This window comes from Stenotrophomonas sp. CFBP 13724 (genome assembly GCF_014841975.1).
Lineage (GTDB): Bacteria > Pseudomonadota > Gammaproteobacteria > Xanthomonadales > Xanthomonadaceae > Stenotrophomonas > Stenotrophomonas lacuserhaii.
Genome location: NZ_JACYUW010000003.1, coordinates 54,311 through 169,364 on the forward strand (window position 1 = coordinate 54,311; position 115,054 = coordinate 169,364).

Here is a 115,054-nt window from a genome sequence, read left to right on the forward strand (position 1 = left end):
AGGTCCGCACCCCAGGCCGCGCGCAGCGCCTGCTGGCCCCACGTGGACACCATCCAGGAGGCCATGTTGTGGATGCTCACGTACGCCGCGGTGGACGGATCCACGTTGGCGAGTTCCTCGATGACGACGGCGGCGTCCAGTCGGCTCAAGCCGCTGCCACCGACCTCGGGATCCATGTACAGGCCACAGAACCCGAGCTCCCCTGCCTTGGCGATCGCCTCGCGCGGAAAAATGCCCTCCGCATCCCACCGCGCCGCGTGTGGCGCCAATTCCGCCTGGGCGAAGTCACGCGCTGCCTCACGATAGGCCTGCTGCGCTTCTTCGAGTTCCGTCGTCATCGAGTTACTCATGGCTGGAACTCCGTTTTTACTTGAGGCTGATGGTGGTGTTGACGCCGTGGCTGAGCGTCTCGTCATCGAACCAGCGTGCGGTGATGGTCTTGGTCTGGGTGTAGAACATGACCACCTGCTTGCCGTACGGGCCGAGGTCACCCAGCTTGGACGCGCGCGAGCCGGTGAAGGAGAACAGCGGCACCGGCACCGGGATCGGCACGTTGATGCCGACCTGGCCGACGTCGATGTCTTCCTGGAACCTGCGGGCGGCGGCGCCGGACTGGGTGAACACCGCCGTGCCGTTGCCGTTCGGGTTGCTGTTGACCAGCGCGATGGCGTCATCGAGCGTTTCCGCTTCGAGGATCACCAGCACCGGCCCGAAGATTTCTTCCTGGTAGATGCGCATGTCGGTGGTGACGCCGGAGAAGATCGTCGGACCGACGAAGTTGCCCTTCTCGAAGCCGTCCACCTGCGGATTGCGGCCGTCAAGGTCCAGCGTGGCGCCCTGCTCCACGCCCGAAGCGATCAGCCCTTCCACGCGCTCACGTGCGCTGCAGGAGATGACCGGGCCGACATCGGTGCCGGCAACCGAACCGGCGCTGACCTTCAGCGTCTTCGCCTTGGCCACCAGGTCCGGCACCCACGAACGCGCCTCGCCCACCAGTACCAGCGTGGAGGCCGCCATGCAGCGCTGGCCGGCGGCACCAAAGGCGGCACCGACCATGGCGTTGAGGGTCTGTTCCTTGTTGGCATCCGGCAGCACGACGGCATGGTTCTTGGCGCCCATCATGCATTGCACGCGCTTGCCGGCCAGCGAGGCGCGGTTGTACACATGGGTGCCGACGCGGGTGGAACCCACGAACGAAACCGCCTTGATGTCGGGGTGGTCGCAGATTGCGTTGACCACTTCTTCGCCACCGTGCACCACGTTCAGCACGCCCTTCGGAATGCCGGCTTCCAGCGCCAGTTCGACCAGCCGCATGGTGACCATCGGGTCCTGTTCGGACGGCTTGAGCACGAAGGTGTTGCCGGTGGCGATGGCCATCGGGAACATCCACAGCGGGATCATCGCCGGGAAGTTGAACGGGGTGATGCCCGCGCACACGCCCAGCGGCTGCATCAGGGTGTAGGTGTCCACGCCGTTGGCCACGTTGTTGGCCAGCTCGCCCAGCTGCAGGTTGCCGATCGCCGCGGCGTGCTCGACCACTTCCAGGCCGCGGAACACATCGCCTTCGGCGTCCGGCACGGTCTTGCCCTGCTCGGCGCTGAGGGTGTGGGCCAGCTCGCTCATGTTCTCGCGGATCAGCTGCTGGTACTTCAGGAAGATGCGCGCGCGGGTACCGATCGGCGTCTTGCGCCAGGTCTTGAAGGCTTCCTTGGCGGCGGCCACCGCATCATCCACTTCGCTGGTGGTGGCGAAGGGCACCTGGGCCAGCACGTCCTGGGTGGCCGGGTTGACCACGTCCTGCCAGTGGGCGGTGGACGATTCGATGAACTGGCCATCGATCAACAGGCGGATACGGGGCGCTGCAACAGTCATGGCGGTACCGTGGGTCTCAGGGATGCTTGGCATTATTCACAGGCGACGACTCGATTTCCGGCCTGTCTACGCTTAATCTGGCCAACCGGAACGACGAAAGTTGTTAATCCTGTGAATCCTGATGCATCGCAACGCCAGCTCGGATTGCGCTTGGCCAAGCTGCGCGAGCAGCGTGGTTATACCCAGGCGCAGCTGGCACAGCAGCTGGGTGTGTCGGCCAGCTACCTGAACCAGATCGAGCGCAACAAACGGCCGCTGACCCCAGCGGTCCAGCGGCGACTGCGCGCGGTGCTGGGTGAGCTGGGCGATCTGTTCGACGCCGGCGGCCCCGCCGCGCTGCAGGAAGCACTGGGGCAGACCCTGCGTGATCTCGGCCTGGCCGATGTCAGCGCCAATGAACTGCGGGCACTGGCCGGCAACCTGCCGCAGGTCAGCCAGGCCCTGCTGGACCTGCACCGGCGACATCTGGCGCTGCGCGAACACGCCGCCGCGCTGGAGTTCCAGCTGGGTGAGCCCGGCGCCGGGATGAGCCTGCCGGCCGGTGACCAGGTGCGCGATTTCTTCAACCGCATGCACAACCACATCCCGGAACTGGACGCGTTGGCCGAGCGCCTGTTCGCCGAGTGGGGCCTGACCGTGGGCCACATGGCGCCGCGGCTGCGCCAGCTGCTGGCCGACCGCCACGGGGTGATGGTCGAGGTGGCCCCGCTGCAGGCCGGGCGGGAGAAGCGCGTGATGGACACCCAGGCGCGCACGCTGTGGCTGCCGGACTACCTGGAAGCGGGCCAGCAGGCGTTCCAGATGGCCGCCGAACTGGCGCTGCGCGGCCATGCCGAACAGGTGGATGCGGTGATCGAGCGGGCTGGTTTCCGCGATGACGAGCGCATCGCGCAGGCACGTATCGGCCTGTCCAACTACTTCGCCGGCGCGCTGGTGATGCCGTACGGCCCGTTCCTGCGTGCGGCCGAGTCCAGTGGCTATGACATCGAACTGCTGGCACACCAGTTCGGCGTGGGCTTCGAGGCGGTCTGCCACCGCTTGAGCACGCTGGCGCGGCGCAGTGCACCAGGCCTGCCGTTCTTCTTCATCCGCGTGGACCGGGCGGGCAATGTGTCCAAACGGCATTCGGCCACCGATTTCCACTTCTCGCAGGTCGGCGGCTCGTGTCCGCTGTGGATCGTGTACGAGGCGTTCAACCAGCCTGGGCGCATCCTCACCCAGACCGCGCGCATGCCCGATGGGCGACGCCATTTCTGGCTGGCGCGGCAGGTCAGCAGCGGGCCGGTCGGCCACGGCCAGCCGCGCAAGACCTTCGCGGTGGCGTTGGGCTGCGACCTGCAGCACGCCGAGCGGCTGGTGTACACGCGTGGGCTGGATATCCAGAGCCCGGGCAATTCGGTGTCGATCGGCCCCGGCTGCCGGGTGTGCCCGCGCGAAGACTGCATGCAGCGCGCGTTCGCGCAATTGCCTGGGCGCTAGCGCGCCCGGCGATTGCCCGCGCATTCCTCCTTATCCCCCGGCCCTACGGCGCTGCCCCCTTGAACAACAAGGGGGCCCTGCTCCAGAGGGAACGGTAGGGACGGCCGCTGGCCGTCCAACGGCAGGACGGAATGACGGCCAGCGGTCGTCACTACCTAGTAGATCGGGGTGACTTTCATCTGCGGCAGCGGGCGCGGGGCGCCGTCGGTGAGGTCCGGACCGCAGTCGTCCCAGCTTGCACCCTGCTCCACCATCAGCGCGTACAGCGCCTGCGATGCGCGACGCTTTTCCTGCGATCCCAGCGGATACGATGGCGGTGCCGGTTGCCCTGCCGCGACGCTGGCATAGGCGGCGCGGTAGGCCACCACCTGCTGGCCCGCGTCATCGGTGCGCGACACTTCCAGCGTGTAGCGCTGGTAGGCCGAAGCGGCATTGCGCCAACGTATCCAATAGTGGTTCTCGAAGGAGAAGCGGCAGAAACGCTCGCCGGCCAGCGTGCCCTTCTGCGCGATGCGACCGAGCACCTCCTGCGGCATGTCCAGGTTCATGCCGCCTTCGTTGCCTTCCAGGGCGACGTGCACGATGCGGTCGCGGTAGCCGGGCGCGCGGGCCTGCAGCAGATCGCGCCAGTTCTGCATGGTGGCGACGATGGCAAACAGGAAACGGGTCAGCTCGGTGGCGGCCATTGGTGAGGCGATATCGCGGTAACCGCGCTGCCAGCGTTCGCGATTGCCGGTTGGCAGTACCACCGCGCGTTCCAGGGCCTGCTGCGCATCGCCCGCTTCGGACGCTTCCCGCGCATCGCCGGGGTAAACCAGATTGATGGCGAAGGTCGGCCAGCGCGGCAGCGCGGCGTCGAACAGATGGATCGGGAAATTGCTGCTGATACCACCGTCGGAGAACCAGCATCGGCGGTAGCCGGCGATCGATGAGCCTGCTGCGATCGTTCCCTGCTGCCCCCCGCTGGCCAGGCCCTCCATGCTGTCGGCCACGTTTTTCCCGCCACGTCCGGGCTCGGCACGGTTGCCCTGCGCGGGTGCAGAGTGGCGCGCCGGCTCATGCAGCGGCACCGCACTGATCAGCAGCGGAAAGCTGAGGCTCATCCGCGTGGCGACCAGCACCGGCAAATGGCCTTCCGGCGGCAGCCGGTAGTACAGCCTTCCGTCGACCTGCTCCGGTGCGCCGGCATCAGCCACCAGCCAGTCCACCACGCTGCGCGGAAACAGGCGGTCGAACTCTTCGCGCAGGAACCAGAAGCGCGCTTCGGAGAACGGCAGGGTGCGCGGCTCGTTGTGCGACACGCAGGTACTGATCATCTGCAGGGTGATGGCCCGGTCGTCCTGCGGTTCGTCCGCATAGCGCGGCGCGGCGTGCAGGTCGGCGAAGGTCAGCGGCTGGTCGTCTGGTTTGCCCGACAACCGCTGCAGCGCATCGTGCAGCCAGTCGGTCAGCGCGGGGCGCCGTGGGTCCTCGCTGCGGCCATTGCACAGCCCGAGCAGGTTGCCACGGGCCACCCGCGCCACCCGCAGCAGCGCGCCGGCCACGCCCGCGCCATAGGCGCACAGCAGCGAAGGCAGGAGCGCAGCCAGCATGCCCGCTACGCCGCCGGCGCCATAGCCGATGCCCAGCAGCAGCAACAGCGAAAGCAGTACTTCCAACGGTGCGATGGTGAACACCGCCGCCAGCAGGCACAGCAGTTTGCGGGGCCAACCCGCATGGCTGGCAAGCACCACCAGCAACCGGTACGCCGCGCGCGCGCCGCGGGCAGGCTGGAACAACCCATGGATGAACCCACGCGTGGACAGCTGGGCCGACACAGCGGCCAGTCCCTCGAACCCGGCCTGCGGCCCCACCGCCTCGCCCGCCTGGCGACGGCGATCACCTAGCGCGGCAGCCGCAGCCACCGCCGCCGCGATCGCCCCGGCCGAGGTGCCGCCGATGCTCTTGAAACGGTATTCCCTGGCCAGCGCCAGCACCGCATTGGGATACACGATGCCGCTGGTGATGCCGCCCTTCATGACCAGATCGCAGTACTTGGCTGCCATGGGCCGACCCTCTGCTGGATTCGACCCTGATTATGGCAAGAGCGCCTCTCACCGCATGAGATGCCTGACGCATTTCGCAGGCAAGGCGGCGCCCCGGTAGTGACGGCCGCTGGCCGTCATGCTCGTGCCCTCGGCGGGTGACGACCGTTGGTCGTCACGCTGTTGCCCTTGCCGCTGCGCTCGCCGAGCATGGCTCGGCGCTACCAGGCAACGACGGCGAAGGCCGCGGCGGGTCAGCGCTCCGACTGCGGCACCTTGCGGATCTTGCTCGTGTCGTAACCCATCGCGGCGATGCGCTCGATGGCCTGCTGGTAGTCGGCCGCGCTGACCTGTGGCGTGCGCGCCATGTACCACACGTAGTCACGCTTGCTGCGCGCCACGATGGTCTGCTGGTAGTCCGCATCCAGCCAGGAAATCACGTACTCGGCCTGGATCGGCCAGATGAACTGCATGCCCCACACCGCGCCGTTGCCTTCCTCCTCCACACGACCCACCGGATGCATCGTCTTCAGCGGTGCATCGAAGCTGCCCTTGCGGTAGGTGAAGGTGGTCTGGATGCGCCCGTCAGGTCGCAGTGCATAGCGTTCTACCGAATCAAACGCCTTGCGTTCAATGAAGGTGGGAATCTGCGCGATGACATACCAATCCCCCATGAAGCGCGGCACGTCCACCGCGCTCGCGCGGGGCAATGGACGTTCCGGACTGGACGAACAGGCACTGGCCGACAACGCCATCGCGATCACGGGAAGCAGGCGGGAAATACGCATGGTGTTCTCCTTCAACGGGGACGGAACAGGTAGTGGGCCACCAGCCATTGCTGGCCATTCTCGTAACCGAACAGTTCGGCGCAGGCCATCCAGAACATCCGCCAGCGCTGGAACCACAGCGGGGCGGCAGCGTCTCCGTAGGTCTGCCGCAGCACCGGCATCACCGCATCGCGCTGGCTGTCCTGGTTCTGCAGCCAGTGGTTGGCCGTGCGCTGGTAGTGCGTGCCATCCAGCAACCAGCGCTGCTGCAGCTGCAGGTCGTGCTGGAAGTGCAGCAGCGTATCCGCTGCCGGCATCAGGCCACCGGTGAAGAAGTGCCGCCCCATCCAGTTGTCCTCGCCCTCGGTTTCAAAGGGATACATCGCGGTGCGATGCACGAAGATATGCACGAACAACGCCCCATCACTGCGCAGCCAGCCGGCGATCCGGCCCAGCAGGCGGTCGTAGTTGCGCATGTGTTCGAACATCTCGATGGACACCGCGCGGTCAAAGGAGTTAGCGGGCAGGTCCAGCTGGTTGACGTCGCGGGTCAGCACCTGCACGTTGCGCAGCCCGCGTGCCTGGCACTGCGCCTCGATGTGCGCACGTTGCCCGTGCGAATTCGACACCGCGGTGATGCGTGCGTGTGGATAGCGTTCGGCCATCCACAACGTCAGCGATCCCCAGCCACAGCCGAGTTCCAGGATGTCCTGTCCATCGGCCAGCCCGGCACGCTCCGCATACAGTTCCAGCATCGCCTCTTCGGCCTGGTCGAGCGTCTCCGTGCCGGTGCGGTAGTAGCAGCTGCTGTATTTCAGCCGCTTGCCCAGGCACGCTTCGAAGAACGCTGCCGGTACCTCGTAGTGCTGGCGGTTGGCCGCATCCACGTGCAGGGCCAACGGGCTGCCCGCCAGCTCGGCGATGCGCTGGGAAAAGCGCAGCGCCTGGGCTTCGGTGCCGCCTTCGAACTCCTCACGCAGGCGTTGCGCGCACTGGCGGCGGATACCGTAACGCAGCAGCGCGTCCGGCAGCAGCCCGCGTTCGGCCAGGCCGGTCAGCCCCGCGGCATGGTCCGGCAACGGCAGGCTCTGGAATTGGGTGCTCATCAGCGCAGCTCCTTGGATGTAGCGGATTTCCTGGGGAACCAGGGGAAGATCATCGAGGTGGTGCGCTGGTATTCACGGTAGTCCTCGCCGCGGCTGCGCAGCGCCCGTTTTTCAGTGAACGGCACACCGCTCAGCCAGCGCAGGAACACGTACATCACCACCGGCCCGGCGCAGGCCAGCCACCACAGCGGGGAACCCACGGCCAGCAGCACATAGGTGAACCAGTGCAGCCATTCGAAGAAGTAGTTGGGATGCCGGGAATAGCGCCACAGGCCTTCGCGGCAGGTGCGGCCCTTGTTCGCCGGATCGGCCCGGAAACGTGCCAGCTGGCGGTCGGCCAGGCTCTCCCCACCTACGCTCAGCAGCCACATCGCCACTGCTGCCAGCACCCAGCCGATACCATCGCCGCGCGGGTTCTGCGCCACCGCGATGAACGGCAGGGCGAACAGCACCACCAACAGCGCCTGGGCCTGGAAGAAGCCGAAGATCTTGCCCTGGTGGCCCTGCCAGTGAGCGCGCAGGTAGCGGTAGCGGCCGTCCTCTTCTTCGCTGCGCACGCGCTGCCACAGGTGCAGTGCCAGGCGGGCTCCCCACAGCCCGCCCAGCACGCCCAGCGCCAGCCGCGGCAGCAGCGCGCCCTCCCCCAGCAGCGCCAGAAGCAGCGCGGCGGCGGCCACGCTCTTGGCCCACAACACGTCCACCACGCCGATGTTCCGGTGCCGGCGTTGCCACCACCAGCCCCACGTCATCACCACGGCGGCATACAGCCACACCCACCACAACAGCTTCATCGTGTCTCTCCTGTTTCCATGGGGTCAGCGTGGTGTGCCGGCTGCCAGCGCCGCGCGCAGGTGGCCAGCAGCGGCAGCGCGAGCGCCCAGCCGATGCCCAGCAAGGCGATGCCCTGCCAGGCCGGCTTGGCGAAACTTACCGAAGAAAATCCCCGCGCGGCCGAGACATAGGCCAGGGGGGCCAGCAGCAGGCCGACCAGCACGGCCAGCCGCCACCGGCGCTGCAGGGCAGCGAAAGAGACGGTCAGGGTCATCGCGAACGATGCCCACAACGCAAGGATCCAGACCGGCGCCAGCCCGCGTTCGGCATTGCCTGCGGCATACACCACCCGTCCGGAAGCACCGGCCACGCCGTCCACCGCCAGCCCGCAACCGATCGCCAAGGCGATCAGCTTCAGGTCCACCACCGGGTGCGGGGACAGCAGCAGCTGGCTCAGCACATAGGCCGCCGCCGCCAGCAGCCCCGGCCAGTACAGCCCGCGTCCGGCACCGGCCACCGCGCAGAACCACACCAGCTGGTTGCCGATCAGGTTGCCCCAGAAATGCATGTCAGTAGGCTCCGGCCAGCGGCGGGGGACGGTAGCCCGGTCGCGCCAGCAACAGCTGCGACACGCCGATCGAGCGCTCCAGGAAGCCGCCTTCGCAGTACGCGAGATAGAACTCCCACAGGCGGATGAAGTCTTCATCGAAGCCTTGCGCGCGCACCGCTGGCAGCTGGGCGAGGAAGCGCTCGCGCCAGGCGCGCAGTGTCAGTGCGTAGGACTGTCCGAAATCCATCTGGCCGATCAGCTGCAGGTCACTGCTGCGGGTCTTGGTCGCCAGCATGGCGTTCAGCGAGGGGATGAAACTGCCGGGAAACACGAAGCGCTTGATGTAGTCCACGCTGCGCCGCGCCTGCTGGTAGCGCTCGTCTTCGATGGTGATCGCCTGCAGCAGCGCCAATCCTTCCGGCTTCAGCAGGCGGGTCAGCGTGGCGAAATAGATCTGCAGGTACTGCGCGCCGATCGCTTCGATCATCTCGATGGACACCAGCTTGTCGTACTGGCCATCCAGGTCGCGATAGTCCTTCAGCAGCAGGGTCACCCGATCGTGCAGCCCCGCTGCCTCGATGCGCTGGCTGGCCAGCGCGTGCTGCTCCACCGATATGGTGGTGGTGGTGACACGGCAGCCGATGTGGCGTGCCGCGTACAGCGCGAACCCGCCCCAACCGGTACCGATTTCCAGTACGTGGTCGGTGGGCTTGAGCTGCAGCTGTTCGCAGATGCGCGCGAGCTTGCGCTGCGATGCCGCATCCAGCGTATCGCCGTCTTCGAACAGCGCCGAGGAATACATCAGGTCCTTGGAAAGGAACAGCGAGAAGAACGGATTGCCCAGGTCGTAGTGCGCGGCGATGTTGCGTCGGCTGCCTTCACGGGTGTTGCGGCGCAGCTGTGCCCAGGCTTTCAGCGCCCAGCCACCGATCCGCGCCGGACCGCGTTCCACGCCGTCGAGCAGCTCGCGGTTGCGCACCAGCAGCTGCACCAGCGCCACCAGGTCGTCGCAGCGCCAGTGGCCACGGATGTAGCTTTCGCCGGCGCCGACGCTGCCTTGGGTCGCCACCGCGCGAAAGAACGCCGGGTCATCGATGGTCACCGTCACCAGCGGGCCGCTGCCCTGCGCGCCGAGCACCACCTCGCCCAGTGCGTCGCGGACCCGCAGGCGGCCGTCACGCAGCGCGCCCAGCTTGGCCAGCAGCTGGCGGCGCAGGAAAGCATCCAGGCGCCCGGGCCGTGGCAGGGCCATGCAGTGGCTCATGTCGTTCATTGGTTTTTTCCAGCAAGCGAAGGATGGTCGTGGACCGGATTGCGTTTCAGCCACAGGCGCATCGCCTGCCAATGGATCGCGCCGACCACCTGCAGGGTCATCAGCGGGTGGCGGGCGAGCACCATGGCCAGCCCGCGGCCGTCCAGCGCGCGGCGCTGCATCGACTGGGTCGCATCGAACTGGCGCTGGCCGTCGCGCCATACCTGCATGTGCACGCGCAGGTCGTCGCCGGGCACGGTGAAGCGCCAGTCGTAACCGCAGTCCATCTGCATGAACGGCGAAACATGGAACTGTTTGTCGAAGCGCCATCGCAGCGCGCGGCCACGCGCTTGCGCATCGGCAACCGGCAACACGTAGGCATGGCGTTCCTTCCATGGCGTGTTGGTGATCTCGGCGACGATGCACTCCAGTGTTTCGTCAACCGCATGGCAGTAGTAGAAGCTGACCGGATTGAACACATGGCCAGCGTGGCGCAGGTGGGCGAGCAGGCGCACCGGACCCAGCGGACGGTGGCCAAGCGCGCCCTGCGCGCGGTCGCGCACGGCTTCGGCCAGCGGTTGGTCGGGATCACCCAGGTAATCGCTGCGGCGGAACTCGACCAGGTTGCGGCGACCCACCGACCACAGCCAACGCCGGTCGAACACGCGGTCCACGTCGTCCAGGTCCAACAACAGCTGCGCGATCGGATAGCGGAAGGCGTGCGCGTGCGGCAGGTGCCTGCGGTGCACGACCTCGCCACGATAGATCGCACTGGCGCTCACGCGGTGGTTTCCTCGTGACGCGGCCAATGCCTTTGCATGCTCACGTCGTGCAGCGCATCCACCACGCGCCGCGCACTGCGGATGCCATCTTCGTGGAAGCCCCAGCCCCAATACGCACCGGCGAACCAGGTATGTCGGCGTCCCTGCACCTCATGCCAGCGCCGCTGCGCACGGACCATGGCGTGGTCGTGCACCGGGTGCGCGTAACGCAGGCGACGCAACACCTTGGACGGGTCGATCGCCTCACTGCGGTTGAGCGTCACCAGCAGCGGGGTGGGCGTGTCCAGGCCCTGCAGCAGGTTCATGCAATAGGTCACCGTACAGGCCTGGGCCGGATCGCGCGGCACGTGCGCGTTCCAGGCCGCCCACGCCGCGCGGTTGCGTGGCAACAGACTGGCATCGGTATGCAGCACGACCTCGTTGGGCTGGTAGCGGATGGCACCGAGCACGCTGCGTTCCAGCATGTCCGGATCCTGCAGCAGCCACAGTGCCTGGTCACTGTGGCAGGCCATCACCACGTGGTCGAAGCCTTCCGCGCCCGCTGCGGTGTGCACCAGCACGCCATCGGCCAGCCGTTCCACCGCCAGCACCGGGCACTCCAGCCGCTCGCGCACGTGCCAGCGTTGACGCAGCGCGTCCACGTAACGCGCCGATCCGCCCTGCACCACCCGCCATTGCGGGCGGCCCGTCAGCTGGAGCATCTGGTGGTTGGCCATGAACTGCACCAGGTAGCGCGCCGGGAAGTCGCGCACGCGGGTGGCCGGCGAGGACCAAAGGGCCGATGCCATCGGCAGCAGGTGCTCTTCGATGAAGGCCTCGCCGTAATGATGGTCGTTGAGGTACTGGCCCAGCGTCGGCCCGGCCTCGTCGCCCCGCAACAGGGCCGGCGCCTCGCGGTAGAAGCGCCGCAGGTCCGCCAGCATCCCCCAGAACCGCGGCGACAGCAGGTTGCGGCGCTGGCAGAACAGCCCATTCAACGAGGTGGCGTTGTACTCCACCCCGCTGCGTTCGCTGCGGGCGGAGAAACTCATCGTGGTCGGCTGCGAGGCGACACCGAGCTCGTCGAACAGCCCGCTCAGCAGCGGATAGTGCTGCGGGTTGAACACGATGAAGCCGGTGTCCACCGATACTGCGCGGCCATCCACCTGCAGCGCGTGGGTGTGGGTGTGGCCACCGAGGTAATCGTTGGCCTCGAACAGGGTGACCTCGTGCTGCGGGTCCAGCCACCATGCGCTGGCCAGTCCGGCAATGCCCGAACCAATGACGGCGATGCGCATGTCAGTCCTTTGCCTTGGCCAGCACCCAGGCAGGCACTGGCTTGAGCCCGTGCACCAGCCGCAGCGACTGCATCAGCCGCAGGCCGTACCAGGTGATGTCCACTTCCCACCAGCGGAAGCCCTGGCGCGCGGTACCCGGGAAGAAGTGATGGTTGTTGTGCCAGCCTTCGCCGAAGGTGAGCAGGGCCAGCCACAGGTTGTTGCGGCTGTCATCGCCGGTGTCATAGCGCTGCCGGCCGAAACGGTGGGCCAGGGAGTTGATGGTGACCGTGGCATGGAACAGCACCACGGTGGAGACGAAGAAGCCCCAGACCAGCATCTGCGGGCCGCTGGTATCCAGCGACGGTGCCACGTGCTGCAACAACGCGCCCAGTCCATACAACGCCGCGGCCAGCGCGACCGGCACCAGCGTGTCGAAACGGTCCAGCCAGCGCAGTTCCGGGAAGCGGGCCAGGTCGGGGATCCGCGCCCAGTCGGTGCGGAACCCTTCGCGGGTCAGGAACCAGCCCATGTGGCTCCACCAGAACCCGTGTTCCCGCGGCGAATGCGGGTCCAGCGGCTGGTCCGCATGGCGATGGTGGCTGCGGTGGTGCGCAGCCCACCACAACGGCCCGCGCTGCACGCTGGACGCGCCGATGGCCGCGAACAGGAACTGCACCGGACGCGAAGTCTGGAAGGTCCGATGGGAGAAGTACCGGTGGTAGAAGCCGGTGATGGCGAACATCCGCACCGCGTACAGCAGCGCGGCCACGGCCACCGCCACCCACGACACACCCACCCATATCACCGCCACGCAGGCCAGGTGCAGGCCCACGAACGGCAGCGCGCGCAGCCAGTCGATGCGCTTGCCATCGGCTTCGGCGGCGTCGGCAGCGCTGGGTTCCCTGGCGGCGGTGTCGAACCAGCGCAACAGGGTGGACCAGCGCCGCGGGCGGGGCGGCGGTACTGCGGGTGTGGCCGACATCGCGCATCCCTCCTGGATCTACTGACAGGAGATACGGAGCCAGCCGCCCCGTGGATGCAGCTTCCGGAAAATAAATTCTGCGGACCGTTACAGGTTGGCGATGTCTCCCTTGGCGACCACCGGACCACTGGGCGCCGGATGCGGCGCGCCCGCCGACGGTTCCAGGGTGATCGCCAGTACCGAACCGTTGACCAGCACCGAACGCAGCGCGGCCGGTACGTCCACGGTGTGGGCGCGGTCGTTGGAGACCAGGCCCAGCGACACCGGCGCGCCGCCGGCCGGGATCACCCACAACTCGGGCGCGCGGCCCTGGACATCCGGCGCGGACGGCACCGGCACCATCAGCACCTTGCCCAGCGTGGCATCGACCGAGGCCAGCCAGCCGGCACGGCCATCGTCATGCAGCAGCGGAGTAACCGGGCGCGTCGCCTGCTCCGGCTCGACCGCCGGGGTCGGTGCCGGGGTAACGGCCACCGGGGTGGGTACGGGGGCATCCGGTGCCGGACGGGTGAACACCGCGACCAGCGCCAGCGCGGCAGCCAGTGCGGTGGCACCCTGCCAGAAGCCGGTACGCTGCCACGGACGCGCGTTCGGGGCGGCGTCGAAGGTCGCCCAGCCCAGTTCGCGACGCACGCGCAGCCACACATGGGCCGGCACCGGGGCGCTGCCCACTTCTTCCAGCAGCGGCGCCAGTCGTTGTTCCCATTGATCGACCAGCCGCGCGAAACCCGCGTCGGAACTGATGCGCTGCTCGGCCTCGCGGCGTTGGGCGGCGTCGAGCACGCCCAGCACGTACTCAGCGGCCTGCTGGTCGGCGCTCGGCGGCTGCCCGTCTTCGTGGTGGAGGTCGCGGATGTTCATGGTTCCAGGCACACCCGAAGCTGGGCCAGGCCACGGCGGATCCAGCTTTTCACCGTACCCAGCGGAGTGGCAAGGCGGCGCGCCAGTTCATCGTGGCTGGCGCCGTCAAGGAAGGCGGCGCGGATCAGGCTGCGCCGGCGCGGCTCCAGCGCCTGCATGCAATCCTGCAGCCGCGCGTCTTCATCATTGCGTTCGGCCAGCTGGGCCGGCTGCAGGTCACCATCGGGCAGTTCCTCTGCGATGGACACATCGTCGAGCGCCCGCGGCGGTGCAGCGCGCAGGCGGTCGATGGACCGGTTGCGCGCCAGCATCGACAGCCAGGTCATCGCCGAAGCCTTGCCGGGATCGAAGCGCGAGGCTTTGTGCCAGACGGTCACGAAGACCTCCTGCAGCACGTCTTCGGCTTCGCCACGGTCACGCAGCAGGCGCAGGCAGATCGCGAAAAGTCGTCCCCCGGCTTGCTGGTACAGCGCTTCAAAGGCATCGCGATCCTGCGTCGCCACCTGTTCGAGCAGGGCGTCGAATCGGCGCGCGTCGGCACCGTCGGGGGCGTCCGGCTGGGGCATTGCAGGCTCCGCGTGGTACAGGGGCAGACCTGCATCCTCCTTGCTCGGCGCGCATACCGCAAGTCCATCATCGCGTGCATGACGCCACCAGGGCTTGGGTGCGTGCGGCGGCAAGCTCACCTTCGCTGACGGGCTGCGGCGCGCCGGGGAAGCGGACGCGCACCTGCGGCCAGCCGCCATCGGCATCGCGCACGTTGCCGGTGCCTTCGAACTGCAGCAGCCGCCGATCGGCACGCGCGTAGACCAGATTGACCGCCGGCACCGCGAAGCCGAACCAGGCATCCAGCTGCATCTGCAGCTGTTCAGCCGGCTGGCCCTGCCAGGCCACCGCTCCGACCCGGCGCAGCTTCACCGGCACCCAACGCTGGCGGCTGGTGAGCAGGAACGGCAAGGCCACCGTATCGCCCTGCAGCAGCGCGGACCAGTGCGCACGCACGGCCGCATCGAATCCCGCGTCGATCACTCCGCCGCCAGGCATCTCCAGGATCTTGGCTGCGTCGGCTGCACCGCTGGCGGCGCGGATGCTGACCCGGCGCCGCGTGCCCTGGGCCTGTACGGCCTCGCGGCGTCCATCGCGGCCATCGATGAACTCGAAATCCGGCGCCTGCGCATTGGCGGCGGCCGGCATCCATTTGCGCGCGAACGGGCCCCCGTCATTGCAGCGGTACAGCACCAGCCGCGCCTGCTGCGCGCCCACGTCCTGCAGATAATGGGTTTCGCGGTACAGCGCGCGGCCCCCCGTCGGCGCCAGCGCCTCGCCTTCCACGCGCAGCACCGCGGCACCGGCAGGTGAAGCAGCGGCGGCAAGCAACAGCAGGCAGGGCAGCAAAAGGGAGCGCATGGCAGGGTCCGCAGGGGGCTCATGGACAGGTACGCAGCGGGCGGCGCATTGGATGCAGTGCGCCGCCAGCCCCTTGACCGATGCCGCGCTTGGGCCTACCTTGTGCTCGCCGAAGGTACCCATCGCTTCATGCGAATGAAAGGATGGATTTAAACGGGAATCCGGTGACCGTGCCCCGTGCACGCATTCCGGAGCTGCCCCGCAGCGGTGAATGGAAACGACCTCCGCCAACAGCACTGGGCCACGGCCTGGGAAGCGGCGGACACTAGGTGGGCGGCAACGCCCGTGTCCAACAGCCCGAATACCGGCCCCGGCCGGAGGACCTGAGCGTCCTTCGATTCGACCTGGAATCTCCGCGGGGAGGTTGCCCGGCCCATGCCGTCCCGTCACCAGCGGGACGCGTCGGCACGTGCGCCTGTCCACGGCATCCGGTTCGCCCGCGGGGGCGAAGGTCGCTGGCAGGAGGGACGTGGGCCGGAAACGGCGCGCGGCGCCCTGCAGTTCCTTCGTTCCTCAATGCCGACATGCAATGAGGACACGCTGCAATGACCACCGTTACCAACCTGGGTTTTCCCCGCATCGGCGCCAAGCGCGAACTGAAGCGGGCCCTTGAACGCCACTGGAGTGGCGAGGATGACATCGCCACCCTGCAGGCCAGCGCCGCCGCGCTGCGTGCACGGCACTGGAGGCTGCAGATCGAGGCCGGCGTGGACGTGCCGCCGAGCAATGATTTCAGCCTGTACGACCAGGTGCTGGATACCGCCTTCCTGTTCGATGCGCTTCCTGCACGTTACCGACAGTTGGCCGCTGGCGAGCCGCTGGCCGCCTACTTCGCGATGGCCCGCGGCCTGCAGCGCGATGGCATCGACCTGCATGCGCTGGAGATGACCAAGTGGTTCGACACCAACTACCACTACCTGGTGCCGGAACTGCAGGCCGGGCAGGCGTTCGCGCTGCGCGGTGACAAACCGCTGGCCGAATTCCGCGAAGCCAAGGCGTTGGGCATCCACACCCGCCCGGTGCTGCTGGGGCCGGTGAGCTTCCTGCTGCTGTCCAAGACCACCGATGGTTCGGCCGCGCTGGACCTGCTGGATGCGCTGCTGCCGTGCTACGTGGACCTGCTGGCCCAGCTGGAAGTGGCCGGCGCGGACTGGGTGCAGCTGGACGAGCCACTGCTGGTACAGGATCTGGACGCGGCCGCCCGCGCCGCATTTGAACGCGCCTATGCCGTGCTGGGCGCGAAGGCGGCTGCACGACCGAAGCTCCTGCTGGCCACTTACTTCGGCGCGCTGGATGACAACCTCGGTCTTGCCGCCAGCCTGCCGGTGGACGGCCTGCACGTGGACCTGGTGCGCGCGCCGGAACAGCTGGACGCCGTGCTGCAGGCGCTGCCCGCCGGCCGCGTGCTGTCGGCCGGGCTGGTCAACGGCCGCAACATCTGGCGCACCCAGTTGGACAATGCGCTGATCCTGGCGCGCTACGCGCAGACCGATCGCGGTGCGGACCTGCTGTGGCTGGCCCCGTCGTGTTCGCTGCTGCATTCGCCGGTGGACCTTACGCTGGAAAAGAAACTGGACGGGGAACTGCGTAGCTGGCTGGCGTTCTCACGGCAGAAGCTGGAAGAACTGCGCGTGCTGGCCGATGCGTTGGACGGCAAGCCGTCCGCGGACGCCGGGCTGGGCGCCAACCGCGAGGCGCTGGAGGCCCGCCGCCGCTCGCCGCGCGTGCACAACCCGGCCGTCGCCGCGCGCCTGGCCAGCCTGTCCGCCGCCGATGCCCGGCGCCATGGCAGCTACCCGCAGCGCCGCCTGGCGCAGCACGCCGCGCTGCAGTTGCCGCTGCTGCCCACCACCACGATCGGCTCGTTCCCGCAGACCCTGGACGTGCGCGAAGCACGCGCCCGGCACAAGTCCGGCAAGCTGTCGCTGGCCGACTACGAGGCCTTCCTGGAGCAGCAGACCGCGCACTGCGTGCGCGTGCAGGAAGCGCTGGGACTGGACGTGCTGGTGCACGGTGAGTTCGAGCGCAACGACATGGTGGAATACTTCGGCGAGCAGCTGGAAGGCTTCGCTTTCACCGGCAACGGCTGGGTGCAGAGCTACGGCTCGCGCTGCGTGAAACCGCCGGTGATCTTCGGCGATGTCAGCCGTCCGCAGCCGATGACCGTGCGCTGGTCGCAGTATGCCCAGTCGCTCACCCGCAAGCCGATGAAGGGCATGCTGACCGGTCCGGTGACGGTGCTGCAGTGGTCGTTCGTGCGCGACGACCAGGAACGCGACGCCACCTGCCGGCAGATCGCGCTGGCACTGCGCGATGAAGTGAATGATCTGGAGGCGGCGGGCATCGGCGTGATCCAGGTCGACGAGCCGGCGATTCGCGAAGGGCTGCCGCTGCGCCGCGCGCAATGGCGCAGCTACCTGGACTGGGCGGTGGAATCGTTCCGGATCAGCACCAGCGGGGTGCGCGATGCCACGCAGATCCACACGCACATGTGCTATTCGGAGTTCAACGACATCATCCACTCGGTGGCGGCGATGGATGCCGATGTCATTTCGATCGAGACCTCGCGTTCGCGGATGGAGCTGCTGGATGCCTTCGTGCGCTTCAACTATCCCAACGAGATCGGGCCGGGCGTGTATGACATCCACTCCCCGCGCGTGCCGGACAAGGCGGAGATGGTGGACCTGCTGCGCAAGGCGTTGGCGGTGCTGAAGCCGGAACAGCTGTGGGTGAACCCGGATTGCGGCCTGAAGACCCGCGGCTGGCCGGAAACCCGTGCGGCACTGGAAGCACTTGTAGCGGCCGCGGCCGAACTGCGCGCCGAGCACGCCGAGGCCAGCGTGGCCTGACAAAGAAGGTGGGGTAGAGCCGACTTCAGTCGGCTGGGCATTCCGCACGGTGGTGGCTGGCAGCCGACTGAAGTCGGCTCTACCTCTTCGGTTCCGCCCTTTCGGCTCTACCCCTTCGGCCCTACCCTGCGGGCTTTCGTGCCGGTACGCTGCGTGCTCCCCTGCACGGATTTTCCCATGATGCCCCCGCCCGCCCACGTGGCCCTGATCGTGGTGGACCTGCAACCGGACTTCATGCCCGGCGGCGCGTTGGCCTGTGCCGATGGCGATGCGCTGGTCGCACCGATCGCCGCGCTGCTGGCCGAGCGCCGCTACCGCACCGTGGTCGCCACCCAGGATTGGCACCCGGTCGACCATGCATCGTTCGCCAGCCACTACGCCGGCCAGCAGCCGTTCGCGCAGATCCAGCTGCACGGCCATCCGCAGACCCTGTGGCCCGACCACTGCGTGCAGGGATCACCCGGCGCCGCGCTGCATCCCGGCGTGGACTGGAATGCCGCTGACCTGGTGCTGCGCAAAGGCACCCGTCCGCGGGTGGATTCGTACAGCGCGTTCCGCGAGAACCACGGCCCGGAAGGGTCGCGCCCGGCAACTGGTCTGGCCGGCTGGTTGCGCGAACGCGGCATCAGCGAAGTACATGTGTGCGGACTGGCGCGCGACTACTGCGTGTTGTGGACCGCACAGGACGCGGCCAGCGCCGGCTTCGCCGTGGGCTTCCACTGGGACCTGACCCGACCGGTCAGCGCCGACAACGACGACGCCACGCGCCAGGCATTGGCAACGGCAGGCATCGCGCTGCTTTGATCGCACCCGGTAGCGCCCGGTAGCGCCGAGCCATGCTCGGCGGATTCCATCCGGCATCGTAATGCCCGCCACACATCGCCCTGCTCTGATCGCGCCGGCGCTACCGGAACACCACCGTACGATGCCCGTTGAGCAGGATGCGATGCTCCACATGCCGGCGCACCGCACGCGCCAACACCTGCGATTCGGTGTCGCTGCCCAGACGCACCAGCTCGCGCGGGGTCATCGCATGATCCACGCGGGCCACGTCCTGTTCGATGATCGGGCCTTCGTCCAGGTCTTCGGTCACATAATGCGCAGTGGCACCGATGATCTTGACCCCGCGTGCGTGCGCCTGGTGATACGGCTGCGCCCCTTTGAAGCTGGGCAGGAAGCTGTGGTGGATGTTGATCGCACGGCCCGCCAGCGCGCGGCACAGCGTCGGCGAGAGGATCTGCATGTAGCGCGCCAGCACCACCAGGTCGATCTTCTCGCGCTCGACCAGATCGATGATCTGGCGTTCCTGCACCTCGCGCGTTTCCGCGCTCACCGGCAGGTGATGGAACGGAATGCCATACGACGCCGCCAGCGGTGCGAAGTCGGCGTGGTTGGAGGCCACCGCGGCGATGTCCACTTTCAATTGGCCACTGTGGGCGCGGAACAGCAGGTCGTTGAGGCAGTGGCCCTGCTTGCTGACCAGCACCAGCAGGCGTGCCCGGCGGCGGCCGTCGTGCAGTTGCCAGTCCATGCCGTAGTCGCTTGCCAGCGCCTGCATCGACGCCTGGACCGTATCCAGCGGCAGGCCGGCATCACGGTCGAAATGCACGCGCAGGAAGAAGCGCCCGCTCTCCTCGTCGCCGAACTGCTGGGCGTCGAGGATGTTGCAGCCGTGGTCGTACAACAGGCCGGACACGCGGTAGACGATACCGGTGCGGTCCGGGCAGGACAGAGTGAGGATGGAGTCGGGTCGCATCCGGCCAAGTCTAGGGCAGCCTGCTGCGCTGCGGAATAAATGCTCTCAGATGCAACTGCATCGCCCGGTAGTGACGGCCGCTGGCCGTCGTGCCTCCGCCGTTGGTGGGTGACGACCGTTGGTCGTCACGCTCCTGCCTTCCGCTGCGCTCGCCGAGCATGGCTCGGCGCTACCGATTTCCCCCGGTAGTGACGGCCGCTGGCCGTCATGCCTCTGCCGTTGGTGGGTGACGACCGTTGGTCGTCACGCTTCCGCCTTCCGCTGCGCTCGCCGAGCGTGGCTCGGCGCTACCGATTGCGCTCAGGCGGATGCACCGTCAGTGCCACCAGCCGCAGCACCAGCGGGCGCACCACCAGCACGCAGCAGAACGCCACCGGCATCGCCAGCAGATAGGCCTCCAGCACGCGGCCCAGGTAGGCCTCGTCCACCCCCGCATGCGCGGCAGTGATCACCAGGCACATCAGCATCGCCATGATGCCGGCCATGAAAAAGGCGAAGACATAGGGCGTAGCGCGATGGCCGAACTTCAGCCCGCGGCGGGCCGGCAGTACAGTGGAATCGGTCATGGGTGGTGGTGGGCGTGCAGGAACAGCCTTCCAGCATGCCCGACGCGCCGCGCGGCTGCAGCCCCTGCGCGCTTGGGGCAGTCCGAAGCAGAACTTTGCCCCCGGCCATGGCAGGCTGTGCGGTCATGAACCTGCTCCAGCTCATCCGCACCTTCACCCGCACCGCCGAAGCCGGCAGTATCGCCGGCGCCGCGCGCGCACTCGGCATCAGCGCCACGGCCGTCGGCCAGAACATCAGCCGGCTGGAGGCGCACCTGGGCGTGCGCCTGTTCAACCGCAGCACCCGTTCGCTGTCGCTCAGCGAAGCCGGCGCGCTGTACCTGGCCAAGGTGCAGCACATCGAAGCGGAGCTGGCCGGCGCACAGGCCGCGATCAGCAGCGGCGACATCGAACCGGCAGGCCCGCTGCGCATCGGCTGCAGCCGCGCGTTCGGGCGCCACGTGCTGGCGCCGATGCTGCCCGCGCTGCAGCGCCGGTATCCGCAGTTGCAGCTGGAACTGCGGCTTTCCGACCGCGCCGTGCGCCACGCCGAAGAGTCGGTGGACGTTAGCATCCGCATCGGCGCACAACTGCAGGATGGGCTGGTGGCACGCCCGCTGGCGCGCATCCCGTTCGTGTTCTGCGCCGCACCGTCCTATCTGGAACGGGCGGGCACCCCGACCTCACCGGAGCAGCTGGCGAGTCACCGCGCGCTGCTGTTCCGCTTCCCTGCCGACGGCCGTCCGCTGCGCTGGGGGCTGCTCGGCGAACAGGGCCGTGTCGAGGCGACGATGCAGCCCGGAATGATCTGCGACGACATCGATGCCCTGGCCGAACTGGCCGCGGCCGGCGGCGGCATCACCCGGCTGTCCGCCTTCGTCGCCGAGCCCTATCTGCGTGATGGCCGCCTGCAGACCGTGCTGGCCGACGACCCAGCGTGGCGACCGGAACCCATGGAAATGTACTTCTGCCTGAGCGACCGGCGCGACTTCACCCCGCGCATCCGCGTGCTGTTCGAGCACCTGCAAGCGGGATTGCCGGTGGCATGGCAGGTGCCGGCGGGATGAGGGTCAACGGGCGGACGGACGACGATGTTCCTGTTCGAAGGAGCTATGAGAAAGATGGCTCGTATGCGTCAGTCCCCATGAACGAGCTCGCCCCAAGCTTCATGAAGGAGCCTCCCATCATCTTTCCAACCCGAGATTGATCGAACCAATTTTCCATCGTGGAGGATATGAAAGACCGGGGTCTCATAGGCATCGAATGGCCCCCATCCTTGCGCGCCCGCCTGAAACACAATGGGAAGTTCCGGGTGCAGTAAATTCCATTCACGCACCGCTGCGTCGCCGTACCAGCCTGCTTCACGCTGCACAACCATTCTTAGCCGACTGCGCAGATCATCCCAGCGTTTCTGGTTTGCTATCGCTGCCGAAGCACGGCGGGAGAACCCGCAAAGAGGATGCACCATTGCTACCAGCTGCCATCCTTGGCGGCTTTCCCATTGAGTCCACTGAAGGTTGCCGTTCGAAACCGGTACAAGGACCCCTTGCTGAGACATTTTCTTACCCAGTATCCGCGGCAGCGTTCGCTTGAAGGGCATGAGGTGGCTAGCCAATGCATCAGCCTCCTCGAAGTGACGCGTGGCAATAAGGATATCCCTCAGCGCACCGTCACCCTTCTTTGTGCCCATGTCTTTGGCCTTCAGTGCGGAATGCAGGCATCGCACTCGAGCCAACCACTCTTCATTGGCGGTGTATCTAGCGATGTGAACGCTCGCCATATAGATTTCTTTCAGAACCGATGTATCTATACGTGCGCATTCATCGCTAAAAGCCTCAGGAGCGACCTCACTGTCATAGGCTCTGAGCATCGCGCTCAGTCGCTCCTTGGGCTCAAGGCCTAACCGTTCCTGCTCAATACCCGCGATGCGCTGGTCCAGGGGCAGCATTGACTCGCCAATGCCTGCGATAAGAAAAGCACCCCAAAGACCAGCTGACATCAGCGGATTCATTTCAGCATCCGCCCATGCAAATTTTGTGGCTACTGATTGAGCAGGTTGAACTACCAGTGCACTCGTATCCGGGATGGTCAAGGAACAACGATGGAGTTAAGGAATGCATCACTCGTTCATCATCCGCCGTCCTGATTTCAAGGTCGGGAAGCAGCCTGAGCGTACGCTGTGCGCCGAACAGTGCTAACAGGCGGTATGCCTGGGTGGCTGTCAGCTCCGCTTGCACGTCTGCATAGCTGTAGCTGACCAGACCTGCGTGGTTGAACTTCAATGACGATACAAACCGAGCCCTAGCTTCGTCTGAAAGGTCAAGCAACGGTGACGTGGCGGGCATATCTACGAGATAATCCTGCAATTGTACTTCGCTATGAATGGGCGCGAACCGTTGCTCAATGGTGCCCGTGATCTCCGCCGGATTAGATGCATTTGCCATCAGCGCGAATGATGTGGCGGCAACGGTTATCAAAGTGATGAGTACATTTCTACGAATCATGCCCATACCCTTTCGATAGGTCTGCACGTTGGTGTGCGGAGTAAACATGAAGGATCTGGCGCGTTCGAATTCAGCTCTGAGTCACGATATGGGGCAATCCTGCTCAAAGCGCCTAAACGATTGATGGTCGTCCCTACTGGTCGCGGTCAGGTGCAGGCTGAGGCCGAAGGTGCGCGTCACCTGCAACACGGTGGCGAACTGGGTCGGGCGTCGGCCGGTCAGCTCGCGTCGCAGCTGGCGACAGGACACGCCACTTCGCTGTGGGAATCCGCGAACGCCTTGTGCGTGCGCGATGGCCGCCAGCGTGCGGTCGATGATCTGCGCGTCGCCGTCGCTTTCAATGATGCAGGATTACAGCAGCGCGGCAACGGCAGCCGGATGGCGGAAGCGCGAAGCGAGTTCGAGCAGTTCGAAGGTGGTCTTGTGCGCGGTGTTATCTGCGGCATCTGGCGGGCGGGGGTGGATGGCGTGGAATCGGCCTGGGCGTTGTCGAGCACCGGTGACCTCGCAGCGTGGAAGGCCACCTGCGCGGGAGCGCAAGGTGGCGGACGGTGAGGGTAGCAGTGCCGGCCAGATGGTTCCCCATGGACAACGGGTGGATCAAAGATCCCCACGCACCGCCCGCCGTACAAGCGGCAGAACAGTGCATTCTCTGACTCCCTTTTCGGAGCGAACAGAGTGGAAAACATCATCGGGAGTCGGGACTGCTATCCCGGCTGGGGCGACTGGCACCAGCGGGACTATCGTGCGCAGCCGGGGCTGATCGCGTCCATGAGGGAATCTGTGTTTTTCCGGCAGGAGCCAGGGCAAGGGCATGACGGCCAGCGGCCGTCACTACCGGAAGCGTGAGCGTGACGACCAACGGTCGTCGCCTACCAGGAGCCAGGGCACGAGCATGACGGCCAGCGGCCGTCACTACTGGGTCAGCGCGTTTCGAAGACGCCGCGGGCTTCGCGCGGTTCGCAGCGCAGGTACTGCGGGGCCGGCACCACGCTGTCGCCCAGTGCGGCGGCGGCGTGCCACGGCCAGCGCGGGTCGTACAGGATGCCGCGTGCCAGGGCGATGGCATCGGCGTGGTTGTGGCGCAGGATCGACTCGGCTTGGTCGGGCTCGGTGATCAGGCCCACGGCGATCACCGGCATGCGGCCCTTGGCCTTGATCGCCGCAGCGAACGGCACCTGGTAGCCCGGACCGATCTCGATCTTCTGGCGTTCGTCCAGGCCACCGCTGGACACATGCAGGAAGTTGCAGCCGCGCGATTCCAGGATCATCGCCACGGTCTCGGTCTGGGTGATGTCCCAGCCGCCGGCGACCCAGTCACTGGCCGAAATACGCACGCCCACGGCGATCGACGGCGATACCGCCGCACGCACCGCGTCGTACACCTCGATCAGCAGGCGCATGCGGTTCGGCAGCGGGCCACCGTAGCCATCGGTACGCTGGTTGCTCAGCGGCGACAGGAACTGGTGCAGCAGGTAACCATGCGCGGCATGCAGTTCGATCAACTGGATACCCAGGCGCTCAGCACGACGTGCGCTTTCGGCGAAGGCTTCGACGATGCCGGCGATCTCGGCTTCGGTCAGTTCGTGCGGGGCCGGGTTGCCGGCGTGGAACGGGCGCGGCGACGGCGCGACCGGCGTCCAGCCGTTGTCGTCATCGGCAGGAATCTGCTTGCCGCCTTCCCACGGGCGCGACACCGAGGCCTTGCGACCGGCATGGCCGAGCTGGATGCCGATCGGCATCGTCGACCAGCGGCGCACCGTCTGCAGCACCTTGTCCAGCGCGGCTTCGGTGGCGTCATCCCACAGGCCCAGGTCGGCATGGCTGATGCGGCCGCGCGGCTCGACGGCGGTGGCTTCCAGGATCAGCAGTCCGGCGCCGGACTGGGACAGGTTGCCCAGGTGGATGGTGTGCCAATCCGTGGCCTGGCCGTTTTCGGCGGAGTACTGGCACATCGGCGCGATCACGATGCGGTTGGGCAGGGTCAGGGGCCCGAAGGTGACGGGCGACAGCAGCTGGCTCACGTGGGGGATTCGCAGGGGGAAAAAGACAGGGGGCTATTGCAGCGCCGATGGGGTTGGAGATCAAGCGCTGTGTTGGAACAGGGTTTTTTGGTGGGGATGAAGAGCGTGACGACCAACGGTCGTCACCCACCACGGCGGGTGTCACGATGCTGCCAACCACGGCGCCAGGGCTTCGGCGCAGTCGCGCTCGTCCTTGAAGGCGAGCAGTTCATCGGCACGGGTGCGGCCCCGGTTCAGTGCTGCCACCGGCAGCCCGGCCTTGGCCGCGGCCTGCACGAAGCGGAATCCCGAATACACCATCAGTGAGGAGCCCACCACCAGCACCGCATCGGCGCGCTGCAGGTGGTCATGCACGGCCGCGACGCGTTCGCGCGGTACGTTCTCACCGAAGAACACCACGTCCGGCTTCAGCAGGCCGCCGCAGTGCAGGCAGTCCGGCACGTTGAAGGCGGAGAAATCGGTCTCCAGGTCGGCATCGCCATCCGGTGCAATGCCCGCTTCCAGCGCGTCCCAGCCGGGATTGGCCGCCATCAGGCGCTGCTGCAGGTCCTCGCGGCTGCTGCGCTGTTCGCAGCCCATGCAGCGCACGCGGTCCAGCCGGCCATGCAGGTCGATCACGTTGGCACTGCCGGCACGCTGGTGCAGCACGTCCACGTTCTGGGTGAGCAGCACTTCCAGCTTGCCGCTGGCTTCCAGCGCGGCCAGCGCGTGATGGGTGCCATTGGGCACGGCGTGGCCGAAGCGCGGCCAGCCGACCAGGCTGCGTGCCCAGTAGCGCTGGCGGGTCGCCGGTTCGGCCATGAAGGCCTGGTAGGTCACCGGCGGGGTGCGCTTCCATTGGCCATCGGCATCGCGGTAGTCCGGAATGCCGGAGGCGGTGCTGCAACCGGCGCCGGTCAGCACGAACAGGCGGCGGGCGCGCGCGATGAAGTCGGTCAGCGGCTGGCTCATACCCGCTCAGATGGGGGCAGCCCGGCCAACGTGCAAGCACCGGCTCAGGCGTCCGGCGTGGCCTCGGGCAGCGGCGGGACGGCGGTGGGATGGCCTTCGTCGTCCAGCGCAATCATCACGAAGTGCCCGCGGGTGCACAGCTTGCGCTCGCCGTTGTGCAGGTCCTCGGCGATCAATTCCACCTGCACTTTCATCGAACTGCGGCCAACTTCCACGATACGGCCGATGGTTTCGACCATCTGGCCAATGCGGATCGGCAGCTTGAAATCGACCTGGTCACTGCGCGCGGTGACCACGGTGCGGCGCGAGTAACGCGCGGCGGCCAGGAACGCGGCCTTGTCCATCCATGCCAGCGCCTGGCCACCGAACAGGGTGCCCATGTGGTTGGTGTGGTTGGGGAAGACGATCTCCGCCATGCGCACTTCGATGGGCGGCACGGTTTCGGGCTGGGCGGTCATGGGGGTACCGGCATGAGAAAGGGACGGAGCGATTATGTCGCATCCGTCCCTTTTTCGTGTCGCACGTTGACGGCCAGCGGCCGTCACTACCCCGCTTCGCTCGCCAAGCATGGCTCGGCGCCACCACGGTGAGGCGTTACCGGATCAGAAGGACATGTCGAAGGCGACTTCGCCCTTCACGCCAACCTGGTACGCCGAGGAACGGCGTTCGAAGAAGTTGGTCAGCTCCTGCACGTCCTGCAGTTCCATGAAGGACAGCGGGTTGCGCACGTTGTACTTCTTCTCCATGCCCAGGCGGTGGAAATGGTTGTCGGCGCAGTGCTGCAGGTACTGGCGCATGTCGCGGGTGGAAATACCCGCCACGCCGCCGGACAGCACGTCTTCGGCGAACTGCACTTCGCACTCGATCGCTTCGGCCAGCATGTCATACACCTGCTGCTTCATCGCATCGTCGAACAGGTCCGGCTCTTCTTCGCGGATCACGTCCACGCACTCGAAGGCGAACTCCATGTGCGCGCTTTCATCGCGGAACACCCAGTTGGTACCCGATGCCAGGCCGTTGAGCAGGCCACGCGAACGGAAGTAGTACACGTAGGCAAACGCGGCGAAGAAGAACAGGCCTTCGATGCAGGCAGCGAAGCAGATCTGGTTGAGCAGGAACTGGCGACGCTGGTCGCGCGTTTCGATCCGGCGCAGGTCCTGGATGGAATCGATCCACTTGAAGCAGAAGTCGGCCTTCTTCTTGATCGAGTCGATGTTCTCCACCGCGGCGAAGGCTTTGACGCGCTCATCCGGATCCGGCAGGTAGTTGTCCAGCAGGGTCAGGTAGAACTGCACGTGCAGCGCTTCTTCATACAGCTGGCGCGACAGGTACATGCGCGCTTCGGGCGCATTGAGGTGCTGGTACAGGTTCAGCACCAGGTTGTTGGACACGATCGAATCGCCGGTGGCGAAGAACGCGACCAGGCGGTGGATCAGATGGCGGTCGGCCGGCGACATCTTCGAATGCAGGTCGCTGATGTCGATCTGGAAGTTGATCTCTTCCACCGTCCAGGTGTTCTTGATCGCGTTCCGGTACATCTCGTAGAACTGCGAGTAGCGCATCGGACGCAGGGTCAGTTCGAAACCTGGGTCGAGCAGCATCTGGGTGGGTTTATCAGCCATGGTGATTCCTGGTTTACGGGTGAAAACGCCGGGCAGGGCCCGGCGCTACAACGTTGCGGCGTATTACTGGCACGCCTCGCAGCTTTCCGGATTTTCCAGCGAGCAGGCGATGGCATCGACCGGATCGACGGCGGCCACGTGGCTGCTGACGGTGGTCTTGGCGATCTTGGTGGCCGGACGCGAACGCAGGTAGTAGGTGGTCTTGATGCCCTGCTTCCAGGCGTACATGTACATGGACGACATCGCGCCGATGTTCGGGCTTTCCATGAACAGGTTGAGCGAGGCGGACTGGTCGATGAAGGCGCCACGATCGGCGGCCATGTCGATCAGCGAACGCATCGGCAGTTCCCACGCAGTGCGGTACACGTGGCGCAGCGTTTCCGGGATCTGGGCGATGCCCTGGATGGAACCGTCGGCCAGCTTGATCGCATCGCGCATTTCCGGCGTCCAGTGGCCCAGCTTCTTCAGCTCGGTCACCAGGTAACGGTTGATCTGCAGGAAGTCGCCGGACAGGGTCTCGCGCTTGAACAGGTTGGACACCTGCGGCTCCACGCACTCGTAGCAGCCGGCGATGGAGGCGATGGTGGCGGTCGGGGCGATCGCGATCATCAGCGAGTTGCGCAGGCCGTGTTCCTTGATGCGCTCACGCAGGGCGTCCCAACGCGCGGTGTCTTCCGGCACCACGTTCCAGGCATCGAACTGCAGCTCGCCGCTGGCCGCACGGGTGTCGGCGAAGGACGGATGCTTGCCGCGTTCCTGGGCCAGTTCGACCGAGGTTTCCAGTGCATGGAAGTAGATGCTTTCAGCGATCTTCTTCGACAGCGCGCGGGCTTCGGCACTGTCGAAGGCCAGGCGCTTGCGGAAGAACACGTCCTGCAGGCCCATGCAGCCCAGGCCGACCGGACGCCAGCGCAGGTTGCCGCGGCGTGCCGATTCGATCGGGTAGAAGTTCAGGTCGATCACGCGGTCCAGCTGGCGGATCGCCAGGCGCACGGTGTCGGCCAGCTTGTCGAAATCAAACTCGCCGTGGGCGTCGAAATGGTTGCCCAGGTTGATCGAGCCCAGGTTGCACACCGCGGTCTCTTCGGCCGAGGTGACTTCCAGGATTTCGGTGCACAGGTTGGACAGGTGGATCACGTTGCCCGGACGCAGGGTCTGGTTGCTGGCGCGGTTGCACTTGTCCTTGAAGGTCATCCAGCCGTTGCCGGTCTCGGCCAGGGTGCGCATCATCCGCGAGTACAGCTTGCGTGCGGAGATGGTGCGGTTGGCCTTGCCCTGCGCTTCGGCCTGCAGGTACGCCGCTTCGAAGGCGTCGCCGAACAGATCGGTGAACTCGGGGACCACGCGCGGATCGAACAGCGACCATTCCTGGTCGGCCTCGACGCGCTTCATGAACAGGTCCGGGATCCAGTTGGCCAGGTTCAGGTTGTGCGCACGACGCGATTCGTCGCCGGTGTTGTCACGCAACTCGAGGAAGTCCTCGATGTCGGCGTGCCAGCTTTCCAGGTACACACAGGCCGCGCCCTTGCGCTTGCCGCCCTGGTTCACCGCGGCAACCGAGGAGTCCATGGTCTTCAGCCACGGCACGATGCCGTTGGAATGGCCGTTGGTGGATTTGATCAGCGAGCCACGCGAACGCACGCGGGTGTAGCTGACGCCGATGCCGCCGCTGAACTTGGACAGCTGGGCGATGTCGCCGTACTTGGAATAGATGGATTCCAGCGAATCCTGCGGTGAATCCAGCAGGAAGCACGAGGACAGCTGCTCGTGGGTGGTGCCCGAGTTGAACAGCGTCGGCGAGGACGGCAGGTAATCCAGGTTGCCCATGCGCTTGTACAGCGCCAGGGTCTCGGCCACGTCTTCGCTCAGCGCGCTGGCGATGCGCAGGAAGAACTGCTGCGGGGTCTCGATCACCTTGCGGGTGTGCGGATGGCGCAGCAGGTAGCGGTCGTACAGGGTACGCAGGCCGAAGTAATCGAAGTTCAGGTCCAGCGTCGGATCGATCGCATCGTTGAGCTTGCGCGCGTTGATCTGCACGAAGCCCAGCAGGCGGTCGTTGATCAGGCCCACTTCGTGGCCACGGCCGACCGACTGGGAGAACGCGTGGATCTCCTGGTTGGACACTTCCTTGGCGATGAAGTTGGCCAGCAGGCGCGCGGCCAGGCGGCCGTACTCGGGCTCTTCACCGATCAGCAGGGCGGAGGTGCGGATGGACAGCTCGTCCAGCTCCTGCGTGGTGGCACCGTTGTACAGGCCGGAAATGGTGCGGGTGGCCACGCGCATCGGATCGACCGAATGCAGGCCTTCCGAGGAACGCTGCACCGCGCGGACGATCTTGTTCAGGTCCACCAGCTCGGTCGTACCGTTGCGCTTGGTCACACTCATGGTGTTGGCAGTCGGCGGCGACGTAAGCAGGAACTCGCTTTCCTTGTCGATGGTGGCACTGTTTTCGGTGGTCACGGCGGTGGTCCTCTGGGCGTGAGATGGGATGCACGGCGCGCCTAGGCAGGCACGTTCCGGTGCGGATCAATCCAAGGATGAAAGAGAGGTGTCGCATACGGCGCGACAGCGACGGAAAGCCCGCACACCGCACCCTGCAAAACCTGTCATCCGATCAGAGATCACGCAGCCAGCGCCGCACATGTGCACATGCGGCTGTCGGCAAGACGGAAAGGCTCCCGAAAGTACCGTTGCGGGGCAGTGCCGGAGTCCCTGCATGCAGGGGTCCAGGCTTCCCGTCCGTGCCCTCGACTTGTGGTCGAAGACACCGACGGCCACAAGATAGTGGGGGTAAGAGGGTCCGTCAACGCCAAATGTAGGGATTTCTCCTAATCCCTTGTGGCGCAAGGACCAGCGGTTTCGGGCCCGCCCCGCAGGGGCGCTACCCGCCAGAAACGGGTGCGCAGTCAAGGCCGAAGAGCACCCTTTTGATGTGACAGCGGGTCACGATCAACGCAACACTGACCCTCACGCAGCGTGCACGAAACTGGCTGGGCACCCAAAAAGGGGACGGAGGGGATTAAGGCGCAAATGACCGCCTTCTGGCCAATTGCGCCTTAATCCCCTCCGTCCCCTTTTTCAGGCTTTGTGCGCGGTGCCCAGGTATTCGGCGCTCTGCATTTCGATCAGGCGCGAGGCGGTGCGCTCGAAGGCGCCCTGCAGGCGGGTGCCGGTGTAGAGCTCGATCGGCGAGGTGGTGGCGGTGCAGACCAGGTTGACGTGGCGGTCGTACAGTTCGTCGATCAGGTTGACGAAGCGCCGCGCGGCGTCTTCGTTGTTGCGGTCGAAGGCGGGGATGCCGCCCAGCAGCACGGTGTTGAATTCCTGCGCGATCTCGATGTAGTCCGAGGGCCCGCGTGGGCCTTCGCACAGCGCCGGGAAATCGAACCAGGCGATGCTCTTGCCGCGCCCGCGCACCGGGATCTTGCGGCCCTCGATCTCGATGTTGCCGGCCTTCGCCGGCTGCCCGCCGCTCAAATCGGCCCAGCGCGTGCCCAGCCACGCATCGCTGTCGGCGGCCAGCGGCGACCGGTACACCGGCGAACGCGTGAGCGCGCGCATGCGGTAGTCCTCGGTGCCTTCGGCGTACAGCTCCACGCAGTAGCGCTGCAGCAGGTCGATCGCGGGCAGGAAGCTGTCACGCTGCAGGCCGTTGAGGTACAGGTTTTCCACCGCCGTGTTGGAGGTCGTCACCAGGGTCACGCCCTCGGCGAACAAGCGTTCCAGCAGGCGCGCCAGCAGCATCGCATCACCGATATCGGTGACGAAGAATTCGTCCAGCACCAGCACGCGCAGCTTGCTGCGCCACTCCTGGGCGATCTTCGCCAACGGATCGCTCTGCCCCTGGTGTTCGCGCAGGCGTTCATGGATGCCGCGCATGAACCGGTGGAAGTGCGTGCGGTACTTCTGCTGGATCGGCAATCCGTCGTAGAACAGGTCTACCAGGAAAGTCTTGCCGCGGCCCACGCCACCCCAGAAATACAGGCCCTTGACTGCTTCGGGCTTCTTGAAGAACGACGACAACCGGTCCAGCCAGCCGTCGTCGGCATCTTCCAGCAGCGCCAGATGGATGCGGTCCAGTTCGGCCAGCGCGGCGTGCTGGGCCGGGTCGTCCTGCCATTCGCCGCGCGCCACGCCCTCGGCATAGCGCCGCGAAGGGGTCATCACCGCCTCGCTCATGCCGCCGGATCCGCTTGCAGCGGCAGCCAGCGCTTCACCCCGTGGGTGATCGCCCCGCGCAGGTCGATCAGCTTGCGGTGGAAGAAGTGGCTGGTGTCGGGCATGCGCACCAGCTCGTGCGGTGCGTCCACGGTCTCCAACCAGTCATACACCGCCTGCGGATCGACGATCTCGTCCTGCTCGCCCTGGATCACCAGCCACTGTGCCGGCGGCTGGATGCCACCGAAGTCCCAGCGGCCGGCCGGCGGGGCGATCGACACCAGCGCCTGCGGCTGCACCTCGGCGGTGACTTTCAACGAAACGAAGGCACCGAAACTGAAGCCCACCAACCACACCTGGTCGTCCGGGCGCTGTTCGCGCACCCAGGCCACCACGGCCTTCAGGTCGTCCTGTTCGCCGTTGCCGTGGTCGAAGCGGCCGGCCGATCCGCCGACACTGCGGAAGTTGAAACGCACCGTCGCCACGCCAAGGTCGCGCAGCGCATTGGCGGCCATGGTGACCACCTTGTTGTGCATCGTGCCGCCCTCGGTGGACAGCGGGTGGCAGACGATGGCGGTCACCGGCTGGGCCGGCACCTCCGGCTTGGGCAGATCAACCGCTACGTCCAGCGGACCGACCGGTCCGGCAAGCACGAGGGTGTCCGACTGCGGGGGGAAAGGAGGATTGCGCATGGCAACATGATAGCGTCCCCCACCCGTCCCCTGCTCCCGGCCCCCATGTACTTCCTCGTCTTCGCGGTGATCTGCAGCGTGCTGGTGTCGGTGATGCTGAAGCTCGCACGTCGCCAGCAGCTGGACGTGGGCCAGATGGTCACCTGGAATTACCTGGTGGCCGCAGCGATGACCGGGCTGGTGCTGCGCCCGCCGCTAGCATCGCTGCACTCCAGCCACGCCCCGTGGGCCGCGCTGCTGGCGCTGGCGGTGATCCTGCCGGCGATCTTCCTGGTGCTGGGCCGCGCGGTGGCGGCGGCCGGCATCGTACGCAGTGATGTGGCGCAGCGATTGTCGCTGCTGCTTTCGCTGCTGGCCGCGTTCGCGTTCTTCGGCCAGACCGCCACGCCGTGGAAGCTGGCAGGCCTTGGCCTGGGCCTGGTAGCGATGCTGGCCATCAGCCTGCGCCCGCGCGGGCCGGGTGCGGAGGCCGCGCCGGCAGGCTGGCGCTGGCTGCTTGGGGTATGGTTCGGCTTTGCGGCGGTGGACATCCTGCTGAAGAAGGTCGCGCTGTCCGGCACCCCGTCGATGGCCGCACTGCTGATGTGCTTCTGCCTGGCTTTCCTGCTGATGCTGGCCCTGCAGCTAGTGCGGCACGCCCGCGGCCGCACCCGGCTGGCGTGGCGCAACCTCGGCGCCGGTGCCCTGCTCGGCCTGCTCAACGGCGGCAACATCCTGTTCTATGTGCATGCACACCAGGCCCTGCCCGACAGCCCGGCCACCGTGTTCGCCGGCATGAACATCGGCGTGGTGGTGCTGGGCGCGCTGGTCGGCATGTACGGTTTCGGCGAGCGCACCAGCGCGTGGAACCGTGCAGGCTTGGCGCTGGCCGTGCTGGCGATCGGCCTGATCGCGCTGGGGTGAACGGCGTGCTGCCATGCCGCGTGGGATCCGATCACGCTGCATCAAACGCTAAACAATCTTTGAACCGAGCGGATCCGACTGTGCGCTGCTTCACGGTAGTGACGCCACTGGCTCCTTGCTTCTCTTTATGGTCACGGCTCACCTTGATCTGGAGAAGATTGATGAAACGCCTCATTACCTGCTGCGCCCTGCTGGCACTGGCCAGCCAACTGTCCGCTTGCAGCAGCCACGGGTACCACCACGCGCAACGCGACAACTCCATATCGGTTCCCATCGACGGGCATAGCGACCCCAGCCGCAGCATCCGGGTCCAACAGGACTGATCCGGCGCGGCACGCACGGACGATGGCCTGCGTCGCCGCCATCGATCCTCCACCTTGGGAGTTCATTGCATGAAAAGTCACCTGAATCGCGGTGCCGCTACGTTGTTGACCGGCATGGCAGCGCTCGGAGCCCTCTGTGCCGCCGCACCTGTCGCTGCCCAGCAGGCCGCTGCCAGCACAGCAACGTTGGAGAAAGGCCAGTCCGGCGAGGTCTCCCTGCAACGCGATGAGCCCCTGCGCCGGGCCGGGCCAGAAGCAGGACGCGCACGCCCCAGCTCGCCCTGGGCAGCGCAACCTGCGCACCCGGTGTCCCCGGCTCCCGCGTATCCGGCAGAACCCGGGCAGCCGTACGATCCGCACAGTTACACGCGCCCGGCGCACCCCCATGGCGGGCACGCCGGCAGGGGGCAGCCCTACCCGGATGTGGCGCTGCAGCGCATCAGCTGCAGCAGCATCCACCAGCGCTACACACGCTGTCGCACAGGCCCTGCCGGCCGTGTGTGGCTGGCCGAACAGCACTCTGGTTCACCCTGCATGGAAGGTCGCGACTGGGGCAGCACCGGGGACGGCATCTGGGTCAACAATGGTTGCCGTGCCACGTTCAATGTCGAGCGCTGAGTTGTAAGCCAGGGCATGTGCCGGACCGATCCGGCACATCCCGGTCATCAGCGGTCGAAGCCCAGCAGCAGGGGGTCGTGGTCCGAGCTGCGCCACGGCCCCGCACCGTTGCGTTTGGCATAGCCGCCAGCATCCATCTCGTCGGCATTGATGTGCCACTCGGCCGCGCCTGACAGTCGCTTGGCCATGCCGGCGTTGAGCAGCGCGTGGTCCAGCCGCCCGCTGTAGCCGTTGTAGACATAGCTGTAAGGACGCTCCACCCTGGCCAGCGCGAAAGCGTCCTGCCAGCCGGCGCTGCGCAGCGCGCGGATCGGATCCTCCATCGCATAGGCATTGAAGTCGCCCAGCAGCACGGCATCCCGCGTGCCGGTGCCGGTCGGATCGCCCTGCATCCAGGTATTCAACTGCTGGGCCGATGTCACCCGCGTGGCATTCCAGCAGCCCTGGCCGTCATCGTGGTCGGCATCGGCGCCACTGGCATCGCGGCAGCCCTTGGACTTGAAATGATTGGCGACCACCATGAAGGGCGCACCGCCCTTGGCCTGGAAGGCCTGCGCCAGCGGCACCCGGCTATGTTCGACGAAGGTACCGCCTTGCAGCGTGGCCGGCTTGCCGAGCGCGGTCAGCCGGCTGGACCGGTAGATGATGCCGACCCGGATCGGATTCTCGCCCGGGCCGTTGCCGGCATCGACGAAGCGCCAGTCAGCATGGCTGCCGGGGGCGGCATTGATCGCATCCACCAGCGTGGCAATGGCCGACTGCGGGCCGTAGCCATCGTTCTCCAGCTCCATCAGCGCGGCCACGTCAGCGTCCAGCGGGGCGATGGTGGCGATCAGCTTCTTCAGCTGCGCGTGGTGCTCTTCCAGCGTCCTGGCGCCCCGCAGGGTGGGGAAGCTGCCGCCCTTGCCGTCGCCATTGAAGAAATTTTCGAGGTTGAAGGCGGCCACCTTCAGCGAACCGTCCACCTGCGGCACCGCCGGGCGCTGCAGCGAAGGCAGGGCGAGCGCGCGACCCAGCTGCAGGCTGGGGCGGCCTTGTGCGTCCACGCGTACCCGACCTTCCACGCCGCGCAGCTGCATGCCGGTGCGCAGCACCGCATCGGCAGCCAGGTACGGCACCTGCTGCGGATCGCGGGCATCGCTGCCGTCGTCCAGCAACAGGCGCCGGCGCTGGTTGTCGGCGATCACCTGGCTGTAGCCGGCGCTGCCGGGCACGGCCACTTCGGTCGGCTGCCACAGGCGGCCTTCGAAGGCCACGGTGAGCTGGCCGAAACGCTCCAGACCGTCAGTGCCGGCCAGGGTGAGCGGGGCGGCGATGCGGACGTACTTGCCATCCAGTGCACGCCAGTCGCTGGGCGCACGGGCAAGGGTGATCGTCGCGCCGTCGGCGCTGGCCAACTGGCCGGGCATCGCCTGCGGCGCGGGCTGCGGCTGCGCGAAGGCGGGGGAAACGGACAAGGCCACGGCAAAGGCAAGCAGGCAACGACGCATCGACAACGGCTCCAGACGGTTACAGCGGCAACGGAAGGGACAGGTCGCCACTGTAACCACAAAACATGAAAGCCTGATGCGTCATGGGACCAGCGGCCACAGGCGGCATGGTTCACCCTATTTCAGGTTGCCGATCATCCAGTCGACCGTGGCGTGGATCTGCTCTTCGCTGAGCGCAGGGTTGCCGCCCTTGGGTGGCATGATGCCGCCATCCGGGCCGGTGTAACCCTCGATAGCGTGCTTGTAGAGGGTTTCCTTGCCCTGCGCGATGCGCGCATCCCAGTGCGAATGATCCAGCGTGGGGGCCAGGCCGACACCGGTGGTGTGGCAGGCGGTGCAGAGGTTGTCGTAGATCACTTTGCCGTCGGTGGTGCCGCCGTAGGCCACCTGCGAGGCGGCCTTCGCCAGCGCGGCCGCCTGGGCTGCCGCCTGCGCCGACGCACCGGTGCTGCCGGCGTAGACCGCGCCGGACGGGGCGATGCGCTGGCCGGTCCGCAGCACAGCCGTGGGCGATACCTCGGCAGGAATCCGGGTGTGCAGCCAGGCGGCCAGGAAGATCAACCCCAAGGTAATCACGGCCAGCAGGCCGATGACCATGGAAAAGCGTTTCAGGAACTCAAGATCGTGATTCCGCACTCTTCGTTACCCCTGGCTGATAGTCGATGGACCACGGCTGAGCGTATGAGCCTGCTGCCCGAGTATAGAACGGGCCTCGCCGGGGACAACAGCGCAGTGCAGCATGGATGGCGGAGGCCAGGCCGCTGCGCTCGCCGAGCGTGGCTGGGCGCTACCCCTTGCAGGCATGTGACGACCAACGGTCGTCACCCACCAGAAGGGTCGTCAGCGACCAAACCGTGATCAGCCGCCGGCGGCGCGCAGGCAGAACGCGCTGATCGAGTCAGCCAGGGCGTGCTCGTCGCGATGGGCCTGGCGGCTGGGCGCGGTCGGGCCCACCAGGGCTTCGGTGAAGGCACCGACGATGCAGGCCGCGGTGACGTCTACGTCCTGCGCGGGGAACGCGCCGCTGGCAATGCCGTCCTGCACCAGCCGACGGAACACGTCGCCGAAGCGCCGCCGCCCGCGCATGCGCTCGGCTTCGACTTCCGGGTCGACCGGTTCGACGATGAAGGCATGCGCCAGCCCGGGCCCGGCCAGCGCGCGCCGCACGAAAGCGGTGATCGCCAGCCGCAGCCGCTGCGGTGCCGGTTCAGGGCCGGCAGCGATGCCTTCCAGTATCTCGACTTCGTGCTCCACCGCCGCGCTCAAGACCTCCACGAACAGTTCGGCCTTGGACGGGAAGTGGCGGTAGATCAGCCCGGTGGACACCCCCGCCTGGGCCGCAACGGCAGTGACCGGCGCATTGCGGTAACCGCCCGCCGCGACCAGTTCACGGGCCGCCAGCAGGATCCGCTCGCGCGCTCCGGCCATCCGTTCTTCCATCAGCGGTGAGCGTTTGTAAGCCATGGGGTGATTGTAGATTCAATTTTTGAACTTGCGTTCACTTTTTACTTGATCCGGGCTAGTCTGGGGCCATCGCCCGCGCAGGTTCCTTGCCTGCTCCCCTCCGGTGCGCCCCCCTACCCGCCGCCTGTCCGTGGAGTCGCCCGCATGCACGTTCCATCCCTGAATTTCGACCTTGGCGAAGACATCGACCTGCTGCGCGACAGCGTGGCCCAGTTCGCTGCCGCCGAGATCGCGCCGTTGGCCGCCCACGCCGATGAAACCAACCAGTTCCCGCTGGCGCTGTGGCGCAAGCTGGGCGAGCAGGGCCTGCTCGGCATGACCGTCGAAGAGGAATACGGCGGCACCGGCATGGGCTACCTGGCCCACGTGGTGGCGATGGAAGAGGTCTCGCGTGCCTCCGGCGGCATCGGCCTGTCCTACGGCGCGCACTCCAACCTGTGCGTGAACCAACTGCGCAAGAACGGGACCGAAGCGCAGAAGCAGCGCTTCCTGCCCGGCCTTTGCAGCGGCGAGCTGGTCGGCGCGCTGGCGATGAGCGAGCCCGGTGCCGGTTCGGACGTGGTGTCGATGAAGCTGCGCGCGGAGAAGCGGGGCGACCGCTACGTGCTCAACGGCAACAAGATGTGGATCACCAACGGCCCGGATGCCGACGTGCTGGTGGTGTATGCCAAGACCGATCCAGACGCCGGCGCGAAGGGCATCACCGCCTTCCTGGTGGAAAAAGGCATGAAGGGTTTCAGCACCGCGCAGAAGCTGGACAAGCTGGGCATGCGCTCCTCGCCCACCAGCGAACTGGTGTTCCAGGACTGTGAAGTACCGGCAGAGAACGTGCTCGGCCAGGAAGGCAGTGGCGTGCGCGTGCTGATGTCCGGTCTGGATTACGAGCGCGTGGTGCTGTCCGGCGGCCCGCTGGGGCTGATGGCCGCGGCGATGGACGTGGTGATGCCGTACGTGCACGAGCGCCACCAGTTCGGCGAAGCGATCGGCAGCTTCCAGCTGATCCAGGCCAAGATCGCTGACATGTACGTGGGCCTCGGCGCGTGCCGTGCTTACGTCTATGCGGTGGCGCGCGCCTGCGATCAGGGCCGCACCACCCGCCAGGATTCCGCCGGCGCCATCCTGTACGCCGCCGAGAAAGCCACCTGGCTGACCGGCCAGGCGATCCAGATCCTGGGCGGCAACGGCTACATCAACGAATACCCCACCGGCCGCTTGTGGCGCGACGCCAAGCTGTATGAAATCGGCGCGGGCACCTCGGAAATCCGCCGCATGCTGATCGGTCGCGAACTGTTCCAGCGCACGCTGTAAGGGCCTTCCATGAGCACTCTGAACACTCAGCTGCAAGCCGGCAGCGAAACTTTCGAAAGCAACCGCAGCGCCATGCAGGCGGTGGTCGATGACCTGCATGCCACCTTGGCGCGTACCGCGCTGGGCGGCAGCGAGGCGGCACGCAACAAGCACACCGCGCGCGGCAAGCTGCTGGCGCGCGAACGCATCGATGCGCTGCTGGATGCCGGCAGCCCCTTCCTGGAAATCGCCCCGCTGGCGGCGCACGGCATGTACGAAGACGCGGTGCCCTGCGCCGGCGTGGTGGCCGGCATCGGCCGGGTGAGCGGCGTGGAATGCGTGATCGTGGCCAACGATGCCACGGTCAAGGGCGGTACCTATTATCCGATGACGGTGAAAAAGCACCTGCGGGCGCAGGAGATCGCCGAACAGAACCGCCTGCCGTGCATCTACCTGGTCGATTCCGGCGGTGCGTTCCTGCCGCTGCAGGACGAGGTGTTCCCGGACCGCGACCACTTCGGCCGGATCTTCTACAACCAGGCCAACCTGTCCGCCCAGGGCATCCCGCAGATCGCCTGCGTGATGGGCAGCTGCACCGCCGGCGGCGCCTACGTGCCGGCGATGAGCGATGAAACGGTGATCGTGCGCGAGCAGGGCACCATCTTCCTCGGCGGCCCGCCGCTGGTGAAGGCCGCCACCGGTGAAGTGGTCAGCGCCGAAGACCTCGGCGGTGCCGACGTGCATACGCGGCTTTCCGGCGTGGCCGACCACATGGCCGACAACGACCTGCAGGCGCTGGCCCGGGTGCGCGCGATCATCGCCCAGCTCAACTGGCGCAAGCCGGAGCCTGCGATGGCGCTGCAGCCGGTGGAAGCGCCGCTGTTCCCGGCAGATGAGCTGTATGGGGTGATCCCGGCCGATACGCGCAAGCCGTTCGACGTGCGCGAAGTGATCGCCCGGCTGGTGGACGGATCGCGGTTTGACGAGTTCAAGCCGCGCTACGGCAGCACCCTGGTCACCGGCTTTGCGCACCTGCACGGTTACCCGGTGGGCATCATCGCCAACAACGGCATCCTGTTTTCCGAGTCCGCGCTGAAGGGCGCGCACTTCATCGACCTGTGCACCCAGCGCAACATCCCGCTGGTGTTCCTGCAGAACATCACCGGCTTCATGGTGGGCCGCAAGTACGAACAGGGCGGCATCGCCAAGGACGGTGCGAAGCTGGTGATGGCAGTGGCGTGTGCGAAGGTGCCGAAGTTCACGGTGGTGATCGGCGGTTCGTTCGGTGCCGGCAACTACGGCATGTGCGGCCGCGCCTACTCGCCCAATTTCCTGTGGATGTGGCCCAACGCACGCATCGGGGTGATGGGCGGCGAGCAGGCCGCCAGCGTGCTGGCCACGGTCAAGCGCGATGGCATCGAAGCCAAGGGCGGTGCCTGGGCCGCCGACGAGGAGGACTCCTTCAAGGCGCCGATCCGCGACCAGTTCGAACGACAGGGACACCCCTACTACGCCAGCGCGCGGCTGTGGGATGACGGCATCATCGATCCTGCCGACACCCGCCGCGTGCTGGCCCTGGCCTTGTCGGCCAGCCTCAACGCCCCGGCCCGCGAGACACGCTTCGGCGTGTTCCGCATGTGACCTGCGCCATGACCGAGCCTTCCATGATGTTCACCAAGATCCTGATCGCCAACCGCGGCGAGATCGCCTGCCGCGTCATTGCAACCTGCCGCAGGCTGGGCATCGCCACGGTGGCGGTGTACGCCGATGCCGACCGCAATGCGCGTCATGTGCGGCTGGCCGACGAAGCCATCGCGATTGGTCCGGCACCGGCGGCGGAAAGCTACCTGCGTTCCGATGTAATCCTGGAGGCGGCCCGCCGCAGTGGGGCCCAGGCGATCCATCCCGGCTACGGGTTCCTGTCTGAAAACGCGGCCTTCGCTGACGCGTGCGCGGCTGCCGGCGTGGTGTTCATCGGTCCGCCAGCCAGCGCCATTCGCGCGATGGGTGACAAGAGTGCGGCCAAGGCGCTGATGCAGCAGGCCGGCGTGCCGTTGACCCCGGGCTATCATGGCGACAACCAGGACCCGCAGTTCCTGCGCGAACAGGCCGATGCGATCGGCTACCCGGTGCTGATCAAGGCCAGCGCCGGTGGCGGCGGCAAGGGCATGCGCCGGGTGGACGACAGCGCGGCCTTCATCGAGGCGCTGGCCAGCTGCCAGCGCGAAGCGCGTTCGGCCTTCGGCAATGATCACGTGCTGGTCGAAAAGTACGTGCTGCGGCCGCGCCATATCGAGATCCAGGTGTTCGGCGATGGCCATGGCAACGTGGTGCACCTGTTCGAGCGTGACTGCTCGGTGCAGCGCCGCCACCAGAAGGTGCTGGAAGAAGCACCCGCCCCGGGGATGACCGCCGAGCGTCGCGCTGCGATGGGCAAGGCCGCGGTGGATGCCGCGCGCGCGGTGGGTTACGTGGGCGCCGGCACAGTGGAGTTCATCGCCTCGCCGGAGGGCGATTTCTACTTCATGGAAATGAACACCCGGCTGCAGGTGGAACACCCGGTGACCGAGTTCATCACCGGCACCGACCTGGTGGCCTGGCAGCTGCGCGTGGCCGCCGGCCAGCCGCTGCCCAAGCGCCAGGACGAGCTGGCCATCCACGGCCATGCGCTGGAAGCACGGCTGTATGCCGAGGACGCCGACAAAGGTTTCCTGCCCTCCATCGGCACGCTGCGCCACCTGCGCCTGCCGCTGGAAAGCGCGAACGTGCGCGTGGATACGGGCGTGGAACAGGGCGACACCATTACCCCCTTCTACGATCCGATGATCGCCAAGCTGATCGTCTGGGACGTGGACCGCGAGGCCGCGTTGCGGCGCATGCAGCAGGCGTTGGCGGACTGCCAGGTGGTGGGCGTAACCACCAATGCCGGCTTCCTGCGTCGGCTGGTGGGCACCGGTTCGTTCTCGCAGGCGAAGCTGGACACCGCGTTGATCGAACGCGAGCAGGATGCGCTGGCCGCACCCGCGGCGGCCGATGCATCGCTGTGGACGCTGGCGGCGGTTTCCGCGGCGGTGACTACGCCGAGCGCAGCGGTTGATGCGCGCGATCCGCGCTCACCGTGGCAGGCACAGGACGGTTGGCGGATCGGCGCTTCAGCCTCGCGCCTGCTGCCGCTGCAGCAGGGCGAGCGCCAGCACACGCTGCAGGTGTGGACACAGCCGGGCGGCTGGCGGGTGCAGCGCGATGCCGAGCCGGCGCAGCAGGCGAGTGGCCGCTTCGCCGACGGCCAGCTGGACGTGACGCTGGATGGACAACGGTGGCGTGCGGGCGTGCTGCGCGATGCGGGCCAGGTGTACCTCTTCACCCCGCAGGGGCAGCAGCGCTTCACCGTGCATGATCCGGTAGGCGAGTCCGAGCAGGCCACGGCGGATGCCGGCAGCCTGCTGGCGCCGATGCCGGGCAGGATCGTCGCCACGCTGGTGGAACCGGGCAGCAAGGTCAGCCGCGGTACGCCGCTGGTAGTGCTGGAGGCGATGAAGATGGAGCACACCCTGGCTGCGCCGGCCGACGGCACCGTGCACGGGTATCGCGCGAAGGCTGGGGAACAGGTAGGCGACGGCGCGGTGCTGGTGGATTTCGAGGCTATTTAGCGCTACGTCAGAAGCGGCGAGGTCGTGGGTTGGCGGGCGGGGTGGGTTGGCGGGGGACGGCAAAAGCCGCTCCTGCGGGCCTCGTTTCGCGCCATCCATGGCGCTCAACGCCCCCGCCAACCCACCCCACCCCGCCTTGGACAGGTCCATGGGGGCCATGGAACCTTCGGTCCTGGTAGCGCCGAAAGCAGCGGCAGGAGCCGCTGCCAACGTCGCCTGCGACGGCCCGAAGGGTGCCGGTCAGGACGACCGGCATACCCATGGTCGGCGGATGGTGTCAGGGCACGGAACGAAGAGCCGCCGAGCATGGCTCGGCGCTACCGTTATCGGGGTTGCTTGCCGTTGATCCAGATCCGTTCTGCGGGATCGAATTCGGTGGTGGTCAGCTGCTGCGCGCGCCAGCCGATGCCACACATCATCACCGGGCTGGACGCCATCCCGTCCAGTTTCAACGTGTCCTCGATGTCGAACTCGTTGATCGCGGCCGTTACGTAGGAGGCGACCCCCTCGAGGGTCGCACTGATCGCAAGCTGCTGCGACAGGTGGCCGGCATCGAGCAGGATCGCCCGGTACGCCTTGGGGTGGCTGCGGTACTTCCAGAAATTCCTGGAAAAACGCGCCACCTGGATCAGGTGCAACGCGGCATCGACGAACCAGTCCTGGCCCGCAAGCATCAGCCGGACGCGGGCATCAAGGTCGGCCGGCTGGTCGGCCAGGCGGCGCAGCGAGTGGCTGATCGGATCGTAGTGATGGATGCCATTTTCCAGGCCCTCCACGTTGCGTACCACCGCATAGGTTTCCAGCGGATGCAGGCCCCCGCCGGAGGGAATGTTCTTCTTCAGGATCTGCATGTCCGGGGCGGGCTGGATCACCGCGTGTGCCATGATCGTGCGCTTCAGTATCCTCGCTGCGGTCTGCAGCGGCAGCGCGCGGTCCGGATCGAAATTGCGGCAGGTGACCCGGCGCGACATCAGTTCATCGAAGTCCTCATCCACGGCGACCGGCAGCGGGATGGGCGTGCCTTCGTGGTGGCTGACCGCCGCCGGGGGCGGGCCGTAACGGCCATGCAGTTCCACCGCGGTGACCAGGTTGTTGCTGCGCATTTCATGGGCGCTGTCCACGCCCCTCCAGCGCCCCGCGCGATGTGCCAGCGCCGTCAGCGGCCACCCGTTCAAGGCCCGCACGCGCGCATCGGCGTCGCCGAAGCCGGCGGCGTTTTCTTCATCGCTGATCACCAGGCCTTTGGCGATCAATCCGCGCAGGATCTGCTCGCAACCCTCGTAGGCGTCGGCTTCGCTCCACTCTTCCTGTGGAATCCTGCCCAAGGCGCTGACCTCCTCTTCGCTCAGCGTGACCGGCTCATCCAGATGGCCGGCCAACGCCTGCCATGCCAGGAAGGTCTGCAGCTCGGCGCGTCCTTGCAGCACGGACTGCAGATCCAGTCCACGGTCTTCCTTGACCTGCATCATGAGGATGGAACAGCGGCGGAAGCGCATGAAGATGTCCAGCAGGAGGCTTGCACAATTCTAGGCTGCAACCCATCGCGCCGATGCAGCCATCCTCTGCTAAACCTCTGCACGGATATGCCGCTATAGCCTACTTGAGCCAACCCAACCAGGACGACGACCATGGCAACTCCCCCCGCACGTACCCCGCTGACGCCGGCACAGGCCGCCACGCTGCTGGACCGCCTGCAGAGCGATGACGCGTTCCGTTCCGCGTTCGCGGCAAGCCCGACCGAGGCACTTGCTGGCCTCGGTGTTGTCGCCGACCTCACCGGACCGGTGTGCGATCCGGTGCAGGCGCTGGCCAGCAAGGAAGAGTTCGCTTCGGTATCGCAGCAGCTGCAGGCACATGTCGCCCTGCGCGGCTCGTTCGATGTGCCTTACTGCTTCGAAGCCGGCAAGGTCCAGGAAGCATTGGAAGGCTGAGCCGCCACGGCCAGCGCGGCCGGCCCACGGGCCGGCTGTCCGCGTGGGTCGTGACTGTCGCGCACGTTCAGTGCCTGCAGGATGTAGTTGCCGTTGTCTTCGGCATAGGCCAGGCCACGATGGCGCGCGAGCCATTTCTGTTCGACCAGCGCGCTGGCGGCATCGTCCATCGCAAGATAGGCGTCGCGCAACGCGGCATGCACCTGGTAGAGCTCGCGTCCGTCGACCATCGGCTTGAGCATCGCCAGCGCGCGCTCCGGATGTCCATCAAGGCGGGCCTGCGTTGCTTCGACGATCACCAGCATCTGCGCCGAGCGATCACCGCCGCGCGTGGCGATCTGCCGCTTGATGAGCGGCAGCAGGTTGCCGAGTGAGTGCTCGCCTCGCTGTGCCACGTAGGCGGTTGCGGCCACGATGAACGCCACTTCCTGCTGGTCCGGAACGGCCACCTCGCCATCCAGTTCATGCAGCAGCTTCAGGATGTCGTGCCGATACCCGCGGTGCTGCACCCCGCCCATGCCCTGCAGGTTCTTCACCACCACGTCGACCAGGGTGCACATGACCTCTTCGCCGCAGCCATCACGCAGGGTCTGCAGGCCTGCTATCGCACTGGACGCATCGTTGGCGTCCACCAGCACCGCAGCGCGTTCGAGCTGCTGGCCCATGTTGGCGGCCTGCACGTCCTTGATATTGGCCAGCGCGGCGGGCATGTCACCCTCCACCGCATACACGATCCCCAGGCGGGTGCTGGCGGTACGTCCGGCCAGCGTATTGGCGGTGCGGAAGTGGCGCCGCGCGGTGTCGTGGCGGCCGATCGCCAATTCGATACGGCCGACGAAATCATGGGCCACCGATCGCATCGGATTCTGCGTGGCCAGCAGGCGACGGGCCGCGTTCAGGGCATTGGTGTAGTCGCCCAGCGAGTACAGCGCGCGCGCTCGATTCATGTAGCCGGCGTAGTAGTCCGGGTACAGATCGGTCAGCATCTTCCATTTCGCGGCAACTTCGCTGATCGGTGCACCGTCGAGCTGCTTTCCCCAGGCTTCCAGGTACAACACGTCGCGCGGGGGCAGCCGTTCGCGCAGCGCCACTGCGCTGCGGTACGACGCCATGGCCTGGTTGACCTCGCCGCGCGCCATGTGGATCCGCATCCTGCCGACGTGGGCGAAGGCGAATTCCGGGTCGAGCTTGAGCGCCTGCTCGAAAAACTGCAGTGCCTCACTGTAACGCCGGTCTGCCAGTGCGTTGCTGCCTTCGGCGTAGGCGCGAAGTGCATCCAGGTTCGGCGTGATGACCTGCGGCAGCGGCAAGGCATTGCTGTGCACGTCGGAAAGGGCTTCACCCAGGCGCGTGCGCAACGAGGCGACGACGGTATCGGTGGAACGCAGCGCAGACTCCAGCCCACGTCCGTCCGCATACTCGGTGAACACCGTGACTCCATCGCGCGGTTGCACCACTTCCACCGCCACGCGCAGGCGTCCGTTGACCTCGGCGATGGAAGGAATCAGCACGGCACGGGCGCCCTCGCGGATCGCCACTTCCACTGCCGCCTTCCTGTCCAGCGGAGCATCGGGATTGCGGCGCATGCGTGCTTCGGTGTCACGCACCTTCAGGTCGCTGAGCACGTTGACGTAGCGGGATTGTTCAAGGCTGACCCGCAGGGCCAGGTCCATCGAATCATCCAGCAGGCTGTTGCCGGTCATATTGCGTACGTCGGCCAGCACCACCCAGTCGCGCTCGGCGAAGGCGATCGCCGGCTGCGGCCGCAGCAGCAGCCAGCCCCCCAGCACCAGCATCACCGCGAACATCGCTTCGGCGGCCATCGCCATCGGCCGGCGCCAGAACGGGATATCGCGGATCGCCTTGGGCGTGGGACGCGGGCGACCCACCGCCGGGACGTCCTCGGAAACGACCCCATACACGTCCATCGGCTGCGCCACGCCCTTGAAGCGCCAGCGCCCGTACGACTTCCACTTCAACCCCTTGCCGACCTCCCCCAGGCTGTCGGCAACCCGGCGCACCATCGATTCGGCGGTGGCCGACAACAGCACCTGTCCCGGCCGCGCCAGCTGCATCAGGCGCGCGGCCATCGGCTTGGCCAAGCCCTCCACCTCAACCGGCTTGGACCCCAGCGCGACCGCTTCGGCACTGTTGTTCCACAGGATCACCTCGCCAACGTGCAGGCCAGCGCGCGCCAGCAGTGGCACCTTGTTGGCCTGGCCGAGCTGGCGCAGCGCCTGCTGGTAATCCAGCGCGAAGCCCAGCGCATCCACCGGCCGCTCGAACAGCACGAACAAGCCGTCGGAGCGGTCGATCTGCTGGCCGCGCCAGCGCTGCTGCATCGCCAGTACCAGCCGGTCGTGCTGCTGGAACAGTTCGGCAGCGGCGGCATCGCCGATGCGCTCCACCAGCGTGGTGGAATCACACAGGTCGGTGAACAGCAGCGCGCGCAGCTGCGGGACGTGGGAGGTCGCTTCCGTGCCACCGTTCATGGGAATCTCCGCTCAGCCGGTTTCGACGACGTCGTGCGGCCAGCACAGCCGGTCGCCGCCATCCCGCTTGGCCTGGTACAGCGCGCGGTCCGCGGCGGCGTACCACTCGCTCCAGTCGGCGGTGGGGTGCACCAGGCTGGCGCCGATGCTCAGCAAGCACACGTGCGGGGTGCCGTGGCTGCGTTCGATCAGGCCATGCACGGCCGTCAGCACGAACTCGGCGGCATGCTGCACGATCTCCGCGTTGGCACGGCGCAGCAGCAGGCAGAACTCATCGCCGCCCAGCCGGCAGGCCAGGTCTTCGGTACCGGCCATCGAACGCAGGATATTGGCCACGCTCTGCAGCACGCGGTCGCCGGCCTGGTGGCCGAACTCGTCGTTGATCTGCTTGAAGCGGTCGCAGTCGATCAGCAGCAGGCCCTGCGCCGGGCCGTCTTCGTGCGCCCGGCATTCCTGCAGGTACAGCGCCAGTCCGCGCCGGTTGTGCAGCCCGGTCAGTTCGTCGGTCCGCACCAGTTCGCGCGTATCGCGGAGCTGGTGGGTGGTCACGTACAGGTTGTCCAGTGCGGTTTCAAGATCATGGTTGCGGCGCCGCAGCTGGCTGATCAGCGCCTGTTCGTTGCCCACCACGCGCATGATGGTACGGCGCAGGAAATAGGCGATCAGGCCGGGCTCGGTTTCCACCAACCGATGGAAATCGACATGGCCCAGTTCCAGCACATCGGTATCGCAGGTGGCGCGCGCATCGGCGCTGCGCAGGTGGTCACCGATCAGCAGGCCGAGCTCGCCGAAGAACTCGCTGCCCGCCAGGCGCTTGAGCACCAGGTCTTCGCCGAAATCCAGTTCGATCTCGCCTTCGGCGATGACGAACATGCTGCTGCCGCGGTGGCCGCGACGGAACAGGCAATCGCCTGCGCGCAGGGTGCGACGGTGGGCGAAGCGGGCGAACAGGTCGAACTCTTCCGGGCTGAGGACGGCGTGCACGATCTCAGCCATCGCCGTGGTGGCAATGCCTGAGCGTTCCACCCCGTCTACGACCGCACCCCTGCCAGTCATTCCCCTGCCCTGCCGATCAGACTTCCCATCCTGAGGTGCGGAGCATATCACCGCTTGCAACTGTGCGCTGCGTCCCATTTTCCTGCATCCGTGCGTGGAATATCAGGGGGTTGAACGCGGGCTGCGGGTGGGAGCGGCCAGGGGTGTGGCCGTCCCTTTCCCTTCTTCACATCAGGCCGCGCGGCCGGCGCTGAACTGTTCTTCCTCGGTGGACCCGGTCAGGGCGGTGGTGGAGGACTGGCCCTGCTGGATCGTCTGGGTCACCGCATCGAAGTAGCCGGTACCCACCTCGCGCTGGTGCTTGACCGCCGTGAAGCCGCGGTCGGCGGCGGCGAACTCGGCTTCCTGCAGCTCCACGAAGGCGCTCATCTGGCGGCGCGCGTAGCCGTGGGCCAGGTTGAACATCGAGTAGTTCAACGCGTGGAAGCCGGCCAGGGTGATGAACTGGAACTTGTAGCCGTACTTGGCGATCTCGGTCTGGAATCTGGCGATGGTGGCGTCGTCCAGGTTCTTCTTCCAGTTGAAGCTGGGCGAGCAGTTGTAGGCCAGCAGCTTGCCCGGGAACTTCGCGTGGATGGCCTCGGCGAACCTGCGCGCGAACTCCAGGTCCGGCTTGCCGGTCTCGCACCACACCAGGTCGGCGTAGGGGGCGTAGGCCAGGCCGCGGCTGATCGCCTGGTCCAGCCCGTTGCGGGTCTTGTAGAAGCCTTCGGTGGTGCGCTCGCCGGTGGCGAACGGCTGGTCGTTGGCATCGATGTCGCTGGTCAGCAGGTCGGCCGCCTCGGCATCGGTACGCGCCACCAGCAGGGTCGGCACGCCCAGCACGTCGGCCGCCAGCCGGGCCGCGTTCAACTTCTCGATGGCTTCGCGGGTCGGCACCAGCACCTTGCCGCCCATGTGGCCGCACTTCTTCACCGAGGCCAGCTGGTCTTCGAAGTGCACCCCGGCGGCACCGGCTTCGATCATCGCCTTCATCAGCTCGAAGGCGTTCAGCACGCCGCCGAAGCCCGCCTCGGCATCGGCCACGATCGGCTGCAGGAAGTCGATCTCGTCCTTGCCTTCGGCATGGTGCAACTGGTCGGCGCGCAGCAGGGTGTTGTTGATGCGCTTGACCACCGCCGGCACCGAATCGGCCGGGTACAGCGACTGGTCCGGGTACATCTGGCCGGCCAGGTTGGCATCGGCGGCGACCTGCCAGCCGGACAGGTAGATGGCGTTCAAGCCGGCCTTCACCTGCTGCATGGCCTGGTTGCCGGTCAACGCCCCCAGCGCATTCACGAAGTCCTTTTCCTGCAGGTAGGTCCACAGTTTTTCCGCCCCCAGCCGGGCCAGCGAGTGCTCCACGTGGACCGTGCCGCGCAGGCGCACCACGTCGGCAGCGGTGTAGTTGCGTTCAATCCCCTGCCAGCGGGGGTTGGTGTCCCAGTCGTGCTGGATCTGTTCGGCAGTGGGCAGCGTGCTCATGTCTATCTCCAGTTCGTCATTGCTACAGCAGGAAGGAAGAGCGGGCCGGCGCAGGCGTCAGTCGATGCGTGCGTAGGCCGGCAGGGTCAGGAAATCGTTGAGTTCGTCGGCGCGGCTCAGCTCGGCCAGCAGGGCGATCGCTTCGTCTACGCGGCCGCCACCGGGCAGTGCGGCGCGGTCACCCAGGCGGGCCGGCAGCTGGGCCAGGGCGTTGTCCAGCAGCGCGGCATCGATGGCGGTGCCGTCGTCCAGCTGCTGGCCGGGGGTATGCAGCCACTGCCACAGCTGGCTGCGGCTGATCTCGGCGGTGGCCGCGTCTTCCATCAGGTTGTGGATCGGCACGCAGCCGTTGCCATCCAGCCATGCCGCCAGGTAGCGCACGCAGACTTCCACGTTGCCTTCGAAGCCGGCGCGGCTGATGCTGCCCGGCGGCGGTGCGATCAGCTGGTCGCGGTCCACGCGCACGTCCTGGCGCAGCACGTGCTGCTGGTTCGCACCGGGCATGTGCTCGTCGAAGATCGCCATCGCCACCGGGATCAGTGCCGGGTGCGCGACCCACGTGCCGTCATGCCCAGCGGTCACTTCGCGCAGCTTGTCCGCGCGCACCCGCGCCATCGCCTGTTCGTTGGCGGCCGCATCGTTGCCGATCGGGATCTGCGCCGCCATGCCGCCCATCGCATGCGCGCCGCGGCGGTGGCAGGTCTGGATCAGCAGTTCCGAATAGGCCTTCAGGAACGGCTGGGTCATGGTCACCTGGCCGCGCTCGGGCAGCACCTTGTCGGCATGCCGGCGGAAGGTCTTCAGGTACGAAAAAATGTAATCCCAGCGCCCGCAGTTCAGGCCGACGATGCGATCGCGCAGCGCGTGCAGGATCTCGTCCATCTCGAACACCGCCGGCAGCGTCTCAATCAGCACGGTGACCTTGATCTGGCCGTGCGGCAGGCCGAGCATGCCTTCGATGTGCGACAGCGCGGTTTCCCACAGCGCCGCCTCTTCCATGCTCTGCAGCTTGGGCAGGTAGAAGTACGGGCCACGGTCGTTGGCCATCAGCGTGCGGGCATTGTGGTAGGCGAACACCGCCGCGTCGAACAGTCCGCCGGCCAGGCGCTGGCCATCCACCAGCACGTGCTTTTCGTCCAGGTGCCAGCCGCGCGGGCGCACGATCAGCACGGCGCGTTCTTCGTACGGACGCAGCGTGTAGTGCTTGGCCGGCTTGCTGCCGCTGGCCGGGGCGGTGAACTGCAGGTCGCCACGCACCGCACCGATCAGCGACTGCTGGCCAGCCAGCAGGTTGCGCCAGGTCGGCGCGGTGGCGTCTTCGAAGTCGGCCATGAACACCTTCGCCCCGGAGTTCAGCGCGTTGATGACCATTTTCGGGTCGGTCGGGCCGGTGATCTCCACGCGGCGGTCCAGCAACGCGGCCGGCAGCGGCGCCACTTTCCAGTCCTCGGCGCGGATCGGCGCGGTATCGGCGCGGAAGTCCGGCAGCCCGCCCTGGTCGAAGAACGCCTGGCGCTGCACGCGGGCCGCCAAGCGGGCCTGGCGGCCGGGTTCCACCGCACGGTGCAGGGACACCAGCAGGGCCAGCAGCGGGGCCGGCAGCAGCGCGGACTGGCCGGCCACCTGGGTGGTCAGGGTGATCCCCGGGGTGGGCTTGGCGGACGGCGAAGGAATGGCGGAAGCAACGGCGGACATCGGGACACTCCAGCAGCGAGGGACGACCCTACCGTGCTTCCCGGCCCAGGTATTTGACAAAGCAGTTATTGCAATGCATTGGATAAGTTGTGCTTATACTCGTTACACCATGCCCACACGCCCGCCGCCAAGTCCCCGTTTTTCCTACAAATCCGATCGGCTAAAGCCGTTGCGGGCGTTCTGCCAGACGGTGCGATTGGGCTCGGTTTCGCGCGCGGCGGAGGCACTTTTCGTCAGCCAGCCGGCCATCAGCCAGCAGTTGCAGGCGCTGGAGCGGGAACTGGGCGTGGTGCTGTTCGAGCGCAGCGGGCGGCGCCTGGTCCCCAGCCGCGAGGGCCAACTGCTGTTCGAAATGGCGCAGCCGCTGGTGGAGGACCTGGACGGCTTGGAGGCACGCTTCCGCGACAAGGTGAGCGGCATGGACGCCGGCGAGCTGAACATCGCGGCCAACAGTTCCACCATCCTGTACCTGCTGCCGCGCATCATCGAGCGCTTCCGCCAGCTGCACCCGGACGTGCGGCTGACCCTGCACAACGCCATCAGCGCCGACGGCACCGACCTGTTGCGCGACGACGCGGCCGACCTGGCGGTGGGATCGATGACCGACGTGCCGGCCGACCTGAGCTACGCCCCGGCCTACCGCTTCGAGCAGATGCTGATCACCCCGCACGATCACCCGCTGGCGCGCGGCACGCTGAGCCTGGAGGCGATCTCCAGGCACCCGCTGGTGCTGCCGCCCAAGCGTCAGATCACCTACCGGCTGGTGGACCAGGTATTCCAGCGCCACCGCCTGCCCTACACCGTGGCGCTGGAAGTGGGTGGCTGGGAAGTGATCAAGCAGTACGTGGCGATGGGCATGGGCATCTCCATCGTGCCGGCGCTGTGCCTCAACGATGCCGACCCCGGCAAGCTGGTGGCGCGCTCCATGCGCGAGTGGTTCCCGGAGCGCAGCTACGGGGTGATCGTACGCCGCGGCAAAGCCCTGTCCCCGCAGGCCCGCGCCTTCGTCGAAATGATCCAACCCGAACTGTTCTCGCCCCGCGAGTACGACCAGAGCGGCCACTCCGAACGCTGACCGGTAGTGACGGCCGCTGGCCGTCATGCGTCCGCGCTCCTGGTGGGTGACGACCGCACTCCTGGTGGGTGTCGACCGTTGGTCGTCACAGCGCTCACTGGAACCGGTAGTGACGGCCGCTGGCCGTCAACCCCGTCAGCCGCCGGCCTCCCCTCCACCACCCCCAACATCCAACCTGGGCAACGGATAAACCCCCTCGCCATATTCCATCGTGCAACCCGGCGTCCTCGAACAATCCTCCCGGATCTCGGAAACCGTGCGCACGGGCGTCAACTGCGTAACCCCCCGCAAGCGCCCCGCAACAACCACCGGCGGCACCACACACTCGCCAATCTCAAGCGGCGGGATCCGACTGAAGCGCGCATGCAGCCGGTAATACCCCGCCGCACGGTCCCATCCGCATCACGCAGCTTCGCGTCCACCTGCGGCCACTCGACCAGGAAACCGGAAGCCAGGTCCTGCGCCTCCGCGGCCTCCCGACCGGCGTAGAAGATGTTGGATCCAAAACCGGGGTAGTACAGCGTGACCGCGATATCGCGCTGCTCCAGTTGCCCAGCGTCCATCAGCAACAGCGTTGGCGAGACGTGGCAGGACGAAGAGGCGACCGTCGTCCTATCGGCACAGATATCCCTGGCCACTGCCTTCGCAGCGGGCTCTCGGTCTGTGCAACCTGCGAGGTAGACGCCCCACAGCAACCACGACCAACCTGCTTTCATTTCTGTCCCTTCACTGGGGCGTCTGGACGGACTCTGCGCCCTTCTCTCTTGCTCAGCTCACTCGCCTGCCGCTGAGCGCTAGCGCTACGCAGTGGCGCATGCCAACCGTCCGCATCAGAACAAAGATTTCCTCATGGACGCCTGCCGGACTGACTGCGCAGGATGATGACGCGGGCATCCACATGTGCCCGCCGGGATTGGCATCCTGACTGCCTGTTGCTGATACCTCTGTCGCTGCCCTTTGGGCCCGGCGGAGAATGCACTGCCTTGCCGGTCATACGGCGGGCGATGCGCGGGGATTCCCTGTATCCGCCGGTTATTCAGCAATAGGCGCCGGTATGCCAACCCGCATCGTCCGCCACCCCTGCCTCGGCTCGGGTGGCCAACCGCGACGCGAGGTTGTGCCATGCACTCGACTCACCACTGCAGGCCTTGCCTGCATGCTCCTCTCAACCATCCAGTGCGGGTTGCCAGCACGGAGGAGACGCCGGGCTACGTGGCACTGCAGCGCACTCCCGCGCGCCGTTTGGGCGGCTGGCGTCCCCTGGGAGACAAACGATGAGGAGCGCAACGCGCGTACTGTCCGCGCAGACCGACGACCCGACGCAACGCCCGCTTGATCCCGCTGATATTGCGGCCTACCTGGATGCATGCATCGTGGAAGTCGGCGGTGACCCCCACGTGTTTGCCGAAGCCCTGTACTACTTGGCTGACCGCCATGCCCTGCGAAGCATGGCGCGTGCCTGCGGCGTACCGGCAGACGTGTTGTACCGGCAACTGTCCGGCAAGCGCCCCCTCAACTTCAGCACCGTCATCGGCGCGATGCGCGCGCTGGGTGTGGAACTTCGTGTGAGCGTCGGCGAGCGACGATGACGATGAAGCGGCGATGGACAGAAAGCTGAGTGACGCCAGGATCAGAGTTGGGGTGGTTGATCAGGCGGGGTCTGCACCCATGACATTCCACTGATGACGTCTATCGTACCTAGAGATTCCAGCCATGTTCCGCGCGTGCCCCACAAGAAGTGCCCGCTTATGGACACTGGCTTACCTTGGTCAGCGAGCAGCCGAACCTCTCTTAAGCCTTCTTCCGACCCGGATAGGGCAATACCACCTCGGCCGCCGGAATAATCATACATATCCTTGGATGCATGAATGTATTGACGACCATCAAGATCGACCACAAATCCAGAAATCCGGATGTACTTCCCATCAAAATCTTCCGGGGATCGCCAAAGATTGAAGAAGCCAATATTGCAGACCTCCCGTAATCCACCCTTACGATCGGGCACCGCTGAGCATGAATAATCGCGCCGGTCAGAGTCACTCGCACTTGACGTAGCAGCAGTGAAAGCAACGATCGCTGCTAACGACCTAATGATCAGTATAGAAGTTTTCATTGCCATATGATCCCCCGTTCGTTTCATAATAAGAACTGGTCTTCCACTGCAACACCCGGCCATTCGCCAAAGAAACAAATGCCGAAACATCTACCCCACCAGGAAAATTACCATTAGTCTCATGATATTTTTTCAAGACGTAACTCAAATCATATTTACTGAAAAGATTGTTTCCGGGATGAGTATGAACAAATCCCGCAACAAGCAACAATGACGAGCGGGAAGAATTTTCCGGATTCACTCCATGGATATAGCCATCACTTACCGCGGTACCGAGTACGATTTTCCTTCCACTATAAAACAATCTAGATGCAATCTCTGCATTATGCTTTTTTGCAACAGGTCTTACTAGATCCGCCCATTTCCGGGCTGCTATGGCCGCCGTGTCAAATTTCTGCCCTGACAAAGGAGCGATGGCGTCGTTTGCCTCCCTGGTGGCAATGGGCGCAATTCTCGCAGCCTCCGCATTAGACCGGTCTTTAGTCTCCCCCGATCCGACCCACCCCCCTCTCTCACCCTGAGAAAGACGACAGCTAGTGTCCTTCCCGCACGCTTTCCCTTTCCGGCCGTCGGGATCCGTGAAATTGAATGGATTACCGTTCCCGTAGCGGTACCGATTGAACTGCACAACCGGGCTTCCATATGCAGTAACCGGATCAACACTCAGAAACACACCAAGCACCGGATCCATATACCGCTGCTGCATGTAAGTCAGCCCGGTACCCGCATCCATCACATGCCCGGTATACCCCACGCCATCCGTCGCCGCACCCACTGAAGCACCATACGGCTCGAACTGCTTCCGCTCCACCACCGCGCCAGCGCCGTTCGTCGTCACTACCGGGCTACCCAGCGCGTCGTTGTGCTGCCAGGTCACCACGCCGTTGCTGCGGGTAGCCAGCAACCGCTTGCCCAAGTGGATGTAATCCATAGTGCCGCGATCGCGTCGCTGCTCGTGCAACAGCGTTCCATCGTTCCCATACAGCGAGAACAATCGTTGTCCATTCGCATCGGTGGCGGTTACCCGCCTTCCATGCGCGTCATAGCGATAGCGTTCGATACCAGGCACCTCGCGCAGCCGGTTACCAAAATCGAACGTATGCAACTGGCCGTTCCGGTTCGCCAGGTTGCCCTGCACGTCGTAGGTGAGGCCAATCGTGGTCGCTCCGCTGTCGTCGCGCACGTTGGTCAGCCTGTTCTTGGCGTCATACCAGTAGTTGTGTGCCTTGACCCCACCAAGGTGGCTGCTGACCAAATTGTCCAGTACGTCGTACCGGTAACGGAACTGCCCATCACCCCCAAAGCCGGCAGAGCTGGCTTGAACCAACCGATTGTGCCCGTCGTACTGCATGCGTACGTCCTTGGACGTACCCTGCTGCTGGTCAAGGATCGCAGTGACGTTTCCGTTCGCGTCGTACGCATAGTTCAGTGCCAGCGCACCGCTATCCCGCAATTGAGCAGGGAGCTGCCGCGCATTGAGTACCGTCTGGTGCTGCACGCCATTGCCGTACTGCAGCCGCGCCAGTGAGCCGCCTGGATGCCAGATGATGTTCTGCGCATATACCTGACCGCTCGTATCACGCACCTGTGTTGGCTGTCCCAACGCATTGGGCTGGTACTGCAAGGACAGCCCGCTCGGACGCACCTGACCGGCCATGCTGCCGTTGGCGTCGTAGCTGTAGCCCACGGCCACGGGAGCGCCTCCGTTGACGCTCACCGTCTCGCCGATCAGCAACCGGCGCTTGTTGTACGTGTAGGTATTGACGACCGTACTGGCCCCACCCTCGTTCGACGTTGTCACCTGCGCGGGCAGACCATCGGGCGTGTACTGCCACTGCTGGTTGCCGTTGCCGTCGGGGAATGTGAGCGTCAAAAGACGATTGCGGGCGTCGTACGTGCGATCCACGCGACGTCCGGATGTCCGCGCAGCTTCACGGTCGCAGCTGGTCGCACTGGGGAGGTTCAAGCCCGCCGCAGACCAGATGAGGTTTCCGCCGGCATCGTAGTCCATGACCGTCGACCCCGTTTCCGGCTCGATGACCTTGCACAGCTGTTGCTGCGGGTCGTACACGTACTGCCGCGCGACAGTGCTGGGTGCCTGCCCCTGCTCAACCTTGATGGTGATCTGGTGGCTGCCCGTCGAGCTGCGGCCATCTTTGGCGGTTGCGCGCAGGGTGTGCGTGCCGACAGGGAGGTCGGTTAGCTGGTACTGGTACGGGGGTGACGTCAGCGTTGCGACCGCGGCTCCATTCAGCAGCAGCTGGACCTGGGACAGGGTACCGTCCGGATCGGCCGCATCAGCAGTGAAAAGTACATTGCCTGGCTGGGGCAGGATCGCTCCAGCGCTCGGGGACGTAATCCGGGCAGTTGGCGGCTGGTTCCACTTCAGGATGAAGCTACCTGATCCCTCCAGCACGTGGTTTCCGCTGCCAAATCGCGATATGCCATGTATATGGATCGACTTTCCAGCGTGCTCGGTCAGTACCGCGGATGAGGGCGTCATGCTGAAATTGTGCTTGGTCCCGGCGCCGCAACGTGCATTGACCTCATCACTACTGGTTATATTGGCTGCGGCCTCTGCGACGTACGTTCCAACGCCGGCTTGTCCGCCAACATAAAGATGGATATTAACCGGAGTTGCAGCGCGCGTTGAGCATGCCCACCCACGTATTACGCCACTGGTCACACTGGTAATGGCGCCGATGACGCGTGACACGTGGACGTTCCTGGTTGCGCTAAAGACACCTTCGCCTCGGGTATCACTGACATACGCGCGGACACTATGGTTGCCCGGTGTGGTGTACCAGTTATAGGTGTGACTTGGCGGCGAGGTGGATCCCAACTGCTGGCCATCGCCCCAGAAGGTAACCTGGGCGACCCCGTCATCGGGATCCGACGCCGTTGCCTTCAGCACAATCGGATTGCCCTCCCCCACAACGGCGCCCTCGTTGGGCGCGGCCATGCTGACGGACGGCAACTTGTTGTATGGGACGCGGTATGTGCCGGAATTGCCGATGAGCAGGTTGGCCGCACCAACCGGTGATATGCCGTGAACGTAGATCAGGCTGTACGAGTTGTTGATCACCACGTGTGGCGGCAGCGGTATCTGGAATCGGTGCGCACTGCCCTGCGTGCCGCACTCGGCTGCGATGGCGGCTTCACCGGGCTGATCAGCGCGGGTACTGCTGACACCGGTGCCTTGACCGGCAGCGCCACCTACGTAGAAATGCACGTCGATAGGGGCCTCGATATAGCGCGAGCACGCCCAACCATTGATGTGTGTTCCGGTTACGCTGTCAATGTTTCCCTTGATTGTAGATGCAACGACGTTTACGCGCTTCAGGGTTGATTGCTTCCCAAGCCATTGCACACCGTCAAGCACCATCTGCCATTGGAAATCGTAAACCCCAGCTTGCGACGGTGCGGTCACAGTGAAGTTAAAAGTATGGTCCTGGGAGAATTCGGTATTCCCCGTCACTCCTACCCGGCTCATCCCCCAGCGGGTGTTGCTCGTCGGTGATTGCGATCCGAGGTTGAAACTGCGCGATGAATTCCACGCCATCGTCCCTGCGTTGCGAAACGTAAGGCTGACAGCGTACGGCTGGCCGGCGATCATCTGATCGGGCACTGACTGTCCCAGGAATATTGAAGAAAGGAGAGGTCCAACCGGTCCTGCATCTCCGGGGTCCGGACAAGGGTCGGGAATGGCCAAGGTAGTCACTGGGCCGGCCACGCGACGGGGTACCTCGGTTTCGCAGGCGGTTGCCGACCAGCCCGCCAACAGCAGGGGAAGCGCACAGAGAATCCGAGCCATGCGCGGCACATTCAAGTAGTTGCGATTCATGGACGTCCCGGTCTCAGAATGATTCGCGCACAATGCGCGTCGGCTTGCCCAACACATCCCGCACTACACGCGTACGGATACCCGGCTCGCCCGCTGCAGGTTGCTCGATGGATATCGGGCTCTGGTAGCTGGGTGTGTCGAAGACCTGGTGATGAGTGATGGAACGGTCGCCGCGCGGACTGGTCATGCGCACGTCCATGCCAGGCAGGTACTCAGTCACGGTCGTCAACAAGCCCAACTCGCTGTCTCCCGACGATGACGTCAGGCGGCCGAGCGCGTCGTATTCACTCCAATTTCCTGCAGTCAGCGTCGCGGTGGGGCCAGGATAGGACTGGAATATCGCGCGACCCGCGTGGTCATAGCTGAAGCGCTGGTACCGATCGGTTGCGGTTATGTTGCTGGCGTCATGCTCGCGCGTCACCAACGGCCGCCACATGGCGTCGAAGTAGGTTAGCTTCCTGCGGTTTCCAGAGGTTGTGGTCAAGCGCCAGTGTCCTGCGGCTATGCCATGTTCGACTGCGGTGACGCGCTCGAACTTCTGCACCATGGCATTCCATTCGTTCGTGTCACCGCTCGGATAGGTCGTTGTACTCATGCGACCCATCGCGTCGTAGCCGTAACTGGTCTGGTATCCGAGTTCGTTGACGACGTTGGTGATCCAGCCATTGTCATTGACGGTTGCACTGATGTACGTACCGTCCGGGAAGCCAATCGACTGCGGGGTGCCGCGCTTCCAGTTGTTGAGTGTGGTCAGATTCCCGCGACCGTCCGCGGCGCTCGCCAGGCTTCCATCAGCGTGGTAGGTGAGCGTCTGCGTCACCTTGCCGAACTGACGTTGCTGCTCTGGAAGTGCTAGCGCATTGAACGACGTCTGTGATTCCACCAAGCCGGTATTGTTGTTGGTGGTGCTGGCGGTCTGCCCGAGCACCCAGCGTGAGGCGTCGTCGTAGTAGGTCGTGGTGTCAGTCCGGCTATCACCCAGGCTGCTGCCTCGGCTGACCTGCAGCGGCCTGCCCTTGGCGTCGAACGTGTTGACCGACCACGTCATCGTTACGCCATCCCGAACAACTTCTTTCTTCAACAGAGGTCGAACCAGCACAGATGACTCGTCATTCCCGCCCCAGCGCGACCCATAGCGATCGGGGAAGGGCATGCCGCTGACCTGTGCCGTGCTGACATAGGTCAGGTTCTGGCTTTCGAGGACGGTGCCACTGGCCGCCGCCACGCTGCGTGCCAGCAGTTTGCCTTCGTTGAGGGAATAGACCACGCCATAGCTTTCAGTGACGCGGCTTCCGTCCGGTTGGTGGATCGTCACGGCCTTTGAGGCAACGCAGGTGGTGCAGGGCGGGACGTTGCCCGACCACAGCTCACCGCCGCCGGATACGTCTTCGTAGAACCAGCGCAACGGCGACGGGATCCCCGGGCCTTCGATCGTCTTCTCCGTCAGGCCGTACACATCGAAGTAATTGGGGACGGCAAGACGATGCAGAATCGTTGCGCCCATTCCGCCGCTGGATTCGGCCACGCACAGCACGGCAGGCACCCCATTTCGATAGCGGCGCTGGTGGTCAAAACGGAAGGTTGCTACGGCCGATGAGGGGTGCTTCATCTGCAGCGAAAATGTCTGCTCGCGCAGTGGCGCGACATTTCCACAGCCGGGGCCGGGATCTTCGCGCCAGATCTCATAGGAGATCCGTCGCTCGGTCAGGTGAGTGATCTCCCACGTGGCGGCGTCAGGCTGGGTAATACGCTGCAGCAGCGCCGCGGAGGTGTAGGCGTAGGTCCAACTGCGGCCATGTGATGCAGCGCTTGCCAGGCGTCCATTGGCGTACTGCAATGTGATGGATCGGCCGTCGCTGCCGGTGATGGCGGTCGGGTGGCCCGCGGCGTTATAGCTGAAGGTGACGGAATTACCGAAGCGGTCTTCGATGCGGCTGGCAAGCAGGTAGACCTCTACACGGGGTCGGGACTTTCCAACAGCACCGTCCTGCCCCATCGCACCGACGTTGCGGGTCGTGCCTACGTTGAAGGTGTAGGTAATGCCATCGGTGGTCTGCAGGACGAAGCCTTCGCCCGGATAGCCGGAGAGCATTGGCGTGCAGCTGATTGCATCCAGTGAGCTGGTGGTCCAGACGTTGCCCTGGCCATTGGCTGGCTTGAATGATGAGGGTGGCAGGCCGATCAGCGAGCGCGCGCCTTCCCCTGGCAGGTTCACTGAGTAGCCTGACCAGATGTCTTCGATCTGATGGGGCGGCGTAGTCCGCGGGTAGAACGTGTCACTGCAACGCGCCTGTACCTGACCGCTGCTGCCCGTATTCCATCCATAGGCGGAATCAAAGACGCCCGAGATGTACGGCACGTCGATATCCCAATCACCTGCTCCACCGTAGGGCTGCGCTGCGATCGTCGCCGGCAGCGGGCGTACGGAGAGTTTCCGGGTCAGCCGTACCGGCAATGCATTCGTGCCCGGGATGTCGATATCGGTCTGCTGGAACGCGACGCTCTGGTCATACACATTGACCGAATCCCCGAACAGGCCCGACGTGAGCGCACCCACCTGTTCGGCGGAGCGCAGGCGCTTGTCGTATTCCTGGTAGGGCTGCATGGTTTGTCCATGCGCGAGGCCGATGGCCTGTATCAGCAGTACGGCGATGACAGCCACGCGCGCACCGCCAGCGGCCGCCTTCCGGCGATCCTTTGACTCGATCTGCATCCTTGCTTCCCCTGTTGTCAGCAAAGCGAATATTCACTATCCGTTCACGTTGGTCAAGCCCCCCACGTCGCTACCGAAAGCGCGCCCCGCGACCTCTCTACAATCCACCCATGTCGATCGAACTCCGCCATCTCCGCTACTTCCTCGCCGTGGCCGACACCCTGCACTTCGGCCAGGCCGCCGAGCGGCTCGGCATGTCACAGCCTCCGCTGAGCCAGCAGATCCGTCAGCTGGAACAACTGCTTGGCGCGCAACTGTTCGTGCGCAGTCATCGGCGGGTGCAGCTGACCGAAGCCGGGGCGCTGCTGCAGGTGAAGGCCCGCGCGATCCTGCAGCAGGTGGACGCGGCGGTGGACGAGGCGCAGCGGGTGCAGCGCGGCGAGCAGGGCGAACTGCACATCGGCTTGACCCGCGCCACGCCGCTGGTGCCGCAGATTCCGCGCGCCATCTTTGGTTACCGCGAGCGTTTCCCGCAGGTGCGCTTGCGGCTGCGCGAGATGAACACCCTGCAGCAGATCGATGCGCTGCTGGAAAACCGGCTGGACGTGGGCATCATCCGCAAGCGCGTGCTGCCGCCGGAACTGGTGGCGCACAGCCTGTTTACTGATCCGCTGGCGCTGGTGCTGCATCGCGGCCACCCTGCCCTGCGCGGGCGTGACCCGGCCAGCACGGTACTGCCGTTGCAGCAGTTCGCGCACGAACCGTTCGTGGGCTTCCACCGCAGCGTGGGCGCCGGCATCCACGACCAGATGATCGCGCTGTGCGCGGCGGCAGGGTTCACGCCGCGCATCGTGCAGGAGGCCGGTGAGGCGTCCACGCTGATCAGCCTGGCGGCGGCGGGATTGGGCGCGGCGATCCTGCCCTCGTCATGCGACCACATCCAGATCGAGGGCGCGTGTTTCGTGGCGCTGGGGGACCAGGGCGCGCATTCGGAAGTGCAGCTGGTGTGGCGGCGGGAAGGGGTGACGCCGTTGATCCGCAACTTCACTGCGCTGCTGCAGGCGGAGTTTGGACGGTAGTGACGGCCGCTGGCCGTCAACCACGTCCAACCACCCGATGCGATTGACGGCCAGCGGCCGTCACTACCTTTCAAAGCGGGCGGCGCCACAGCCTCCAGGCGATGCCGGCACCGATCACGGTCAGCAGGCCGGTGAACGCGCATACGCCGACCCAGTCCCACGCGGTGTAGGCCAATCCGCCCACCGCGCCCAGCACGCTGGAACCGAGGTAGTACGAGAACAGATACAACGCGGATGCTTCGGCGCGGATCGCGCCGGCACGGCTGCCGACCCAGCTGCTGGCCACCGAATGGCCTCCGAAGAAGCCGAAGGTGACCAGTGCGATGCCGATCGCCATCGTCCACAGCCACGGCATCACCAGCAGCACGATGCCAGCGATGATCAGGGCGTAGCTGATCGACAGCACGCGGCCGCGGCCATGGCGGATCGCCTGCTGGCCCATCCAGGCCGAACTGAACGTGCCCACCAGGTACACGCTGAAGATCAATCCGACCACGGTCTGGCTGAGGCGATAGGGCGGCGCCAGCAGGTGGTAGCCCAGGTAGTTGTAGGTGGTGACGAACACGCCCATCAGCAGGAACGCGGTGGCGAACAGCCACGGCAGGCCGGGGTCGGCGAACAGCTGGCGCCAGCGCGAGGGCAGTTGGCGCAGCCCGCCGCGACGGCTCTGGAAGTGCCGCGAGGGCGGCAGCTGCATCCACAGCAGCAGGGTGCTGGCGACGGCGATCAGCGAAACCACGCCGATGCCCCAGCGCCAGCCCCAGTGGTCGGCGATGATGCCGGCGATCAAGCGTCCGCTCATGCCGCCCACCGCGTTGCCGCCGATGTACAGGCCCATCGCCAGGCCCATCGCGCGGCTGTCCATTTCTTCGACCAGATAGGTCATCGCCACGGCCGGCACGCCGCTCAGTGCCACGCCAAGCAGCGCGCGCAGCACCAGCATCGTGGTCCAGTCGGTCACCAGCGCGCTGGCGGCGGACAGCACGGTGGAGGCCAGCAGCGCGGTGATCATCACGTTGCGGCGGCCGACGCGGTCGGACACCAGCCCGGCGACCAGCATCATCACCGCCAGCAGGCCGGTGCTGAGCGAAAGCGCCAAGGCGCTGTTGGCGGCGGAGACGCCGAAGTGGCGGCTGAACTCGGGCAGCAGCGGCTGCACGGTGTACAGCAGGCCGAAGGTGGAGAAGCCGGCCAGGAACAGCGCCACCGCGGTGCGCCGGAACGCGGGCGTGCCTTGTTCGATGTGGGTGGCGGCGGCCGGGGTGGCCGTCGGGGTGCTTGGGGGGATGCGACGCTCAAGGGCGGCCGCGGTATCGCCGTTCATCGGATCGGGATGGCCGGGGGAGGCGGCCAGGGTGTGGGGATGGGGTCAGGCTAGCCCCAGTCATCGAGTCGATCCATAACCTGATGGGTACGGATTGATATGTTCTTCGTATGGATGGCGGCAAAAGGGCAAGGGCTGACGACCAGCGGTCGTCACTACCGAGCCCTCACTCTCTCGCCGTTACAGGTGCAGCCACTCCAGGCCTTCGCCGCGGCGGTAGTAGACGGCCACGGCTTTGCCATAGACCTTGTCGGCGTCGACGAAGCCGAAGAAGCGGCCGTCGAAGCTGTTGCCGCGGTGGTCGCCCATCACCAGCAACTTGCCGTCCGGCACCACCACGCCGTCCACGTCCGGGCCACCGCCCATGTCCAGGCCGAGCTGCGCGATACGACTGCCGAACTGTTCGGCGGCGGGCTTACCGGCCTGCTGCAGCGGCTGGCCATTGATGCTCAGATGGCCGCTGCGCACGTCCACGCGGTCACCGGCCACGGCCACCACGCGCTTGATCAGCCGGGTGCCGTCGGCGGGGGAATCGAACACCGCCACTTCGCCACGCTGCGGCGCGCCCACGTCCATCAGCGTGTGCTGGGTGAACGGCAGGCGCAGGCCATACGCGCGCATGTCCACCACCACGCGGTCACCCGGTTCCAGGGTGGGCTGCATCGAACCGCTGGGCACCACATAGTGGTTGGCCAGCGTGTCGCGCGCGGCGGCGAGCAGGCCGAGCATCACCAGCAGCGGCAGTGCTTCCTTCTTCAACCAGTGCAGCGCGCGTTGGGTCACGGGGGGGCGGGCGATGGCATCCATGACGAGGCTCCGGGAGGTGTCTGGGTGAGACCGCGAAAAGGGCGGTTCGGTTCCCTGGACGACAGAAAAGGGGTCAGAGTCCTTTTCGCTACGCGAAAAGGACTCTGACCCCGGACTCTGACCCCGACCGCTACGGAGAATTTACGTGCGGTCGCCGCGCACGCCATGGAGGCTTTACGGGCGGTGCGCGCATCGTGTGCCTACCGCGCCTCGGGCGCTTGCTTGTGGTTGCTCCCCCATGTCGATCTTCATCATCCGTGGCCCGGAAGCATCCGGCACCTTGATCCGCACCGCCGAGCCGCTGCCCGCACTGGTACTTAAAACGCTGGTGCACCGCGCGGTGGATGCCGGTACCAGCGTGGCGATCCGTGCCTGCGGGTCCGAGCAGGAACTGCTGGATGCGCTGCGCGTGGCCGACCATGCACGCGGCGAGGTGACCCTGCTGGACCCCGGTGCGTGCGCGCACAGCATGCGGCTGCAGCGGCTGCTGCCGCACCTGCATAACGCGTATGTGGAAGTGCACGACGACGGTGCGGTGGCGGAGCCGTGGTTGCCCGATGGCATCGGCCAGCGGCTGGGCATCGCAGCCGGGTACGGGGCGCAGAGTTACGTGCTGGCGCTGGACATCGCGCTGGATCACCTGGGCCTGGCCGAGCGCGCCGAGCGCGTGCACGTAGGAACGTGAGCCAGCACGGAAACCGGTAGCACCGAGCCATGCTCGGCGAGCGCGGAGCGCGGCCTGCGTCAGGCATCGTGGTGCCGGAGCGGAAAGCAGAACGGCGGGGTTTCCCCCGCCGTTCGTTCAACTCACTTCAGGCCGCGGAACTCGAGCAGCGGTTCCACCGACGGGTCCTTGCCGCGGAAATCGCGGTAGAGCTGGCTCAGCTCCACGCTGTTGCCGCGTGACAGCACCTTGTCGCGGAACTGCTGGCCGTTGGCGGCGGTCAGGCCACCGTTCTCCTTGAACCACTGGAAGGCATCGTGGTCCAGTACTTCAGCCCAGAAGTAGGCGTAGTAACCGGCCGAATAACCGCCACCCCAGATGTGGTCGAAGTAGCTGGTGCGGTAACGCGGCGGCACCTGCGCCAGGTCCACGTTGAACTTCTTCAGCGCCGCTGCTTCGAACTTGCCCACGTCCTGCAGCGGTGCGTCGGCCTTCTGGGTGTGCCAGGCCAGGTCGAGCAGCGCCGCCGACAGGTATTCGGTGGTGGCGTAGCCCTGGTTGAAGCTGCGTGCCTTGAGGATCTTGTCGACCAGTTCCTGCGGCATCGGCTCGCCGGTCTTGTAGTTCTTGGCGTAGTTGGCGAACACCTTCGGGTCCAGCGCCCAGTGCTCGTTGAACTGCGAGGGGAACTCGACGAAATCGCGCGAGGTGGCGGTGCCGGCGATCGAGGGGTACTTCACGTTGGAGAACATGCCGTGCAGCGCGTGGCCGAACTCATGGAACAGCGTGGTGACGTCGTCGAAGCTCAGCAGCGCCGGCTGGCCCGCGGCCGGCTTGGTGAAGTTGCACACGTTGTAGACCACCGGCTTGGCACCGGTCAGGCCGTCCTGTTCGACGAACACGTCCATCCAGGCGCCACCGGACTTGCTGTCACGCTTGAAGTAGTCGGTGTAGAACAGCGCCAGCGAGGTACCGTCCTTGTCGAACACCTCGTAGACCTTCATGTCCGCGTGGTAGGTCGGGATGTCGGTGCGCGGCTTGAAGGTGATGCCATACAGCTGGGTGGCGGCGTAGAAGACGCCGTTCTGCAGCACGTTGTCCAGTTCGAAATACGGCTTGATCTGCGACTCGTCCAGGTCGTACTTCGCCTTGCGCACCTGCTCGGCGTAGAAGTCCCAGTCCGAAGCGGCCAGCTTGAACCCGCCCGACTTTGCATCAGGATGCTGCGCATCGATGACCTTCTGGATGTCTGCCGCTTCGGCGCGTGCCTTGGCAGTGGCGGCCGGCACAGTGTCGGTCAGCAGCTTCAGCGCAGCGGCCGGGGTCTTGGCCATCTGGTCGCCAAGGTTGTAATCGGCGTAGGTGGCAAAGCCGAGCAGCTTGGCCTTCTGCGCACGCAGCTGGGCCAGGCGCTGCACGGTCTGCTGGGTGTCGTTGGCATCGCCGCGCTGGGCGCGGGTTTCCGATGCTTCCAGCACGGCGGCGCGCTGTTCGCGGTTGCTCAGCGAACCGAGCACCGGCTGCTGGGTGGTGTTCTGCAGCGGCAGCAGGAACTTGCCTTCCAGCTTGCGTGCGGTGGCATCGGCGGCGGCCGTGGCGATGGCATCTTCGCTCAGGCCGGCCAGCTTGGCCTTGTCATCCACCACCACGGCGGCGGCGGCAGTGGCCGCGACCAGGCGGGTGTGGAACTGCGTGGACAGCGTGGTTTCTTCCACGTTGAGCTTGCGCAGGCTGGCCTTGTCGGCGTCGTTGAGCTGCGCGCCAGCGCGCACCAGGCCGTCGTAGTAATGCTCCACCAGGCGGGTCTGCACCGGATCCAGGCCAAGCGAAGCGCGCTGGTCGTACAGCGACTTCACTCGTGCGAACAGCTTCGGGTCCAGGTTGATCTCGTCCTGGTGGGCGGCCAGCTTGGGCGCCACTTCTTCCTGGATCTTCTGCCGCGCATCGTTGGTATCGGCCTGCACCAGGCCGAAGAAGATGCGCGAGACGCGGGTCAGCGTTTCACCGCCACGCTCCATCGGCACGATGGTGTTGTCGAAGGTGGCCGGCTCGCTGGAATCGGCGATGGCGCGTACTTCGGCCAGGTGCTGGCGCATGCCTTCTTCGAAGGCCGGCAGGTAATCGCTGTCCTGGATCCTGTCGAATGGCGGCGCCTGGAACGGCAGCGTGCTGGCACTCAGCAGCGGATTGGTGGAGGCATCGGCCGGCTGCTGGGCCGGGGCGTTCTGGGCTTCGGACACGGGGGTGGACTCCTTGCCGGAACAGGCAGCCAGCGCCAGGCTGATGGCGGCGGCCAGGATGACGGTACGCGACATGCAAAAGGCTCCTCGGGGGGCGATCAGGACTGACCGCCAGCCTTCCAGCCTACTCCCGCGGCGCTGCGGCGGCATGTGCCGGACGTGGCGCCTGCGCTGCCACGCTGTGGCCGCTCAGACCGTGCCGCGGGTCTTGCCGATCCACGGCCGGTAGTACTCGCGGATGCTGGCCATGTCGGCCGCGTCGTTGCCGGTGGCATGGAACAGCGGCCCGAAGCCGATGGTCTTGTCCGGATAATGGAAGTAGGCGGCGAGGATCGGCACGTCGGCCATCCGCGCGATCTTCAGGAAGCCGGCCTTCCAGTGGGTCACCTTCTTGCGGGTGCCTTCCGGGGTGATCGCGTACCACATCTTTTCCGAGCGACGGATCACCGCCACCGCCTGTTCCACCGTGCCCTGCGGCGAGCTGCGGTCCAGCGGGATCACCCCCAGCTTGCGCAGCAGCGGCCCCAACGGCCACCAGAACAGCGAGGCCTTGCCCAGCACGCGCACGTCCAGGCCCAGCGCCAGCTTCACCGCCATGCCCCAGTAGCCATCCCAGTTGGACGAATGCGGGGCGATGATCATCACCACTTTGGGCACGTCGGGCAGGGTACCGACCACCTTCCAGCCGCGCAGGCGCAGCGCACTGCGCGCGATCCAGCGGATGAAGGCATTCGGCTTGACCTGCGGCATGTTCGGCGGGACGGGTGGCAGCAGCGGCGAAGGGTGATTCAAGGCTTACTCCCAGTTGCGGGTTGTGCGGCCGCGCTTGACCTGCGCGCGGCCTTTCTTGGCGTCCAGGCGACGCAGGGTCGACCCGTAGGTTGGTTTGGTGGCCTTGCGTGGCTTGGGCACGCTCAGCCCTGCCCGGATGAACTCGGCCAGCCGCTCGCGCGCATCCTCGCGATTGCGGTCCTGGGTACGGAAACGCTGCGCGTCGATGACCAGCACGCCTTCGCCGGTCACGCGCCGGTCGCGGCGCACCAGCAGGCGCGCACGCAACGGCTCGGGCAGCGACGGCGAGCCGGCCAGGTCGAAACGCAGCTCCACCGCCGTCGATACCTTGTTGACGTTCTGGCCGCCGGCGCCACTGGCACGCACGAACCGCTCGACGAGTTCATCGTCGGGGATCACAAGCTGCGCGGAGATGACCACTGGACCAATACCCATGGGCGCATTGTAACGGTAGCCGGTGACGGTTGGCTGTCGGTATCGCGAGCCGTTCCACCACGATCAGGTCCCCAACACGTCGCCTTCGCCAACGCGGGCGGTATGCTGGCGGCATCATCCCCAAAGGACGTCCGCATGATCCGCCTTTCCCGCCGCCTGCACCGCACCGCCCTGCTGCTCGCGCTTGCCCTTGCGTCCGTTCCTGCGCTGGCCGCCCCGCCCACCGACGGCGACATCAACCGCCTGCTTTCGGCCTCGCGCGCGCAGGCCATGCTGGATTCGATGCTCCCGCAGATCGAGACCATGCAGCGCCAGCAGTTCGAGCAGGTCACCCAGCAGCGCCAGCTGACCCCGCAGCAGCAGGAGCAGCTGCAGCGGATCCAGGCGCGCACCGCGCAGACCCTGCGCCAGGCATTGTCCTGGCAGCAGCTGCGGCCGATGTACGTGGACCTGTACAAGCAGACCTTCAGCAAGGAAGACGTGCTGGCGATGGCCGAGTTCTACGAGAGTTCGGCTGGGCAGAGCCTGCTCGACAAGACTCCAACGCTGATGCAGAACGTGATGGTGGCCATCCAGGCGCGCATGCAGCCGCTGTTCGCGGACCTGCAGAAGGACCTGGAAGCGATCGTCAACGAGCCGACGAAGTAACAAGGGTGTGGTGGGTGACGACCATTGGTCGTCACCAAGAGCGGGTCGTCCCGGGTGACGGCCAGCGGCCGTCACTACCAGGGCCCGCTGTTACTTCGCTGCCTTCACCGGGTTGCCGTCGGCATCGATGATGCTGACTTCGCCGAGCTTCAGCGCGCGCACCGGTGCTTCGGTCTGCTTCAGGTCGCCCACCACCACCCAGGTCAACGATTCCGGCTTGATCGCCGCGGCTGCCTGCTGCACCTGCGCCGGGGTCATCGCTTCGATGGCCGCCTTGCGCTGGAACACGTAGTCGTCCGGACGCTGGAACTGCACCAGGCTGCCGATCGTGCCCAGCACCGAACTGGCCGTTTCATACGCACCGGGCAGGCTCAGGGTCTGGATGTTGCGGATGCGCTGCACTTCAGCGGCAGTGGCCGGCTTCTGACCGCTGGCGAACTCGGCGATTTCCTTGCGCATTTCCGCCAGTGCCGGACCGGTCTTGTCGATCTGCACCGGCGCCATGGCCATCCACGGCCGCTGGCCGACGGTGCTGCTGGCGCTGCTGCGGGCGCCGTAGGACCAGTGCTTTTCCTCGCGCAGGTTCATGTTCAGGCGCGAAGTGAAGTCGCCGCCCAGGACGCCGTTGGCGATGTCGAAGCGGACCGAACCCGGATCCACCGAAGACGGCACCACCTGGCCGGCGAACAGGTTCGCCTGCACCGCACCGGGCTGGTCGATCAGGAACACGCGCGGGCGGGTCGGCACGGCCACATCAACGGCCGCCTTCACCTTCGGCGCCGGGCCTTCACTCTTCCAGTCGCCCAGCTGGCGGTTCAACAGCGGCACGATTTCCTTCAGCGTGGTATCGCCAACGACGATCAGGGTGCCCTCTTCCGGGCGCAGCCAGTCGCGGTGGAAATCGACCAGCTCATCGCGGGTCAGGCTGGCGATGGCCGCCTCGTCACCACTGCCGGTGAACGGAATCGCATACGGGTGGCCCTTGCCGTACAGCAGCGGCGGCAGCACGCGCATCGCCGACGCAGTGGGGTTGGCCTTTTCCTGCGCGATTCCGGCGATCCAGCTGCCCTTGACCCGGTCGATCTCCGATTGATCAAAGCGCGGCTGGCGTAGCAGCGTGGCATACAGGCCCAGCGACGGTGCCAGGTTCTCCTTGAGCGCGGACAGGTCCACGGTGCTGAAGTCCAGCCCGGCCGACGCACTCAGGTCCGCACCCAGCGCGTCGGCGGCGTCGGCGAACGCCAGCGAACCGAGCTTGCCGGCGCCTTCGGTCATCAGCCCCATGGCGAAGTTGGCGGTTCCCGGCTTGCGGTCCTGGTCGGCGCTGAAGCCGCCCGGGAACTGATAGCTGAACTGCACCACGGGGATTTCATGGCGCTCGGCCAGGATCACCCGCGTGCCGTTCTTCAACGTGGCGCGCTGCAGTTCGGGGAACTTGAGTTCAGGGAACTGCCGGGTCTGCGGCACGCCGGTGCCACGGTCCACCTGGGCCGGCAGGGTGGTGTACTTCGGATCCACGGCCGGCACTTCAAACGGCTTCGGGCTCTGCGAGGCTTCTTCTTCCAGCGCCACGCGCTGGCCCGGTTCCACCACCAGGGTGTGGCTGCCGGTGCCCAGCCACTTGCCACCGACCGCGCGCAGGTCAGCGACGCTGGCGCCATCGATGTGCTTCAGCGAATCGCGGAAGCAGCCCGGGTCGCCGGTGTAGACGGTGCACTCGGCGAGTGCGTCGGCCTTGCCGCCGAACCCGCCGATGCGTTCGATGCCGCGGATGAAGCTGGCACGGAAGGCGGTCTTGGCGCGGCTGAGTTCGTCCGCCGACGGGCCTTCGGCGACCAGGCGGTCGATCTCTTCGTCGATGATCGCTTCCACGCGCGCCGGGTCGACGCCCTGCTTCACCGTGGCCATCACCATGAAGTTGGAGCCCAGCTGCGAGGCATAGGCGCCGGCACTGATGTTGTCCACCAGCTTCTCTTCGTGCTCCAGCCGCTTGCCCAGGCGCGATGACTTCGCCCCGCCCAGCACCTGGCCCAGCAGCTGCAGTTCGTCGATGTCACGGGTGCCGACTTCGGCCACGTTCCAGGCGCGGTAGATGCGCACCTGCGGCACCTTGTCGGTCATCACTTCGCGGCTGTCGGCGGCGCGCTGCGCTACGTCCACCTTCGGCTGCGCCATGCTCGGGCCGGCCGGGATGCTGCCGAAATACTTCGCTGCCTTTTCCTTGGCCGTGGCCAGGTCGATGTCGCCGGCCAGCACCAGCACCGCGTTGTTGGGGCCGTACCAGGTCCGGAACCAGGTTTTAACGTCATCCAGCGAGGCCGCGTTGAGGTCGTTCATCGAGCCGATCACGCTGTGGTGATACGGGTGACCCTTCGGATACAGCGCGCGGTTGAGCTGGGTCCACACCTGGCCATACGGCTGGTTCTCGCCCTGGCGCTTTTCGTTCTGCACCACACCGCGCTGCTCGTCCAGCGCGGCCTGGTCGATCGCACCGAGCAGGTGGCCCATGCGGTCGGACTCCATCCACAACGCCATGTCCAGCGCAGTGGTCGGCACGTTTTCGAAGTAGTTGGTGCGGTCGGTGTTGGTGGTGCCGTTCTGGCCGGTGGCACCGACCTGCTTGAAGGGTTCGAAGTACTCGCCGTCGTGGTTTTCGCTGCGCTGGAACATCAGGTGTTCAAACAGATGCGCGAATCCGGTGCGGCCGGCGGGTTCGTCCTTGCTGCCCACGTGGTACCAGACGTTGACCGCCACGATCGGCGCCTTGCGGTCTGTGTGCACCACCACGCGCAGGCCATTGGGCAGGGTGAACTGCTCGAAAGGAATGTCGACCTTGGCCGCTGCGGCAGGCTTGGCCAGCAGGGGCGCGGGCGCCAGACCGCCCAGCGCGGTGGCGAGGGCCAGTGCCAGCAGGGCAGTGCGCGGGCGCAGAGGGGAGGTCATTGCGGATCCTTGGTCATCCAGGTGAAGGCCGATCCTACCGTGTGCGCCCGCACAGCAGCATCGGCCAAGCGTCACGCGCTGAAAGCGACCAAACCCCGGATTTTCCGCATGGCCGGCTGTTGTCCGGCCGCATTGGCGCGGACAAGTGTCCGGACAACGGACACTCCGGGTTTTCCTAAATCATTGAATCAGAAGCTTTAAAACTTGGCACGGCGATTGCTCCCTCTCCCCCGTCACTCCAAGCGCCAGAAATGAAGCTGACTAAAAGCTGAACAGAACTGGGAAATTGAAGATTGTCCTTGCAAGCCCAGTTTTGGTGTACTACCTTACTACCACACCACAGACCACACACACTAAACAGGCCCCGCCATGAACACCAAGATCCTCGCCATCGCTATCGCCCTGATCGCCGGTACCGCGGTTGTTTCTTCGGTGCACGCCGCCCCTTCCATCAGCACCTTGCAGACCGTGCAGGTCCGCCCGGACGCCGAACAGCTGGCCCAGCAGGCCTGGGAGCGCAGCAGCCGCATCCCGACCCTGGCCGCAGTGCAGGTACGCCCGAGCGCCGATCAGCTGGCCGAGATCAACGGCCAAGCCATCGCCACTTCCACGGCGATGCCGGTCACCACCCTGGCCGCCGTTGAAGTCCGCCCAAGCCTGGAGCAGAAGGTCGCCTTGGCCGCCGAACTGCAGGCCGAGCGCTACACCGTCGCCCTGACCAACGCAGCCACCGCGTTTGCCAACAACGTCATCGTCAACCTGCCGGTGGTGAATGTGCGCCCGAGCCAGGCCGACCTGCAGGCGCTGGCGCTGGAAACCGCTTCGGTCCTGGTTCGTCCGTGAGTGTCGTGCACATGCTGATCGTTGCGATACGCCCCTCGACATACCCCTGAACGCCGGGTCCCCTTACCCGCAAGGACCCGGCAGGCCGCCAAGCACCGCGCCGCGCATTACACTGCGTTGATGAGCCAGGTTCCCACGTTCCACGTCGTGCTGTTCCAGCCCGAAATACCGCCCAACACGGGCAATGTCATCCGTCTTTGCGCCAACACCGGCGCGCACCTGCACCTGGTCGAACCGTTGGGTTTCGCACTGGACGACAAACAACTCAAGCGCGCCGGCCTGGACTACCACGAGTATTCCCGCCTGCAGGTTCATCCAGACCTGGACACGGCATTGGCCCGCATTGCACCGAACCGTTTGTTTGCCCTGAGCACCCGCGCCAGCGTCCGCCATGACAGCGTGCCGTTTGAAGACGGTGATGCGTTCCTGTTCGGTCCGGAGAGCCGCGGCCTGCCGCAGGACGTACTGGATACGCTGCCCGATGGCCGCCGCCTGCGCCTGCCGATGCGTCCAGGCAACCGCAGCCTCAACCTGTCCAACACGGTGGCGGTGGTGATGTACGAGGCATGGCGCCAGCACGGGTTTGCCGGCGGAGCGTGAGGGGTGTCGAACGGGTGGGACCCCCTCGCGGGTGGCTTCAAAGCAGCAGCCTTGGTCTGGGCCGGGCGGTGGGGCTGGGCGGGGGACGGCAAGAGCCGCTCCTGCGGGCCTCGTTTCGCGCCATCCATGGCGCTCAACGCCCCCGCCCAGCCCCACCGCCCGACCCCCTGACAGGTTCCGGTGGCCGCCACCCGCGTTGAAAATAGAATAAAGGCAGGGGTCAGAGTCCTTTCGCTATGCGAAAGGACTCTGACCCCATGTTTCTCCCACCCTTCCAACCCACCGCCTTGTCCATGGCCGCCATGGACCTGTCGAAGGTGGGGCGGGGTGGCTGTGCAGGACCGTCTTTTCGCATGGATGCGAAAAGCGAGCCTACACGGACGTACTTGTGGCGTGTCCTGCACAGCCACCCCGCCCCGCCAACAAGCAGCCCTGAAGCTTTTGCCGTTGCCGTTGCCGTTGCCGTTGCCGTTGCTTCAATGCCGCGCGCAAGCGCAAAAAAAACTCACTCAGAACGCGTTGATGCCGGTCAGTTCGCGGCCTATCACCAGCTGGTGCACCGTCTCGGTGCCTTCGTAGGTGATCACCGATTCCAGGTTGAGCGCATGCCGTATCGCGGCGTGCTCGGTGGTGATCCCCGCCGCACCCAGCACGTCGCGGCACTCACGCGCGATGTCGATCGCCATCCGGCAGTTGTTCCACTTGGCCAGGCTCACCTGCTGTGGCTGCAGCCGGCCCGCCTCTTTCAGCCGGCCCAGCTGCAGGGCCAGCAGCTGCGCACCGGTGATCCGCCGGGCCATGTCGGCCAGCTTGATCTGCGCGCTCTGGGTCGCCGCCAGCGGCCGGCCGAACAGTTCGCGTTCGCCGGCATACGCCAGCGCCTCGCGCAGGCAGGCAATGGCCGCCCCGATCGGCCCCCAGCTGATGCCGAACCGCGCCTGGTTGAGGCAGCCCAGCGGGCCCTTCATGCCCACCACCCCCGCCAGCCGGTTGGCCTCCGGCACCTGCACCTGGTCGAAGAACAACGCACCGGTGGAGGACGCCCGCAGGCTCATCTTGCGGCCGATGTCCTGCACGCTGAATCCCTCCATCCCCCGCTCCAGCACGAAGCCCTGCACGCCGTCTTCGGTCTGCGCCCAGACAATGGCCAGGTCGGCGATGGGCGCATTGGTGATCCACATCTTGCTGCCATCCAGGCGCCACTGGTCACCCTCGCGCACCGCACGTGTCTTCATGCTGGAGGGATCCGATCCGCCATGCGCTTCAGTCAGGCCGAAGCAGCCGATGACTTCACCGCGGGCCATCGCCGGCAACCATCGCAGGCGTTGCGCCTCGCTGCCGTAGGCGAAGATCGGATGCATGCACAGTGAGCTCTGCACCGACACGAAACTGCGCAGGCCTGAATCGCCGCGCTCCAGTTCCTGGCAGATCAATCCATAGGACACCGCGTCCATGCCCCCGCCGCCGTACTCCACCGGCAGGGACGCGCCGAGCAGGCCCAGTGCTGCGATCTCCGGCACCAGTTCAGCGGGAAAACGCGCCTGGTCGAAGCAGTCGCCGATGATCGGCAGCACGCGCTGGTCGACGAAGCGCGCCACGCTGTCCTGCACGGCGCGCTCTTCGTCGCTGAGCAGGGAACGGACATCGAACAGGTCGCAGGGATCAAGTCGCATCGGGTGCACCAAGTGGGCCGGAATCGAGGTCATTGTGGTGGTGGCGCAGTGCCGCGTCGAGGACGGCGGGCGCTTCCCGTACCAGCTGCCCGTTCATCCGCGTGCTCCCTCGCAGCCACTCCGGCACCCGCGATGCGGCAGCATCCAGTTGCTGTACTCGCGAGATCTCTCCCCGGCGTGCCAGCGTCCATTGGCGGCCGATGGTGCAGTTGACCTGGCCGTCGCCAAAGTCGCCGATCAGATCGTGCCCGCCCACGACCCGGTCCGGATTATGCAGCGCGTGCAGGCTGCGCATCTGCTGATCCGCCAGCAGCGCGGCGCGCTCGCCGGCTTCGGCCGGGGCGATGCCCTGTCCGGCAAGCGCCTCACCATGCGCAGCGGCCAGTTTGTTCCGCCACGAGCTGCGCGCACGTCGCGCAACCTGGGGATCGCGGGCACGGGGGTCGAAGCGCGCGCGCGCACCGAGATATTCCTCCACCGTCAGCGCGTTGAGACCCGCCTGCTGCCCGGCCAGCTGACGATCCAGCTCGCCGAACTTGCCCTGGTCGAGCTTCTGCGGGGAAAAAACCAGAAGCAGGCAGGTCATGCCGGCACCGGCCAGGCAATCCGCCACGCGTGCCAGCACCCATACCAGGGCAAGGTGCGCCGACGTTACATGGGCACCCCATACCGGGTCCTGCCGCGCCGCCATCTGATCTACGCGGCCAGGCACCGCGTAGAACCCTGATGCGTCGCGGACCTGCCGGCGTGACATCGCGCATTCCTCTCATCCCACGGTCCGCTACAGCGTAGGAATAAGTGGCTGTTCCAGTGGGGGATGGCCTGCTCATAACGCGCATCGTTCAAGACAAACGATGAAGCCGAACATCGGTGTCGATCCGCGCTATACCGGACGGCGGCAAGGGTTCGCACCCGACGCGGCACACCTGCTGCATTGCAGCATCCCAGGCCCGCAGCGCGCGCCCCGCCGCCGATGCAGCCCACCCTGAGACGGGCAACTGGCCGATCCGTCGGCCAGCCGTTAACCTGATGGATTCAAACACCCGTTTCGCCGTGGCAGCACGTGCGTTATTCCAAGGCAACCACCGCCCCCGCAGCACGGCGGTCTACCCAAGAGTCAGGTCATCCATGAGCGCAGAAGCCACCGAACTGCCCCCACGTGAAGTGATGGAATTCGATGTCGTCGTCGTCGGCGCCGGCCCCGCCGGCCTGGCCACGGCCATCCGCCTGCGCCAGCGCGCCATTGAAGCCGGCAGCGAACTGTCGGTGTGCGTGCTGGAAAAGGGCTCCGAGCCGGGCGCGCACCTGCTGTCCGGCGCGGTGATGGATCCACGTGCACTGGCCGAGCTGTTCCCGGACTGGGCCGAGCGCGGCGCGCCGTTGAAGCAGAAAGTCACCCGCGACGAATTCCTGTTCCTCAGTGAAACCGGCGCGCGCACTACGCCCAAGCCGCTGTTGCCGGAGTGCTTCCACAACGAAGGCAACTACATCGTCAGCCTGGGCGAAGTGGGCCGCTGGCTGGCCCAGCAGGCCGAGGCGCTGGAGGTGGCGATCTTCCCCGGCTTTGCCGCTGCCGAAGTGCTGTACGGTGCGAACGGTGAAGTCATCGGCGTGGCCACCGGCGACATGGGCATCGAGAAAGACGGCCGCCATGGCCCGAATTACGAGCGCGGCATGGAACTTCTCGCCAAGTACACCGTCTTCGCCGAAGGCTCGCGCGGCCACCTCGGCCGCCAGTTGATCAACCGCTTCAAGCTGGATGAAGGCCGCGATCCGCAGGCGTACGGCATCGGCATCAAGGAGCTGTGGCAGATCGACCCGGCCAAGCACGAGCCGGGTCTGGTGGTGCACGCGGCGGGCTGGCCACTGGATGGCAGCACCTACGGTGGCGCGTTCCTGTACCACGCCGAAGGTGGCAAGGTGTCAATCGGCTACGTGGTGGGGCTGGACTACAAGAATCCTTGGTTGAGCCCGTTCGAGGAGTTCCAGCGCTTCAAGACCCACCCGGCGATCCGCACGCACCTGGAAGGCGGCAAGCGCATCGGCTACGGCGCACGGGCGATCACCGCCGGTGGCCTGCTGTCGCTGCCGAAGACCGTGTTCCCGGGCGGAGCCTTGGTCGGCTGCGAAGCCGGCTACCTCAACGCCAGCCGCATCAAGGGCAGCCACGCGGCGCTGAAGACCGGCATGCTGGCCGCCGACGCCGCCTTCGATGCACTCGCCGCCGGGCGCCAGCACGATGAGCTCAGCGCCTATCCGCAGGCGTTCGAATCCAGCTGGCTGCATGCCGAGCTGCAGCAGTCCAAGAACTTCAAGCAGTGGTTCAAGAAGGGCCAGGCGGTGGCCACGCTGATGACCGGGATCGAGCAGTGGCTGCTGCCCAAGCTGGGCATCCGCAATGCGCCGTGGACGCTGCGCCACAGCACCCCGGACCACGCCTGCCTGGAGCCGGCGGCACAGCACACCAGGATCGACTATCCCAAGCCGGATGGCGTACTGACCTTCGACAAGCTCAGCTCGGTGTTCCTGAGCAGCACCCACCATGCCGAAGACCAGCCCAGCCACCTGACGCTGAAGGACGCGCGCATTCCGGTGCAGGTCAACCTGGCCGAGTACGCCGGACCCGAAGCGCGCTACTGCCCGGCCGGGGTGTACGAATTCGTCGGCAGCGAGGGCGACCAGCGCCTGCAGATCAACGCGCAGAACTGCGTGCACTGCAAGACCTGCGACATCAAGGACCCGACCCAGAACATCGTGTGGGTGACCCCGCAGGGTGGCGGCGGCCCGAACTACGCCGGCATGTGACGCGACGATGCGGATCCTGCTGTTGTTGGCCAGCATCGCCGCGTTGAGCGCGTGTCGCGCGCCTGCACCGCAGGATCCGGAGCAGGCCGCCGCGCTGGAACGCGAGCGCGCCTTCGCCATCTGCGCCGGCTGCCATACCGTGCACGCCGGTGGCATCCACCGCTATGGCCCCAACCTGCACGGCGTGTTCGGACGGCGCGCAGGCAGCCTGGCCGGCTATGCGTACTCCGATGGCATGCGTGCGGCGGACATCGTGTGGAGCGAACAGACGCTGGACGCCTTCCTGCGTTCACCGGGCGCCAGCGTGCCGGGCACGCGCATGTACAACGCATTCCCGGATCCGGAGCGGCGCCGGCTGGTCATCCAATACCTGCAGCAGAACGCGCGCTAGGCGCCGGCGGCGCCCACCGGCGAGGCCGGCAACCAGCGCAGCAGGCACTGCCGCAGCTGGGCCAGCGACAATGGCTTGGTCAGCACTTCATCCATGCCCGCTTCACGGCAGCGCCGCAGGTCCTGCTCCAGCAGGCTGGCCGTCAACGCCACCACGGGCAGGCGCCGAACGCCCTGACGTTGTTCGCGCTCGCGCAGCAGGCGGGTGAACGCATAGCCGTCCATGACCGGCATGCGGCAATCACTGATCACCATGTCGAAGGCGGATGCGGCCAGCAGTTCCAACCCTTCCCGGCCGTCGCCCGCCACCGCGTGCGATACCCCAAGCTGCTGCAGGCGCCAAGCCATCATCGCCTGCGCGGTAGGGTGGTCTTCCACCACCAGGACCCGCGCCGTGCGCAGGTGCACCGGCAGCGGCGGGACGCTGCCCGGCCCCGGCGCGCTGGCCACCAGGTCATCATCGCTGGCCACCGGCAGCGGCAGCAGCACGTCGACCTCGGTTCCCTTTCCGGCAACGCTGTGCACCAGCAGGCGCCCGCCCATCAGCTGCACCAGGCGCTGGCAGAGCGTCAGTCCCAGGCCGATGCCACCCTGGTGGTGCGGCGCGGCGGGGTCTACTTCGGTGAAGGGCTGGAACAATGCCTGCACCTGTTGCGGCTGCATCCCGATGCCACTGTCGATGACCTGCAGGCGCAGTTCCTGCAGGCTCGGCGAACTTCCTTCCAGCACCTCCGCGCGCAGCACCACCTCCCCTTCGCTGGTGAAGGCGATGGCATTGTCCAGCAGGTTCTCCAGCACCTGTCGCAGCCGTAGTCCATCCACCTCGTGGGTGGCCGCGAGCCGCACGTCAAGCTCCAGCCGCAGGCCGAGGCCCTTGGCCGCGGCCTGCCCGGCGTAGCGCTGCTGCAGCGATTCCAGCAGCGGGCGCAACGGCAGTGGCAACGGATCCAGGCGCAGTGCACCGGCATCCATCTTGGCGTAGTCGAGGATGTCGTCCAGCATCTGCCGCAGCGCCTGCGCGGCCAATTCCGCTTCCTCCAGCTGGGTGCGCTGGGCGGGTTGCAGGGCCGTATGGGCAAGCATCTCCAGCATCCCCAGCACGCCGCTCATCGGCGTACGGATTTCATGGCTCATGGTCGCCAGGAAGCGTGCCTTCGCCTCGGCCGCCTGCTCGGCCGCGGCCATCGCCGCTTCCAGTGCGTCGGCCTGCGCGCGCGCCTCGCTGATGTCCACCCAGTATCCGCTCCAGGTGACCATCCCGGCATCAGCCGCGTACGGCTGAGCCTGGCTGCGTACCCAGCGCGGCGATTCCGGCCTGCCCACGGTGCGGAACTCGAGCTCGAAGGGAAGGAAATCGCGCGCCGCCCGTTCGATGGCGGCCTGCACGTCGGCTACGTCACGCGCATCGATCGCGTCCAGCACCGCCTGCGCCGAGGCCATCGCCTTGTCGTGGTCGATGCCGAACAGCGGCTGCATGTCGCCGGCAACGTACGGGAAATCAAGGCCGCCATCGGCCGCCCGGCGCATCTGGTACACCACTGCGGGCAGGTTGCCGGTGACGTCGGCCAGGCGCTTCTCCAGTCGCCGACGGCTGGTCACTTCCCGCTGCAGCCGCCAGTAGCCCAGCAGGTGCACCAGCAGCGCGGTCAACAACACCAGGGTGATCGGAATGCCCCAGCGCGCCACCGTTCGCCAGTCGCTGCCGCCCTGGTAGGCCACCGCCAGCCAGTCGTTGCGCAGCGCCTCGCGTTGGCGTGGGCCCATTTCCTGCAGCAGGCGATCAAACCGCGTTGCCAGCCCGGCGTGCTCGCGCTTGACCGCCAATGACAGGTCATCGTCGAAGCCCGCCGGTGCCGTCACCTGCAACTGACCGGGGAAGCGTTCGCGCAGCAGCCGGTCCACGATCGCCAGGTTGCCGATGTAGGCCTGTGCTTCGCCATCGAGCAGCCGCTGCAGGGCTTGTTCGGCGCTGCGCGCGGCGAGGATGCGCGCCTCCGGCGCACGTTGCAGCACCGGCAGGCGCAGCCGTTCGGGATCGGACAACAGAACGCGCTTGCCGGCCAGGTCGTCCATGTCCAGCACGCTGCCGCTGCGCGGCCCGGTCACGATGACATTGGGCACGCTGATGAAGGGTTGGCTGAACACCCAGCCCTCGCCCAGGTAACGGGAATCGTTGGGCACGCCCATCACGGCATCGATGCGGCCGCGACGCATTTTTTCGCGCAGGTCGAACCAGTCGTGGCTGGGTTCGGGGGTGAGCGTGGCACCGGCCTGCCGCAGCCGCTGCAGGTAGTCACTGGCAAGCCCGGAAGGCCGGCCATCGGCATCGGTGAAGGAGAGCGGTGCGGCATTGGGCGCAAAGCCGGTACGCAGCGGCGTGGACAGCGCCCGCCGCTCCACCTGGTCCAATGCCTGCCGCGCCGGCGCAGACCACACCGGCACGCGCAGCCAGCGCGCGGCAATGCCTGCACGCACCGACGCCGGCTGCTGCGACATCGCCTGGTCCAGCGCTTCCACCAGCTGCGGCCGGGACGGCGGCACGCCGAAGTGCAGCGTATCCAGCTCCATGTCTATCGGACGCAACAGGGCGATGCCTTCCAACGCCGTGTCGTTGATCAGCTGGCTGGCCACGTAGGCGTTGCCGATGAACACATCCGCCTCCTGCCGCGCCACCATCCGCAGCGCATCCAGCGTGTGCGCTGCAAGCAACTGGCGCGCGGCGGGAAAGCGGGTGCGGATCTGCGCCTGGGTCAGGAAGCCCTGCTCGCTCACTACGCGCAGGCCCGCCAGGTCCGGATCATTGGACGCGCGCAGGTCATCGCTGCGTCCGACCACGGCCAACGGCGCGGTCGCATACGACGTGCTGTAGGCCAGGCACCGGTTCGGGGACGTGCTCGGCGATACGTTCATCACCACGTCGATATCGCCCCGGCAGGCGGCCTCCTGCACCTGCGCCCAGTCCGGATAGCGACGGTAGTCCAGCCTCACGCCCATCCGCGTCGCAAGATCGGCCAGCGTGTCCGGGCCCAGCCCGCGCACCCTGTCCCCTTCGACGAACTCGAACGGCGGCCAGCCACTGTCGTAGACCCCCACCGACAGAACCGCGTGGGGCCGTACAGGCGACGGTGCCTCGGCACGCGGCGCGGGGGGCGCGGCCCATGCCATCGCAGGCAACAGCGACAGCAGGATGCCCATGCCGCATCCTCGGCAGTGAGCCAGGATCGTGCGCACCAGGTTCGCTCTCCTTAGAATAGGGATATCGTCGATGCCTGCTTTCCACCCAACCCATGTCACCCGGGGCCATACTAGAGCATGACGCTTCGCATCATCATCGCTGACGACCACCCCGTGGTTCGCATCGGCGCCCGGTCGGTCATCCACGGCAGCGGCGTCGGCGAAGTCGTGGCCGAAGCCGCCACCGCGCAGGACCTGCTGGCCTACCTGTCCACCCATCCCTGCGATGTACTGGTCACCGACTACTCGATGCCGGACAGCACCGTGCCGGATGGCTTTGCGATGATCAGCATGATCCGTCGACGCTATCCGTTGTTGCCGGTGCTGATGCTCAGTGTTTCCAGCAACCTGGCGATCCTGCGCATGGTGCGCGACGCCGGCGTGTTGGGGCTGGTGGACAAGGGATCGTCGATGGACGAACTGCCCGTCGCCATCCGCACCGTCCACCGTGGCCTGCCCTACGTCAGCCTCTCATTGAAGGAACGCGTGGAAGCAGCGGGCAGCAGCGCGATGGTGGAAGGCGAAGGCCGCCCGCTGTCACCGCGCGAAGTGGAGGTGCTGCGCCTGCTCGGCAAGGGCATGACGGTCAAGGAGATCGCCACGCTGCTGCATCGCAGCGCCAGCACCATCAGCCGCCAGAAGGGCGATGCGATGCTGAAGCTGGGGTTGAACAGCGATGCCCAGTTGTTCGACTACCTGCGCAACGGCCAACTGTAATCCCGCACCGGTTTCATCCCATCTCGAACCGCAGCGGTGCAGTGCCCATGGCCGGATCACTGCTGCCGGGCAGGCCGTTTTCCACGCGCCCGGCCAGCCGCTGGCGGGCGCCCGGCTGCTGCACGTCCACGTCGTACCAGGCGCCGGTCGCGGCCGCCGGCCAGCTGATGCGCACTTCTTCACCAGCGGCCAGTGAAACCTTACGTTCGGGCATCAGGCCCGGGTAAGCGTTCCCATGCACTTCGACCGGGACGGGCGCCGGACCGGCGTTGCGCAAGTGCAGGACCATGCCATCCGCGACACGCTCGATCGCTGTTTCGACCGGCATCGGCGCCTGGGCGCTGCCGCGGAAGCGCCGATGGAAGCCATTGGGGCCGAGCACCCACAGGTCATAGCCCTGTTCCGCATCCAGCGGCCAGATGCCTTGCAGGTCCTGGTCCGGGCCTACGGTGTAGCGACGCGGCAGCGCATCCAGGCGCAGCAGGTCGTAGACGTGCAGCACGGCGGCAGCCCCCTCGCAGGCCAGCGTCAGGCGGATTTCGGCGGCCTGCGGGTCGGTCTGGATGGCCACGCCGGGGCGGTAGGGCAGCGCGCGGGAGGGACGCACGCCGGGCTCCTGGCGCGCCGGCCGCAGGGCCTGCGGGGGCACCGGCACGGTACGCGCGGGCAAGGCGGCGGCGCGCGCCGCGGTGGCGGCCGTGGCCGGCAATGCGTGCGCGAACGGGCGGTTGTCGGTCTGGGAGAAATCGAAGGCGGCGGTCAGGTCGCCACACACCGCGCGGCGCCACGCTGAAATATCCGGCGCGGCCACGCCGAAGCGCCGCTCGATCAGGCGGATCACCGAGGTGTGGTCGTAGACCTGCGAATCCACCCAACCCCCGCGGCTCCAGGGTGAAATGACGTACATCGGCACGCGCGGCCCCAGCCCATAGGGGCGGCCACGCAGCGCCGCTTCGTCCTGCTTTTCGTTGCCCGGCGAAGGATGCCGGTGGTACTCGCCTTCGGTATCCACCACTGAAGCACCTGCCCATCCAGCGGGCAGCGCGGCATCGGCCGAGGGCGGCGCCGGCGGCGGCATGTGGTCGAAGAAGCCGTCGTTCTCGTCGAACATCACCAGCAGCGCGGTGCGGCTCCACACCGCCGGATCGGCGGTCAGCGCGTCCAACACCTGCGCGGTATAGGCCGCGCCCTGGGCCGGACTGGACGGACCGGGGTGCTCGCTGCCAGCGGCATCGGCAATCAGGAAGCTGACCTGCGGCAGGCGCCCGTCCAGCACGTCCTGGCGCAGTTGGCCCAGTCCGCGCGTGCTGACCGCGCGTTCGCGCAGTTCGGTGTCATGACCGGGTGCGTTGCGCCAGGCCAGTCGGAACGCCTCGAACCCCGCCAGCGGATTGTCGGTGAAGTTGTCGGCCATGTCCTGGTAAATGCGCCAGTCCACGCCTGCCTGCTGCAGCCGCTCGACATAGGTGGTCCAGGTGTAGGACGCGGCGTGGCCGCCCAGCTCCGGGAAGTTGTCGTGCGAGTTGGCTACCGCGGGCCCGCCGCCAAGGGCGTGCGGATCGTTGTGCCCGGTCCACAGGAACAGCCGGTTGGGGTTGGTGCCGGCCTGCATCGCGCAGTGGTAGGCATCGCAGACGGTGAAGGCTTCGGCCAGCGCGAACTGGAACGGCAGGTCGGCGCGTTGGTAATAGCCCATCGCGTGGTCCTGCTTGGCCGCAGGCCAGTGCGCCATGCGCCCGTGGTCCCAGGCTTTTTGCGCATCCGGCCAGGTGTGCGGGGTGCCCTCCACGCGCATGTGGCCGAAGTGCGCGGCGGTATCCAGCGGGAACGGCGCGATGCCGTGGGTACCGGCGGCATTGGGCTGCAGCCACAGCGTGCGCGCCGACTGGCCAGGGTGCAGGGGGGGCGCCGGCGGCACGAAGCGGTCGCCGAATCCGCGCACGCCCGGCAGGGTGCCGAAGTAGTGGTCGAACGAGCGGTTTTCCTGCATCAGCACCACGATGTGCTGCAGATCCTGCAGGCTGCGCGTGCGCGCATCCGGGGCGATCGCGGCCGCGCGCGCGATGCTCGGCATCAACGCGGCGATGCCGGCCGCCACGCCGCCCTGCAGCAGGCGGCGGCGGCCGATATCGTGCGGCGTGTATTGCCGTTCGCTCACAGATCTACCCGTACCGAGAAGCCCACGGTGCGCGGTGCCCCGATGAACGCAGTATCGCTGCCATCCACGCCGGACAGGTAGCGGCGGTCGGTGAGGTTGCTGACCACGAAGCTGGCGCCCACGCCCTTCAGCTTCGGCGACAGATCCTGCAGGTCGAAGCCGATGTTGGCGTTGAACACCGTGGCCGACGGCAGCTTGTTGGTATTGGACGCATCCAGGTAGCGCTCACCCAGGTAGCGACCGGAGACGCCGAAGTTCCAGCTTTCACCCTGCCAGTCAGCCGACATCACCAGGATGTGGCGCGGCTGCCCGATCACATCGGCGCCGTCGACGATGCCCAGTTCGGCATCGCGCGCGGCGTTGCCGCTGCCCAGGTATTCAGAGCGGTTGTAGGTGTAGGCCCCGTTGATGCGCCAGCCGTTGTCCCAACCGTAACCGAGCGCGGCTTCCACGCCGGTGCTTTCCACGCCGCCGAAGTTTTCGTAGACGCCATCGGTCTCGTCCAGGTAGTCGATGCCGTCGGCCAGTCGCGCCGGCAGGTAGACGATGCGGTTGTCGAACTTGATGTTGTACAGAGTGATCGAGCCGGTCAGCGGCCAGCGGCTGACGCGCAGGCCCAGTTCGATGTTGTCCGCGGTTTCCGGTTCCACCCGTGCGAAGCGCTGCGCATCGGTTTCGCCGAGCACGCCGGACGGAATGGCGGCGAAGTTCTGTGAGTACCCGGCGAATGCCTCCAGGCCCTGCACCGGCAACGTCCAGGTGGCGCCGGCGGACAGCAGCGGATCGGACTTCGAATCGGATCGCACGTTCTCCGCCGCACCGATCGTGCGCTGGCGCTTCTGGTCGACGAAGAACTGCTTGACGCCGACGCGTGCACTGAACGGACCGAAGCGCGCCACGTCTTCGACGTAGTACATCTGCTCGTCCACCTTGTAACGGTCTTCGAACTGCACCCAGTACGGCACGTTGTCGAAGGAGATATCGGTTCCGACGTTGAGCAGGCGGTGCCAGTCGCGGCGCACGCTGCGGTCCACGTTTTCCACCCACACGCCACCGCGCACGGTGTTCTCGACGGTGCCGAAGTCCTGCTTCCATTCCACGTCGGCGGTGAAGCCGGCACGATCGTTGTCGTAGTGCGAGTGACGATAGGACTGAACGCCCTGCACGCCTGCGGCGTAACAGTTGGGATCGTAGTCGGCGGTGAAGCCGGCACGCGGCGTGCAGCCCGGTATCACCTGCGCGGCGCTGCCATCGGGATTGACGAAATAGAACTGGCCCAGCGCGGACCCGCCGTACACGGTGTCGCCGCCACGGTACTCGGATTCCGGATTGCCCACGCCGTCTTCGCGCGCCTGCACCAGATAGGGCGGCAGCCAGTCGCCGCGGCCTTCCATCCTGTGCGCGTAGCCCGCCACGCTGGCCTTGAAACCGTTGCCGCCATTAAACGCCGCACGCAGGTAGCCGAAGGTGTTTTCGCGCAGCGCGCGCGAGCCGGAACGGAAGTTCTGGTCCAGGTTCGGGATGCCGGTCAGGTTGCCGACCAGACCATCACGCTCGGGGTTGGTGGCGAAGCTGGCCGGCGACACGCTGGTGTATTCCGGTTCGTTGGCATCGTTGTAGGAGGCATAGCCGCTCAGTGTCCAGCGATCCAGTTCGGTGACGAACTTGGCGGCGACGTGGTCGTTGCTGGTGCGTCCACTGCCGTCGATCCAGTCACGTACCTCAGCGGACGAAGCGCTGATCCAGGCGCGGGTGTTGCCGGCCAGCAGGCCGGTATCGAAGCGTGCGTAATACTTGCGTGCGTCGTTATCACCGCCGCCGACGACGAAGCGCACGCGCTGTTCCTGCAGCGGATCGCTGGTCAGGAAATTAAGCGTGCCGCCCAGCGCTTCGTTGGAGCGCGATGAAATATCGGCCGTGCCCTGGCTGACCTCCACCGTTTCCAGGTCCAGCGTGTCGATGTAACGGTTGGCCAGCGAGCCGCCGCCGTAGCCGGATCCGCCGTTGGGCAGGCCGTCGATGGTGGTGCCGATCTGCTGCGTATCGCGGTTGGTGACGAAGCCGCGCATGCTGATCTGCGTGCCCCACACCGACGAACCGGTGGCATCGGCTTCGCTGACCACCACGCCGGGCAGCTCGTTGAGCGCGTTGTTGACGCTGCTCAGGAGGGTCTGCCGGTTGAGGGTTTCCTTGCTGACCGATGTCTTGGCATAGCTGGTGGCCTGGCCGATCACCTGCACCTGGTCCAGCGTGCGGGCATCGTCGGCGGGGACGGCTTCTTCTGCCGCGTAGGCATGCAGTGCGGGCAGCAGCATCACACTGAGCAGGGAGGCGCGGGGCAAACGGCTACGTCCGGGAGCAGGCATCGGGTCGGTTCATGGGGTGGGGTCCGCCGGAGTATTGGCAGGCGCAATGACGTGGGTGTTACATCGCCGCACCGGCACCTCCTGCCTCCGTGTTGTAACCGGCAGGACACGGAACATGCGGAAACTGCGCTCCGCTGTAGGAGTTCCCCTACACATCGAATTTTCAGCCGTCGTGGAGCCCTTCAGTGCCCAGCAGTCCGCTTTCGCGTGCCATCGTTCTCGTACTCTCCTCTTTCGCTGCGGCCTCGGCGCTGGCAGCTGGCAATGACGGTCAGGACGCCGCGGCCCCGGCCACCACCCAGCTCGATGCCATGCTGGTCACCGGCACCCGGGCCGCCAACCGTACCCAGTTCGACACGCTGGCGCCGGTGGATGTTTTCAGCAAAGAAGAGATCCAGTCGGTTGCATCGACCGACCTGAAGGACGTGCTGGCGCAGTTGGTGCCGTCCTTCGTGGTGCAGCGCCTGCCGATGGCGGATGGCCAGGTGTTCGTACGTCCGGCGACGCTGCGCGGCCTGTCGCCCGACCAGACGCTGGTGCTGGTGAATGGTCGGCGCTTCCATCGCAGCGCGCTGCTCGGCGGTCGCGGTGCACAGGGTGCGGACCTCGCGCAGATTCCGTCCAGCGCGGTGAAGCGCATCGAAGTGCTGCGCGATGGCGCATCGGCGCAGTACGGCTCGGACGCGATCGCCGGGGTAATCAACCTCATCCTCGAGGACGAGGCAGGCAGCGAAGTCAGCGTGGGCTACTCACGCTACGCCCAGGGCGACGGCGGCTCGCGCGATGTCAAGGCGCGCACCGGTTTCCAGCTGGGCCAGTACGGCAGCCTGGTGGTGTTTGCCGAATCGTCCAACTCCGATGCTACTTCGCGTACGCGCCAGCGTCCCGATGCCATCGCCTTCCAGGCGGCCCATCCGGAACTGGAGGTACCCGATCCGGTGCAGCGTTGGGGCCAGCCGGACCTTGAAAGCCAGCGCGCGGGTTTCAACCTGAAGGCGTTTGCCAGCGACAGCACCGAAATCTACGCCTTCGGCCTGTACGGCCGCAGCGAGGGAGTCAGTGATTTCAACTGGCGCAATCCAGACACCACCACGGGGGCCTATCGGAGCACGCCGATCTTCCCCGGCTGGAATCTCCGCGACATCTACCCGGTCGGCTTCAGTCCGAAGTATTCCAACGAACAGGACGACCTGCAGTTGGCCGCCGGCATGCGCGGTGCGTTCACCGAGGACTTCCGGTGGGACGTCAGCGGGTCGTACGGGCGCAATGCGATCGACTACCGGCTGGACAACTCGATCAATGCTTCGTTGGGCCCGGCCAGCCCCCTCGGCTTCTACCTCGGGCGTCTGACGCAGACCGAAAAGAACGCCAACGCAGACTTCAATTACAGCTGGAACGTCGGCGCGCTGTCATCGCCGATCAACCTCGCCTTCGGTGCGGAGTTCCGCCAGGAGACCTATGCGGTCAACGCCGGCGACCCCGCTTCGTACGCCGTAGGGCCAGGCGCGGTGGCGGGCCTGGAAGCCAATGCCAATGGCGCGCCGGGCTTCTCCAGCAACCAGGCCGGCAGCTGGTCACAGGAAAGCAAGGCCGCCTACGTGGACGTGGAAGTTCCGCTGGGCGAGCGCTGGAGCGTGGCGGCGGCAGGGCGTTACGAGACGTTCTCCTCCTTCGGCAGCACCCGCGACGGCAAGCTTTCGGCGCGTTTCGAGATCACCCCGGATGTCGCGCTGCGCGGCACGGTGTCCACCGGCTTCCGCGCCCCCACACCGGGCCAGCTCAACACCACCAGCACCGTGCAGGGCCTGGATACACGCACCTTGCAGATCTTCACCAGCGGCCGGTTGTCGCCTGCCGATCCGCTGGCCCGGCAGCTGGGTGCAAAGCCGCTGACGGCAGAACAGTCGCGCACCGCGTCGCTGGGCATGACCTGGCGCAGTGCGCTCGGCTTTTCCGGTTCGGTCGATGTGTATGACATCAAGCTCACCGACCGGTTCAGCCAATCCGCCAGCTTCGCCGTGCCGGCCGGCGTGGCCAACCCGATGGGCTACAGCTCGGTCAATTTCTATACCAACGACTTCGATACGACCACCCGTGGCGTGGATCTGGTCGGCAACTACCAGCGCACGCTGGGCCCGGGCACGCTGGGTCTGACGATGGCCTGGAACTACAACCGGACCAAGGTGGATGGCGGCAGCACCAGTGTGGCAACCAATGAAAGCCAGCGCGTGCTGTTCGAGGACCGTCTGCCGGAACACAAGGGCAGCTTCACCAGCACCTATGCTGTCGATGGCTGGTCGCTGATGGGCCGCGTGCGCTATTACGGCGAGTGGACCGATTCCACCGGCAACGCCACCGGCGACATCTACCAGCGGTTCGGGTCGATGGCCTTCCTGGACCTGGCCGTGGGTTACGCCTTCAACGAGCACCACAGCATGCGCGTGGGTGCCGACAACGTGTTGGACAGCTATCCCGACGAGGCCACGTTCCAGGCCAGCCGTGGCCTGGTCTACTCGCGCAACGCGCCGTACGACACCGATGGCGCGAATCTGTATGCCGAATACCGGCTGCGTTTCTGATGCAGCCGTCCCGACGGCGCCTGCTGCTCGCCGGCGCCCTGCTGCCGGCAAGCGAACTGGCCACGGCGTGCCTGAAGACCACCGCCCCGGTATCGCTGGGGACGCTTGCCGCGCCAGCGCGGCCGCCGTCAGTGCTGGCGACGGACGAGTCCTGGTGGGCCGAGGTGGCGCGGCAGTTCGACATCACCGATGAAGTCAACCACCTCGAAAACGGATTCTGGGGAGCGATGGGCCGCAGCACGTTGCAGGCTTACCAGCGGCATACTGCCGAGGTGAACCGAGGCAACGCCTGGTATGGGCGCGAAGCGTATCCGGCCGCCTACCGCGCCGCCCATGCCGACGCCGCCCGCCTGCTGGGGGTGGCAGAAGACGAACTGGTGTTCACCCGCGGCGCGACCGAGGCCCTGCTCGCCCTGATCGGCGGCTACAACCGGCTGCGACCCGGCGACCAGGTGCTGCATGCCGACACCGACTACGACAGCATGATCGATGCGATGCAGTGGCTGCGCTCAAGGCGCGCGGTGCAGGTGGAAGGCATTGCACTGCCTCCCGTTCCGACCCATGACCAGGTCATGCAGGCCTACGCCGATGCATTTGCCCGGCTGCCGCGCCTGAAGCTGGTGCTGCTCACCCAGGTCAGCCATCGCCATGGGCTGGTGATCCCGGTGGCGGAGATCAGCGCGCTGGCGCGGGCGCGTGGGATCGATGTGATCGTCGATGCGGCGCACGGCTTCGGCCAGCTGGCGTACGCGGTCCCGGACCTGCAGGCCGATTTCGTCGGCATCAACCTGCACAAATGGATCGGTGCACCGGTGGGCGTGGGCGCGGTGTACGTGCGCCGTGGCCGGGTGGCCGACATCGATCCCTACATGGCAGTGAAAGACGACGGTAGGATCTTCAGCCGCGTGCATACCGGCACCGCGAATTTCGCCGCCTACCTGGCGCTCCCTGATGCCATCGCGCTGCATGAGCGGATCGGCATCGCCAACAAACGGGCCCGCCTGCTGGCGCTGCGCAATCGCTGGGTGGCCGCGGCGCGTGACATGCCGCATATCGAGCTGCTGGCATCCCAAGACGACGCGCAGGCCAGTGCGCTGGCATCGTTCCGGCTGCGCGGGAAGGCCGGCAAGGCGGACAACCAGGCCCTGCAGCAGCGCCTTCTGAAGCAGTTCGGAATCTTCACCACGGCACGGGACGGACTGGCTTCCGGCAGCTGCGTCCGGGTCACACCGTCCCTGTTCACCGGCATGCAGCAGATGGACCGGCTGGTGGCCGCGCTGGAGCAGTTGCAGCGCGGCTAGGCCGGCCGCTGGCGGCACGCGTCGAGTACCACGGGCAGTGGGCCGCAGCCGTCCCAGGCGAACCGCGTACCATGGTGGCCCCGCGTGGGCGCGCAACCGCCCGCGCCACGCGTCCCCCGTGCATGCCGATCCGATGAACAGCCCCGCCCACCACGTCCAAGGTCTCGACAACGACGAGGTCCCACCCGACTGGCCTGCGATCAGCGCTGGCGAGATCGCGTGGCTGCAGCGGCGTTTCGTGGAGCTGCAGGGCGACTGCCGGTTGCTGTGGCACAGCCCGCGGCCGTTTTCCGCGGCGGCGCTCGTGCAGGCGCCGCAGGGGCGGTTTTTCATCAAGCGCCACCACTGCAGCGTGCGCAGCGCTGCGGTGCTGTCCGAAGAACATCGCTTCATCGCCCATCTGGCTGCCCAGGGCCTGCCGGTGGTGCAGGTCATTGCGGACCAGGACGGGGCGACGGCGGTGGCGCACAGCGACTGGACCTTCGAAGTGCACGCCGAAGGCATCGGCCAGGACCTGTATCGCGACGTGCCCTCATGGACGCCACCGTCCAGCGTGGAGCAGGCCTGGCAGGCCGGGCGCATGCTGGCCCTGCTGCATACCGCTTCGGAGAGCTTCCACGCAGCGCAGCGGGCCACCCACCTGTTGGTGGCCCGTGATGACCTGATCCGCGCCGAGGACCCGATCGCGGCGCTCACCGCGCAGTTGCCCGACCGTCCCGGGCTCGCCGCTTACCTGGCCGACACGCCGTGGCAGGCCGAGCTGCAGCGCGCGATCCTGCCCTGGCACATGGGACTCGCCACGCGGTTGGCCGCCGAGCCTCGCCTGTGGGGGCACAACGACTGGCATGTGTCCAACCTGCTTTGGCAGACCGGCAGCGGCGCTACCACGGTCAGCAGCGTGCTCGATTTCGGGCTGGCCTCGCCCACCAGCGCGCTGTACGACCTGGCCACGGCGATCGAGCGCAATGCCATCGCGTGGCTGCAACTGGACCGTGGCGCGCAGGCGGTGCGCGGTGACATCGCACTGGCGCTGCTGGTCGGCTACCGCGATGCGCGTGCGCTGTCGGCCGACCAGGTCCGGCTGCTGGCCGACCTGCTGCCCGTGGTGCACCTGGATTTCGCGCTGTCTGAAGTGGAGTATTTCCACGCCATCACCGGCTCCCGCGCCAACGCCGACGTGGCCTACCGGACCTTCCTGCTCGGCCACGCCGACTGGTTCCGCACGCCCGCCGGGCAAGGCCTGCTGGCAACCCTGCGCGGCGCCGCCTGAGCGGCTGATTCGCTTCTTCGGCCGTTTTGGTGTGAAATGAGCGCCTGAAGCGGGGGTGCCTGGGTTGACCAGGCTGAGAGAGTCCCTTGGAACCTGATCCGGTTTGCACCGGCGTAGGGAGCTTTGAGCAGCAAGCGCATGGGCCCGCCGGGCCACTGCGCGCGCGCCGTCGCTTCGTCTTTCTTCCTGTTGATGACGAATCGAATGAACCGCTGCCTGCGCCCCACGCTGTTGACCGTTGCCCTCTGTGCCGCGCTGCCGCTGCACGCGGCCGATGCCACTGCCGATGTCCCCGACCGCTCCCCAACCGAACTGGCCGCCGTGCGCGTGCAGGCCCAGCAGGCGCCGGCCGCCACCACGCCGTCGAGCAGCTTCGGTGCGGCCAGCTGGAAGGACACCCCAGCATCGGTGAACGTGCTGGACCGCACCCTGTTGGACAGCCGCCAGGTACGCACGCTGAGCGAAGTGGCCGCCAACGATGCCTCGCTGGGCGACAGCTACGCACCGATCGGGTATTACCAGAACATCGCCATCCGCGGCTTCGCGCTGGATACCGCCACCGGTTACCGCTTCAATGGCCTGGCGACCACCGGCGAGCAGCGCATCGCGCTGGAGAACATCCAGCAGGTGGAAATCCTCAAGGGCGAAGCCGGCCTGGCTGCCGGCGTGATGGCGCCGGGCGGCATCATCAACTACGTCGGCAAACGCGCTGCCGAAGTGCGAACCGTCACCCTGGGCACCGATTCGGAAGGCACCCGGTACACCGCCGTGGACGTGGGCCACTGGCTGACGCCGCGCTTCGGCCTGCGCGTCAATGCCGCCTGGGAAGACAGCGCGTCCTACATCGACCACGCCGACGGGCGGCGCAACTTCTATTCGCTCGCTGCGGACTGGTTGATCGGCGAACGCGGCAAGCTGGAAGTGGATGCCAACTACCAGACCAGCGCACAGCGCTCGGCATCGGGCTTCCAGCTGCTGGGCGCAACCGAGCTGCCGCGCGGCGTGGACCGCTCGAAGATGCTCGGTTACCAGCCGTGGCAGCAGCCGGTCGGCATCGCCAGTACCAACCTGACCGCCCTGCACACCTATGAACTGGGTCCGCGCTGGCAGTCGCGCGTGTCGGTCAGCCACAGCCGTTCGGTGATCGATGACAACGTGGCCTTCGCCTACGGCTGCTACTACGCCGCGCAGTGCGCCGACGGCAGCGTGCCGGGCAACTACTTCGCGCCCAATGGCGACTACGACATCTACGATTACCGCAGCCCGGACGACACCCGGGTCAACCAGGAACTGCGCGCCGAACTGCGCGGCAGCGTCGACACCGGCCGCGTCACCCATCAGTTGAGCATCGGCGCCGATACCTTCCGGCGCACGGTGGACAAGCGCCAGAACGTCAACGAGTACGTCGGCACCGCCAACATCCACGATCCTCAGGTGCCGGTGTTCGCGCCTTCCCCGTTGCAGCCCGGTGCCTCCGTGCGTCGGCTGGACAGCCGCCAGGATGGCCTGTTCGTGCTGGACCGCATGCGTTTTGGCGATGACTGGCAGTGGCTGGCCGGTGGGCGCATGGTACGGCTGGACGAACGTGCCTACGACAAGCGCGGCAATCCGGAGCGGCACAGCCGGATCACACGCTTCCTGCCGCAGACCGCGCTGATCTGGAACGCGACCGACGAGGTGAACGCCTACGTCAGCTACGTGCGCGGCATTTCGCTGGGGCAGGAGGCCCCGTTCTGGACGTCCAACGAGGGTGAGTTCCTGCCGCCGGTGCTGTCGCGCCAGCTGGAAGTGGGGATCAAGTACGGCGCCACCGATGCGCTGACCCTTGGCGCGGCGCTCTTCCGCACCAGCCAGCCTTTCCAGTACGCCCGTGCCGATGACAGCGATGCCGGCTTCACCTTCGTGCAGGAAGGCCAGCAGACCCACACCGGGCTGGAGCTGACCGCCAACGGACACCTCACCGAACAGCTGCAGGTCACGGCCAGTGCCAGTGTGTTGCAGGCGCGTGCACGCGATACCGCCACCGCCGCTTACGAAGGTCACCAGCTGGTCAACGTGCCAAAGACGCGGGCCACCGTGCACCTGGACTACGCGCTGCCGTTCGCCGCCGGCGTGGGCGTCACCGGCGGCTGGCGCTATGCCTCATCCAACACCGCCACGGTGGATGGCAGCGTGCGCGCGCCCAGCTACAGCGTGGTCGACCTGGGGCTGCGCTACCAGCACACGCTGCGCCAGCAGCCGGTGACATGGCGGCTGGCGGTGGACAACGTGTTCGACAAATTCTACTGGCGTGACACCGGCAGCAGCGCCGGCGATTACTACCTGTTCGCCGGTGCGCCGCGGCAGGCGCGCCTGTCGGTCACCATCGCGCTATGAACGCCGAACTGTTGGAATGGTCGGCTGCGGCGCTGAGCATCGTCGGTGTGTGGCTGATGACCCGGCGGCGGTTGATTGGCTGGCCGATCGGGCTGGCCTCGGTGGCGCTGTATGCGCTGGTGTTCGCCGAGGCGCGCCTGTACTCGGACACGCTGCTGCAGGTCGTGTTCGGTGGCTTCCTGGTGTACGGCTGGATGAGCTGGCGGCACAGCGCGCAGGCCGATGGCCGGGTGAGCATCGTGCCGCTGCCGGCGCGGCATGTAGTGCGCGATCTCGGCATCGGCGTGGCCTTCGGGCTGGCGCTCGGTGCCGGCATGCACACCCTCACCGACGCGGCGATTCCGTGGCTGGATGCGCTGCTGGCGGCGCTGAGCCTGGTCGCGCAGTGGTGGCAGGCGCGCCGCCATGTGGCGGCGTGGTGGCTGTGGATCTTCGTCGATGTGATCTATATCGGCGTGTACCTGTTCAAGTCACTGCACGTGACCGCCGCGCTGTACGTGGTGTTCATCGGCTTGGCGATGCTGGGCGTGCGCTCGTGGTCGGCCAGCGCCCGCCAGCCGGGATACCGGTAGCGCCGAGCCCTGCTCGGCGGTGCGTTCGTTGCCGCGTCACGATGCCTCCGCCGAGCATGGCTCGGCGCTACCAAGGGCGCGCAGCGCGGCGTGGGCCGCGCATGCGCAAACCATCAGACCAGCGGCGCCACATGCGCGGCATGAAAGGCATCGGCCGGCACTGGCCGGCCGAACAGATAGCCTTGGAACACCCGGCAACCCATGCTGGCCAGCCACGCGCGCTGCTGCTCGGTTTCCACGCCTTCTGCCACGGTGGACACCCCCAGGATGGCGGCGATCTCGATGATCTTGCGCACCAGTTCGCGATGGCTGGCGTCTCCGCCCATCCCGCTTACGAACGTCTGGTCGATCTTCAGCTCATCCAGCGGCAACACCTGCAGCAGCGACAGCGACGAAAAGCCGGTGCCGAAGTCATCCAGCGACCAGGAAACACCATCCTCGCGCAGGGCATTCATCGTTGAAGCGATCTGCGCGTGGTCGTGGGCGAGTGCGGATTCGGTGATCTCCAGGCGCAGCCGGGTGGCAGGCGCGCCGCTGCTGCGCACGATCTCACGCACGTCCTGCACGAACGTTTCCGAGGCCAGCTGCAGCGGACTCACGTTCACCGACAATACCCACGTATTGACGCCCGGCAGCGTGGCCCATGCGGCCAATTGCACGCACGCACGGCGCAGCGCCATCAGGCCGATTTCGTGGATCAGCCCGGTCTGTTCGGCCAGCGGAATGAAGTTGGCGGGCGACTGCAGCCCGTGCCCGGGCCGGTCCCAGCGCAGCAGCAGCTCGGCCCCCACGACCTGGCCGTTGAGAGCGACCTGCGGCTGCAGGAACGCGCGCAGTTCGCGCTGGGCGATGCCGCGCACCAGCGCCGCGTACTGGTTCATCTGCTCGCTGAGGTCTTCGCGGAAGATTGCGAGCACGCCGCCGGTTAGCCCCAGCGCGGTCAGCGTGTTCAAACCGTGGCGGATCCTTCGCACGCTGTCGGGCAGCCGCTCCAGGCGCGCACCGAGACTGATCGGATCGATCGCCAGCCAGACCAGTGCAGCCACGCAAAGCGTCGGCAGGATCCACCGCAGGTAAACGCCTTCGCTGCGGAACAGGAAGAAGGTCGCCGCACCGATCGGCAGCAGGAACAGGTGGGTGGAACGTGCCGCCGCTGCGGTGGGTGTTTCGGCCAGGCTGACGAAAATGGTCATCAGCAGCAGTACGTGCGCGATGAGCACGATCGACAGCCTGGCGCGCCGGTTGGCAATGACGAAGCAGCCCACGCCCACAACGGTCAGCGCGCACAGCACCCAGGCCAGCACGGCCATGCCATGGGTGCCGTAGTAGGTGGCCCAGGCCACGCCATGCAACGTGCAGACCACCCCGCCGAGGTGCAGCAGGCGCTTCACGCGCGGCCATTGCGCGTGATCGGGGAACTTGCGGGTCACCCACTCACGACGACTACGCGCACTTCCTGTCTCGAGCATGCAAGATCCCTTTTTTTCCCGTCATGGTACTGGTGCAGCGTTGCAGGTGTTACCCGCCTTCGGGGCCCGCGACGCCCGTAGCTCGGTCATGATCCCGCCCGGTAGATCGTCCTGCCTTCCTTGATGGTCTCAACCACCTTGATGTCCTTGATCGCGCCCGGGTCGACGGTGGGCGGGTTGCCGTCAAGAATAACCAGGTCGGCCAGTTTTCCGGGTTCGATCGAACCCTCTTCCGCTTCTTTGAAGTACGCGATGGCAGCGTCTCTGTTTGCGTGCGCAATGACCCGAAGCCCCGGTCATCGCATGTCCTGAACGTGCCATCGAGGATGTTTTCGTCTTGGTTCTCGGCGCTGGATGCCGCGCGGTATCCGCCAACGCAGCCTTTGCGGAAAGAGCGGGCCGATGGTGTCCTCAGGGAACTGCCTGGCGCTGGCCGGACCGATGCGTCGATCCAGCCAGCCGCCTCGTCGCTCATTCGTGTTGAATCACCGATGCAGGGCGTCGATGATCAGGCCAGAGGCGATTTCCACCAGCAGATACTCGCTGTCGGACTGCCGGACCCAACGCTCGCCGCGCCCGGGGTCGCGCAGCCGGTAATGCGCGTAATCGTCGACCCAATAGCGACGATCCACCTCCGCCCATTGCAGGCGCTCACCCCGCCGCCACGCCTTCTTCTGCCAGCCGGGCGGCGGCGCTTCGCGGTTGTGCGGTCCGCCAGCATGGGCAGGAGGCCCTTTGCCCTTGGCGTGGTGCGGCGGGTCGGCCCAGGCAGGGGCCACGGCCAGCAGTGCCGCCGTGGTCAATGCAACGCCCAGCAGTCGTGCGCTTGTCATGTAAATCTCCCGACCCGGCCGCGGCGTGCGGCCTGTTGGGGCCGAATATAGATCAGCTGACGTGAAAGAAACCAAGCGGGCTCACTGACCAGGAAACACGCCTACTTGGTGGTAGCAGTATTGCTCCAGGTGGTCCTGAAGCGCGGCGAGCTCATCCTTGGCAAACGTCCCGGCAAGATATCCATCGGGTCGGATCAGCGCGGACGCCTGCTCGTGCAGCCCGTAGAACTGGGCGAAATGGCCCAAGTGATCCTCCATCTCCAGGCCGGGCCCGATGCTGTGGATGTGCAGGCCAGCCCGTGGTGCAACTCTCGAGGGGCCATTGACCAACAGGGTCCAATGCGTGCCCTTGAACAGCATGAACAGACGCGTTGGACTGCCAGCTGCGCCCTGTACGAGGGCATCGGGCGCGCGGGCGCCGGGCGCCAGCTTACCGCCCGGGTAGCGCCCCACGCACGATAGTGGCGAGGACGGATAGCCGATATCCAGTTGTTGGGCCTCACGGGGACGCCTGTTGTCTCCGTTCTTGAATCCTTCGAGCAGGCGGGTGGAAAGATCGAGCACATCTGCGGCCAGAGGCCGGCGTTCGGCTTCGTAGGTATCCAGGAGCGTATCGGGTGCGCCGGCCAGCACCGCGGCGAGCTTCCAGCCCAGGTTGTAAGCATCCTGCACGCTGGTGTTGAGACCTTGCCCGCCGGTGGGAGGATGGACATGCGCCGCGTCGCCAACCAGGAACGCCGGGCCATTTCGATAGCGATCAGCAAGCCTGGCACCCATTGTGTAGAGGGACGACCAAGCGACCGACTGGACGATGATATCTGCGCGCCCTGTCTGTTGGGCAACGCGTTCGGTGAGCGCGGCCGCAGAGAGATCAATGTCGCCCTCCAACGGAACGGGCGCCTGGATCTGGAACAGCGTGGTGCCTGCGAGCGGGCAGATGGCCATGGGGCCTGCCTCGCCGTTGAACTGATGCCATCTATCGCGCGACAACCCCTCCAGTACGACGTCGGCCACGATTGCGCGCACACCCAGGGTTTTGCCGGGAAAGCCGATCCCCAAAGCACTGCGCACGAAGCTGCGCCCGCCATCGGCTCCCACCAGGTAGCGGACATGCAGGATGCGTTCGCCGTTCGGCGTGGAAAGCACGGCGTCGATGCCATGGGTGCCGACCGCGATACGCTTCAGTTCGACACCGTACTCCGGGGAATGCCCCAGTTCGATCAGACGCTCGCGCATGACCGCCTCGGTCTTGAACTGCGGAACCATCAGCGGCAGGTGATAGGGCTCGGCAGGCGTGGGGTTGCTGGTGTTGACCACTTCCTGATCCACATGGCTCCCGTCTGCTGTGTACCGGCGCACGGTGGGATAGATCCCGCCCGCCGCCATGGCCCGGTCCAGGATGCCGAGGTCTTCAAAGATCTCCTGGGTACGCGGCTGGATCCCTTTTCCGCGCGAGCCCTGGAAGGAAGAAGGGAGCTTATCGATGAGGACAAAGCGCACGCCGCGCCGCGCCAGGTCGATCGCCATCGTGAGGCCGGCAGCACCGGCACCGCAGATCAGGACATCAGTCGAACCCGCCATCATTCAGTCTCCAAGTAGGGTGTAATATGCACATATCAGGAGAAAGCGTATGGCCGCGAAAAAGAAAGTGCAAGATACACATATATCGACGCAGTTGAAGGACCTTCATCGCTCCTTGATCTCGATCGTGAGCGTCATGAACCGCCCCCGGAATGACGAGCGTTTGATCGCAGAGGCCGGCGTGCACCTGGATCAAGCGCTCTTTCGCCTCCTGGTGCTGATTGAGCGCCTGGGCCCGATTGGAGTGGTTGAACTGGCGGATCGCCTGGGCAGGGATTACACGACCATCAGTCGCCAGGTCACCAAGCTGGAGCGCATGGAACTGGTGGTCCGACATGACAACGCCGAAGACCGGCGGATGCGCCAGGCGGTGGTGTCTGCGGGAGGCAAGGCCCTCACCGACCAGATCGACCAGGCCCGTGAGCGCTTGGCGAAGGGGATCCTGCGGGATTGGACTCCGGAAGATATTGCCAACCTGGTACACCTCATGCGCAGGTTCGCCGAGGATCTGGAACAAGGCACAAGGACCGGCTAGAGCGCGTCTCTCTGCCAGGCCTGTCTGCGCGCTTGCGACGGCGTGGTCTTCAGTTGCCCGAGTGCTATCTCCATAGTTCCCTGAACGGGGACCAAGTTCATGTACCAGTCAGTTCAATATTCAGGAGCGATTGCGGTGGCAAACGGATAATTCACACCTGTCGAACGGGTTTTTCAGGCCCGTCCGATCTACCAAAACAAGAAAGGTGTGAGTGTCCCGATGAACAAGATTTCCCTGCTGGCCCTGGGTCTCGTGGTTGCCATGCCGTTCGCGGCCTCCGCCGCTGATGGCCTGTCCTACAACTACGTGGAAGGCGGTTACGTGAACACCGACGCCCGTGGCGGCGATGCCGACGGTTGGGGTGTCAAGGGTTCGGTCGCGGTGCATCCGAACTTCCACGTCTTTGGTGATTACACCGCGCAGGAAACCGAGCGCAGCAACGCTGACGTCGATCAGTGGCGCCTGGGTGTCGGCTACAACTACGGCATCGCGCCGACCACCGACCTGGTGGCCCGCGTCGCGTACCAGAAGTTCGATCCGAAGCGTGGCCTGGACTTCAATGGCTATTCGACCGAAGTCGGCGTGCGCACTGCGTTCACCCCGATGATCGAAGGCTATGCGCTGGCCGGCTACGAAGATTTCAGCGAGAAGCACGGCATCAATCCGGACGGCGAGTTCTACGGCCGTGTCGGCGCCACCGCCAAGTTCAACCAGAACTGGGGCCTGAGTGGCGAAGTGAAGCTGGCCAAGGCCGGTGACCGCGAGTGGTTCGTCGGTCCGCGCTTCACCTGGTAAGAACGCCTGTCGTTAGTGCGTAATACGTAGTTGAAAGAATGGTGTGGTGGTAAGTGCGAAACGGCGTGTGACCTCTCTCCCACACGCCCACGGAGCCCGGCCTTTGGTCGGGCTCTTTTTTTTGGGTTTGATGAGCCTGACGCGCCGGTATGGAAATCGCGCGGTTGGGCTTTTGAACTTTTGAGACGAAAAGTTAAAAAGGTCACGCCCACTCTTAAACTTTCCGCGAGCAGCCGCCGTGCATGGCTTGGCACTACCGGCAAAGAAAAACCCCGGCGTTGGCCGGGGTTGGTCAGGTCAGGGGTGCCCTGCCCGGGTCACTTGAACAGCGTGTCCGGATACTCCGGCTTCTGCTCACGCGCCAACAGGGTGCGCAGGCCTTCCGACGGGGTCTGTTCGCCGTGCAGCACGGCGCGAACGCCATCGGAGATCGGCAGGTCGATGCCGTAACGACGCGCCTGGCGCATCACTTCGTCAGCGGTCTGCACCGATTCCACCACTTGTCCGATTTCGCGGATGGCATCCTGCAGCGTCTGGCCACGGCCCAGGGCGAGGCCCAGGCGACGGTTGCGCGACAGATCCCCGGTGCAGGTCAGCACCAGGTCGCCCAGCCCGGCCAGGCCCATCAAGGTTTCCGGCTTGGCACCGATGGCCGCGGCCAGCCGCAGCATCTCGTTGAGGCCACGGGTGATCAGGCCGGCACGTGCGTTCAGGCCCAGCTGCATGCCATCGGCAACGCCGGTGGCCACGGCCAGCACGTTCTTCATGGCCCCGCCCAGTTCGGCTCCCAGCATGTCGTCGCCGGTGTAGGCGCGGAATGCCGGGCCATGCATTGCCTCGGCCACCGCCTGGGCGAACTCGGGCACGTCACCGTGCACGGTGATCGCGGTGGGCAGGCCCTGGGTGACTTCCTTGGCGAACGACGGCCCGGTGACCACGGCCAGCGGCACGTCATCGCCGAGGATCTCGCGCGCCACTTCATGCAGGAAGCGACCCGAGCCCGGTTCAAAGCCCTTGGTCGCCCATGCCACGCCGGCACCGGCCGGGCGCAGCGGCGCCAGCGCGGTCACGGTTTCGTTGAACGCATGCGACGGCGTCACGACCAGGATCCACGCCGCCCCTTCCACGGCCTGCGCCATGTCGGTGGTCGCCCGCAGCGACTCCGGCAGCGGGATGCCCGGCAGGTAACGGGTGTTCTCGTGGCGCTGGTCGATGGCTTCCACCATCGCCGCGTCGCGTCCCCACAGCACGGTCTGCAGACCGTGCCGGGCGAGCAGGCTGGCCAGCGCGGTTCCCCAGGAACCGGCGCCGAGTACGGCTACTTTGTCAGCGTTATCGCTCATGCGCGGGGTCGGAACGCCGATCAGGCGTTGCCGGCCGGCTCGGAGTTGGCGAGCGAAGACGCTTCACCCTGCTCCTGGCGCTGGCGCAGGGTTTCCGCGTACAGGCCTTCGAAGTTGATCGGCTGCAGGAAGAACGGCGGGAAGCCGCCGGCCTGGATCAGGTCGCTGACCAGCGAACGCACGTACGGGAACAGGATGTTCGGGCACTGGGTGCCGAGCAGCACGTCGATCGACTGCGGGTCCAGGCCGACCAGGCCGAACACGCCGGCCTGCTTCACTTCGGCCACGTAGGCGGTGCGGTCTTCGGCCTTGCAGGTCAGGGTGACGGCCAGCACGACTTCAAAGGCGTTCTCGCCCAGGCGCTGCACCTGCTGGTTCAGGTTGAGCTGCAGTTCCGGCTGCACCTGGTCGTTGAAGATGCTCGGAGCATTCGGCGATTCGAAGGAAACGTCCTTGACGTAGATCTTTTCGACGGTGAACGCGGGGCCGTTGGCGGCGTCGACCGGCGCGACGGCGCCGTTGGTGTTTTCTTCGGACATTTCCTGTTGCTCCAGATTATTCGTTGAACGTTATGTTTGATCGGTGTGTTGCATCAACAGCGATGGGGGCGGGCCATGCAGTGCACAACCCCTGCCTGCGCCATCAGGTCAATGACGACCCTTGACCAGCGGCAGTTCTGCCTGCTGCCACGCCGGCAAGCCACCATCGAGCACGGCAACCTGCTCGAAACCGGCTTTCTTCAGGGTCTTGGCAGCGGCTTCGGATGCGGTGCCGGCACGGCATACCAGCACCACCGGGCGCTGCTTTGCCGCGGCCACCAGCTTGTGCTCCGGGCCGAACTGGCTGGCCTGCACGTTCTTGCTGCCTGCGATGTGGCCCTTTTCGAAGTCGCTGCTGGCGGACAGGTCCACCACCACGGCGTCGCCGGCGTTCATCAGCTGCACCAGTTCGGCAGGCTTGAGCGACTTGTAGCCACGGAACAGACGGCGGATTTCAGTGACGATGATCGCGGCGGTCAGGCCCACCAGGGCGGCCGACAGCATGGGGTTTCGGCCTGCAAAGGCCACCAACTCTTCGTAATTCACGCAGGTCACGGGTCGATAAGCGGGCGCCGATTGTCGCACAAGGCGGTGGGCGCGGGATTCCAGCGGCGATTTCCGGCGTCAGCCCGGCCGCCGGCGATGGGCCGGGTCGGGCATCAATGCCCTTGCCAAAGATCCGGCAGGCCGTTGAACTGCCACCAGCGCTTGCCTTCGGGATCCCAGCGCCAGCGCTCCACGACCGTGACCAGGCGCTCGGCCTGGGTGTTGATGTTGATCACGCCGATTTCCACCCGGCGCTCCACCGTGCCATCGGGCAACGAGGCCGTGCTGCGCTCGCGGTAGGCCGAAACCCGCAGCTGCGAGTAGCGGTTGAGCTCGAATTCGGTGGGCGGGTTGGTCTTGCGCCTTTCGGGGTCGAGATAGCCGACGGCGTCTTCCATGCTGCCCCAGCGGATGGTGGATCCGTAGGCGTTCTGGGTCTCTTCCAGCATCGTGCGCTGTTTGCGGCTGAAATCGGCGGCCAGCGTCATGAACGAGGCGACCAGCAGGCTGGACAGCATCAACAACTGGATCAGGCGGCGCATGTGCAGGTGCTTCAACGGTCTGCTCCCCAAGGCATCAGCCTGCCATCCTACCCTTTGGCGAAGGCAACGAAACGACCGCTGAGTTCAGCGGCCGGCTTGCCCTCGGTCCCGGGCTGCACCGCGACCACGCCGATCCGCGCCTTGCCGCGCTGCTTGAACGTGGACAGGAAGGTGTCCCAGTCACTGTCCGGGTCGATCTGCGCCTGTGCATGCAGGTCGCCGTACACCGGGGCGCGGTAGCGCAGCTGGCTGTCGGCCACGTACACCTCCGCTTCAAAGCCGGCCAGCCGCAGGCGCAGGGTCACCAGGGCCCAGCCGGACAGGGTCATGGCCGAGGCCAGGCTGCCACCGAAGGCGTTGCCCTTGTCATTGACGTTGACCGCCAGGGGCGCGGTCAGCTGCAGTTGGCCATCGGCGTAGCCTTCCAGGCGCAATTGCATCGCCCGCACCGGCGGCATGCTGTCGAGCACCTGTTGCAGGACCAGCAGCGAAGAGGAAACGGGTTCGACGGACATCGGTGGTTACACCTGCAACAACGCGGGCCCGCATAATGCAGGCAATGGATAAACATGCGAAACCGTGTGGTTGGACATTGGTGTCGTTGCGCCCGAAGGGGCAGCACGCGGTGCTGCGTGCCGCCGTGGCCCATTCAGGCGCGTGTACGGTCGGTTTGTCGCCGTGGCGGCTGCAGCGTCGGCCTGACGCCGCAGGGGCTCGCGCCTTGTGCACGGCATTGCAGGCCTCGGTGGTGATCTTCACCAGCCCGGCCGCGGTGGCCGCCGCGGCCTCCTGCGACGGTGGTTTCCTGAATGCTCCCGAACGGCCTTGGCTGGCAGTGGGTGAAGGCACGCTGCGCGCGCTGCGTGCGCACGGTATCGAGCATGCCATCGCGCCGTCGCGGATGGACAGCGAGGGCCTGCTGGCGTTGCCCGTACTGTCCGACGTGCAGGGAATGACGATAGGCCTGGTCACCGCACCCGGCGGACGCGGGTTGATTGCTGCCGATCTGCAGGCGCGCGGTGCCCGGCTGCTGCGCGCCGACGTCTATCGTCGTGTGCCAGTGCAGCTGCCGGCGCGGGCGCTGGCGCGGTTGTCGCGATCACCACGGCCGTGGGTACTGGCGGTCAGCAGTGGCGAAGCACTGGAGCGTGTCTGGGCGCAGTTGTCGCCGGCGTGGCAGGCGCGCTGGCAGGCCGCCATGGCGGTGGTGGTCGCCAGCGAGCGACTGGCGGTGCAGGCACGGGCGTTGGGGCTGGCCCCGGTGCGGCTGGCCGCCGGACCGACGCCCAGCCAGATGGCCGCCGCCGCGCTGGCACTGCACGCTGATGTGAAGCAGACCCGGTAGCGCCGAGCCACGCTCGGCGGGATCCATCAGGCGTGGTGATGTCCGGATCCGCTGCCGCCGAACATGGCTCGGCGCTGCCCCTCCCATCCGCGCTGCTTGCCGCTGGCGCATGCAACAGGGATGCTGTCCTGATGACTGAAACTCCCCCACCTACCCCGCCGCAGCGGTCGCTGCGCTGGATCGTCCCGCTGATCCTTGTCCTGCTGCTGGTAGCGGCCAGCGGCTGGGGATGGCATGCCGTGCAGCAATGGCAGGAACGTGCCCGCCTGCAGTCGCAGGCCGACGCGGTCCGGCTGCAGGGCCTGCTGGACAGCGTGGAGGCGCTGCGTCGCGACCAGCGCGCGGCCAGTGCGCGGCTGCAGGACGCGGCCAGCACCAACCGCGTGCTGCGCGATGAAGTGCTGGGCTTGGGCCAGCGCAGCGCCTTGATTGAAGAGAACCTGGCGCGGCTCGCCGAAAGCGCCCGCCAGGACAGCCACGCTTTGCATGTGGACGAGGCCGAGCTGCTGCTGACCCAAGCCGCGCAGCGGCTGGATGGCGCCGATGACCTGGCCGGTGCGCGCAGGCTGTATGCGCTCGCCGCCACCCAGCTGGAAGACCTGCCGGCCGCCAGCGGGCTGAACCTGCGCCAGGCGCTGCTGCAGGAACGCAACGTGCTTGATGCTGCAGGCAACGGGCCGCGGGCTGATGCACGGCTGCGTCTGGCGACCTTCGCGCAGGCGTTGCAGACGCTGCCGCTGCAGTCCCCGGCGTCCCCGGCCAACACCGCACGGGAACGACCGTGGTGGGAGGTCGCATTGGCCCCGTTCGTGCAGATCACCCCCAGCCGCCTCAGTGGCCCGCTGACCGATGCCCAGCGCGTGGCCGGTGCCGACGCGCTGCAGGTGGAGCTGACCCTTGCCCGCGCCGCGGTGGAACGCGGCGACAGCCCCGCCCTGCAGCAGGCGCTGGACCGGATTGAACACGGGATGACCCGGCTGTGGCCGGATTCACCGGACCTGCGCAGGCAGCGTGCTGAACTGCGTGCATTGCGCTCGGCGCCGCTGCGCCTAGGCGCACCGGAACTGGGCAGCACCCTGCAACAACTGCGTACTTTGCGCGATGGAGAGACCCCGTTATGAAGCCGTTGCAATCCCTGATCGTGCTGCTGTTGGCCGTGGCGCTGGGCGTCGTCGGCGCGCAGTGGCTGGGCGCCAACACGCTGAACCAGTATGGCGAAGTGATCTTCCGCTACGGCGGTACCGATTACCGAAGCACCCTGCCGCAGGTCGCGTTGCTGGTGCTGGTGACGCTGCTGGTGCTGTGGCTGCTGTGGAGCCTGATCGCTTCACCCTTCCGCGCCTGGGGCCGCTATCGCCGCAAGCAGGGCCGCGTGCGCCTGGTGGATGGCCTGCAGGCCTATGAACACGGCCATTGGCAGCGCGCGGAGAAGCTGTTCGACGGCGCGGCCCAGGACCAGGAAGTGACCGGCGTGGCGCTGGCCAACGCAGCGCGCAGTGCGCGTGCGCGCGGTGACGACGCCGCCAGCCAGAGCTACCTGCAGCGCCTGGGCGCGGCCGATGCCACCAGCCTGGCGCTGCTGCGCGCCGAACAGCTGCTCGCCGACGATCTGCCGGTGGATGCGATCAACACCCTGGATGCGGCCAACCTGCAGCCACTGCCGCCGCGCGGACTGTGGCTGCGCAGTGAAGCGCTGGCCCGCGCCGGCCGTGCCCACGAGGCGTACGGTCAGCTGGGTGCGCTGCGCCAGAGCAAGGTACTGCCCGCCGATGCCCTGACCACGCTGGAAGCCCGGCTGGCGGCGCAGGCGCTGCTGGAAGCGGCCGACGTCAATGCACTCGCCGCGCAGTGGGAGACCACGCCGAAGGCGCTGCGTGCCGACCCTGCGGTGGTATCGGCCTATGCCGCACGTGCGGTGGCGCTGGACTGGGACGAGCCGGCCCTGCTGGCGCTGGAACAGGCGCTGGACCAGCGCTGGAGCGATGAGCTGGTGGAACTGTACGGTGCCCTGCCCGCTTCGCGGCTGGCGACCCGCGAATCCAACCTGGTGCGCTGGCGCCGGGTGCACGACGGTTCGCCCGCGTTGCTGCTGGCACAGGGTCGCGTGGCGCTGGCACAGGGCCGCAACGAAGAGGCCGAAGTGCTGCTGCACGAGGCGATTGCCGCTGGCGCCGGTGCATCGGCGTGGGAAGCGCTGGGCGCATCGTTGCTCGCCCGCGGTGAGACCACGCTGGCCGCACAATGCCTGGCCAACGCACTGCGCGAGCAGCGCGGCGAAGACAGCATCGCGCTGGTACGCCCGGAGCCGGCCGTGGTGGTGGCCCCGCGCGCGACGGTGGAAGAGCAGGTGATGGCGCCGGTGCCGCCGGTGTACGACGCCGGTGAGCCGCGCGACGACAACGGTTTCCCACGCGTTCGGTAGCATTGAGGTAGCGCCGAGCCCTGCTCGGCGTATGCGGCTGCCGGCTGCCGGCTCGCCGAGCAGGGCTCGGCGCTACCGGATCACGCCCATCAGCGTTCGACGATCGCCACCACGCCCATGCCGCCGGCGGTGCAGATCGACACCAGCGCACGGCCACCGCCGCGCTCGGCCAGCTGCTTGGCCGCCGTGGCGATCACCCGCGCACCAGTTGCCGCGAACGGATGGCCGGTTGCCAGCGACGAACCCAGCGGGTTGATCTTTTCCGGATCGATGCGGCCCAGCGGAGCATCCAGGCCCAGGCGGTTGCGGCAGTAGTCTTCGCTTTCCCAGGCGCGCAGCGTGCACAGCACCTGCGCGGCGAACGCTTCATGGATTTCGTAGATGTCGAAATCCTGCAGGGTCAGGCCGTTGCGCTTGAGCATCTCAGGTACGGCCACGGTCGGGGCCATCAAAAGACCTTCGCCGTGCACGAAATCGACCGCTGCAACCTGCGAGTCACGCAGGTAGGCCAGCGGTTCGTGGCCGTGCGCACGCGCCCATTCTTCGCTGGCCAGCAATACTGCCGAGGCGCCATCGGTCAGCGGGGTGGAGTTGGCGGCGGTCAACGTGCCGCGGCCGGAGACCTTGTCGAAGGCGGGCTTCAGCGTGGCCAGCTTTTCCAACGAGGTGTCGGCGCGCAGGATGTTGTCGCGCTCCACGCCGCGGAACGGGGCGATCAGGTCGTTGAAGAAGCCACGCTCGTACGCGGCGGCCAGCTTGCGGTGCGAGGACACCGCCCACTCATCCTGCGAATCACGCGAGATGTTCCATTCCTTGGCCATGTCTTCGCAGTGGTCGCCCATGCTCTTGCCGGTACGCGGCTCGGCCACGCCGGGGAACTCGGGCTTGAATTCGGAGAACTTGAAGCCCCGCGTCAGCGCGCGGATCTTGTCGCCGGGGCTCTTGGCCCGGTTGGCGGCCAGCAGGCGGGCACGCAGCTTCTTGCCATAGACGATCGGCACGTCGGAGGTGGTATCCGAACCGCCACCGATGCCCGATTCGATCTGGCCCAGGGCGATCTTGTTGGCCACCGCGATGATGGTGTCCAGCGAGGTGCCGCAGGCACGCTGCATGGTGATGCCGGGCGTCAGCGCGGACAGCCCCGAGGACAGGGCGGCTTCACGGCCGAGGTTCCAGTCGCTGGAGTGCTTGATCACCGCCCCCATCGCGACTTCACCGAGCTGCTGGCCATGCAGGCCGAACCGTTCGACAAGGGCGCCGAGCGTACGCACCGACATGCCGAGGTTGCCGACATCCGAATATGCGGTGTTCTGGCGGCAGAACGGAATACGGACGCCACCGAGGATGGCGACGGGTCGGGCGTTGGGCATGGACATACCTGGCATGGGATAGGGTGTCTGCAACATGGCCTGCACGACATGGCAGGCATAATGGTCCCAAGTGTAGCTGCCGCCCTGTGATGGGCCAACCGTGAAACCATGAGCAAAACCGACCCCGCCATGAACGCCATCGGCGTGCTGGCCCTTGAGCTCGCCGATGGGCAGTCGCCCACGCAGGCCGCACTGACCGCCGACCAATCCGGCGAACTGGCCGAGAGGATCGGCCGCGACCTGGCCAAGCTGGTGCCACAGGCCAGCGAGCTGGACCTGGTGTTCGCCGCGGCGCATTTCGACCCAGCCGAAGTACTGCGTCCGGGCTGGCCGATCCACCGCCGCCTGGAAGAGCTGCAGATGCGCGCACCGGGTCGCAGCCAGGGCCCGCGCCTGCTGGCCTTCGGCGCCGATGCCAATGGCGATGTGCCGCTGCCGTTCCAGGCCGATGCCACGCTGAAAGGCGGCGGCCTGCGCGTGCTGCCGTTCCTGCTGACCGGCACGGACGCGGCGACCACCGCAGCGGTATCCGATGCGCTGGAAACGGTGCTGCTGGCCGAGGGCATGGCGCATGCCGATACCGCTCTGTTGGCGCAGAAGGCGTTTGGGGCACGCGTGGAACATGCACGCTATTTCACCGTGAACGATCTCGCCGCGATGATGTCAATGCAGTACGACAACCAGGGCCTGGCGATCCTATGGCCGCTGATCGAGACGGCGATCATGGCGCCGGAGCAGGACGAATGGCTGGATGCCGCGCCGGAGCCGTTGCTGCGTTATACGCAGGGGGAGGCGCGGATGGCGCTGTTCGATCCGGCAGGCTGGTGCACGTACTACGCGCACGGGCGCAATGACTGCGAGCAGTTGAAGGGCGTGTATGAGCAGTACCTGATGCGACAGCGGCAGATGGCGGCGGTGTTGGAGGCGCACGGGGTGCCGGTGTTGTTCGTGCATTGCGAGGCGGGGCAGGATGCGCGGGCTTTGTTGGAACGGTGAATTTCTGCTGCTCGGCGCTTTGATTTTGTCGGGGTGAGGCGATGGTCCGGGTCATGCAGGACACGCCGTGAACCCGTCCTTGGGGGCTCGCTGTTGCCATCCATGGCAACAGACGGTCCTGCCTGACCCGGACCATCGCCTCTGCTGACGGATTTCTGGCGCCGGCGGCGGGGTGGGGATTTGAAAGCAGAACGCCGGCTTTTGCCGGCGTTCCTGTTTGCGTGCAGCTGATTTGTTACGGGGCTTTGATTACGGCGCAGGCCAGGCGGGCGCCGGCGTTGCCGGTGGGCTGGGTCTTGTAGTCGTCGGCGTCGGCGTGGACGATCAGTCCGCGGCCGATGATGTCGAATCCGTCGCCCTTGCCGATGTTGACGTTGGTCGAGACCGGGGCGTCGATGGTCGCTACGCCTTCGGCGTTGGCGGTGATGTTGGGCATGTCGCCGCCGTGGTGCGGGTCGCTGGCCACGCTGCCGTGGTCCTGGGTGCCCGGGTTGAAGTGGCCGCCGGCGCTGGCGCCATCCGGTGCGCTGCAGTCGCCCTTCTCGTGGATGTGGAAGCCGTGCTCGCTGCCCGGCTTCAGGCCGCTGACCTGGCCGGTGACGTGGACGCGGCCGTCGACCAGCTTGAAGCTGACCGAGCCCTTGGTTTCATTGCCTTGGGTCGGTGCCAGTTCGGCGACGGCGGTGGCGCCGGCTTCTGCGGTCGGGCCGGTCATCGGCGGCGGGGCGTCGGCCGGGGGGGTGGCCGCGGTGGCTTCGGCCGGGGTGGCCGCGGCGACGGTGTCGGCGGCGTTTTCCGGCTGCTTGTTGCAGGCGCTCAGGCCAAGGGCGGCAACGGCAACGAACAGCGAAGTGTGGATCAGGCGCATCAGGTGGTTCTCCATTGGATGGGTGCAGGGCCCGCAGCCCAAAGGCTACTTCGTGACGCGGATGAGGCCGCAGGCGATGCGTGCGCCGGCATTGCCGGCAGGCTGGCTCCGATGATCGTCGGACTGGGCGTGCACGATCAGTGCACGTCCGGCGATGTCGTTGGCGGCGCCACCGCCAAGGGTGACGCCTCGCAGGTGGATGTCGACGTTGGCCCGGCCCTGCGCATCGGCGCGCAGGTTGGGCATGTCGCCAAGGTGGTGCGGCCCGCTGCCCGGCGCACCATGCGGCTGCTGGGTCGGGTTGAAATGATTGCCCGCGCTGCTGGCATCCACGGCGCTGCAGTCACCACGCTCGTGCACGTGGAACGCCGGCTGCTGCAGCGGCTGCAGTCCGCCGATCACGCCGGTCACGTGCACGCCACCGGCTTCGGGCACCAGGGCGAGGCGACCGCTGACGATGCTGGCCGAAGCAGGCGACAGATTGCTTTCGGCCATCTGCGCGGTACTCACCACGCTCACCGCCACCGGCGGCGCAGCGGGCGGCGGCGGCGTGGTACCGCAGGCAACCAACAACACGCCGGCAGCAGCCGGCAGGATCAGGCGGATCGAGGACATCGTGGACTCCTTGCAATGCACGTTACGGGCCTGCCTGTCCACGACACATCAACGCCAGGTGTCGAGCGTGCACAGGCAGCTTTGGATTTCGGTTCAATGGCTGCCACGCCGGCGGCCGGCGCCCAGCTTGCGGGTCAACGTATTGCGGCCCAGCCCCAGCCGCGCGGCCGCTTCGGCGCGACGACCATGGGTGACCTGCAGGGCGGCTTCCAGCAATGCATGGTCCACGCGCTCGCGGACCTGTGCATGCAGGCCCTCGGCCCCTTCGGCCAGTCGCTGCCGCGCCCACTGCGAAAGCAGCGCTTCCCACTGACCGGGGTCGGCATGGCCGGCGCGCGGGCCGCTGCGCGCGGCTCCCCGGTTCAGCGCCATCTCCACGTCGGCCGCGCCGATGGTATCGCTGGCTGCCAGCGCCGCCATCCGCCAGCACACGTTTTCCAGTTCGCGCACGTTGCCCGGCCAGTCGTGCTCACGCAGGGCCTGCAGCGCGGAGGCAGTCAGCCGCTTGGCCGGGCCGTCGAGCTTGTGCGACGCCGCGGACAGGAACGTGGTGGCGAGCTGGGCGATGTCGTCGCGGCGTTCGCGCAGCGGCGGCAGCTGCAGGCGCACCACGTCCAGCCGGTGCAGCAGGTCGGCGCGGAAACGCCCCTGCGCCACCAGCCCTTCCAGGTCCTGGTGGGTGGCGGCGACCACACGCACGTCGACGTGGATCAACTCGCGGCCGCCCACGCGGAAGAATTCGCCCTGTGCCAGCACGCGCAGCAGGCGCGTCTGCAAGGCCAGCGGCATGTCCCCGATTTCATCCAGGAACAGGGTGCCGCCGTCTGCCTGCTCGAAGCGGCCGACATGGCGCCGCTGTGCGCCGGTGAAGGCACCGGCTTCATGGCCGAACAGTTCGCTTTCCAGCAGTTCGGCCGGAATGGCCGCGGTATTCAGCGCAACGAACGGTGCACGCGACCGCGGCGATTCGCGGTGCAGCGCACTGGCCACCAGCTCCTTGCCGGTGCCGGTTTCGCCGGTGATCAACACCGCCAGCGGCGCCTGCGCCAGCTTGCCGATGGCGCGGAACAGGGCCCGCATCGGCGGCGTATCCCCCACCAACTGTGGCGTCTGGTCCGCTTGGCCGGCATCACCCGGGTCGGGATCGTCGGGCAGCAGTGCCTCGGCGCCCGGCAGCGCGCGCCGCGCCAGCGCGACCGCATCGTCCAGGTCGAACGGCTTGGACAGGAACTCGTGCGCGCCGCCGCGGAAGGCACCGGCGGTGCTGGCGACGTCGGTATAGGCGGACATCACGATCACCGGCAGCTGCGGGTGGGCTGCCTTCAGTTTATCCAGCAGCACCAGGCCATCGTCGCCGGGCATCCGCACATCGGTGAACAGCAGCGCCGGCACCGGCTGGCGGGTGAGCGCGTCGAGCGCGGCGGCGGCACTGTCGAACCCCTCCACCTGGTAACCGGCATCGCGCAGCGCGGTGGAGAGCACGAAGCGCACGGCGCGGTCATCGTCGACCACCCAGACCCGTTGGCCGGCGTGGGCGGGATGCGGGGCGTCAGTCATGGGCCACGACCTCATGGGGGGCGCTGCCGCGGATCGGCAGCAGCAGGGTGAATACGGTATGGCCCGGCCGCGAGCGATAGGTCAGCGTACCGCGGTGTTCGCGCGCCACCTGCTGGGCCAGTGCCAGGCCCAGTCCGGTGCCCTCGGCGCGGCCACTCACCAGCGGCAGGAACAGGTGTTCGGCAAGCTCTTCGGGCACGCCACGGCCGTCGTCGGCGATTTCCAGCCGCAGTGCCAGCGGGTGAAGCTGCTCGGCGATGCGCACGCCGTGCTCCACCCGCGTGCGCAGGGTGATGCCGCCGGCACCGGCCTGGATGGCGTTGCGCACCAGGTTCCATACCGCCTGGCTGAGACGGTCGGCATCGCCATTGAATTCCGGAATGCTGGGATCGTAATCGCGCTGCAACCTGACCGCCCAGCCGGCTTCGCTTTCTGCCAGGCGCAGCACCTGCTCCAGCGCGGCGTGGATGTTAAGCGCGGCGTGCGGGGCGGCCGGTGCGGGCGACAGCAGTTGATCCAGCAGGCTGTTGAGGCGCTCGATTTCGGTCCCGATCAGGTCCACCAGTTCGCGCTCGTCGGCATCGCGCTGGGCGATACGGCGCGCCAGCAGCTGGGCCGCACCTTTGAGCCCGGCCAGGGGATTGCGCAACTCATGGGCGAGCCCTTTGAGCGCCGCACTGAGCGCGCTGGGCAGGGCCTGGGTCGGGTCCAGGCCAGGAAATTCATCCACCGGATGCGCTTCCAGCAGCCAGCCGCCGTCATCCAGCCGGCTCATCCAGCCTTCAGCGAAACGTGCGCCCTCGCCCGGCAGCGCAAGCGCCAACCGGTGCAGGCGCAGGCTGTCGCGCTCGTCGCGGGCGAGGAAATGGGCGAGGGCATCGCCCTGTGCTTCCAACGCCACCAGCGGCTGGCCGACCAGTCGACGCCCGCTGACCCCCAGCCAGCGCGCGAACGCCGGGTTGCAGCCGGTGATGCGCCCTTCGGCATCGGCCCAGGCGACCGGCGTACCGAGCTGTTCAACGAGGGGCGGCGGCAGGGAAACAGTCATTGCACCAATGTAGTGCAAAACCTGGGGTATTTCAGTCGGAATTGCGGGACGGTCGCGCGAATGAAAAGGCGTTGGAACCGCCAGCGCTCAGGGCGTGCCCGATGCGTCACGCGCCTTCTTCCAGGCACTTTCGAATTCACGGGCGCTGATCTCGTCATCTTCATCGAAATCGAAGAAAGACAGCGGCTGATCGGCCAGCAGGAAGCGATCATCGCTCTGCCCGGAGGCATCGGACCACACCGCGCGCAATCCGTACACTTCGACCTGGCGCAGGATCTTTTCGCCACGGGCTTCCATCAGCACGTTGCCCTTGCCCAGGTCCGATTCGGCCGGGTGCTTGTAATACTTCTTGTCGGTGTTCATGAACTGTCCTACCCGGGCCAGCAGCCCGGAAATCTGAAAAAAGGGCGCTGAGTGTGCCTCAGAGCGCTGGTTATTGCTGCAGCAGCAGCGAATGCAGGATGCGCGCATCTTCGGCATCCAGCAGCGGGGGCAGGTCGTCGCTGCCGCGGAAGCGCCGATGGAATGCCCCTACGGCCGCATTCCGGTCGTCCAGCGGATAACCGAACGCAGCCAGCGCCTGCCAGGCATCGAAGCCCGCTGGCGGCAGCCCATCGGCAGCGCGTGGCCACACCCCGAAGCCGGCCTGCGCGAGCTGCTGCCACGGGAAGAAGCGGCTGGGATCCTGCTTGCGCGAAGGCGCCAGGTCGGCATGGCCGATGACCTGCGAGGGCGGAATCCGCAGGCGCGTGCTGAGGTCCTGCAGCAGCACGATCAGTGACTGGACCTGCGCCTGGCTGAAAGGCGTGTCGCCGTCGTTGTCCAGTTCGATGCCGATCGATGCCGAGTTCAGATCGGTGATGGTGCCCCACCGGCCCGGCCCGGCGTGCCAGGCGCGCCGATCGTCGGCGACCAGCTGGTAGCGCTTGCCGTCGGCGCCGATCAGGTAATGCGCGCTGACCTTGCCGCCGCTGTTGGCGCTGCGCAGGGTATCCAGGCTCTGCTGCACGGAATGCTGGTCGGTGTGGTGCAACACGATGATCACCGGCATCCGTGCGTTGTGGTTGGCCGATGGCACCCACGTGGCAAGCGGATTGCGCTCTTCTACCGGCGCACCGGCGCAGGCGGCCAGCAGCGCGCAGGAAAGCAGCAGGGCCAGGTGGCGGATCATCGTCATGCCCCGATTGTACCCATTAAAAAACCGGCGGCCCCCGGACCGCCGGTCACGGCGCACGCAGGCGCCATCAACAAGTTGTTCTGCAGCAAGCAGGTCGATCAGACCTCGTAAGCGGACTCGCCGTGCGAGGTCACGTCCAGGCCGGTACGCTCGGCCTCTTCGGTGACGCGCAGGCCAACCAGCGCCTTGACCAGCAGCAGGATCAGCGCGGTCACCACGGCACACCACACGATGGTGAACGCCACGCTGACGAACTGCACCCACACCTGGTGGCCGATATCCAGGTCGGCCTTGGTGCCGCCCAGCGACTGCGCGCTGAACACACCGGTGAGCAGTGCACCGACGATCCCACCGATGCCATGCACGCCGAACACATCGGCGGTGTCATCGACCTTCAACAGGCGCTTCAAGCCGGTGACGCCCCACACGCAGAGCGCACCGGAGACCACGCCGATGACCAGCGCGCCGATCGGGCCGACGGTACCGCAGGCCGGCGTGATGCCGACCAGGCCGGCAACCGCGCCGGAGGCGGCGCCCAGTGCGGACGGCTTGCCCTTGGTGATCGCCTCCACCAGCGTCCAGCCCACCACCGCCGCGGCCGTGGCCAGGATGGTGTTGAGGAAGGCCAGCGAAGCGACGGTGTCGGCGGCTGCGGCCGAGCCGGCATTGAAGCCGAACCAGCCCACCCACAGCAGCATCGCGCCGATATAGGTGAACACCACGTTGTGCGGCTTCAGCGCGGTCTGGCCGTAGCCGATGCGCTTGCCGACGAAGTACGCGCCGACCAGGCCGGCCACGCCGGCGTTGATGTGCACCACGGTGCCGCCGGCGAAATCGATCGCGCCCATTTCGCCCAGGTAACCGCCACCCCAGACGATGTGCGCCATCGGGATGTAGCTGAGGGTGAACCACAGGATAGAAAACAGGATCACCGCCTTGAACTTGATGCGTTCGGCGAAGGCGCCGACGATCAGTGCGGTGGTGATGCCGGCGAAGGTGGACTGGAAGGCGACGAACAGATAATCCGGCAGGCCGGCGATCGGCGTGTTCCCGACCGAGTCGGGCGAGAAGCCCTTCAGGAAGGCGAACTGGGTGAAGGAGCCGAAGAACGGGTTGCCTTCGCTGAACACCGCGCTGTAGCCATAGGCCACCCACAGGATGATCACCAGCGAGAACACCACCAGGATCTGGCTGAGTACCGAAAGCACGTTCTTCGAACGCACCAGGCCGCCGTAGAACAGCGCCAGGCCCGGCACCACCATCAGCAGCACCAACAGCGTGGAGGTCAGCATCCAGGCCACGTCACCGTGGTCGAAGGTGGGCGTGGCGGCCGCTTCGGCCACCGGTGCGGCGACCGGCTCGGCGGCCAGCGGCTCGACGGTCACT

96 protein-coding genes and 2 riboswitches (2 of these 98 cut by a window edge) are annotated in these 115,054 nt (G+C 66.5%); of the genes, 33 read left to right on the top strand and 63 right to left on the bottom strand.

Features of this window, described 5'->3' with window-relative positions; translation table 11 throughout:
• Positions 1-350 carry the 5' end (the start) of an acyl-CoA dehydrogenase family protein gene (locus IFT63_RS13840; RefSeq protein WP_042613739.1) on the bottom strand. It extends 817 nt beyond the left edge of the window, so 350 of the gene's 1,167 nt are visible here — the first part of the coding sequence; it begins with the start codon at positions 348-350; its stop codon lies beyond the left edge, outside the window.
• A gap of 16 nt (positions 351-366) precedes the next feature.
• Positions 367-1,872 carry a CoA-acylating methylmalonate-semialdehyde dehydrogenase gene (locus IFT63_RS13845; protein WP_042613738.1) on the bottom strand — a complete coding sequence of 502 codons (1,506 nt, stop codon included), beginning with the start codon at positions 1,870-1,872 and terminating at the stop codon, positions 367-369.
• 111 nt (positions 1,873-1,983) lie between these two features.
• Between IFT63_RS13845 and IFT63_RS13850 the strand changes: the two genes are divergently transcribed.
• A complete protein-coding gene (locus IFT63_RS13850) occupies positions 1,984-3,351 on the top strand; it encodes a short-chain fatty acyl-CoA regulator family protein (RefSeq protein WP_192084682.1) in 1,368 nt (455 codons plus the stop codon).
• Positions 3,352-3,506: 155 nt separating this feature from the next.
• Here IFT63_RS13850 and IFT63_RS13855 read toward each other — a convergent pair whose 3' ends face one another.
• The 12 genes from IFT63_RS13855 to IFT63_RS13910 all read right to left on the bottom strand — a co-directional run bounded on the left by IFT63_RS13855 (position 3,507) and on the right by IFT63_RS13910 (position 15,112).
• Positions 3,507-5,396, bottom strand: a complete 1,890-nt coding sequence (locus tag IFT63_RS13855; protein ID WP_192084684.1) for a patatin-like phospholipase family protein — start codon at positions 5,394-5,396, stop codon at positions 3,507-3,509.
• Positions 5,397-5,629: 233 nt separating this feature from the next.
• Positions 5,630-6,163, bottom strand: a complete 534-nt coding sequence (locus tag IFT63_RS13860; protein WP_192084686.1) for a lipocalin family protein — start codon at positions 6,161-6,163, stop codon at positions 5,630-5,632.
• An 11-nt stretch (positions 6,164-6,174) separates the two neighbouring features.
• Positions 6,175-7,248 (bottom strand): cyclopropane-fatty-acyl-phospholipid synthase family protein, encoded by a 1,074-nt coding sequence (locus IFT63_RS13865; protein WP_192084688.1) that lies wholly within the window; start codon positions 7,246-7,248, stop codon positions 6,175-6,177.
• A complete protein-coding gene (locus tag IFT63_RS13870; RefSeq protein WP_192084690.1) occupies positions 7,248-8,039 on the bottom strand; it encodes a DUF1295 domain-containing protein in 792 nt (263 codons plus the stop codon). The genes IFT63_RS13865 and IFT63_RS13870 overlap by 1 nt, the downstream gene beginning before the upstream one ends.
• Positions 8,036-8,587: a DUF2878 domain-containing protein gene (locus tag IFT63_RS13875; RefSeq protein WP_192084692.1), complete on the bottom strand. Its 552-nt coding sequence runs from the start codon at positions 8,585-8,587 to the stop codon at positions 8,036-8,038. The genes IFT63_RS13870 and IFT63_RS13875 overlap by 4 nt, the downstream gene beginning before the upstream one ends.
• 1 nt (position 8,588) lies before the next feature.
• Complete coding sequence (locus tag IFT63_RS13880; protein ID WP_192084694.1) at positions 8,589-9,842, bottom strand: cyclopropane-fatty-acyl-phospholipid synthase family protein; 1,254 nt, start codon at positions 9,840-9,842, stop codon at positions 8,589-8,591.
• Positions 9,839-10,603 carry a DUF1365 family protein gene (locus IFT63_RS13885; RefSeq protein WP_192084696.1) on the bottom strand — a complete coding sequence of 255 codons (765 nt, stop codon included), beginning with the start codon at positions 10,601-10,603 and terminating at the stop codon, positions 9,839-9,841. The genes IFT63_RS13880 and IFT63_RS13885 overlap by 4 nt, the downstream gene beginning before the upstream one ends.
• Complete coding sequence (locus IFT63_RS13890; protein ID WP_192084698.1) at positions 10,600-11,880, bottom strand: FAD-dependent oxidoreductase; 1,281 nt, start codon at positions 11,878-11,880, stop codon at positions 10,600-10,602. Before IFT63_RS13890 ends, IFT63_RS13885 begins: the two co-directional genes overlap by 4 nt.
• A 1-nt stretch (position 11,881) precedes the next feature.
• Positions 11,882-12,844: an acyl-CoA desaturase gene (locus IFT63_RS13895; protein WP_192084699.1), complete on the bottom strand. Its 963-nt coding sequence runs from the start codon at positions 12,842-12,844 to the stop codon at positions 11,882-11,884.
• An 87-nt stretch (positions 12,845-12,931) separates the two neighbouring features.
• Positions 12,932-13,705: an anti-sigma factor gene (locus IFT63_RS13900; protein WP_192084701.1), complete on the bottom strand. Its 774-nt coding sequence runs from the start codon at positions 13,703-13,705 to the stop codon at positions 12,932-12,934.
• The gene (locus IFT63_RS13905) at positions 13,702-14,271 is read right to left on the bottom strand and encodes a sigma-70 family RNA polymerase sigma factor (protein ID WP_052811945.1); all 570 of its coding nucleotides are present in this window, start codon (positions 14,269-14,271) and stop codon (positions 13,702-13,704) included. The genes IFT63_RS13900 and IFT63_RS13905 overlap by 4 nt, the downstream gene beginning before the upstream one ends.
• A 67-nt stretch (positions 14,272-14,338) precedes the next feature.
• The gene (locus tag IFT63_RS13910) at positions 14,339-15,112 is read right to left on the bottom strand and encodes a hypothetical protein (RefSeq protein WP_192084703.1); all 774 of its coding nucleotides are present in this window, start codon (positions 15,110-15,112) and stop codon (positions 14,339-14,341) included.
• A gap of 96 nt (positions 15,113-15,208) precedes the next feature.
• Positions 15,209-15,440, top strand: a riboswitch (cobalamin riboswitch).
• A gap of 217 nt (positions 15,441-15,657) precedes the next feature.
• Here IFT63_RS13910 and metE point away from each other — a divergent pair.
• Both metE and pncA read left to right on the top strand, forming a co-directional pair.
• Positions 15,658-17,961 (top strand): 5-methyltetrahydropteroyltriglutamate--homocysteine S-methyltransferase, encoded by a 2,304-nt coding sequence (gene metE / locus IFT63_RS13915; protein ID WP_192084705.1) that lies wholly within the window; start codon positions 15,658-15,660, stop codon positions 17,959-17,961.
• Positions 17,962-18,138: 177 nt separating this feature from the next.
• Entirely contained in the window at positions 18,139-18,765 is a 627-nt protein-coding gene (gene pncA / locus IFT63_RS13920; protein WP_192084708.1) for a bifunctional nicotinamidase/pyrazinamidase, read from the top strand.
• A gap of 100 nt (positions 18,766-18,865) precedes the next feature.
• Here the strand turns inward: pncA and purU are convergent, their stop codons facing one another.
• Complete coding sequence (purU, locus tag IFT63_RS13925) at positions 18,866-19,717, bottom strand: formyltetrahydrofolate deformylase (protein ID WP_042613723.1); 852 nt, start codon at positions 19,715-19,717, stop codon at positions 18,866-18,868.
• 287 nt (positions 19,718-20,004) lie between these two features.
• Positions 20,005-20,283, bottom strand: coding sequence for a DUF2798 domain-containing protein (locus IFT63_RS13930; RefSeq protein WP_042613722.1), 279 nt, complete (start codon positions 20,281-20,283; stop codon positions 20,005-20,007).
• A gap of 125 nt (positions 20,284-20,408) precedes the next feature.
• Between IFT63_RS13930 and IFT63_RS13935 the strand changes: the two genes are divergently transcribed.
• Positions 20,409-21,329 carry a LysR family transcriptional regulator gene (locus tag IFT63_RS13935; protein ID WP_192084710.1) on the top strand — a complete coding sequence of 307 codons (921 nt, stop codon included), beginning with the start codon at positions 20,409-20,411 and terminating at the stop codon, positions 21,327-21,329.
• A gap of 68 nt (positions 21,330-21,397) precedes the next feature.
• On the opposite strand, the gene IFT63_RS13940 is transcribed toward IFT63_RS13935, so the two are convergent.
• On the bottom strand, positions 21,398-22,273 hold the full coding sequence (locus tag IFT63_RS13940; RefSeq protein ID WP_192084712.1) for a hypothetical protein: 876 nt from the start codon (positions 22,271-22,273) through the stop codon (positions 21,398-21,400).
• A 1-nt stretch (position 22,274) separates the two neighbouring features.
• Positions 22,275-22,814: a hypothetical protein gene (locus IFT63_RS13945; RefSeq protein WP_152620631.1), complete on the bottom strand. Its 540-nt coding sequence runs from the start codon at positions 22,812-22,814 to the stop codon at positions 22,275-22,277.
• Positions 22,815-22,916: 102 nt separating this feature from the next.
• Between IFT63_RS13945 and IFT63_RS13950 the strand changes: the two genes are divergently transcribed.
• On the top strand, positions 22,917-23,321 hold the full coding sequence (locus tag IFT63_RS13950) for a hypothetical protein (RefSeq protein WP_042613719.1): 405 nt from the start codon (positions 22,917-22,919) through the stop codon (positions 23,319-23,321).
• Positions 23,322-23,689: 368 nt separating this feature from the next.
• Here the strand turns inward: IFT63_RS13950 and IFT63_RS13955 are convergent, their stop codons facing one another.
• The 7 genes from IFT63_RS13955 to IFT63_RS13985 form a co-directional block, all read right to left on the bottom strand.
• Positions 23,690-24,790, bottom strand: coding sequence for an NADH:flavin oxidoreductase/NADH oxidase (locus IFT63_RS13955; RefSeq protein ID WP_080335134.1), 1,101 nt, complete (start codon positions 24,788-24,790; stop codon positions 23,690-23,692).
• Positions 24,791-24,931: 141 nt separating this feature from the next.
• On the bottom strand, positions 24,932-25,741 hold the full coding sequence (locus IFT63_RS13960) for an NAD-dependent protein deacetylase (RefSeq protein WP_192084714.1): 810 nt from the start codon (positions 25,739-25,741) through the stop codon (positions 24,932-24,934).
• A 44-nt stretch (positions 25,742-25,785) separates the two neighbouring features.
• On the bottom strand, positions 25,786-26,199 hold the full coding sequence (locus IFT63_RS13965; protein ID WP_192084716.1) for an acyl-CoA thioesterase: 414 nt from the start codon (positions 26,197-26,199) through the stop codon (positions 25,786-25,788).
• A gap of 144 nt (positions 26,200-26,343) precedes the next feature.
• A complete protein-coding gene (locus IFT63_RS13970; protein ID WP_042613716.1) occupies positions 26,344-27,363 on the bottom strand; it encodes a ribonucleotide-diphosphate reductase subunit beta in 1,020 nt (339 codons plus the stop codon).
• 63 nt (positions 27,364-27,426) lie between these two features.
• Positions 27,427-29,823, bottom strand: coding sequence for a ribonucleoside-diphosphate reductase subunit alpha (locus tag IFT63_RS13975; protein ID WP_042613715.1), 2,397 nt, complete (start codon positions 29,821-29,823; stop codon positions 27,427-27,429).
• 618 nt (positions 29,824-30,441) lie between these two features.
• Positions 30,442-31,542: a cell division protein ZapE gene (gene zapE / locus IFT63_RS13980; RefSeq protein ID WP_192084718.1), complete on the bottom strand. Its 1,101-nt coding sequence runs from the start codon at positions 31,540-31,542 to the stop codon at positions 30,442-30,444.
• Positions 31,539-32,213 (bottom strand): alpha/beta fold hydrolase, encoded by a 675-nt coding sequence (locus tag IFT63_RS13985; RefSeq protein ID WP_042613713.1) that lies wholly within the window; start codon positions 32,211-32,213, stop codon positions 31,539-31,541. The genes zapE and IFT63_RS13985 overlap by 4 nt, the downstream gene beginning before the upstream one ends.
• A 45-nt stretch (positions 32,214-32,258) precedes the next feature.
• Between IFT63_RS13985 and IFT63_RS13990 the strand changes: the two genes are divergently transcribed.
• The 3 genes from IFT63_RS13990 to IFT63_RS14000 all read left to right on the top strand — a co-directional run bounded on the left by IFT63_RS13990 (position 32,259) and on the right by IFT63_RS14000 (position 34,057).
• Positions 32,259-33,116, top strand: a complete 858-nt coding sequence (locus tag IFT63_RS13990) for a hypothetical protein (RefSeq protein ID WP_042613712.1) — start codon at positions 32,259-32,261, stop codon at positions 33,114-33,116.
• A gap of 161 nt (positions 33,117-33,277) precedes the next feature.
• Positions 33,278-33,439, top strand: coding sequence for a hypothetical protein (locus tag IFT63_RS13995; protein ID WP_161793568.1), 162 nt, complete (start codon positions 33,278-33,280; stop codon positions 33,437-33,439).
• A gap of 114 nt (positions 33,440-33,553) precedes the next feature.
• Complete coding sequence (locus tag IFT63_RS14000) at positions 33,554-34,057, top strand: DUF3011 domain-containing protein (protein ID WP_192084952.1); 504 nt, start codon at positions 33,554-33,556, stop codon at positions 34,055-34,057.
• A 47-nt stretch (positions 34,058-34,104) separates the two neighbouring features.
• Here the strand turns inward: IFT63_RS14000 and IFT63_RS14005 are convergent, their stop codons facing one another.
• The 3 genes from IFT63_RS14005 to IFT63_RS14015 all read right to left on the bottom strand — a co-directional run bounded on the left by IFT63_RS14005 (position 34,105) and on the right by IFT63_RS14015 (position 37,011).
• Positions 34,105-35,547, bottom strand: a complete 1,443-nt coding sequence (locus IFT63_RS14005; RefSeq protein WP_192084720.1) for an ExeM/NucH family extracellular endonuclease — start codon at positions 35,545-35,547, stop codon at positions 34,105-34,107.
• Between the two features lie 117 nt (positions 35,548-35,664).
• Entirely contained in the window at positions 35,665-36,183 is a 519-nt protein-coding gene (locus IFT63_RS14010) for a c-type cytochrome (RefSeq protein WP_042613709.1), read from the bottom strand.
• Positions 36,184-36,405: 222 nt separating this feature from the next.
• The gene (locus IFT63_RS14015) at positions 36,406-37,011 is read right to left on the bottom strand and encodes a TetR/AcrR family transcriptional regulator (RefSeq protein WP_192084722.1); all 606 of its coding nucleotides are present in this window, start codon (positions 37,009-37,011) and stop codon (positions 36,406-36,408) included.
• A gap of 144 nt (positions 37,012-37,155) precedes the next feature.
• On the opposite strand from IFT63_RS14015, the gene IFT63_RS14020 reads away from it, so the two are divergent.
• The 3 genes from IFT63_RS14020 to IFT63_RS14030 are packed head-to-tail and all read left to right on the top strand — an operon-like array spanning position 37,156 to position 41,948.
• Positions 37,156-38,319 carry an isovaleryl-CoA dehydrogenase gene (locus IFT63_RS14020; protein WP_042613707.1) on the top strand — a complete coding sequence of 388 codons (1,164 nt, stop codon included), beginning with the start codon at positions 37,156-37,158 and terminating at the stop codon, positions 38,317-38,319.
• 9 nt (positions 38,320-38,328) lie between these two features.
• Complete coding sequence (locus IFT63_RS14025; RefSeq protein WP_192084724.1) at positions 38,329-39,939, top strand: carboxyl transferase domain-containing protein; 1,611 nt, start codon at positions 38,329-38,331, stop codon at positions 39,937-39,939.
• Between the two features lie 26 nt (positions 39,940-39,965).
• Positions 39,966-41,948, top strand: coding sequence for an acetyl/propionyl/methylcrotonyl-CoA carboxylase subunit alpha (locus IFT63_RS14030; protein WP_192084953.1), 1,983 nt, complete (start codon positions 39,966-39,968; stop codon positions 41,946-41,948).
• Between the two features lie 323 nt (positions 41,949-42,271).
• Here IFT63_RS14030 and IFT63_RS14035 read toward each other — a convergent pair whose 3' ends face one another.
• Complete coding sequence (locus IFT63_RS14035) at positions 42,272-43,444, bottom strand: putative peptide maturation dehydrogenase (RefSeq protein ID WP_192084726.1); 1,173 nt, start codon at positions 43,442-43,444, stop codon at positions 42,272-42,274.
• Positions 43,445-43,576: 132 nt separating this feature from the next.
• Between IFT63_RS14035 and IFT63_RS14040 the strand changes: the two genes are divergently transcribed.
• Positions 43,577-43,879: an NHLP-related RiPP peptide gene (locus IFT63_RS14040; protein ID WP_042612290.1), complete on the top strand. Its 303-nt coding sequence runs from the start codon at positions 43,577-43,579 to the stop codon at positions 43,877-43,879.
• Here IFT63_RS14040 and IFT63_RS14045 read toward each other — a convergent pair.
• From IFT63_RS14045 to aceB, 4 genes are all read right to left on the bottom strand, one after another.
• Positions 43,834-46,371 (bottom strand): putative peptide modification system cyclase, encoded by a 2,538-nt coding sequence (locus IFT63_RS14045; protein ID WP_192084728.1) that lies wholly within the window; start codon positions 46,369-46,371, stop codon positions 43,834-43,836. The genes IFT63_RS14040 and IFT63_RS14045 overlap by 46 nt on opposite strands.
• Positions 46,372-46,383: 12 nt before the next feature.
• The gene (locus IFT63_RS14050; RefSeq protein ID WP_192084730.1) at positions 46,384-47,427 is read right to left on the bottom strand and encodes a GGDEF domain-containing protein; all 1,044 of its coding nucleotides are present in this window, start codon (positions 47,425-47,427) and stop codon (positions 46,384-46,386) included.
• A 171-nt stretch (positions 47,428-47,598) separates the two neighbouring features.
• Positions 47,599-48,891, bottom strand: a complete 1,293-nt coding sequence (gene aceA / locus IFT63_RS14055; protein ID WP_192084732.1) for an isocitrate lyase — start codon at positions 48,889-48,891, stop codon at positions 47,599-47,601.
• A 57-nt stretch (positions 48,892-48,948) separates the two neighbouring features.
• Positions 48,949-50,586 (bottom strand): malate synthase A, encoded by a 1,638-nt coding sequence (gene aceB / locus IFT63_RS14060; protein ID WP_042612294.1) that lies wholly within the window; start codon positions 50,584-50,586, stop codon positions 48,949-48,951.
• A gap of 109 nt (positions 50,587-50,695) precedes the next feature.
• Here aceB and IFT63_RS14065 point away from each other — a divergent pair, with 109 nt between their 5' ends.
• Positions 50,696-51,661: a LysR family transcriptional regulator gene (locus IFT63_RS14065; RefSeq protein WP_101098326.1), complete on the top strand. Its 966-nt coding sequence runs from the start codon at positions 50,696-50,698 to the stop codon at positions 51,659-51,661.
• 1,274 nt (positions 51,662-52,935) lie between these two features.
• Positions 52,936-53,250: a transcriptional regulator gene (locus tag IFT63_RS14070; RefSeq protein WP_192084734.1), complete on the top strand. Its 315-nt coding sequence runs from the start codon at positions 52,936-52,938 to the stop codon at positions 53,248-53,250.
• A gap of 41 nt (positions 53,251-53,291) precedes the next feature.
• Here IFT63_RS14070 and IFT63_RS14075 read toward each other — a convergent pair whose 3' ends face one another.
• From IFT63_RS14075 to IFT63_RS14085, 3 genes are all read right to left on the bottom strand, one after another.
• Positions 53,292-53,774: a hypothetical protein gene (locus IFT63_RS14075; RefSeq protein WP_192084736.1), complete on the bottom strand. Its 483-nt coding sequence runs from the start codon at positions 53,772-53,774 to the stop codon at positions 53,292-53,294.
• Positions 53,749-57,402 (bottom strand): Ig-like domain-containing protein, encoded by a 3,654-nt coding sequence (locus tag IFT63_RS14080; RefSeq protein WP_192084738.1) that lies wholly within the window; start codon positions 57,400-57,402, stop codon positions 53,749-53,751. The genes IFT63_RS14075 and IFT63_RS14080 overlap by 26 nt, the downstream gene beginning before the upstream one ends.
• Before the next feature lie 229 nt (positions 57,403-57,631).
• On the bottom strand, positions 57,632-60,331 hold the full coding sequence (locus IFT63_RS14085) for an RHS repeat domain-containing protein (RefSeq protein ID WP_192084740.1): 2,700 nt from the start codon (positions 60,329-60,331) through the stop codon (positions 57,632-57,634).
• 110 nt (positions 60,332-60,441) lie between these two features.
• Here IFT63_RS14085 and IFT63_RS14090 point away from each other — a divergent pair, with 110 nt between their 5' ends.
• A complete protein-coding gene (locus tag IFT63_RS14090) occupies positions 60,442-61,350 on the top strand; it encodes a LysR family transcriptional regulator (protein ID WP_192084742.1) in 909 nt (302 codons plus the stop codon).
• A 70-nt stretch (positions 61,351-61,420) separates the two neighbouring features.
• Here IFT63_RS14090 and IFT63_RS14095 read toward each other — a convergent pair whose 3' ends face one another.
• On the bottom strand, positions 61,421-62,674 hold the full coding sequence (locus IFT63_RS14095; RefSeq protein WP_192084745.1) for an MFS transporter: 1,254 nt from the start codon (positions 62,672-62,674) through the stop codon (positions 61,421-61,423).
• A 180-nt stretch (positions 62,675-62,854) separates the two neighbouring features.
• Complete coding sequence (gene lepB, locus IFT63_RS14100; RefSeq protein WP_192084747.1) at positions 62,855-63,481, bottom strand: signal peptidase I; 627 nt, start codon at positions 63,479-63,481, stop codon at positions 62,855-62,857.
• A gap of 238 nt (positions 63,482-63,719) precedes the next feature.
• On the opposite strand from lepB, the gene IFT63_RS14105 reads away from it, so the two are divergent.
• Positions 63,720-64,166: a 3-dehydroquinate dehydratase gene (locus IFT63_RS14105; protein WP_042614234.1), complete on the top strand. Its 447-nt coding sequence runs from the start codon at positions 63,720-63,722 to the stop codon at positions 64,164-64,166.
• A gap of 122 nt (positions 64,167-64,288) precedes the next feature.
• Here IFT63_RS14105 and dcp read toward each other — a convergent pair whose 3' ends face one another.
• From dcp to arfB, 3 genes are all read right to left on the bottom strand, one after another.
• Positions 64,289-66,460, bottom strand: coding sequence for a peptidyl-dipeptidase Dcp (gene dcp / locus IFT63_RS14110; RefSeq protein ID WP_042614235.1), 2,172 nt, complete (start codon positions 66,458-66,460; stop codon positions 64,289-64,291).
• 114 nt (positions 66,461-66,574) lie between these two features.
• Positions 66,575-67,135, bottom strand: a complete 561-nt coding sequence (locus tag IFT63_RS14115; RefSeq protein WP_182656626.1) for a lysophospholipid acyltransferase family protein — start codon at positions 67,133-67,135, stop codon at positions 66,575-66,577.
• A gap of 45 nt (positions 67,136-67,180) precedes the next feature.
• A complete protein-coding gene (arfB, locus tag IFT63_RS14120; RefSeq protein ID WP_042614237.1) occupies positions 67,181-67,612 on the bottom strand; it encodes an alternative ribosome rescue aminoacyl-tRNA hydrolase ArfB in 432 nt (143 codons plus the stop codon).
• A 135-nt stretch (positions 67,613-67,747) separates the two neighbouring features.
• Between arfB and IFT63_RS14125 the strand changes: the two genes are divergently transcribed.
• On the top strand, positions 67,748-68,260 hold the full coding sequence (locus IFT63_RS14125; RefSeq protein WP_042614238.1) for a DUF2059 domain-containing protein: 513 nt from the start codon (positions 67,748-67,750) through the stop codon (positions 68,258-68,260).
• A 90-nt stretch (positions 68,261-68,350) separates the two neighbouring features.
• Here the strand turns inward: IFT63_RS14125 and IFT63_RS14130 are convergent, their stop codons facing one another.
• Positions 68,351-71,203, bottom strand: coding sequence for a pitrilysin family protein (locus IFT63_RS14130; protein ID WP_192084749.1), 2,853 nt, complete (start codon positions 71,201-71,203; stop codon positions 68,351-68,353).
• A 369-nt stretch (positions 71,204-71,572) separates the two neighbouring features.
• Between IFT63_RS14130 and IFT63_RS14135 the strand changes: the two genes are divergently transcribed.
• Complete coding sequence (locus tag IFT63_RS14135; RefSeq protein ID WP_192084751.1) at positions 71,573-72,046, top strand: hypothetical protein; 474 nt, start codon at positions 71,573-71,575, stop codon at positions 72,044-72,046.
• Between the two features lie 120 nt (positions 72,047-72,166).
• On the top strand, positions 72,167-72,646 hold the full coding sequence (locus IFT63_RS14140) for a tRNA (cytidine(34)-2'-O)-methyltransferase (RefSeq protein ID WP_042614241.1): 480 nt from the start codon (positions 72,167-72,169) through the stop codon (positions 72,644-72,646).
• Between the two features lie 509 nt (positions 72,647-73,155).
• On the opposite strand, the gene IFT63_RS14145 is transcribed toward IFT63_RS14140, so the two are convergent.
• Entirely contained in the window at positions 73,156-74,319 is a 1,164-nt protein-coding gene (locus IFT63_RS14145; RefSeq protein WP_192084757.1) for an acyl-CoA dehydrogenase family protein, read from the bottom strand.
• Entirely contained in the window at positions 74,309-74,905 is a 597-nt protein-coding gene (locus IFT63_RS14150; protein WP_192084759.1) for a polymorphic toxin type 15 domain-containing protein, read from the bottom strand. The genes IFT63_RS14145 and IFT63_RS14150 overlap by 11 nt, the downstream gene beginning before the upstream one ends.
• 542 nt (positions 74,906-75,447) lie before the next feature.
• Here IFT63_RS14150 and IFT63_RS14155 point away from each other — a divergent pair.
• Together IFT63_RS14155 and IFT63_RS14160 are read left to right on the top strand one after the other, a co-directional pair.
• Positions 75,448-77,124, top strand: a complete 1,677-nt coding sequence (locus IFT63_RS14155; protein ID WP_192084761.1) for an electron transfer flavoprotein-ubiquinone oxidoreductase — start codon at positions 75,448-75,450, stop codon at positions 77,122-77,124.
• A 7-nt stretch (positions 77,125-77,131) separates the two neighbouring features.
• Entirely contained in the window at positions 77,132-77,515 is a 384-nt protein-coding gene (locus tag IFT63_RS14160; protein ID WP_192084763.1) for a c-type cytochrome, read from the top strand.
• Here the strand turns inward: IFT63_RS14160 and IFT63_RS14165 are convergent.
• The gene (locus IFT63_RS14165) at positions 77,512-80,709 is read right to left on the bottom strand and encodes a transporter substrate-binding domain-containing protein (RefSeq protein WP_192084765.1); all 3,198 of its coding nucleotides are present in this window, start codon (positions 80,707-80,709) and stop codon (positions 77,512-77,514) included. The two genes, IFT63_RS14160 and IFT63_RS14165, sit on opposite strands and share 4 nt — an antisense overlap.
• Before the next feature lie 117 nt (positions 80,710-80,826).
• On the opposite strand from IFT63_RS14165, the gene IFT63_RS14170 reads away from it, so the two are divergent.
• Positions 80,827-81,465, top strand: a complete 639-nt coding sequence (locus IFT63_RS14170) for a response regulator transcription factor (RefSeq protein ID WP_042614729.1) — start codon at positions 80,827-80,829, stop codon at positions 81,463-81,465.
• 13 nt (positions 81,466-81,478) lie between these two features.
• Here IFT63_RS14170 and IFT63_RS14175 read toward each other — a convergent pair whose 3' ends face one another.
• Both IFT63_RS14175 and IFT63_RS14180 read right to left on the bottom strand, forming a co-directional pair.
• Positions 81,479-83,623 (bottom strand): phospholipase C, phosphocholine-specific, encoded by a 2,145-nt coding sequence (locus IFT63_RS14175; protein ID WP_342450500.1) that lies wholly within the window; start codon positions 83,621-83,623, stop codon positions 81,479-81,481.
• Positions 83,620-85,989, bottom strand: a complete 2,370-nt coding sequence (locus IFT63_RS14180) for a TonB-dependent receptor (RefSeq protein ID WP_192084767.1) — start codon at positions 85,987-85,989, stop codon at positions 83,620-83,622. Before IFT63_RS14180 ends, IFT63_RS14175 begins: the two co-directional genes overlap by 4 nt.
• Positions 85,990-86,174: 185 nt before the next feature.
• On the opposite strand from IFT63_RS14180, the gene IFT63_RS14185 reads away from it, so the two are divergent.
• From IFT63_RS14185 to pnuC, 5 genes are all read left to right on the top strand, one after another.
• The gene (locus IFT63_RS14185; RefSeq protein ID WP_192084769.1) at positions 86,175-88,568 is read left to right on the top strand and encodes a TonB-dependent receptor; all 2,394 of its coding nucleotides are present in this window, start codon (positions 86,175-86,177) and stop codon (positions 88,566-88,568) included.
• Positions 88,568-89,869, top strand: a complete 1,302-nt coding sequence (locus IFT63_RS14190) for an aminotransferase class V-fold PLP-dependent enzyme (RefSeq protein ID WP_192084771.1) — start codon at positions 88,568-88,570, stop codon at positions 89,867-89,869. The genes IFT63_RS14185 and IFT63_RS14190 overlap by 1 nt, the downstream gene beginning before the upstream one ends.
• A 133-nt stretch (positions 89,870-90,002) precedes the next feature.
• Positions 90,003-91,139, top strand: a complete 1,137-nt coding sequence (locus tag IFT63_RS14195) for a phosphotransferase (RefSeq protein ID WP_192084780.1) — start codon at positions 90,003-90,005, stop codon at positions 91,137-91,139.
• A gap of 41 nt (positions 91,140-91,180) precedes the next feature.
• Positions 91,181-91,276: riboswitch (TPP riboswitch) on the top strand.
• A 67-nt stretch (positions 91,277-91,343) separates the two neighbouring features.
• Positions 91,344-93,515 (top strand): TonB-dependent siderophore receptor, encoded by a 2,172-nt coding sequence (locus tag IFT63_RS14200; RefSeq protein ID WP_192084782.1) that lies wholly within the window; start codon positions 91,344-91,346, stop codon positions 93,513-93,515.
• Positions 93,512-94,087: a nicotinamide riboside transporter PnuC gene (pnuC, locus tag IFT63_RS14205; protein WP_192084784.1), complete on the top strand. Its 576-nt coding sequence runs from the start codon at positions 93,512-93,514 to the stop codon at positions 94,085-94,087. Before IFT63_RS14200 ends, pnuC begins: the two co-directional genes overlap by 4 nt.
• 113 nt (positions 94,088-94,200) lie before the next feature.
• Here the strand turns inward: pnuC and IFT63_RS14210 are convergent, their stop codons facing one another.
• The 3 genes from IFT63_RS14210 to IFT63_RS14225 all read right to left on the bottom strand — a co-directional run bounded on the left by IFT63_RS14210 (position 94,201) and on the right by IFT63_RS14225 (position 97,973).
• Complete coding sequence (locus IFT63_RS14210) at positions 94,201-95,556, bottom strand: EAL domain-containing protein (protein ID WP_192084786.1); 1,356 nt, start codon at positions 95,554-95,556, stop codon at positions 94,201-94,203.
• 485 nt (positions 95,557-96,041) lie between these two features.
• Positions 96,042-96,389: an RcnB family protein gene (locus IFT63_RS14220; RefSeq protein WP_042614720.1), complete on the bottom strand. Its 348-nt coding sequence runs from the start codon at positions 96,387-96,389 to the stop codon at positions 96,042-96,044.
• 81 nt (positions 96,390-96,470) lie between these two features.
• Positions 96,471-97,973: an FAD-dependent oxidoreductase gene (locus IFT63_RS14225; protein WP_192084788.1), complete on the bottom strand. Its 1,503-nt coding sequence runs from the start codon at positions 97,971-97,973 to the stop codon at positions 96,471-96,473.
• Positions 97,974-98,019: 46 nt separating this feature from the next.
• Here IFT63_RS14225 and IFT63_RS14230 point away from each other — a divergent pair, with 46 nt between their 5' ends.
• Complete coding sequence (locus IFT63_RS14230; RefSeq protein ID WP_192084790.1) at positions 98,020-98,505, top strand: MarR family transcriptional regulator; 486 nt, start codon at positions 98,020-98,022, stop codon at positions 98,503-98,505.
• Positions 98,506-98,724: 219 nt separating this feature from the next.
• A complete protein-coding gene (locus tag IFT63_RS14235) occupies positions 98,725-99,300 on the top strand; it encodes an Ax21 family protein (RefSeq protein ID WP_192084792.1) in 576 nt (191 codons plus the stop codon).
• A gap of 317 nt (positions 99,301-99,617) precedes the next feature.
• On the opposite strand, the gene IFT63_RS14240 is transcribed toward IFT63_RS14235, so the two are convergent.
• The 5 genes from IFT63_RS14240 to IFT63_RS14260 form a co-directional block, all read right to left on the bottom strand.
• Positions 99,618-100,643, bottom strand: coding sequence for an NAD(P)H-dependent glycerol-3-phosphate dehydrogenase (locus IFT63_RS14240; protein ID WP_042614717.1), 1,026 nt, complete (start codon positions 100,641-100,643; stop codon positions 99,618-99,620).
• Positions 100,644-100,663: 20 nt separating this feature from the next.
• Positions 100,664-101,182 carry a protein-export chaperone SecB gene (gene secB, locus IFT63_RS14245; RefSeq protein WP_042614716.1) on the bottom strand — a complete coding sequence of 173 codons (519 nt, stop codon included), beginning with the start codon at positions 101,180-101,182 and terminating at the stop codon, positions 100,664-100,666.
• A 108-nt stretch (positions 101,183-101,290) separates the two neighbouring features.
• The gene (locus IFT63_RS14250) at positions 101,291-101,728 is read right to left on the bottom strand and encodes a rhodanese-like domain-containing protein (RefSeq protein ID WP_042614736.1); all 438 of its coding nucleotides are present in this window, start codon (positions 101,726-101,728) and stop codon (positions 101,291-101,293) included.
• A gap of 113 nt (positions 101,729-101,841) precedes the next feature.
• Positions 101,842-102,270 carry a hypothetical protein gene (locus tag IFT63_RS14255; protein ID WP_192084794.1) on the bottom strand — a complete coding sequence of 143 codons (429 nt, stop codon included), beginning with the start codon at positions 102,268-102,270 and terminating at the stop codon, positions 101,842-101,844.
• Positions 102,271-102,317: 47 nt separating this feature from the next.
• A complete protein-coding gene (locus IFT63_RS14260; protein ID WP_192084796.1) occupies positions 102,318-102,785 on the bottom strand; it encodes a YiiD C-terminal domain-containing protein in 468 nt (155 codons plus the stop codon).
• A 35-nt stretch (positions 102,786-102,820) separates the two neighbouring features.
• Between IFT63_RS14260 and IFT63_RS14265 the strand changes: the two genes are divergently transcribed.
• The 3 genes from IFT63_RS14265 (at position 102,821) to IFT63_RS14275 (ending at position 106,037) form a co-directional block, all read left to right on the top strand.
• On the top strand, positions 102,821-103,615 hold the full coding sequence (locus IFT63_RS14265; protein ID WP_192084798.1) for a uroporphyrinogen-III synthase: 795 nt from the start codon (positions 102,821-102,823) through the stop codon (positions 103,613-103,615).
• Between the two features lie 131 nt (positions 103,616-103,746).
• Positions 103,747-104,736: a uroporphyrinogen-III C-methyltransferase gene (locus tag IFT63_RS14270; RefSeq protein WP_192084800.1), complete on the top strand. Its 990-nt coding sequence runs from the start codon at positions 103,747-103,749 to the stop codon at positions 104,734-104,736.
• The gene (locus IFT63_RS14275; protein WP_192084802.1) at positions 104,733-106,037 is read left to right on the top strand and encodes a heme biosynthesis HemY N-terminal domain-containing protein; all 1,305 of its coding nucleotides are present in this window, start codon (positions 104,733-104,735) and stop codon (positions 106,035-106,037) included. The genes IFT63_RS14270 and IFT63_RS14275 overlap by 4 nt, the downstream gene beginning before the upstream one ends.
• An 89-nt stretch (positions 106,038-106,126) precedes the next feature.
• On the opposite strand, the gene IFT63_RS14280 is transcribed toward IFT63_RS14275, so the two are convergent.
• Positions 106,127-107,422 carry an acetyl-CoA C-acetyltransferase gene (locus IFT63_RS14280; protein ID WP_101101594.1) on the bottom strand — a complete coding sequence of 432 codons (1,296 nt, stop codon included), beginning with the start codon at positions 107,420-107,422 and terminating at the stop codon, positions 106,127-106,129.
• Between the two features lie 93 nt (positions 107,423-107,515).
• On the opposite strand from IFT63_RS14280, the gene IFT63_RS14285 reads away from it, so the two are divergent.
• Positions 107,516-108,403, top strand: a complete 888-nt coding sequence (locus IFT63_RS14285; protein WP_042614710.1) for a hypothetical protein — start codon at positions 107,516-107,518, stop codon at positions 108,401-108,403.
• A 235-nt stretch (positions 108,404-108,638) separates the two neighbouring features.
• Here the strand turns inward: IFT63_RS14285 and IFT63_RS14290 are convergent, their stop codons facing one another.
• The 7 genes from IFT63_RS14290 to amt all read right to left on the bottom strand — a co-directional run.
• A complete protein-coding gene (locus IFT63_RS14290; protein ID WP_192084804.1) occupies positions 108,639-109,271 on the bottom strand; it encodes a superoxide dismutase family protein in 633 nt (210 codons plus the stop codon).
• Between the two features lie 45 nt (positions 109,272-109,316).
• On the bottom strand, positions 109,317-109,886 hold the full coding sequence (locus IFT63_RS14295; RefSeq protein ID WP_042614709.1) for a superoxide dismutase family protein: 570 nt from the start codon (positions 109,884-109,886) through the stop codon (positions 109,317-109,319).
• A gap of 93 nt (positions 109,887-109,979) precedes the next feature.
• Positions 109,980-111,443 (bottom strand): nitrogen regulation protein NR(I), encoded by a 1,464-nt coding sequence (gene ntrC, locus IFT63_RS14300; protein ID WP_192084806.1) that lies wholly within the window; start codon positions 111,441-111,443, stop codon positions 109,980-109,982.
• Positions 111,436-112,491, bottom strand: coding sequence for an ATP-binding protein (locus IFT63_RS14305; RefSeq protein WP_192084808.1), 1,056 nt, complete (start codon positions 112,489-112,491; stop codon positions 111,436-111,438). The genes ntrC and IFT63_RS14305 overlap by 8 nt, the downstream gene beginning before the upstream one ends.
• Positions 112,492-112,578: 87 nt before the next feature.
• Positions 112,579-112,854 carry a hypothetical protein gene (locus IFT63_RS14310; RefSeq protein ID WP_042614706.1) on the bottom strand — a complete coding sequence of 92 codons (276 nt, stop codon included), beginning with the start codon at positions 112,852-112,854 and terminating at the stop codon, positions 112,579-112,581.
• A gap of 70 nt (positions 112,855-112,924) precedes the next feature.
• Positions 112,925-113,668 carry an N-acetylmuramoyl-L-alanine amidase gene (locus IFT63_RS14315; RefSeq protein WP_042614705.1) on the bottom strand — a complete coding sequence of 248 codons (744 nt, stop codon included), beginning with the start codon at positions 113,666-113,668 and terminating at the stop codon, positions 112,925-112,927.
• 98 nt (positions 113,669-113,766) lie between these two features.
• On the bottom strand, positions 113,767-115,054 hold the 3' portion of the coding sequence (amt, locus tag IFT63_RS14320; RefSeq protein WP_192084811.1) for an ammonium transporter. The gene runs 140 nt beyond the window's last position; 1,288 of the gene's 1,428 nt are visible here — the last part of the coding sequence; the start codon falls outside the window, past its right edge — the gene reads right to left on this strand; its stop codon occupies positions 113,767-113,769.

Coding starts and splice junctions, on each gene's coding strand:
- IFT63_RS14085 (WP_192084740.1), bottom strand. CDS start 60,331: ATGCAGATCGAGTCAAAGGATCGCCGGAAGGCGGCCGCTGGCGGTGCG.
- IFT63_RS14040 (WP_042612290.1), top strand. CDS start 43,577: ATGGCAACTCCCCCCGCACGTACCCCGCTGACGCCGGCACAGGCCGCC.
- IFT63_RS13880 (WP_192084694.1), bottom strand. CDS start 9,842: ATGAACGACATGAGCCACTGCATGGCCCTGCCACGGCCCGGGCGCCTG.
- IFT63_RS14050 (WP_192084730.1), bottom strand. CDS start 47,427: ATGACTGGCAGGGGTGCGGTCGTAGACGGGGTGGAACGCTCAGGCATT.
- IFT63_RS13900 (WP_192084701.1), bottom strand. CDS start 13,705: ATGAACATCCGCGACCTCCACCACGAAGACGGGCAGCCGCCGAGCGCC.
- lepB (WP_192084747.1), bottom strand. CDS start 63,481: ATGGATGCCATCGCCCGCCCCCCCGTGACCCAACGCGCGCTGCACTGG.
- IFT63_RS13990 (WP_042613712.1), top strand. CDS start 32,259: ATGTACTTCCTCGTCTTCGCGGTGATCTGCAGCGTGCTGGTGTCGGTG.
- IFT63_RS13895 (WP_192084699.1), bottom strand. CDS start 12,844: ATGTCGGCCACACCCGCAGTACCGCCGCCCCGCCCGCGGCGCTGGTCC.
- IFT63_RS14025 (WP_192084724.1), top strand. CDS start 38,329: ATGAGCACTCTGAACACTCAGCTGCAAGCCGGCAGCGAAACTTTCGAA.
- IFT63_RS14105 (WP_042614234.1), top strand. CDS start 63,720: ATGTCGATCTTCATCATCCGTGGCCCGGAAGCATCCGGCACCTTGATC.
- IFT63_RS14135 (WP_192084751.1), top strand. CDS start 71,573: ATGAACACCAAGATCCTCGCCATCGCTATCGCCCTGATCGCCGGTACC.
- IFT63_RS14235 (WP_192084792.1), top strand. CDS start 98,725: ATGAACAAGATTTCCCTGCTGGCCCTGGGTCTCGTGGTTGCCATGCCG.
- IFT63_RS13875 (WP_192084692.1), bottom strand. CDS start 8,587: ATGCATTTCTGGGGCAACCTGATCGGCAACCAGCTGGTGTGGTTCTGC.
- IFT63_RS14140 (WP_042614241.1), top strand. CDS start 72,167: ATGAGCCAGGTTCCCACGTTCCACGTCGTGCTGTTCCAGCCCGAAATA.
- IFT63_RS13930 (WP_042613722.1), bottom strand. CDS start 20,283: ATGACCGATTCCACTGTACTGCCGGCCCGCCGCGGGCTGAAGTTCGGC.
- IFT63_RS14170 (WP_042614729.1), top strand. CDS start 80,827: ATGACGCTTCGCATCATCATCGCTGACGACCACCCCGTGGTTCGCATC.
- pnuC (WP_192084784.1), top strand. CDS start 93,512: ATGAACGCCGAACTGTTGGAATGGTCGGCTGCGGCGCTGAGCATCGTC.
- IFT63_RS13870 (WP_192084690.1), bottom strand. CDS start 8,039: ATGAAGCTGTTGTGGTGGGTGTGGCTGTATGCCGCCGTGGTGATGACG.
- IFT63_RS13910 (WP_192084703.1), bottom strand. CDS start 15,112: ATGCGCTCCCTTTTGCTGCCCTGCCTGCTGTTGCTTGCCGCCGCTGCT.
- IFT63_RS14195 (WP_192084780.1), top strand. CDS start 90,003: ATGAACAGCCCCGCCCACCACGTCCAAGGTCTCGACAACGACGAGGTC.
- IFT63_RS13855 (WP_192084684.1), bottom strand. CDS start 5,396: ATGGCAGCCAAGTACTGCGATCTGGTCATGAAGGGCGGCATCACCAGC.
- IFT63_RS14265 (WP_192084798.1), top strand. CDS start 102,821: ATGCAGGCAATGGATAAACATGCGAAACCGTGTGGTTGGACATTGGTG.
- IFT63_RS14310 (WP_042614706.1), bottom strand. CDS start 112,854: ATGAACACCGACAAGAAGTATTACAAGCACCCGGCCGAATCGGACCTG.
- IFT63_RS13890 (WP_192084698.1), bottom strand. CDS start 11,880: ATGCGCATCGCCGTCATTGGTTCGGGCATTGCCGGACTGGCCAGCGCA.
- IFT63_RS14210 (WP_192084786.1), bottom strand. CDS start 95,556: ATGCTCGAGACAGGAAGTGCGCGTAGTCGTCGTGAGTGGGTGACCCGC.
- IFT63_RS14255 (WP_192084794.1), bottom strand. CDS start 102,270: ATGCGCCGCCTGATCCAGTTGTTGATGCTGTCCAGCCTGCTGGTCGCC.
- IFT63_RS13970 (WP_042613716.1), bottom strand. CDS start 27,363: ATGGCTGATAAACCCACCCAGATGCTGCTCGACCCAGGTTTCGAACTG.
- IFT63_RS14180 (WP_192084767.1), bottom strand. CDS start 85,989: ATGCCTGCTCCCGGACGTAGCCGTTTGCCCCGCGCCTCCCTGCTCAGT.
- IFT63_RS14285 (WP_042614710.1), top strand. CDS start 107,516: ATGAGCAAAACCGACCCCGCCATGAACGCCATCGGCGTGCTGGCCCTT.
- IFT63_RS13865 (WP_192084688.1), bottom strand. CDS start 7,248: ATGAGCACCCAATTCCAGAGCCTGCCGTTGCCGGACCATGCCGCGGGG.
- IFT63_RS14075 (WP_192084736.1), bottom strand. CDS start 53,774: ATGAAAACTTCTATACTGATCATTAGGTCGTTAGCAGCGATCGTTGCT.
- IFT63_RS14020 (WP_042613707.1), top strand. CDS start 37,156: ATGCACGTTCCATCCCTGAATTTCGACCTTGGCGAAGACATCGACCTG.
- IFT63_RS13935 (WP_192084710.1), top strand. CDS start 20,409: ATGAACCTGCTCCAGCTCATCCGCACCTTCACCCGCACCGCCGAAGCC.
- IFT63_RS14160 (WP_192084763.1), top strand. CDS start 77,132: ATGCGGATCCTGCTGTTGTTGGCCAGCATCGCCGCGTTGAGCGCGTGT.
- IFT63_RS14155 (WP_192084761.1), top strand. CDS start 75,448: ATGAGCGCAGAAGCCACCGAACTGCCCCCACGTGAAGTGATGGAATTC.
- IFT63_RS13940 (WP_192084712.1), bottom strand. CDS start 22,273: ATGAATCCGCTGATGTCAGCTGGTCTTTGGGGTGCTTTTCTTATCGCA.
- IFT63_RS14280 (WP_101101594.1), bottom strand. CDS start 107,422: ATGCCAGGTATGTCCATGCCCAACGCCCGACCCGTCGCCATCCTCGGT.
- IFT63_RS13995 (WP_161793568.1), top strand. CDS start 33,278: ATGAAACGCCTCATTACCTGCTGCGCCCTGCTGGCACTGGCCAGCCAA.
- IFT63_RS14275 (WP_192084802.1), top strand. CDS start 104,733: ATGAAGCCGTTGCAATCCCTGATCGTGCTGCTGTTGGCCGTGGCGCTG.
- IFT63_RS14240 (WP_042614717.1), bottom strand. CDS start 100,643: ATGAGCGATAACGCTGACAAAGTAGCCGTACTCGGCGCCGGTTCCTGG.
- IFT63_RS13845 (WP_042613738.1), bottom strand. CDS start 1,872: ATGACTGTTGCAGCGCCCCGTATCCGCCTGTTGATCGATGGCCAGTTC.
- arfB (WP_042614237.1), bottom strand. CDS start 67,612: ATGGGTATTGGTCCAGTGGTCATCTCCGCGCAGCTTGTGATCCCCGAC.
- IFT63_RS14165 (WP_192084765.1), bottom strand. CDS start 80,709: ATGGGCATCCTGCTGTCGCTGTTGCCTGCGATGGCATGGGCCGCGCCC.
- IFT63_RS14150 (WP_192084759.1), bottom strand. CDS start 74,905: ATGACCTGCCTGCTTCTGGTTTTTTCCCCGCAGAAGCTCGACCAGGGC.
- IFT63_RS14315 (WP_042614705.1), bottom strand. CDS start 113,668: ATGACGATGATCCGCCACCTGGCCCTGCTGCTTTCCTGCGCGCTGCTG.
- IFT63_RS14270 (WP_192084800.1), top strand. CDS start 103,747: ATGACTGAAACTCCCCCACCTACCCCGCCGCAGCGGTCGCTGCGCTGG.
- IFT63_RS13860 (WP_192084686.1), bottom strand. CDS start 6,163: ATGCGTATTTCCCGCCTGCTTCCCGTGATCGCGATGGCGTTGTCGGCC.
- IFT63_RS14045 (WP_192084728.1), bottom strand. CDS start 46,371: ATGAACGGTGGCACGGAAGCGACCTCCCACGTCCCGCAGCTGCGCGCG.
- IFT63_RS14035 (WP_192084726.1), bottom strand. CDS start 43,444: ATGCGCTTCCGCCGCTGTTCCATCCTCATGATGCAGGTCAAGGAAGAC.
- IFT63_RS14200 (WP_192084782.1), top strand. CDS start 91,344: ATGAACCGCTGCCTGCGCCCCACGCTGTTGACCGTTGCCCTCTGTGCC.
- IFT63_RS14030 (WP_192084953.1), top strand. CDS start 39,966: ATGTTCACCAAGATCCTGATCGCCAACCGCGGCGAGATCGCCTGCCGC.
- IFT63_RS14000 (WP_192084952.1), top strand. CDS start 33,554: ATGGCAGCGCTCGGAGCCCTCTGTGCCGCCGCACCTGTCGCTGCCCAG.
- IFT63_RS13965 (WP_192084716.1), bottom strand. CDS start 26,199: ATGACCGCCCAGCCCGAAACCGTGCCGCCCATCGAAGTGCGCATGGCG.
- IFT63_RS14015 (WP_192084722.1), bottom strand. CDS start 37,011: ATGGCTTACAAACGCTCACCGCTGATGGAAGAACGGATGGCCGGAGCG.
- IFT63_RS14070 (WP_192084734.1), top strand. CDS start 52,936: ATGAGGAGCGCAACGCGCGTACTGTCCGCGCAGACCGACGACCCGACG.
- IFT63_RS14145 (WP_192084757.1), bottom strand. CDS start 74,319: ATGCGACTTGATCCCTGCGACCTGTTCGATGTCCGTTCCCTGCTCAGC.
- zapE (WP_192084718.1), bottom strand. CDS start 31,542: ATGAGCGAGGCGGTGATGACCCCTTCGCGGCGCTATGCCGAGGGCGTG.
- IFT63_RS14220 (WP_042614720.1), bottom strand. CDS start 96,389: ATGACAAGCGCACGACTGCTGGGCGTTGCATTGACCACGGCGGCACTG.
- IFT63_RS14260 (WP_192084796.1), bottom strand. CDS start 102,785: ATGTCCGTCGAACCCGTTTCCTCTTCGCTGCTGGTCCTGCAACAGGTG.
- purU (WP_042613723.1), bottom strand. CDS start 19,717: ATGCGACCCGACTCCATCCTCACTCTGTCCTGCCCGGACCGCACCGGT.
- IFT63_RS14095 (WP_192084745.1), bottom strand. CDS start 62,674: ATGAACGGCGATACCGCGGCCGCCCTTGAGCGTCGCATCCCCCCAAGC.
- metE (WP_192084705.1), top strand. CDS start 15,658: ATGACCACCGTTACCAACCTGGGTTTTCCCCGCATCGGCGCCAAGCGC.
- IFT63_RS14065 (WP_101098326.1), top strand. CDS start 50,696: ATGCCCACACGCCCGCCGCCAAGTCCCCGTTTTTCCTACAAATCCGAT.
- IFT63_RS13985 (WP_042613713.1), bottom strand. CDS start 32,213: ATGCGCAATCCTCCTTTCCCCCCGCAGTCGGACACCCTCGTGCTTGCC.
- IFT63_RS13945 (WP_152620631.1), bottom strand. CDS start 22,814: ATGTTTACTCCGCACACCAACGTGCAGACCTATCGAAAGGGTATGGGC.
- IFT63_RS14295 (WP_042614709.1), bottom strand. CDS start 109,886: ATGTCCTCGATCCGCCTGATCCTGCCGGCTGCTGCCGGCGTGTTGTTG.
- IFT63_RS14130 (WP_192084749.1), bottom strand. CDS start 71,203: ATGACCTCCCCTCTGCGCCCGCGCACTGCCCTGCTGGCACTGGCCCTC.
- IFT63_RS14125 (WP_042614238.1), top strand. CDS start 67,748: ATGATCCGCCTTTCCCGCCGCCTGCACCGCACCGCCCTGCTGCTCGCG.
- pncA (WP_192084708.1), top strand. CDS start 18,139: ATGATGCCCCCGCCCGCCCACGTGGCCCTGATCGTGGTGGACCTGCAA.
- aceA (WP_192084732.1), bottom strand. CDS start 48,891: ATGAGCACGCTGCCCACTGCCGAACAGATCCAGCACGACTGGGACACC.
- IFT63_RS14115 (WP_182656626.1), bottom strand. CDS start 67,135: ATGCCGCAGGTCAAGCCGAATGCCTTCATCCGCTGGATCGCGCGCAGT.
- IFT63_RS14190 (WP_192084771.1), top strand. CDS start 88,568: ATGCAGCCGTCCCGACGGCGCCTGCTGCTCGCCGGCGCCCTGCTGCCG.
- IFT63_RS13960 (WP_192084714.1), bottom strand. CDS start 25,741: ATGAGCCAGCCGCTGACCGACTTCATCGCGCGCGCCCGCCGCCTGTTC.
- IFT63_RS14225 (WP_192084788.1), bottom strand. CDS start 97,973: ATGATGGCGGGTTCGACTGATGTCCTGATCTGCGGTGCCGGTGCTGCC.
- IFT63_RS14005 (WP_192084720.1), bottom strand. CDS start 35,547: ATGCGTCGTTGCCTGCTTGCCTTTGCCGTGGCCTTGTCCGTTTCCCCC.
- IFT63_RS13905 (WP_052811945.1), bottom strand. CDS start 14,271: ATGCCCCAGCCGGACGCCCCCGACGGTGCCGACGCGCGCCGATTCGAC.
- dcp (WP_042614235.1), bottom strand. CDS start 66,460: ATGTCGCGTACCGTCATCCTGGCCGCCGCCATCAGCCTGGCGCTGGCT.
- secB (WP_042614716.1), bottom strand. CDS start 101,182: ATGTCCGAAGAAAACACCAACGGCGCCGTCGCGCCGGTCGACGCCGCC.
- aceB (WP_042612294.1), bottom strand. CDS start 50,586: ATGTCCGCCGTTGCTTCCGCCATTCCTTCGCCGTCCGCCAAGCCCACC.
- IFT63_RS14290 (WP_192084804.1), bottom strand. CDS start 109,271: ATGCGCCTGATCCACACTTCGCTGTTCGTTGCCGTTGCCGCCCTTGGC.
- ntrC (WP_192084806.1), bottom strand. CDS start 111,443: ATGACTGACGCCCCGCATCCCGCCCACGCCGGCCAACGGGTCTGGGTG.
- IFT63_RS14090 (WP_192084742.1), top strand. CDS start 60,442: ATGTCGATCGAACTCCGCCATCTCCGCTACTTCCTCGCCGTGGCCGAC.
- IFT63_RS14305 (WP_192084808.1), bottom strand. CDS start 112,491: ATGACTGTTTCCCTGCCGCCGCCCCTCGTTGAACAGCTCGGTACGCCG.
- IFT63_RS14230 (WP_192084790.1), top strand. CDS start 98,020: ATGGCCGCGAAAAAGAAAGTGCAAGATACACATATATCGACGCAGTTG.